109 protein-coding genes and 2 pseudogenes (2 of these 111 cut by a window edge) are annotated in these 115,343 nt (G+C 68.7%); 46 read left to right on the top strand and 65 right to left on the bottom strand.

The genetic code is table 11. From position 1 onward, the window contains the following. A protein-coding gene (locus PIR02_06455) for a hypothetical protein (protein ID WZH38304.1) crosses the window boundary here: on the top strand, positions 1-221 show its final stretch. 868 nt of this gene lie to the left of the window's left edge; 221 of the gene's 1,089 nt are visible here — the last part of the coding sequence; its start codon lies beyond the left edge, outside the window; the stop codon is at positions 219-221. 12 nt (positions 222-233) lie between these two features. Here PIR02_06455 and PIR02_06450 read toward each other — a convergent pair whose 3' ends face one another. Further along, entirely contained in the window at positions 234-2,228 is a 1,995-nt protein-coding gene (locus PIR02_06450) for a cytochrome c oxidase assembly protein (GenBank protein WZH38303.1), read from the bottom strand. A 70-nt stretch (positions 2,229-2,298) separates the two neighbouring features. After that, complete coding sequence (locus PIR02_06445) at positions 2,299-2,586, bottom strand: HU family DNA-binding protein (protein WZH38302.1); 288 nt, start codon at positions 2,584-2,586, stop codon at positions 2,299-2,301. A 474-nt stretch (positions 2,587-3,060) separates the two neighbouring features. Here PIR02_06445 and PIR02_06440 point away from each other — a divergent pair, with 474 nt between their 5' ends. Continuing rightward, positions 3,061-4,449: a helix-turn-helix transcriptional regulator gene (locus PIR02_06440; protein ID WZH38301.1), complete on the top strand. Its 1,389-nt coding sequence runs from the start codon at positions 3,061-3,063 to the stop codon at positions 4,447-4,449. A 66-nt stretch (positions 4,450-4,515) separates the two neighbouring features. Here PIR02_06440 and rpsN read toward each other — a convergent pair whose 3' ends face one another. The 14 genes from rpsN to PIR02_06370 form a co-directional block, all read right to left on the bottom strand. Next, positions 4,516-4,821: a 30S ribosomal protein S14 gene (gene rpsN, locus PIR02_06435; GenBank protein WZH38300.1), complete on the bottom strand. Its 306-nt coding sequence runs from the start codon at positions 4,819-4,821 to the stop codon at positions 4,516-4,518. Positions 4,822-4,825: 4 nt separating this feature from the next. Beyond that, positions 4,826-4,996 (bottom strand): 50S ribosomal protein L33, encoded by a 171-nt coding sequence (gene rpmG, locus PIR02_06430; GenBank protein WZH38299.1) that lies wholly within the window; start codon positions 4,994-4,996, stop codon positions 4,826-4,828. After that, the gene (gene rpmB / locus PIR02_06425) at positions 4,996-5,232 is read right to left on the bottom strand and encodes a 50S ribosomal protein L28 (GenBank protein ID WZH38298.1); all 237 of its coding nucleotides are present in this window, start codon (positions 5,230-5,232) and stop codon (positions 4,996-4,998) included. Before rpmB ends, rpmG begins: the two co-directional genes overlap by 1 nt. A 231-nt stretch (positions 5,233-5,463) precedes the next feature. Continuing rightward, positions 5,464-6,153, bottom strand: a complete 690-nt coding sequence (locus PIR02_06420) for a DNA-3-methyladenine glycosylase (GenBank protein WZH39087.1) — start codon at positions 6,151-6,153, stop codon at positions 5,464-5,466. Then, on the bottom strand, positions 6,150-7,580 hold the full coding sequence (locus tag PIR02_06415; GenBank protein ID WZH38297.1) for a hypothetical protein: 1,431 nt from the start codon (positions 7,578-7,580) through the stop codon (positions 6,150-6,152). Before PIR02_06415 ends, PIR02_06420 begins: the two co-directional genes overlap by 4 nt. Continuing rightward, positions 7,570-8,427 (bottom strand): DUF1980 domain-containing protein, encoded by an 858-nt coding sequence (locus PIR02_06410; protein ID WZH38296.1) that lies wholly within the window; start codon positions 8,425-8,427, stop codon positions 7,570-7,572. The genes PIR02_06415 and PIR02_06410 overlap by 11 nt, the downstream gene beginning before the upstream one ends. Beyond that, a complete protein-coding gene (locus PIR02_06405; GenBank protein ID WZH38295.1) occupies positions 8,420-9,448 on the bottom strand; it encodes a permease in 1,029 nt (342 codons plus the stop codon). Before PIR02_06405 ends, PIR02_06410 begins: the two co-directional genes overlap by 8 nt. Continuing rightward, positions 9,435-9,848: a transcriptional repressor gene (locus tag PIR02_06400; protein ID WZH38294.1), complete on the bottom strand. Its 414-nt coding sequence runs from the start codon at positions 9,846-9,848 to the stop codon at positions 9,435-9,437. Before PIR02_06400 ends, PIR02_06405 begins: the two co-directional genes overlap by 14 nt. Positions 9,849-9,889: 41 nt before the next feature. Continuing rightward, a complete protein-coding gene (locus PIR02_06395) occupies positions 9,890-10,750 on the bottom strand; it encodes a metal ABC transporter permease (GenBank protein ID WZH38293.1) in 861 nt (286 codons plus the stop codon). After that, complete coding sequence (locus PIR02_06390) at positions 10,747-11,562, bottom strand: metal ABC transporter ATP-binding protein (protein WZH38292.1); 816 nt, start codon at positions 11,560-11,562, stop codon at positions 10,747-10,749. Before PIR02_06390 ends, PIR02_06395 begins: the two co-directional genes overlap by 4 nt. Continuing rightward, positions 11,559-12,578 (bottom strand): zinc ABC transporter substrate-binding protein, encoded by a 1,020-nt coding sequence (locus PIR02_06385; protein ID WZH38291.1) that lies wholly within the window; start codon positions 12,576-12,578, stop codon positions 11,559-11,561. The genes PIR02_06390 and PIR02_06385 overlap by 4 nt, the downstream gene beginning before the upstream one ends. Positions 12,579-12,782: 204 nt before the next feature. Continuing rightward, entirely contained in the window at positions 12,783-13,442 is a 660-nt protein-coding gene (locus PIR02_06380) for an ABC transporter permease (GenBank protein WZH38290.1), read from the bottom strand. Next, positions 13,439-14,464, bottom strand: coding sequence for a methionine ABC transporter ATP-binding protein (locus PIR02_06375; protein ID WZH38289.1), 1,026 nt, complete (start codon positions 14,462-14,464; stop codon positions 13,439-13,441). The genes PIR02_06380 and PIR02_06375 overlap by 4 nt, the downstream gene beginning before the upstream one ends. Beyond that, complete coding sequence (locus PIR02_06370; protein ID WZH38288.1) at positions 14,461-15,363, bottom strand: MetQ/NlpA family ABC transporter substrate-binding protein; 903 nt, start codon at positions 15,361-15,363, stop codon at positions 14,461-14,463. The genes PIR02_06375 and PIR02_06370 overlap by 4 nt, the downstream gene beginning before the upstream one ends. Before the next feature lie 212 nt (positions 15,364-15,575). Here PIR02_06370 and PIR02_06365 point away from each other — a divergent pair, with 212 nt between their 5' ends. Both PIR02_06365 and PIR02_06360 read left to right on the top strand, forming a co-directional pair. Beyond that, a complete protein-coding gene (locus tag PIR02_06365; protein ID WZH38287.1) occupies positions 15,576-16,079 on the top strand; it encodes a hypothetical protein in 504 nt (167 codons plus the stop codon). A 100-nt stretch (positions 16,080-16,179) separates the two neighbouring features. Continuing rightward, positions 16,180-17,583 carry an MFS transporter gene (locus tag PIR02_06360; protein ID WZH38286.1) on the top strand — a complete coding sequence of 468 codons (1,404 nt, stop codon included), beginning with the start codon at positions 16,180-16,182 and terminating at the stop codon, positions 17,581-17,583. 3 nt (positions 17,584-17,586) lie between these two features. On the opposite strand, the gene PIR02_06355 is transcribed toward PIR02_06360, so the two are convergent. Together PIR02_06355 and PIR02_06350 are read right to left on the bottom strand one after the other, a co-directional pair. Then, positions 17,587-17,772 carry a hypothetical protein gene (locus tag PIR02_06355; protein ID WZH38285.1) on the bottom strand — a complete coding sequence of 62 codons (186 nt, stop codon included), beginning with the start codon at positions 17,770-17,772 and terminating at the stop codon, positions 17,587-17,589. A gap of 44 nt (positions 17,773-17,816) precedes the next feature. Further along, positions 17,817-18,017, bottom strand: a pseudogene (locus PIR02_06350) (2-oxo acid dehydrogenase subunit E2). Positions 18,018-18,096: 79 nt separating this feature from the next. Between PIR02_06350 and PIR02_06345 the strand changes: the two are divergent. Further along, positions 18,097-18,918, top strand: a complete 822-nt coding sequence (locus tag PIR02_06345) for a toll/interleukin-1 receptor domain-containing protein (GenBank protein ID WZH38284.1) — start codon at positions 18,097-18,099, stop codon at positions 18,916-18,918. A 1,760-nt stretch (positions 18,919-20,678) separates the two neighbouring features. On the opposite strand, the gene PIR02_06340 is transcribed toward PIR02_06345, so the two are convergent. From PIR02_06340 to PIR02_06325, 4 genes are all read right to left on the bottom strand, one after another. Then, on the bottom strand, positions 20,679-21,992 hold the full coding sequence (locus PIR02_06340) for a dihydrolipoamide acetyltransferase family protein (protein WZH38283.1): 1,314 nt from the start codon (positions 21,990-21,992) through the stop codon (positions 20,679-20,681). A 60-nt stretch (positions 21,993-22,052) separates the two neighbouring features. Then, a complete protein-coding gene (locus PIR02_06335; GenBank protein WZH38282.1) occupies positions 22,053-23,030 on the bottom strand; it encodes an alpha-ketoacid dehydrogenase subunit beta in 978 nt (325 codons plus the stop codon). After that, on the bottom strand, positions 23,027-24,157 hold the full coding sequence (locus PIR02_06330; protein ID WZH38281.1) for a thiamine pyrophosphate-dependent dehydrogenase E1 component subunit alpha: 1,131 nt from the start codon (positions 24,155-24,157) through the stop codon (positions 23,027-23,029). The genes PIR02_06335 and PIR02_06330 overlap by 4 nt, the downstream gene beginning before the upstream one ends. 217 nt (positions 24,158-24,374) lie before the next feature. Further along, a complete protein-coding gene (locus PIR02_06325) occupies positions 24,375-25,451 on the bottom strand; it encodes a histidinol-phosphate transaminase (protein ID WZH38280.1) in 1,077 nt (358 codons plus the stop codon). Between the two features lie 110 nt (positions 25,452-25,561). Here PIR02_06325 and PIR02_06320 point away from each other — a divergent pair, with 110 nt between their 5' ends. Genes PIR02_06320 through purB form a run of 3 tightly spaced genes read left to right on the top strand, consistent with a single transcriptional unit; the run spans position 25,562 to position 27,914 of the window. Beyond that, a complete protein-coding gene (locus PIR02_06320; GenBank protein ID WZH38279.1) occupies positions 25,562-25,966 on the top strand; it encodes a phage holin family protein in 405 nt (134 codons plus the stop codon). 34 nt (positions 25,967-26,000) lie between these two features. Continuing rightward, on the top strand, positions 26,001-26,507 hold the full coding sequence (locus PIR02_06315; GenBank protein WZH38278.1) for a low molecular weight phosphotyrosine protein phosphatase: 507 nt from the start codon (positions 26,001-26,003) through the stop codon (positions 26,505-26,507). A gap of 27 nt (positions 26,508-26,534) precedes the next feature. Further along, the gene (gene purB, locus PIR02_06310) at positions 26,535-27,914 is read left to right on the top strand and encodes an adenylosuccinate lyase (GenBank protein WZH38277.1); all 1,380 of its coding nucleotides are present in this window, start codon (positions 26,535-26,537) and stop codon (positions 27,912-27,914) included. 137 nt (positions 27,915-28,051) lie between these two features. Here the strand turns inward: purB and PIR02_06305 are convergent, their stop codons facing one another. The 3 genes from PIR02_06305 to PIR02_06295 form a co-directional block, all read right to left on the bottom strand. Continuing rightward, positions 28,052-29,125: a DUF916 domain-containing protein gene (locus tag PIR02_06305; protein WZH38276.1), complete on the bottom strand. Its 1,074-nt coding sequence runs from the start codon at positions 29,123-29,125 to the stop codon at positions 28,052-28,054. A 59-nt stretch (positions 29,126-29,184) separates the two neighbouring features. Continuing rightward, entirely contained in the window at positions 29,185-31,176 is a 1,992-nt protein-coding gene (locus PIR02_06300) for a metallophosphoesterase family protein (GenBank protein WZH38275.1), read from the bottom strand. 118 nt (positions 31,177-31,294) lie between these two features. Further along, positions 31,295-32,509, bottom strand: coding sequence for a HupE/UreJ family protein (locus PIR02_06295; protein WZH38274.1), 1,215 nt, complete (start codon positions 32,507-32,509; stop codon positions 31,295-31,297). 167 nt (positions 32,510-32,676) lie between these two features. On the opposite strand from PIR02_06295, the gene PIR02_06290 reads away from it, so the two are divergent. Together PIR02_06290 and PIR02_06285 are read left to right on the top strand one after the other, a co-directional pair. Beyond that, on the top strand, positions 32,677-33,327 hold the full coding sequence (locus PIR02_06290; protein WZH38273.1) for a hypothetical protein: 651 nt from the start codon (positions 32,677-32,679) through the stop codon (positions 33,325-33,327). Between the two features lie 40 nt (positions 33,328-33,367). Further along, entirely contained in the window at positions 33,368-34,408 is a 1,041-nt protein-coding gene (locus PIR02_06285; protein ID WZH38272.1) for a zinc-dependent alcohol dehydrogenase family protein, read from the top strand. A 22-nt stretch (positions 34,409-34,430) separates the two neighbouring features. Here PIR02_06285 and PIR02_06280 read toward each other — a convergent pair whose 3' ends face one another. Beyond that, the gene (locus PIR02_06280; protein ID WZH38271.1) at positions 34,431-34,805 is read right to left on the bottom strand and encodes an amino acid transporter; all 375 of its coding nucleotides are present in this window, start codon (positions 34,803-34,805) and stop codon (positions 34,431-34,433) included. Further along, a complete protein-coding gene (locus PIR02_06275; GenBank protein WZH38270.1) occupies positions 34,802-35,437 on the bottom strand; it encodes an acyl-CoA synthetase in 636 nt (211 codons plus the stop codon). Before PIR02_06275 ends, PIR02_06280 begins: the two co-directional genes overlap by 4 nt. A 312-nt stretch (positions 35,438-35,749) precedes the next feature. On the opposite strand from PIR02_06275, the gene PIR02_06270 reads away from it, so the two are divergent. From PIR02_06270 to PIR02_06210, 13 genes are all read left to right on the top strand, one after another. Then, complete coding sequence (locus tag PIR02_06270; GenBank protein WZH38269.1) at positions 35,750-41,167, top strand: DUF6531 domain-containing protein; 5,418 nt, start codon at positions 35,750-35,752, stop codon at positions 41,165-41,167. Further along, complete coding sequence (locus PIR02_06265; protein ID WZH38268.1) at positions 41,152-41,454, top strand: hypothetical protein; 303 nt, start codon at positions 41,152-41,154, stop codon at positions 41,452-41,454. Before PIR02_06270 ends, PIR02_06265 begins: the two co-directional genes overlap by 16 nt. Positions 41,455-41,518: 64 nt before the next feature. Then, the gene (locus PIR02_06260) at positions 41,519-41,926 is read left to right on the top strand and encodes a hypothetical protein (protein WZH38267.1); all 408 of its coding nucleotides are present in this window, start codon (positions 41,519-41,521) and stop codon (positions 41,924-41,926) included. Positions 41,927-42,009: 83 nt separating this feature from the next. Beyond that, positions 42,010-42,597, top strand: coding sequence for a hypothetical protein (locus PIR02_06255; GenBank protein ID WZH38266.1), 588 nt, complete (start codon positions 42,010-42,012; stop codon positions 42,595-42,597). Between the two features lie 10 nt (positions 42,598-42,607). Beyond that, the gene (locus PIR02_06250; protein WZH38265.1) at positions 42,608-42,907 is read left to right on the top strand and encodes a hypothetical protein; all 300 of its coding nucleotides are present in this window, start codon (positions 42,608-42,610) and stop codon (positions 42,905-42,907) included. Then, positions 42,882-43,307, top strand: coding sequence for a hypothetical protein (locus tag PIR02_06245; protein WZH38264.1), 426 nt, complete (start codon positions 42,882-42,884; stop codon positions 43,305-43,307). Before PIR02_06250 ends, PIR02_06245 begins: the two co-directional genes overlap by 26 nt. After that, entirely contained in the window at positions 43,304-43,630 is a 327-nt protein-coding gene (locus PIR02_06240; protein WZH38263.1) for a hypothetical protein, read from the top strand. The genes PIR02_06245 and PIR02_06240 overlap by 4 nt, the downstream gene beginning before the upstream one ends. 62 nt (positions 43,631-43,692) lie before the next feature. Further along, positions 43,693-43,941, top strand: coding sequence for a hypothetical protein (locus PIR02_06235; protein WZH38262.1), 249 nt, complete (start codon positions 43,693-43,695; stop codon positions 43,939-43,941). Positions 43,942-44,215: 274 nt separating this feature from the next. Next, positions 44,216-45,055 carry a pyruvate, phosphate dikinase/phosphoenolpyruvate synthase regulator gene (ppsR, locus tag PIR02_06230; protein ID WZH39086.1) on the top strand — a complete coding sequence of 280 codons (840 nt, stop codon included), beginning with the start codon at positions 44,216-44,218 and terminating at the stop codon, positions 45,053-45,055. Next, positions 45,052-47,478, top strand: coding sequence for a phosphoenolpyruvate synthase (gene ppsA, locus PIR02_06225; protein WZH38261.1), 2,427 nt, complete (start codon positions 45,052-45,054; stop codon positions 47,476-47,478). Before ppsR ends, ppsA begins: the two co-directional genes overlap by 4 nt. A gap of 176 nt (positions 47,479-47,654) precedes the next feature. Further along, positions 47,655-48,380: an ABC transporter ATP-binding protein gene (locus tag PIR02_06220; GenBank protein ID WZH38260.1), complete on the top strand. Its 726-nt coding sequence runs from the start codon at positions 47,655-47,657 to the stop codon at positions 48,378-48,380. Next, complete coding sequence (locus PIR02_06215) at positions 48,377-49,708, top strand: permease (protein WZH38259.1); 1,332 nt, start codon at positions 48,377-48,379, stop codon at positions 49,706-49,708. Before PIR02_06220 ends, PIR02_06215 begins: the two co-directional genes overlap by 4 nt. 164 nt (positions 49,709-49,872) lie before the next feature. Then, positions 49,873-50,280, top strand: coding sequence for an NUDIX domain-containing protein (locus PIR02_06210; protein WZH38258.1), 408 nt, complete (start codon positions 49,873-49,875; stop codon positions 50,278-50,280). Positions 50,281-50,388: 108 nt separating this feature from the next. Here the strand turns inward: PIR02_06210 and PIR02_06205 are convergent, their stop codons facing one another. From PIR02_06205 to PIR02_06185, 5 genes are read right to left on the bottom strand one after another with little or no spacing between them, the layout of a single operon-like run. Further along, entirely contained in the window at positions 50,389-50,994 is a 606-nt protein-coding gene (locus PIR02_06205; protein WZH38257.1) for a TetR/AcrR family transcriptional regulator, read from the bottom strand. Beyond that, positions 50,991-51,776: a CoA ester lyase gene (locus PIR02_06200; GenBank protein WZH38256.1), complete on the bottom strand. Its 786-nt coding sequence runs from the start codon at positions 51,774-51,776 to the stop codon at positions 50,991-50,993. Before PIR02_06200 ends, PIR02_06205 begins: the two co-directional genes overlap by 4 nt. After that, complete coding sequence (locus PIR02_06195; GenBank protein ID WZH38255.1) at positions 51,776-52,348, bottom strand: MaoC family dehydratase; 573 nt, start codon at positions 52,346-52,348, stop codon at positions 51,776-51,778. The genes PIR02_06200 and PIR02_06195 overlap by 1 nt, the downstream gene beginning before the upstream one ends. Then, positions 52,345-54,489: a biotin carboxylase N-terminal domain-containing protein gene (locus PIR02_06190; protein WZH38254.1), complete on the bottom strand. Its 2,145-nt coding sequence runs from the start codon at positions 54,487-54,489 to the stop codon at positions 52,345-52,347. The genes PIR02_06195 and PIR02_06190 overlap by 4 nt, the downstream gene beginning before the upstream one ends. 5 nt (positions 54,490-54,494) lie before the next feature. Then, positions 54,495-56,045: a carboxyl transferase domain-containing protein gene (locus tag PIR02_06185; GenBank protein ID WZH38253.1), complete on the bottom strand. Its 1,551-nt coding sequence runs from the start codon at positions 56,043-56,045 to the stop codon at positions 54,495-54,497. A 256-nt stretch (positions 56,046-56,301) separates the two neighbouring features. Here PIR02_06185 and PIR02_06180 point away from each other — a divergent pair, with 256 nt between their 5' ends. Continuing rightward, positions 56,302-56,649 (top strand): hypothetical protein, encoded by a 348-nt coding sequence (locus tag PIR02_06180; protein WZH38252.1) that lies wholly within the window; start codon positions 56,302-56,304, stop codon positions 56,647-56,649. Positions 56,650-56,769: 120 nt separating this feature from the next. Here the strand turns inward: PIR02_06180 and PIR02_06175 are convergent, their stop codons facing one another. The 3 genes from PIR02_06175 to PIR02_06165 form a co-directional block, all read right to left on the bottom strand. Continuing rightward, positions 56,770-58,263 carry an SDR family NAD(P)-dependent oxidoreductase gene (locus PIR02_06175; protein WZH39085.1) on the bottom strand — a complete coding sequence of 498 codons (1,494 nt, stop codon included), beginning with the start codon at positions 58,261-58,263 and terminating at the stop codon, positions 56,770-56,772. Positions 58,264-58,608: 345 nt separating this feature from the next. Beyond that, positions 58,609-58,764, bottom strand: a complete 156-nt coding sequence (locus tag PIR02_06170) for a hypothetical protein (protein ID WZH38251.1) — start codon at positions 58,762-58,764, stop codon at positions 58,609-58,611. Between the two features lie 9 nt (positions 58,765-58,773). Continuing rightward, a complete protein-coding gene (locus tag PIR02_06165; protein ID WZH38250.1) occupies positions 58,774-59,928 on the bottom strand; it encodes an acyltransferase in 1,155 nt (384 codons plus the stop codon). Between the two features lie 248 nt (positions 59,929-60,176). Between PIR02_06165 and PIR02_06160 the strand changes: the two genes are divergently transcribed. The 6 genes from PIR02_06160 to PIR02_06135 all read left to right on the top strand — a co-directional run bounded on the left by PIR02_06160 (position 60,177) and on the right by PIR02_06135 (position 66,582). Continuing rightward, positions 60,177-60,758, top strand: a complete 582-nt coding sequence (locus PIR02_06160) for a PadR family transcriptional regulator (protein WZH38249.1) — start codon at positions 60,177-60,179, stop codon at positions 60,756-60,758. Beyond that, positions 60,755-61,480 (top strand): ABC transporter ATP-binding protein, encoded by a 726-nt coding sequence (locus PIR02_06155; protein ID WZH38248.1) that lies wholly within the window; start codon positions 60,755-60,757, stop codon positions 61,478-61,480. The genes PIR02_06160 and PIR02_06155 overlap by 4 nt, the downstream gene beginning before the upstream one ends. Next, positions 61,480-64,377 (top strand): hypothetical protein, encoded by a 2,898-nt coding sequence (locus tag PIR02_06150; GenBank protein WZH38247.1) that lies wholly within the window; start codon positions 61,480-61,482, stop codon positions 64,375-64,377. The genes PIR02_06155 and PIR02_06150 overlap by 1 nt, the downstream gene beginning before the upstream one ends. Positions 64,378-64,402: 25 nt before the next feature. Beyond that, positions 64,403-65,182 (top strand): hypothetical protein, encoded by a 780-nt coding sequence (locus PIR02_06145; protein WZH38246.1) that lies wholly within the window; start codon positions 64,403-64,405, stop codon positions 65,180-65,182. Between the two features lie 87 nt (positions 65,183-65,269). Then, positions 65,270-65,863: a molybdopterin-dependent oxidoreductase gene (locus PIR02_06140; GenBank protein ID WZH38245.1), complete on the top strand. Its 594-nt coding sequence runs from the start codon at positions 65,270-65,272 to the stop codon at positions 65,861-65,863. Next, positions 65,860-66,582: an FAD-binding oxidoreductase gene (locus PIR02_06135; protein WZH38244.1), complete on the top strand. Its 723-nt coding sequence runs from the start codon at positions 65,860-65,862 to the stop codon at positions 66,580-66,582. Before PIR02_06140 ends, PIR02_06135 begins: the two co-directional genes overlap by 4 nt. Positions 66,583-66,784: 202 nt before the next feature. Here the strand turns inward: PIR02_06135 and yicI are convergent, their stop codons facing one another. The 5 genes from yicI to PIR02_06110 all read right to left on the bottom strand — a co-directional run bounded on the left by yicI (position 66,785) and on the right by PIR02_06110 (position 73,432). Beyond that, on the bottom strand, positions 66,785-69,010 hold the full coding sequence (yicI, locus tag PIR02_06130) for an alpha-xylosidase (GenBank protein ID WZH38243.1): 2,226 nt from the start codon (positions 69,008-69,010) through the stop codon (positions 66,785-66,787). Next, a complete protein-coding gene (locus PIR02_06125; GenBank protein WZH38242.1) occupies positions 69,010-69,837 on the bottom strand; it encodes a carbohydrate ABC transporter permease in 828 nt (275 codons plus the stop codon). Before PIR02_06125 ends, yicI begins: the two co-directional genes overlap by 1 nt. Positions 69,838-69,932: 95 nt before the next feature. Beyond that, entirely contained in the window at positions 69,933-70,895 is a 963-nt protein-coding gene (locus PIR02_06120) for a sugar ABC transporter permease (GenBank protein WZH38241.1), read from the bottom strand. Between the two features lie 58 nt (positions 70,896-70,953). Next, positions 70,954-72,276, bottom strand: coding sequence for an extracellular solute-binding protein (locus PIR02_06115; GenBank protein WZH38240.1), 1,323 nt, complete (start codon positions 72,274-72,276; stop codon positions 70,954-70,956). Positions 72,277-72,415: 139 nt separating this feature from the next. After that, positions 72,416-73,432 (bottom strand): LacI family DNA-binding transcriptional regulator, encoded by a 1,017-nt coding sequence (locus tag PIR02_06110; protein ID WZH38239.1) that lies wholly within the window; start codon positions 73,430-73,432, stop codon positions 72,416-72,418. Positions 73,433-73,586: 154 nt separating this feature from the next. On the opposite strand from PIR02_06110, the gene PIR02_06105 reads away from it, so the two are divergent. Beyond that, a complete protein-coding gene (locus tag PIR02_06105) occupies positions 73,587-73,853 on the top strand; it encodes a hypothetical protein (GenBank protein WZH38238.1) in 267 nt (88 codons plus the stop codon). Positions 73,854-73,923: 70 nt separating this feature from the next. Continuing rightward, positions 73,924-74,319, top strand: a complete 396-nt coding sequence (locus PIR02_06100) for a hypothetical protein (GenBank protein WZH38237.1) — start codon at positions 73,924-73,926, stop codon at positions 74,317-74,319. A 3-nt stretch (positions 74,320-74,322) separates the two neighbouring features. On the opposite strand, the gene PIR02_06095 is transcribed toward PIR02_06100, so the two are convergent. The 6 genes from PIR02_06095 to pdxH form a co-directional block, all read right to left on the bottom strand. Next, the gene (locus PIR02_06095) at positions 74,323-74,979 is read right to left on the bottom strand and encodes a HEAT repeat domain-containing protein (protein WZH38236.1); all 657 of its coding nucleotides are present in this window, start codon (positions 74,977-74,979) and stop codon (positions 74,323-74,325) included. A 107-nt stretch (positions 74,980-75,086) separates the two neighbouring features. Continuing rightward, the gene (locus tag PIR02_06090; GenBank protein WZH38235.1) at positions 75,087-76,244 is read right to left on the bottom strand and encodes a 50S ribosome-binding GTPase; all 1,158 of its coding nucleotides are present in this window, start codon (positions 76,242-76,244) and stop codon (positions 75,087-75,089) included. A 111-nt stretch (positions 76,245-76,355) separates the two neighbouring features. Next, on the bottom strand, positions 76,356-77,090 hold the full coding sequence (locus PIR02_06085; GenBank protein ID WZH38234.1) for an MBL fold metallo-hydrolase: 735 nt from the start codon (positions 77,088-77,090) through the stop codon (positions 76,356-76,358). A 31-nt stretch (positions 77,091-77,121) separates the two neighbouring features. After that, on the bottom strand, positions 77,122-77,568 hold the full coding sequence (locus PIR02_06080) for a hypothetical protein (GenBank protein WZH38233.1): 447 nt from the start codon (positions 77,566-77,568) through the stop codon (positions 77,122-77,124). Between the two features lie 73 nt (positions 77,569-77,641). Continuing rightward, on the bottom strand, positions 77,642-78,133 hold the full coding sequence (locus tag PIR02_06075; GenBank protein WZH38232.1) for a hypothetical protein: 492 nt from the start codon (positions 78,131-78,133) through the stop codon (positions 77,642-77,644). Positions 78,134-78,385: 252 nt separating this feature from the next. After that, the gene (gene pdxH, locus PIR02_06070) at positions 78,386-79,027 is read right to left on the bottom strand and encodes a pyridoxamine 5'-phosphate oxidase (GenBank protein ID WZH38231.1); all 642 of its coding nucleotides are present in this window, start codon (positions 79,025-79,027) and stop codon (positions 78,386-78,388) included. A 136-nt stretch (positions 79,028-79,163) separates the two neighbouring features. On the opposite strand from pdxH, the gene PIR02_06065 reads away from it, so the two are divergent. Together PIR02_06065 and PIR02_06060 are read left to right on the top strand one after the other, a co-directional pair. Then, positions 79,164-80,909, top strand: coding sequence for a hypothetical protein (locus PIR02_06065; protein ID WZH38230.1), 1,746 nt, complete (start codon positions 79,164-79,166; stop codon positions 80,907-80,909). Between the two features lie 229 nt (positions 80,910-81,138). Continuing rightward, entirely contained in the window at positions 81,139-82,215 is a 1,077-nt protein-coding gene (locus PIR02_06060) for an alkene reductase (GenBank protein ID WZH38229.1), read from the top strand. 57 nt (positions 82,216-82,272) lie between these two features. Here the strand turns inward: PIR02_06060 and PIR02_06055 are convergent, their stop codons facing one another. From PIR02_06055 to PIR02_06030, 6 genes are read right to left on the bottom strand one after another with little or no spacing between them, the layout of a single operon-like run. After that, positions 82,273-82,626: a MerR family transcriptional regulator gene (locus PIR02_06055; GenBank protein ID WZH38228.1), complete on the bottom strand. Its 354-nt coding sequence runs from the start codon at positions 82,624-82,626 to the stop codon at positions 82,273-82,275. Positions 82,627-82,643: 17 nt separating this feature from the next. After that, a complete protein-coding gene (locus tag PIR02_06050) occupies positions 82,644-83,588 on the bottom strand; it encodes an aldo/keto reductase (GenBank protein ID WZH38227.1) in 945 nt (314 codons plus the stop codon). 43 nt (positions 83,589-83,631) lie between these two features. Beyond that, on the bottom strand, positions 83,632-84,456 hold the full coding sequence (locus PIR02_06045; GenBank protein ID WZH38226.1) for a carbohydrate ABC transporter permease: 825 nt from the start codon (positions 84,454-84,456) through the stop codon (positions 83,632-83,634). Continuing rightward, complete coding sequence (locus PIR02_06040; GenBank protein WZH38225.1) at positions 84,453-85,433, bottom strand: sugar ABC transporter permease; 981 nt, start codon at positions 85,431-85,433, stop codon at positions 84,453-84,455. The genes PIR02_06045 and PIR02_06040 overlap by 4 nt, the downstream gene beginning before the upstream one ends. Before the next feature lie 22 nt (positions 85,434-85,455). After that, entirely contained in the window at positions 85,456-86,814 is a 1,359-nt protein-coding gene (locus PIR02_06035; protein WZH38224.1) for an extracellular solute-binding protein, read from the bottom strand. Then, positions 86,811-87,782 carry a PfkB family carbohydrate kinase gene (locus PIR02_06030; GenBank protein WZH38223.1) on the bottom strand — a complete coding sequence of 324 codons (972 nt, stop codon included), beginning with the start codon at positions 87,780-87,782 and terminating at the stop codon, positions 86,811-86,813. Before PIR02_06030 ends, PIR02_06035 begins: the two co-directional genes overlap by 4 nt. A 185-nt stretch (positions 87,783-87,967) precedes the next feature. On the opposite strand from PIR02_06030, the gene PIR02_06025 reads away from it, so the two are divergent. From PIR02_06025 to PIR02_06010, 4 genes are read left to right on the top strand one after another with little or no spacing between them, the layout of a single operon-like run. Then, the gene (locus PIR02_06025; protein WZH38222.1) at positions 87,968-88,741 is read left to right on the top strand and encodes a DeoR/GlpR family DNA-binding transcription regulator; all 774 of its coding nucleotides are present in this window, start codon (positions 87,968-87,970) and stop codon (positions 88,739-88,741) included. Further along, complete coding sequence (locus tag PIR02_06020) at positions 88,738-90,114, top strand: 6-phospho-beta-glucosidase (protein ID WZH38221.1); 1,377 nt, start codon at positions 88,738-88,740, stop codon at positions 90,112-90,114. Before PIR02_06025 ends, PIR02_06020 begins: the two co-directional genes overlap by 4 nt. Continuing rightward, positions 90,111-90,857, top strand: a complete 747-nt coding sequence (locus PIR02_06015) for a glucosamine-6-phosphate deaminase (GenBank protein ID WZH38220.1) — start codon at positions 90,111-90,113, stop codon at positions 90,855-90,857. Before PIR02_06020 ends, PIR02_06015 begins: the two co-directional genes overlap by 4 nt. Positions 90,858-90,898: 41 nt before the next feature. After that, positions 90,899-92,134 carry an MFS transporter gene (locus PIR02_06010; GenBank protein WZH38219.1) on the top strand — a complete coding sequence of 412 codons (1,236 nt, stop codon included), beginning with the start codon at positions 90,899-90,901 and terminating at the stop codon, positions 92,132-92,134. Between the two features lie 57 nt (positions 92,135-92,191). Here PIR02_06010 and PIR02_06005 read toward each other — a convergent pair whose 3' ends face one another. Beyond that, positions 92,192-93,025, bottom strand: a complete 834-nt coding sequence (locus PIR02_06005; protein WZH38218.1) for an AraC family transcriptional regulator — start codon at positions 93,023-93,025, stop codon at positions 92,192-92,194. A gap of 126 nt (positions 93,026-93,151) precedes the next feature. Here PIR02_06005 and PIR02_06000 point away from each other — a divergent pair, with 126 nt between their 5' ends. The 3 genes from PIR02_06000 (at position 93,152) to PIR02_05990 (ending at position 96,272) form a co-directional block, all read left to right on the top strand. Next, complete coding sequence (locus tag PIR02_06000; GenBank protein WZH38217.1) at positions 93,152-94,198, top strand: iron-siderophore ABC transporter substrate-binding protein; 1,047 nt, start codon at positions 93,152-93,154, stop codon at positions 94,196-94,198. A gap of 65 nt (positions 94,199-94,263) precedes the next feature. Continuing rightward, on the top strand, positions 94,264-95,220 hold the full coding sequence (locus PIR02_05995) for an iron ABC transporter permease (protein WZH38216.1): 957 nt from the start codon (positions 94,264-94,266) through the stop codon (positions 95,218-95,220). Between the two features lie 20 nt (positions 95,221-95,240). Then, positions 95,241-96,272 (top strand): iron chelate uptake ABC transporter family permease subunit, encoded by a 1,032-nt coding sequence (locus PIR02_05990; GenBank protein ID WZH38215.1) that lies wholly within the window; start codon positions 95,241-95,243, stop codon positions 96,270-96,272. A 217-nt stretch (positions 96,273-96,489) separates the two neighbouring features. Here the strand turns inward: PIR02_05990 and PIR02_05985 are convergent, their stop codons facing one another. Then, positions 96,490-97,326, bottom strand: coding sequence for an NAD(P)H-binding protein (locus tag PIR02_05985; GenBank protein ID WZH38214.1), 837 nt, complete (start codon positions 97,324-97,326; stop codon positions 96,490-96,492). 102 nt (positions 97,327-97,428) lie between these two features. Here PIR02_05985 and PIR02_05980 point away from each other — a divergent pair, with 102 nt between their 5' ends. After that, positions 97,429-98,109 (top strand): helix-turn-helix domain containing protein, encoded by a 681-nt coding sequence (locus PIR02_05980; protein WZH38213.1) that lies wholly within the window; start codon positions 97,429-97,431, stop codon positions 98,107-98,109. 15 nt (positions 98,110-98,124) lie between these two features. Here the strand turns inward: PIR02_05980 and PIR02_05975 are convergent, their stop codons facing one another. After that, entirely contained in the window at positions 98,125-99,093 is a 969-nt protein-coding gene (locus PIR02_05975; GenBank protein ID WZH38212.1) for a WYL domain-containing protein, read from the bottom strand. A 98-nt stretch (positions 99,094-99,191) separates the two neighbouring features. Here PIR02_05975 and PIR02_05970 point away from each other — a divergent pair, with 98 nt between their 5' ends. Then, entirely contained in the window at positions 99,192-99,647 is a 456-nt protein-coding gene (locus PIR02_05970) for a VOC family protein (GenBank protein WZH38211.1), read from the top strand. Positions 99,648-99,685: 38 nt separating this feature from the next. On the opposite strand, the gene PIR02_05965 is transcribed toward PIR02_05970, so the two are convergent. Beyond that, on the bottom strand, positions 99,686-100,279 hold the full coding sequence (locus PIR02_05965; protein ID WZH38210.1) for a hypothetical protein: 594 nt from the start codon (positions 100,277-100,279) through the stop codon (positions 99,686-99,688). Positions 100,280-100,485: 206 nt separating this feature from the next. Between PIR02_05965 and PIR02_05960 the strand changes: the two genes are divergently transcribed. Beyond that, entirely contained in the window at positions 100,486-101,469 is a 984-nt protein-coding gene (locus tag PIR02_05960; GenBank protein ID WZH38209.1) for a DUF2971 domain-containing protein, read from the top strand. Positions 101,470-102,983: 1,514 nt separating this feature from the next. On the opposite strand, the gene PIR02_05955 is transcribed toward PIR02_05960, so the two are convergent. The 6 genes and pseudogenes from PIR02_05955 to PIR02_05930 all read right to left on the bottom strand — a co-directional run bounded on the left by PIR02_05955 (position 102,984) and on the right by PIR02_05930 (position 109,697). Continuing rightward, positions 102,984-103,934 (bottom strand): PD-(D/E)XK motif protein, encoded by a 951-nt coding sequence (locus PIR02_05955; GenBank protein ID WZH38208.1) that lies wholly within the window; start codon positions 103,932-103,934, stop codon positions 102,984-102,986. After that, the gene (locus PIR02_05950; GenBank protein ID WZH38207.1) at positions 103,934-106,147 is read right to left on the bottom strand and encodes a Z1 domain-containing protein; all 2,214 of its coding nucleotides are present in this window, start codon (positions 106,145-106,147) and stop codon (positions 103,934-103,936) included. Before PIR02_05950 ends, PIR02_05955 begins: the two co-directional genes overlap by 1 nt. Then, complete coding sequence (locus tag PIR02_05945) at positions 106,140-107,690, bottom strand: ATP-binding protein (GenBank protein ID WZH39084.1); 1,551 nt, start codon at positions 107,688-107,690, stop codon at positions 106,140-106,142. The genes PIR02_05950 and PIR02_05945 overlap by 8 nt, the downstream gene beginning before the upstream one ends. Beyond that, entirely contained in the window at positions 107,690-109,003 is a 1,314-nt protein-coding gene (gene dcm / locus PIR02_05940) for a DNA (cytosine-5-)-methyltransferase (GenBank protein WZH38206.1), read from the bottom strand. Before dcm ends, PIR02_05945 begins: the two co-directional genes overlap by 1 nt. Then, the gene (locus PIR02_05935) at positions 109,003-109,290 is read right to left on the bottom strand and encodes a hypothetical protein (protein ID WZH38205.1); all 288 of its coding nucleotides are present in this window, start codon (positions 109,288-109,290) and stop codon (positions 109,003-109,005) included. Before PIR02_05935 ends, dcm begins: the two co-directional genes overlap by 1 nt. A 42-nt stretch (positions 109,291-109,332) precedes the next feature. Continuing rightward, positions 109,333-109,697: pseudogene (locus PIR02_05930) on the bottom strand (DDE-type integrase/transposase/recombinase). Positions 109,698-109,788: 91 nt separating this feature from the next. Between PIR02_05930 and PIR02_05925 the strand changes: the two are divergent. Continuing rightward, complete coding sequence (locus PIR02_05925; protein WZH38204.1) at positions 109,789-111,807, top strand: hypothetical protein; 2,019 nt, start codon at positions 109,789-109,791, stop codon at positions 111,805-111,807. A gap of 302 nt (positions 111,808-112,109) precedes the next feature. On the opposite strand, the gene PIR02_05920 is transcribed toward PIR02_05925, so the two are convergent. Next, the gene (locus tag PIR02_05920) at positions 112,110-112,967 is read right to left on the bottom strand and encodes a helix-turn-helix transcriptional regulator (protein ID WZH38203.1); all 858 of its coding nucleotides are present in this window, start codon (positions 112,965-112,967) and stop codon (positions 112,110-112,112) included. A 103-nt stretch (positions 112,968-113,070) separates the two neighbouring features. Here PIR02_05920 and PIR02_05915 point away from each other — a divergent pair, with 103 nt between their 5' ends. Further along, positions 113,071-114,486 (top strand): MFS transporter, encoded by a 1,416-nt coding sequence (locus PIR02_05915; protein ID WZH38202.1) that lies wholly within the window; start codon positions 113,071-113,073, stop codon positions 114,484-114,486. 17 nt (positions 114,487-114,503) lie between these two features. On the opposite strand, the gene PIR02_05910 is transcribed toward PIR02_05915, so the two are convergent. Beyond that, positions 114,504-114,914: an Imm70 family immunity protein gene (locus tag PIR02_05910; GenBank protein ID WZH38201.1), complete on the bottom strand. Its 411-nt coding sequence runs from the start codon at positions 114,912-114,914 to the stop codon at positions 114,504-114,506. Between the two features lie 92 nt (positions 114,915-115,006). Continuing rightward, positions 115,007-115,343, bottom strand: partial view of a helix-turn-helix domain-containing protein gene (locus tag PIR02_05905; GenBank protein ID WZH38200.1) — the 3' portion only. 269 nt of this gene lie beyond the right edge of the window; the window shows 337 of its 606 coding nt (coding positions 270-606); its start codon lies beyond the right edge, outside the window; it ends in the stop codon at positions 115,007-115,009.

The raw sequence follows: 115,343 nt of genomic DNA, 5'->3' as shown, positions 1-115,343 counted from the left end.
GGTCGATCGCCCAGCAGCCCACGGTCACGGTCGTCCCCGACGGCGACGGGTGGCGCATCCCGTCGACGAAGGCGGTCGCCCATATCGACGTCGACATCCGCTCGATCTTCGACGGGTCCGTGCGCAACGTCGACGAAGACGTGCCGTTCACGGTCGACGGTCAGATCACCGTTCTGCCCGATGGCACGGCATCCATCCTCGTCAGCGGCGGCTCGGACTGACCCGGGAGCGTCCTATGCGCGTCGGGCCGCGTCGCGTTCGGCTGCTCGCGCATCGCGCGCGGCCAGTCTCGCGAGCTCGTCGTTGTACGCGTCGAGCTCGAGATCTCCCACGCGGTCCACGTGACGATCGCGGCGGCGCTGCTGACGCTCGTCGCTGCGACTCCACTGGATCGCCACGGTGATCGCGAGAATGAGGGTCGGGATCTCACCGACCGACCAGGCGACACCGCCACCGACGTACTGGTCCTCGAGCGGGGTCGCCCCCCACGTGCGGCCCATCGCGCCGAACCACTCCGCCACCATGAGGCCGGAGTTCATCATGATCGCGATACCGAAGAACGCGTGCATGGCCATGACGGCGATCAGGACGAGCAGGCGCATGGGGTAGGGGAGGCGGTACGGCACGGGATCGATGCCGATGAGGCTGAGCACGAACAGATAGCCGGTGATGAGGAAGTGAGCCACCATCCAGATGTGCCCGATGTGGTCGTACAGCGACCACCGGAACAGATCGGTGTAGTAGAACGCCCAGAGGGATCCGATGAACAGCCCCGCGGCGACGTAGGGGTTGGTGAGGACCTTCGCGACCGGATTGTGAACGGCCCAGAGGATCCACTCGCGACCGCCGCGCGTGCCGTCGTCGCGCTTGCGGATCGCACGCGCGGCGAGGCTGACGGGTGCGCCCGAGACCAGCAGAAGCGGGATCGCCATCGACAGCAGCATGTGCCCGACCATGTGCATGCTGAAGAGGTAGTCCTGGTAGACGTTGATCGGCCCCGAGGTGACCCAGAACACCGCCAGCAGACCCGCGCACCACAGCACGGTGCGGTAGATCGGCCACGCGTCACCGCGACGGTGCAGCCGCCACACGCCGGCGAGATAGAAGAAGAGTCCGAACGCGACGACGACGGCCCAGAGCAGATCGATGTCCCAGCTCGTGAACCAGCGCTCGACGGTGAGCTCGGGCGGGAGGGGCGTGCCGGTCAGCACCTCGGCGGGCGACTGGCCGATCAGGCGCGGGGCGATGGGCGGAGGGGTGCGGGCGAGGGCTGCGGCCGTGCCGCTGGCGACGCCCATGAAGACCAGTTCGAGGGCGATGACCATCCAGAAGCGCCGCGAGCCCGACTCCTCGGCCATGCGCGAGATCAGGCGGCGGCGGTACCAGGCTCCGAGCACCCCCATCGCGACGAGGGCGACGACCTTGACGAGCACGAGGATGCCGTACGGCGAGAGGAGGTTCTCGAAGCCGAGCAGGCCGATCGACGCGCGGACCGTGCCCGTGACCGCGACCACGAGGAAGGCCGCGAGGGCGATGGACGAGTACCTGAGGAGAGTCGTCTGCAGCTGGGTCCGCGACATGGCGGGGCGCACGACGACCAGCAGGACGAGGCCACCGAGCCACACCGCCGCGGCGATGATGTGCAGCACGAGCGAGGTCACGGCGGCGGTGTGACTCGCTTCGTCGCCGGCGTGGCCCTGCGTGCCCATGGGAACGAGGGCGGCGAGCGCGAGGATCGCGACCAGCAGCGTGGGCACCCACGACCGCACGGCGAAGGTGAGCACCGTGAGCACGGCGCCGGCGATCGTGGTCATCAGCCACGCGGGGCCGATCTCGCTCTCGACGAGAAAGCGCCCGAGCTGCTGTCCGAAGAGCGGATCGAGGGTCGGCTTCGCGTTGATGATGTTGAGGAAGGTCAGGTAGCCGGTCGTCGCCGAGGCCACCGTGAAGATCGCCGCACCGATCGACGCGGTGTCCAGGGCGAGCTCGAAGGGCCTCTCTCCCGCCTTCAGCGCGAACAGCGCGAGCACGAGGGAGCCGACCATCGTGGCGGCGGAGAGGTTGACGACGAGCGTCGAGATGGGAAGGCCCCATCGCACCACGGGTCCCGGGTCGGCCAGCAGTGCCTCTGCCGCACCACCCCCGTAGGCCAAGCCCACGACGACGGCGATCAGCGAGACCGCGATCAGGATGACGGGTCCCGCGACGCGGAGGGCACGGGCGTTCACCCTCCCAGACTACGTCGGGGAACAGAGAGGGGGATGCCTCGGCATCCCCCTCTCTGCGTACGGCGTCGTCTTACTTGACGGCGGCCTTCAGCTTCGAGCCCGCGGTGACCTTGACGCGCTTGCCGGCCGGGATCGAGATCTCCTCGCCCGTCTGCGGGTTGCGGCCCGTGCGAGCCGACGTCGCGACCTGCTCGAAGGCGATCCAGCCGGGGATCGACACCTTGCTGCCCTTGGCGACCGCCTCGGAGACGGTGGAGAAGAGGGAGTCGAGCACGCCCGACACGGCGGACTGGCTCTGCCCGGTCGCGCTGGCGATGCTCGCGACGAGCTCGGTCTTGGTGATGGACTTGTCGGCCATGTGGTTGTCCTCCAGGCGACGGTGATGTCGCCTCTCGTTACATCGGACGAGGAGGAATTCTCCTCGGTGGTCGGGAGACCGCCTCGACAGTATCAACCGAACCGCGGAATTACGGGGATTTTGAGCGATTTCGCCCGCGAACGACCGGCGTGTCGCCGCCGAGAGGGTCCCCGTGGCTCGCTCTGCGCGACGTGGCTGCCTGCGGGGAGCGCCCGATCGCGAATCGGGGCTGGCGATGCGAGCTGTGCGATGGGGTGACAGGAGGCATGAATGACACCGGTGCCCCAGCGGGCACGCACTAGAACAGGTGACACCGTGACGAAGAAACTTCGTACGCTGAACTATTCGACGGGTCATCCGAGCACGCGGAGAACGATCTCCCCGGGTGAGTGGGCCGGGGTCCGCCGATACGGGGGTGAAATGCCGATATCGCAGAACTCGATCGATGCGCGAGCCACATTCCACGCGGCGGTGGTGACCACAGCCGCTCGGATGGCCCCGGGACATGGCATCCCGGAAGAGCGCCACCTCGCCCTTCTCGCCGAGGCCCAGGCGCCCCCTGTCCCCCGCGTGTGGACCGACGCTCCCGCCCTCACCCTGGCGGCGGTGCTGGTGGCCCGCGCGCGCCGCGATGCCCTGTCCGACGGCTTCTCCCTCATCGACCGGTACTTCATCGACGCGCGGCTCACGCGCATGGCGAATCTGTCATCGAGCGCCCGATCTCTCCTACTCGCGGCCGCGGGAGAGTACTGCTGCGCCATCGGCTGGCCCCAGATCGGCGCACGATACGGCGCCGAGGCACTCCTGTTCGCCGATACCGACGCCACCCGGTATCGCGCTGTCTCGGTGCTCGCCCTGGGGCACGCGTTGAACGGCGAGTACGAGAGCAGCGAGACCGACATGGCCGAGGCCAAAGAGCTCGTCGCCGTGAACGGCTGGCCGATCGAAGAGCACGACTGCCTCCTGCCGCTCGCCGAGTCGCTGATCGCGTCGGCCCGCATGGATCCGGTGCGTCTCGCGGGAGCAGCACAAGCCCTGCGCGCCATCCGCCCCGACGACGCCTACTGGGATTACTCCGCGCGGGCGATCGATGTCATGCGCGGACTTCTCGAGCGCGACTATTCGCGTGCCCTCGCCGAGAGCTGGCAGCTCTCCTACGGGTCGCGACGCCACCGCAGTCAGCGGATGATCCGCGACTTCCTCACATGCATCCGCTCCGACATCCTGGTCGCCCGGGGCGAATACACCGAGGCGCTGGCCTCGCTGGCTTCGGCTCAGACTCCACCCGGGCACGGCATCTGCTTCCACATGCAGAGGTCCGGCCCGCTGCTCCTGCTCGGACGCGAACGCGAACTCCTCACCGAGACCGACGGGTGCGTCGCCGACGAGACCGACCACTGCCTCCGCACCCTCACGCCCACGCTGCTGCTGCGCGCGATCGCGTTCGCGCGGGTGGGGAGCTCCCGCCGAGCCGAGCAGAGCATGGAGACCGCTCTTCTGCTGATCTCGCAGACGGGCGGATCGATCACGCCCTTCATCATGCTGCCACTGGACGAGACCATCGCCCTGTTCGACACGGTCGTGGCGTCCTGCCCGGAGCTTGCCCCGCTGGTCAGCGGCATCCGGGAGTTCCTGCCCTCCGTCGCCGCTCCCGCCCGCCCGCCGGCGGAGGTACCCGGGTTCACCCCCGCGGAGCGAGAACTGGCGATGCTTCTGTCGTCGGAGCGGAACCTGGCCGACATCGCCCGCGAGCGGGGCGTGTCGCTCAACACCGTCAAGAGCCAGGTGCGCTCCATCTACGCCAAGCTCGGCGTGCGCGGGCGGTCGGAGGCCGTGGTCGAACTGCTCCGTCGGCTTTTCTGACCAGGGGAACGACGAAAGGCGGGGGTTCCCTTCGGAACCCCCGCCTTTCGTACGGGTGTCTGGTGCTTACCAGCTCGACTTGGTCACACCGGGCAGCTCGCCACGGTGGGCCATGTCACGGAAACGGACGCGCGAGACGCCGAACTTCGTGAGGACGCCACGGGGGCGGCCGTCGATGACGTCGCGGCTGCGCACGCGCGCGGGCGACGCGTTGCGGGGGAGCTTCTGCAGACCCACGCGCGCGGCCTCGCGGGCCTCGTCGGTGGCGGTCGGGTCGACCAGGGTCTTCTTCAGCTCGGCGCGCTTCGCGGCGTAGCGCTCGACGACGACCTTGCGCTGCTCGTTGCGCGCGATCTTGCTCTTCTTAGCCATGTGCTTAGCGCTCCTCTCGGAAGTCGACGTGCTTGCGGACCACGGGGTCGTACTTCTTCAGCACGATGCGGTCGGGGTTGTTGCGGCGGTTCTTGCGCGTCACGTAGGTGTACCCCGTGCCGGCGGTCGACCGCAGCTTGATGATCGGACGGACGTCCTGAGCCTTCTTCGCCATTACAGCTTCACGCCCTTCGCCTGCAGGTCACGAACGACGGACTCGATGCCGCGCGCGTCGATGACCTTGATGCCCTTCGCCGAGACGTTGAGCTTGATGTTGCGACCCAGCGACGGAACGAAGTAGGTCTTCTTCTGCACGTTCGGGTCGAAGCGGCGCTTCGTCCGGCGGTGCGAGTGCGAGATGTTGTGACCGAAGCCGGGAACCGCTCCAGTCACCTGGCACACTGCTGCCATGGTGATGTCTCCTTCTGTACCGTGACACCGGACGGTGCCACCCAAGATCCCTTGTCTGCACCCCGTCTGAGCACGGCGAAGAGCCGGATTCAGGAGAAGGGGTGCGAACTGCGTGCTGGAGTGCGCGCAGACAAGGGGTCAGTCTAGCACGAGGGGCCGTCTCCGCTGCCCCGCACCTCCTGGTCGCCGTCGCCCATGAGCCCGTCGACGCGTCCGGAGGCTTCGACGGGCTCAGCCACCTGGCAGGGCGTTCATCGCCGCTTCCGCGGCCCCGCGGCCCCACCGGAACGCCGAGACCGTGGCATCCCCCTCGATCCAGAAGCGCCAAGGGAACGCGTCGGTCCCCGCGATCCCGGCGACGCCCACGCGCGGCCCCGTCACGATCCCCGACACCCGTTCACCCGGCAGCAGGAGCCGGGCCCGCGCACCGGCGCGCTCCTGCGCCGTCACCGCGTCGATCCCGTCATGCTGCGGATGCCGGAGACCCACCGCATCGCCCAGACGACCCGGCCCGCGCGCGAGGTCGCGGGACGAACGCACTGCGCCGCGCCGCTCGAGGCGGCGTCGCTCGGCGATGTCGGCGCCCTCGACGATCTCGCCCCCGCGCAGCAGCACACCGCCGGCGACGCCGTCGGGGCCGCACACGACGTTCACGCACGAATGGATGCCGTGGCTCAGGTACACGTACAGGTGACCGGGCTCGCCCCACATGGTCGCGTTGCGCGGGGTCGGCCCCATGCGTGCGTGCGAGCCGGGATCGGGACGATCGCCGGTGCCGCGCCCGTGATACGCCTCGACCTCCGTCAGGCGCACGGCGACACGCTCCCCCGCCACCTCGGTCTCGAGCACCGCGCCGAGCAGGAGCGGAGCGACCTGCACCGGCAGCGCCTGCAGGTCGCTCCGCGTCGCGGGTCGCATCATCCCGGGGGTACCTGGCACCAGGACAGGTCGAACCCCCGCAGGGCGACGAGCGCTTCGCCGGTGTCGATGTCGACCAGGTGCGTCTGCAGTTTGCCGGGGAGGGGCAGCTGATACCGATCGAACGGGTTGTCCACCGCGCGCGGCGCCACCAGCACCGCCGCGTACCGCCCGCTCGGAGAGACGCACGTCTGCAGCACGGTGTCGGTGCCGGGGACGTCGAGGAGCGTCCGCACCGCGCCGTCGGTGTCGACGTGCCCCACGATGGTCGAGCGGTACGCGCCGTCGGCCGCGATGTCGGCGAACGATCGGACCGTGCCGGCCCCCGCCCCGGGCACCGGGGTCGCGCGTCCGGGCGTTCCGGGAGGATCGACGGGCGAGACGAGCGCCTGCTCCGATCCGTCGGTGAGGTTGATCTCGCGAACGCCCTCGAGCCGTTCCACGATCGCCACCGACGATCCGCGGGCGATGCCGTCGATCGCCACCGCGCTGCCGAGAGGGGCAGCGTTGCCACCGAGCGCGTCGGTGAGGAGCAAGCGGGAGTCGAAGGTGAGCACGAGCATGCTGTCGGTGTCGGGGACGAACCGCCAGTCGGCGATGCGCACGTCACCGCCGTTGAGTCCCACCTCGACCGGAGCGTCGTCGGTCGCCGCGGACGCCGTGAACAGACGGCTCTCCCGCCCGCCCGCGGCACCGAGGTTGGCATCCGAGAATGTGAAGCCGATGCGCTCTCCACGGTCCGCCGACTGAAGGTTCGACACGAATCCCGGTCCCGGAAGCGTCAGCTCCCGCCGGTTCTGCCCGTCGAGGTCGGTCACGATGACGCGCGCCTGGTCGTCGTCCCGCGTCGAGATGACGAGGTGGTTGGCCGTCGCCCGGAAGTCCTCGATGTGCGGGTCGGTGAACACCGGCAGCCCGGCCTTGCCCTCGAGGTCGGTGCGGAAGATCGTGTCGCCCTCGGGGGTTCCGCGCTGCATGAGGAACGCCTGCAGCGGGGGCGTCCGGAAGGTCTCGGTCAGAGTCGCCCCCGGCCCGGCGCCGAGCCCCTTCACGTCACGCACCGTCACGCGGTAGTCGGAGTCGTCGCGCAACGGCAGCGTGAACCGGATGCCGACGCTCCGTCCCGACGTGTCGACGGTGAACGGCGTCGCCGGCTCGACCTCGACCTGGGAGGCGTCGACCTTCTCGAGCGACTGCGTGGTCGTGAGGATCACGCGGGATCCGGATGCCGCGACCCCGGCGTCGGGGTCGACCTGCACGTCGGTGACACGGGGTCCCTGTGCCACGGCGACGACACCGCCGACCCCTCCCACGAGGACGAGGGCGAGCAGGACGGCGCCGAACGCGAGGAGGAAGCCCCGACCCTGACGCCGGCGGGCGCGCGCACGCCGCGAGTCGGGACCACCTCGACGGCGGGCGTCAGTACTCATACGGGTCCGCCGGCTCGTCGATGGCGGCCACCTGGTCGGCGTGGACCTCGAGCTTGCCGTCGCCGCTGGAGCGCACGGTTCCCGTGACGGTGACCCACTGCCCGCTCGACGGTGCGTCACCGGTCGCGGAGATCGGGAGCTTCGCCGTCTGCGCGTCGATGACGCAGTGGGTGATCACGAGACGCGTGAGGTCGAAGCTCGCACCGTCGCCCCCCGGGGTGATGAACCCGGTGAGGGTGACGGGCTTGCCGTCGAAGGTCTCGGGGTTCGTCGAGTGGGCGAAGACCGCCGACCAGTCGCCGACACCGAACTGCGAGGTGTCGCCCGAGGCGGCGAGGGTGATCACATCGGAACCCGCGAACAGGGGCGCGGCCCCCACGTCGCGCGAGACCGCGAGCTCGGTCGACAGCGAGGCGGCCGGGGTGAGCAGCACGGCCACCACCGCGGTCGAGGCCAGCACTCCTCCCGTGAACGCGGCGATGCCGCCCGGGGTCAGTCGCGGACGCGCCGCGAGGTGGTCGTGCGCGGCGTGGTCATGGTCGTCGGCGGGATCGGAATGCTCATGGTCGGCGTGCGCGAAGGCTTCCCGCCGAGCCGAGGCGGAGGCGGCCGCGTGCCCGTGCTCGTGGTCATGGCCGTGATCGGCCTCCGCCCCCAAGGGCAAGGCGAACGACGCGATCGCACCGACCAGCGCGACGAACGACATCCCGACGGCGAACCAGGCTGAATCGGGGTTGATGTACAGCGACATCCGCCCCGTGATCCACAGGGTGATCGTCGTGATCGACAGGCAGGCCGTGAGACCCACTCCCAGCCAGCGCGTGGCGAGGGCACCGGTTCTAGACAAGGAGGTTCACCACCGTTCCGAGAGAGAAGGCGAACAGCACGACCACCACCGTCATCCCCACCAGCACGCGGGTGGAGAAGGTGGTGCGAAGCAGCGCCATCATCTTGAGGTCGATGATCGGCCCCACCACCAGGAAGGCGACGATCGAGCCCGGCGTGAAGGTCGAGGCGAAAGAGAGCGCGAAGAACGCGTCGACGTTCGAGCACAGCGACACCACGATCGCCAGCGCCATCATCGCCGCGATGGACAGCGCCGGATCGGACCCGATCGCCAGCAGCGCACTCCGGGGGATCAACACCTGCACGGCGCCCGCGAGGAGCGAGCCGATGATGAGGGCCGGCATGACCGAACGCAGCTCGACCACGAACTGCGCGAGCGAGCGGCGACCCCGGTCGCCCCGCTCCTGCACGACGATCTCGCACGTCTCGAGGAACCGCTCGGTGAGCAGCTTGTCGGGATCGGGATGCCGGCTGTACAGCCAGCCGATCAGGTTCGCGACGAGGTAGCCGCCGATGAGGCGAGCGACCAGGATGCCGTCGCTGAAACCGAACGCCGCGTGCGTGCTGATGATGACGATGGGGTTCACGATGGGCGCGGCGACGAGGAACGTCAGGGTGTCGGAGACGCCGAAGCCGCGCATGAGCAGGCCGCGCGCGAACGGCACGTTGCCGCACTCACAGACGGGGATGAACATGCCGAGCAACGACAGCACCGCTCGTCGCGCCCACGGTGCGCGTGGCATCCATCTCTCGATCGCCCCCGGCGGCACCCACACCTGCACGATGATCGACAGCACGACGCCCAGGACGACGAACGGCAGCGACTCGATGAGCACGCTGAGGGCGAGGGTGAGCCCGTCCTGCGCGCGGGTGGGAAGCGGCTGCGAGAAGAAGGTGGGGGCGAAAGCGTCGACGAGGAAGAGCGCCGTGACCACGACGACACCCAGACCGAGCGCGACGAGGGTGCGGGAGGCACCGGTGGGCGGGGGCGACGTCGTCGCGGTGCGACTACTCGTCGCCACGCTCGCGAGCCCGTGCGCGGGCGCAGTCGGTACAGATCCCGAAGATGTCGACGACGTGCTCGGCCTCGGAGAAGCCGTGCTGGGCGGCCGTGCGCTGCGCCCATTCCTCGACGTCGGTCGCGGCGATCTCGACGGCGACACCGCACGAGCGGCAGATCAGGTGATGGTGGTGGCCGCGGGTCTCGCAGGCCCGGAAGAGGTTCTCACCCTCGGGGCTCTGCAGCGAATCGGCGTCGCCCTGGGCCGCCATTCCCGCGAGCGTGCGGTAGACCGTGGCCAGGCCGATCCCCGTGTTCTCGTCGCGCAGCGTCGCGTGCAGCGCCTGCGCGCTGACGAAGCCGCCCGCACCGGACAGGGCTTCGCGCACGCGTTCGCGTTGCCACGTGTTGCGCTGGACCATGCCCGCGATTCTAGCGACGGGATCGGTGAATCGGCTGGGCGTTACACGGCGCGGGTGGTGCGCTCCCTGCGTGCGCCGATCACGCGGCACACGAGGTAGATCGCGAACGAGATGGTGGTGATGTACGGGCTGACCGGCAGCGTCCCCGCCACGGCGAGAAGCACACCGCCGACCGCCGACACGAAGCCGAACAGCGCGGCGAGCAGGGGAACCGAGAGGGGCCCGGATGCCACCCGCATCGCCGCCGCAGCCGGGGTCACCAGCAGGGCCATCACGAGCAGCGCGCCGATGATGTGCACGGCCACCGCAACGATCAGACCGAGCAGCAGCATGAACGCGAGCGACACCGCCGTCGTGGGCACGCCACGGGCCGCGGCGGACTGCGGGTCGAGGGAGTCGAAGCGCAGCGGACGCCAGATGAGCAGCAGCGCGATGAGCACGAACAGCCCGATCACGACGAGCCAGCCCAGTTGCCCGCTCTGCACCGAGACGATCTGCCCGGTCAGCAGGCTGAACCGGGTGGCGCTGCGTCCGTTGTAGAGCGACAGGGCCAGGATGCCGACTCCCAGACCGAAAGGCATGAGCACGCCGATGATCGAGTTGCGGTCACGCGCGCGAGCACCGAGCAGACCGATGAGCGCTGCGGCGATGAGGGAGCCCACGATCGACCCCGACACCACGTCGACCCCGATGAGCAGGGCCACCGCCGCACCGGCGAACGACAGCTCGCTGATGCCGTGCACGGCGAACGCCATGTCGCGCTGCATCACGAAGACGCCGATCAGCCCGCCCACGAGCCCCAGGATGGCGCCGGCGTAGACGGAGTTCTGGACCAGCTCGAGGATGGCGCCGTACTGGCTCACCCCGCCGAAGAGGGCGTCACCGACGTCGGACCAGTTCATGCGTCGTCCTCATGGTCGTGGTGGTGGTGCGCCTCATCGGCATCCGGTGCTCCGACGACGATGAGCTGCCCGCCGGCGCGCACCACAAAGACGGGGGCACCGTACAGGGCGGTCAGCGTCTCGGTGGTCAGCACCTCGTCGGGGGTGCCGAGCGTGAAGCGTCCGTGCGCGATGTAGAGGATGCGGTCGACGCGTGAGAGCACGGGGTTGATGTCGTGCGTGACCAGCAGCACCGCGGCGTCGCGCTCGCCGCGGTGTCGGTCGATGAGTCGCACGACCGCCTGCTGGTTGGCCAGGTCGAGGCTCGTGAGCGGCTCGTCGCAGAGGAGGAGGGCCGGGTCGTCGGCGAGCGCCTGGCCGACGCGCAGACGCTGCTGTTCACCGCCCGAGAGAAGACCGACAGGCCGGTCGCCGAAGGCGGTGGCGCCGACGGCCTCGAGGAGTTCGTCGATGCGGGCGCGGTCCTTCTTGCGCGAGAGCGGCAGGCCGAGGCGGTGGCCGTCGACGCCGAGGCCGACGATGTCACGTCCGCGCAGCGGGGTCTCACGCGGGAGGGGCCGCTGCTGCGGGATGTATCCGATCCGGCGGTTCCCCGCACGACGTACGGGCGTTCCCAGCGCTTCGATCGACCCGCCGCTGAGCCGTTCGAGCCCGAGGATCGCGCGGAGCAGCGTCGTCTTGCCCGAGCCGCTGGGCCCGAGCACCGCGACGAGCTCGCCGGGCTCGACCTCGAGGTCGAGCCCGGCCCACAGCTCTCGGCCGCCCCGCTCGAGGGCGGCGCCGCGGATGCGCAGCGGTGCGGCCGCGCTCACGCCGCCAGCGCGTCGGACAGCGCCGTGATGTTGCTCTGCATCCACGAGATGTAAGTCTGACCCTCGGGGAGCGTTTCCGTGAACTCGATCACCGGGATGTTCTTGGCTTTCGCCTCGTCTTCCACCTGCGTCACCTCGGCGCCGCCGGTCTGCGGGTTGACGATCATGACCTTGATCTGCCCGGAATCCAGCAGCTGCAGTGACTCCAGGAGGGTTGCCGGCGGAACGTCCTGTCCCTCCTCGACCGACTCGCTGAACTCGTTCGGGGTGGCGTTGTCGAGGCCGGCCGCGGTCGTCAGGTAGACCGGCACCGGCTCGGTCACGAAGATCTTCGCTCCGGCATCCTTCGCCTTGATCTGGTCGAGGGAGTCCTCGAGACCGGCGATCTGCTGCGTGAAGGCCTCGGCGTTGGAGGTGAAGTCCGCGGCGTGGTCGGGGGCGAGCGCGCCCAGCTCCTTGGCGATGGCGGCGGTGAGGTCTTCGACCGTGTGCGGGTCGTACCAGACGTGCTCGTTGAAACCCTCGATGTGGTCGTGCCCGTCGTCGTCCGCGTGATCGTGGTCGTCGGCGCTCTCACTGGGGGCGGGGCTGGCGTCGTCGGAGTGGGCCTCGTCGTGCGACTCGGCGCCCGGGTAGTCGTGGTTGTACTCGACCGCGGTGATCACGGGGGCGGTCGTACCGCTGGCCTGGACGAGTCCCTCCATGAAGGAGTCGTATCCGGCGCCGTTCTCGATCACGAGGCCGGCGTTCTTCAGGGTGAGCTGGTCCTGCGCGCTCGCCTCGTACTCGTGGGGGTCTTGCGTCGGCGAAGTGATGATCGACGTGACGTCGACGAAGTCGCCTCCGACCGCCTCGGCGATCGAACCGTAGACGTCCGTGGACGCCACCACGGTGACCTTGCCGGAGGACGAGTCGGCGGACGCTCCACCGGCAGCGGGAGCCCCACCGGCACAACCGGCGAGAGCGAGAACGGTGGCGGCGCCGAGAACGGCGGGGGCGAGGAGGCGTCGGGTCATGAGGACACGGTAGCGCTCCTGATAATCGTTCTCAAACTCACGAGTGCCTTCATGCGTTCCTCTCAGCCTGCCCGCGCCGTGTGGAGCTCGAGGCCTCGGTGCGCCTTCGTGTCCAAAACACCCGGAGGACCTTCGGCGCGTTCCGGGTGTTTTGGACACTCGATGGGCGGACGGCGTGATGCGTCGCCCAGGAGGCTCGCGGGATCAGCGGCGCAGGATGCGGTGCGCGAGCGCGTTACCCAGCAGCTGACCGGCCTGCACGATCACGACGATGATCGCCACCGTCACCCACGTGGCCTGCGCGTTGAACTGCTGGTAGCCGTAGATGATCGCGAAGTTGCCGAGGCCGCCACCGCCGATGTAGCCGGCCATGGCCGACATGTCGACGACCGCGATGAACATGAACGTGTAGCCGAGGATCAGCGGCGCAAGCGCCTCGGGGATGACCACGCCGAACAGCACGCCGATGCGGCGTGCCCCCACGGCCCGCGCGGCCTCGACGGTCCCGGGGTCGACCGCGACGAGGTTCTGCTCGACGACGCGGGCGATCACGACCGTGGCCATGATCGTGATCGGCACGATCGCGGCATCCGTCCCCAGGGTCGTTCCCGTCACCGCGCGCGTGACCGGGGCCACGGCGGTGAGGAAGATGATGAACGGGATGGGACGGATGACGTTGATCACGAGGTTCGCGACGAAGAAGACGACGCGGTTCTCGAACAGATTGCCGGGGCGGGTGGCATACAGCAGGGCGCCGATGACCAGGCCCGCGACGCCCGAGATGAGCAGCGAGACCGCGACCATGTAGACGGTCTCGCCGATGGACTGCAGCAGCACCGGGGTGAGGGTGTCCCACTTGTTCATGCGCGGGCCTCCGCGGTGGGGACGACGACGTCGGTGTGCGCACGCAGCTCGGCCACGATGGCATTCAGGTCGTCGGCGTACACCCGGTACGTGAGCGTGCCGAGCTGCTTTCCGAGCACATCGGTGACACCGCCGTAGACGACCGAGTGGCGGGCGCCGTGGCGGTGGAACACCTCGGAGACGTCTTCGCTCGAGAACTCGTTGACCTCGACGCTGACGAGGTCTCCGCCGCCCGAGGCGAGCGCGGACAGCGCCTCACCCGAGGGCACGCCCTGGGTCACCGCCGCGACGAACCGCTTCGTCAGCTCGGCACGCGGGTGCGCGAACACCCGGTACGTGTCGCCGCTGTCGACGACGCGACCGCCGTCCATGACGATGACCTGGTCGCACAGCTCGTGCACGATCGAGATCTGGTGCGTGATGACGACGATCGTGATGCCGAGGCGTCTGTTGATCTCGCGCAGCAGGTCGAGCACCTCGGCCGTGGTCTGCGGGTCGAGGGCGCTCGTCGCCTCGTCGGCGAGCAGGATGCGCGGGTCGGTCGCGATCGCGCGGGCGATGCCGACGCGTTGCTTCTGCCCGCCCGACAGACGCCGCGGATACTGCTTCGCCTTGTCGCCGATGCCGACGAAATCGAGCAGTTCGGCGACGCGCTTGTCGCGATCGGCTTTCTTCCAGCCCGCCACCTTCAGCGGGTATGCGACGTTGGCCGCGACCGTGCGCGAGGAGAAGAGGTTGAACTGCTGAAAGATCATGCCGACTCGGCGCCGGAGGTCGCGGAGCTTCGCTTCGGATGCCGCGCCCACGTCGACGCCGAGCACCTCGACGGTGCCCGACGTGGGTTGCTCGAGGCCGTTCAGCAGGCGCACGAGCGTGGATTTGCCGGCGCCGGAGTAACCGATCACCCCGACGATCGACCCCTCCTCCACCGCCAACGACACGTCGTCGACGGCGGTGGTGGAGTAGCGGCGATCGGTGCGGAAGCTCTTCGTGACGCCCCGCAGCTCGATGACAGAGGTCATCCGTTCTGGGCCTTGAGGGCGTCTTCGAGGCTCGTCAGCTCGTCCTGCAGCTGGGCGCCGGTCCAATCGGCCTTGAACTGAAGGTTGCCCTGGTTGAGCTCGGTGACCGCGGCCTCGACCTCGGGGCTGTGGTACGCCGCGACGAGCTTCTCCCAGCGGGGGTCGTCCTTCTTGTCGTCACGCGTGACGAAGGCGTTGATGTAGGGCGCGAGCTGCGGGTTGTTCAGGTCTTCCTTGAAGATGATGAGCTCGTCGCCGAGCCCGCCCTTCTGCGCCTGCGTGTTGTTGACGATGGCGGCCTGGGCGCTGCCGTCCTTGAGCGCGGTGACGGTCTGGTTCGTGTCGACCGGGAGCAACTCGACCTTGGTCGTCTCGATGTCGGCCGGCGTCGAGAGAGCGGTGCCGCCGTCCTTCAGCGTGAGGAGCCCCGCGGTCTGCAGGTTGAGCAGGCCGCGGGCGAGGTTGGTCGGGTTGTTCGGGATCGCGATCTTCGCGCCCTCCGGCAGGTCCTTCACGTCGGTGTACTGCTCGGAGTAGAGCGCGAGCGGGTAGACCGCGGTCGCGCCGACGGGCACGAGCGTTCCGTTGTTCTCGACGTTGAACTGCGACAGGTAGATGAGGTGCTGGAAGAGGTTCACATCGAGCTCGCCGTCCTGCACGCCCTGGTTGAGCTGCACGCCGTCGTTGATCGTGCGCACCTCGAGGTCGATGCCCTCGTCGGCGAGCTTCTGCTTCAAGACCGTCCAGTGCGCTTCATTGCCGTCGTCGGCGCCGAGGACGATGCGCGTGGAGTCGTCCCCTGCGCTGGAGCCACCGGCGCAGCCGGTGAGGGTGAGCAGGAGGGCAGCGGCGGATGCACTGAGGATCGTGGCCAGGCGTGCGGTGGTGCGTGAAGTCATAGCTCCACGTAAACAAGCTCGGAGCGGATGCCAAAGTCGAGACGTAATGGGCGGTCATGAGCGGTCACAAACTCGCCTTCGCCGGCCCGCGGAGCTGCCTGCGAGAGCGCAGTGCTCCTCACGGTACGCCCGCTCGGTGAGCCCACCGGTGGATTACCCGGACATCGAGATACCGTCGCGACGCCGACGCCATGACCTGCCATGCTCGCCGCATGAACGCTGTTCCGGTCTACGGCCCCGCCGCTCGGCGATACGCGCCGCCGCCGTGGGGGAACAGTGCCGGCATGCTCGCGCTCATCAACTTCTTCGGCGGAGGGGCAGTCGTCTTCGCGGTCGCCGCAACCTCCCTCGCGGGGATGTGGACGGAGTACGACGGCATCCTCACGCTGATCGGAATGGTCGTGCTGCCGGTCCTCGTTGCCATCCCGTCGGCCACAGCCGCTTTCGTCATCGGCCTGCCGATCCGGCTCGTCCCGCCCATCCGGCGATGGTGGCTCCGGCACGGCGAGTACACACTGATCGGCGCGGGCGCGGGTCTCCTCCTCGTCGTGGTCGGCACCGTTCTGGTGAGAACGAGTTCGGACGCAGGATCCACCGAGCTCGACGGCTGGCAGGTGCTCGTCGCCGGCTGGGTCGTGTTCTGCATATGCGCGATGCATCTCGTGTGGCCGCACCGCTGGAGCGGCCGAGGAGACGCCCCGATCCCGCCGCGCTGAGACGCTGCGCTCCCGCCCGCACGACCCTCCCCCTCACAGGAGACGGATAGCCTGGACAGCGATGTCACGGGATGAGAACGCGCGAAGAAAACTCACCCGGATGCCACCCCAGGGCGCGGTCGTGGCCGTGCTGGCCCTCGCGGGGTTGTGCTCATCGTTCATGTTCACCCTCGTGGTGCCCATTCAGTCGCAGCTCCCGACGCTCCTGAACGCCTCGCGCGACGACACCGCCTGGGTCGTGACGTCGACCCTGCTCGCCGCCGCGGTCTTCACGCCCATCGCAGGTCGCCTGGGCGACATGTACGGCAAGCGGCGCATGGTCCTGGTGCTGCTCGCGATCATGATCCTCGGGTCCGTGATCGCCGCCCTGTCCGCCGGGATCATCGGCATGATCGTCGGTCGCGCTCTCCAGGGCGCCGTGGTCGGCGTCGTTCCCCTCGGCATCTCGATCCTCCGCGACGTCCTGCACGAGAACCGGGTCGACAGCGCGATCGCGCTCATGAGCGCCACGTTGGGCGTGGGCGGCGCCCTGGGTCTTCCCGTGAGCGCGCTCGTCGCCGAGAACGCGGACTGGCACTGGCTCTTCTGGATCGCCGGGGGCCTCGGTGCGGCGGTGTTCGCCCTCGTGGTGTGGATCGTGCCGGTCAGCGTGCTGCGCACCGCCGGACGTTTCGACTACCTCGGGGCCGTGGGTCTCGCCGTCGGCCTGATCGGCGTGCTGCTGGCCGTGTCGCGCGGGAACACCTGGGGCTGGACCTCGCCGCTCACGCTCGGCCTTGCGGTCGGCGGCATCCTGATCCTGCTCGTCTGGGGCTGGTACGAGCTGCGCGTCGACAATCCGCTGCTCGACCTGCGCGTCGCGGCCCGCCGCCCCGTGCTGCTGACGAACCTCGCTTCGGTCGCGATGGGCTTCGCGCTCTTCACGTCGAACGTCGCCTATCCGCAGATGCTGGAGCTGCCGCTGGCCACGGGCGTCGGCCTCGGCCTGTCACTGCTGGCCGCGAGCCTGGTCGTGATGCCGTCGGGCCTGGTGATGATGGTGCTCTCACCGATCTCGGGATCCCTCGCCCGCACGGTCGGGCCGCGCGTGCTGCTCGTCGCCGGGTCGGTCTCGCTGATCCTCGCGTACGGTTTCAGCCTGATCTTCTCGACCGAGGTGTGGCACTTCGTCGTCGCCAACATCCTCATCGGCTTCGGGATCGGCTTCGGCTACGCCGCCATGCCGATGCTCATCATGCGCGCCGTCCCGCCCAGCGAGACCGGCGCGTCGAACGGCCTGAACGCCCTCGCGCGCTCGCTCGGCACGAGCACCGCCGCCGCGATCGTGGGCGTCGTGCTCGCGACGCTGTCGACCGGCTCCGGCGAGACGCGCGTGCCGACGTCGCAGGCGTTCCAGGTGTCGTTCCTGATGGGGATCGGAGCCGCGGTCGTGGCCCTGGTGCTGGCCCTGCTGATCCCGACCCGGCGGACGCCGATCGAGAAGCACCCGTCCCTCCCGGGTTGACGCTCAGGTCCCGCCCGGCGCGTCGGACGAACCCCGTCGGCGCTTCAGCCACGCCGCGATGCGAGCCGTGTGCCGATCGGTGAACGCGTTCGACAGCGCAAGGGCCTCGGCGCCGATGTCGGCACCCGCGTCTATGGCGCGGATCGAGCGCAGGGCCCGCTGCTCTTGGCTCTCCTCGTCGCGCTCCATGCCGTCCATCGTACGGACGGCCCCGGCCGAGAGATCCGTCGACCTCAGTCGAGCAGCAGCGCCGGCTCCTCCAGCACGGATGCCACGTCGGCAATGAAGCGCGAGATGCCGTCGCCGTCGACCACACGGTGATCGAACGAGCCCGACACCGTGGTCACCCAGCGGGGGCGCACCTCGCCGTCGACGACCCACGGCTTCTGGCGGATCGCGCCGAGGGCGATGATGCCGGCCTCGCCCGGGTTGATGTTTGTAATCAAGAACACCGCAAAGATGGTCTCCGCGCTTCAGGCCGTGGGGGGACATCCACTGAGCCATACTCGACAGATGCAAACCGCAGCGAAGGTCTTCATCAGCTGGTCGGGCGACCAGACCAGGGAGCTGGGTCTCGCTCTCAAATTGTTCCTAGACGAGGCCTTCGCGGGCCACCTCTCAACATTCTTGTCCGATGCGGACATCGCTCCGGGCGAGCGATTCTTATCAGCCATTGCAGGAAATCTCGGCGCCGCCGACATGGGCATCCTGCTCGTGACAAGATCCAACCAAAGAGCACCATGGCTTCTTTTTGAGGCGGGAGCTTTAGCGGGCAAAACAGATCGCGGTAGTGTGATACCGATCCTTGTAGACCTCGACCGCTCGGAACTAATCTCCCCCCTCGATCAGTTTCAGAACGTTCTCGGCACGTCCGAAGCCGACTTCGGAAAGCTATGGAAGCAACTTCGTATCACCGCCGGGGGCATGCCCAGCGAACGCGCGCTAGGCCTTCTGATTGAAGACGGGTGGCCCCTGCTCGAGCAGGCCGTCGCATTGTCCGCCAGCACGGCAGATGACGCGCCCACTCCACGCCGCGATAGCCAGGACCTTCTCGAGGAGATTCATCTCGCCGTCAGCTCACTCGTGCGTCGTGATCAAGCTCCGAGCGGATGGACCGCGCCACCGAGCGTCAACTACGCACGATCCTCAAGGGTGCGCGACAACGGCGACATGAATCTCCCACCGGGGCAGCGAATTCTTCATACCGAGTTTGGTCCCGGAGTGGTCGACAGTGTGACCGGCGAGGGGGCGAAAGCAGTGGCACACGTTCGATTCGATAGCGTCGGGCCGAAGAAACTTCTCATAAAGATCGCCCCGATCGAGCTCGACGACTGATCTGCCGGCTTCCGTGGGCGAGCATGGAGTTGATTATGGGAGTCGCCATGGCGACGCTTAAACAGTGGCCCAAAACCGGCCCAGAGCGAGGTATCCGTGTCGGCACCGCACGCCGGCGTGTCACCCGAACCCTGGTGTCGAACACGCCCGAGAACGAGGGGGCGCTTTGGGCCGCGCTCGGGCTCTGGCCTGATGAGTAGTCTGCCGCAATGACTGCACGCTTCGTGACTGAGCGCGAGAGGACCCGCAAGGCGAGGAACGACCCTGCCTCCGCGGCTTGCAGCTAAGAAGCGAACGCGGCCGATCGCCCTCTTTTCCCCATCGGCGCCCACCACCCCCGCTCAGAGCATCGTCTGACGGTCGGAACGAGACCATTCCTCCTGCACCTGTTCGAAAAGGCTATGACACGCGTCGTTGCCACGAGGTCAGATTGGATGCCGCGAGGTCGACACGACACCAGGCGCCGGGAGTGGAGCTTGCGGCGATGGGGCAAGTTCATCGGCCGCTCCTCGCCCGGTCGAGCACCGATCACGGTATCAAGATGCACGACACATTCATTTTGGCCGGAGCATCCGACCGAGGCATCGACCTAGCGATCTTCGGTCAGAGGAGAGTGGGAGCGTCGCGGACAACATTCCCCTCGTCATCCGACGGGCCCGGTGAAGAGTGCTGGGAGCGACCAGCGGCTAGGACGTACGAGAACGCCTTTCCGCGTCCTCTCCGAGCAAGTAACGCCTTTCGACGACCTCGACAGGAATCAACAAGAGGACCCCTGGATCGTCATCGCTGATTCGCCAGTAAAACTGATCTCCACCCTCGATGTTCAGTTGACGCGCTAGCGCGATGGGTAGCCGAATCTGCAGCTTGCTGCTCATGGGATGTGGCCCGTTGAGAGGTGCTGCCATCACCCGATACTCCTCTTGGCTTACATTTTTTACAACACGCCGCACAGTTGCGTGTCATGAGCACCGCTGCCGCTGACACTTATGAAGCCAACTCTGGACGCTGTGTGGTAGCAGCTTCCGCAGCTTCGCGAGAGCCCTCGACCATAGGTCGAGGGCTCTCTTCTTGTATTCCCTTCTCGGCGTGGCGTCCACTGCTCATGACGGGCTAGGCCTACTGTGGGCGCACCAATACGGGCGTCTACCACCGCCCTAACCTCACGACAGCAACGAAAGATCCACGGTTGGCGCCGATGATTTCATCGAGCAAGAAGCACGGAAGCTACGTCAGCGATGCGCACGCACCCCGTTGACGCTCTCCTCCAATGCCCCGGCCTCGTAGCCGGATCGGTGTCGACCGTCAGAGTTCCAGTCGCAGCCTCTACTGGAACTTCGAGCTGATGCACGCGCGCCAGTGGAATCGCGCAATCCGCTCGGGTACTCGATATCGAAGAGAAAGGAGGAAGCAGCGATGTTTAATCCGAAGCACCAACCGCTCGGACCGAACGGCGCGTGGGTCACGAGCCAACGCGTTCCGGTTACCGGTCTTTGGGCCGACCAGTACGGCCTCGTGACGCGGCACCGCGCTGGTGGAACGTTCCCGCCGTGCGTCGGCCGTAAAGGCGAGCGCGCGTACCGACATCTTGTCGATGAGCATGATCTGGTCGACCAGGCTGTTGCAGCAGCCTGACCCAGCCGAACGGAGGGGTGTCGACCACAGGTCGGCACCCCATCCAGGTCTTATCTCGCAAGTACCACGCACGACGGGAACTGCGTAAAGACTCCTCCATCTTGGAAGCGTCCTCAAGTCTGGCGGCGTCAGTCGAGCAGCAGCGCCGGCTCCTCCAGCACGGATGCCACGTCCGCGATGAACCGCGAGATGCCGTCGCCGTCGACCACGCGGTGATCGAACGAGCCCGACACCGTGGTCACCCAGCGGGGGCGCACCTCGCCGTCGACGACCCACGGCTTCTGCCGGATCGCGCCGAGCGCAATGATGCCAGCCTCGCCCGGGTTGATGATCGGAGTGCCGGCATCCACACCGAACACGCCGATGTTCGTGATGGTGAACGTGCCGCCGACCTGGTCGGCCGGGCTCGTCTTGCCCTCGCGCGCGGTGAGCGTGAGACTCTCGAGCGCCTTGGCGAGCTCGCGCGTGTTCATCGACTGCGCGTCTTTGATGTTCGGCACGAGCAGGCCGCGCGGGGTCGCCGCGGCGATGCCGAGGTTGACGTAGTGGCGCACGCTGATCTGCGCGCCGTCCTCGGTGTCGACCCACGCCGCGTTGATCATCGGGGTGCGGCGAAGCGCCCAGATCACGGCGCGGGCCATGATCAGCAGCGGCGAGATCTTCACGTCGGCGAAGTCGGGCGAGGCCTTGAGGCGCTTGACGAGCTCCATCGTGCGCGACGCGTCGACGTCGACCCACACCGACACGTGCGGCGCCGAGTACGCGCTCGAGGTCATCGCGTTCGCCGTGGCCTTGCGCACGCCGCGGACGGGGATCGATTCCTCGCGCGCGTCGGCGGCCGGTGCCGGGGTGACCGGGGCGGCGACCGGAATCGTCTCCTCGCGCACGGCGCCCCACGCGGGCGTCTCGATGTTGCGGAAGACGCTGGCCTGCTCCGCGTGCTTCACGACGTCGTCGCGGGTGACCTCACCGGCGGGGCCGCTCGGCGTCACGGCCGACAGGTCCACGCCGAGGTCGCGCGCGAGCTTGCGGATGGGCGGCTTCGCGACGACGCCGACGGATGCCTTGACCGGCCGCTCAGCGGGCTTCCGGCGACGCGACGACACCGCGCCACCCGTGCCGTACCCGACGAGCACGGCGCCGCCGGGGTCGCTGGGCTCGGGGACGCTCACCGGTTCCGCGGGGGCCGGGGTGCTGGCATCCACAGATCCGATCGTGATGATCGGCGCGCCGACCTCGACGGTGGATCCCTCGGATGCCAACAGCTCCCCGACCGTGCCCGAGTAGGGCGAGGGCAGCTCGACGAGCGACTTCGCCGTCTCGATCTCGACGATCACGTCGTTGACGGCGACGGCGTCACCGGGCGCGACGCGCCACTGCACGATCTCTGCCTCGGTGAGGCCTTCTCCGACGTCGGGGAGAACGAAGGTCTGCTCGGTCACGGTGGTGTCCTTTGCTCGCGAACAGCATCTCACCGACGCTGCCCGCCGTCACGAAAACGGTCAGTAGGCGAGAGACCGGTCGACGGCCTCGAGGATGCGGTCGGCGTCGGGCAGGTAGGTGCCTTCGAGCTTCGCGGGTGGGAAGGGCACGTCGAAGCCCGACACCCGCAGCACGGGGGCCTCGAGCGCGAAGAACGCCTTCTCCATCACGGTCGCGGCGATCTCGGAGCCGAGCGAGGTGAAGCCCGGCGCCTCCTGCGCGTAGACCATGCGACCGGTGCGGCGCACGGAATCCAGCAGCGGGCCGTAGTCGACGGGCGACAGCGACCGCAGGTCGATGACCTCGCAACTGGTGCCCTCGCTCTCGGCGAGCGCCGCGGCCTGCAGCAGCGTCGTCACCATCGCGCCGTGGCCGACGAGCGTCACGTCGGTGCCGCGGCGGACGAGGCGACTCGCGTGCAACGGCAGGGCCGGAACCTCGAGGTCGACCTCGCCCTTCTGCCAGTACTTGGCCTTCGGCTCGAGGAAGATCACGGGGTCGGGCGAGTCGATCGCCTGCTGGATCATCCAGTACGCGTCGTTCGCGTTGGAGGGGCTGACCACCCGCAGACCCGCGGTGTGCGTGAAGTACGCCTCGGGGCTCTCCTGGTGGTGCTCGACCGCGCCGATGTGCCCGCCGTAGGGGATGCGGATGACGACGGGCATGCGCACCGCGCCCTCGTGGCGGTTCGTGATCTTCGCGAGCTGCGTCGTGATCTGGTCGAACCCCGGAAAGACGAAACCGTCGAACTGGATCTCGAGCACGGGGCGGAACCCGCCCATCGCCAGGCCGATCGCGGTGCCGATGATCCCCGACTCCGCCAGCGGCGAATCGATCACGCGGCGCGGACCGAAGTCTTTCTGCAGACCCTCGGTCACGCGGAAGACGCCGCCGAGCGGGCCGATGTCCTCGCCCATGAGCAGGACGCGGTCGTTCGTCTCGAGGGCCCGACGAAGCCCGGCGTTGAGCGCACGGCTGATCGGCAGATTCTCCGTCACTGCGCACCCCCTTCCATCGACGCCTCGTAGTCGTCGAGCCAGCGCTGCTCCTCCTCGATGAGCGCATGCGCCTCGGAGTACACGCTGTCGAACATGTGCGCGCGGGGGATCGTGCCGAGCTCGTTCGTGCGCACGCGCACGTCGTCGGCGAGCGCTGCACCCTCGGCATCCGCGTCGTCGAAGAACTGCTGCGACGCCCCGCGCGCCTCGAGGAACGCACGCATGCGGGCGATCGGGTCGCGCCCGGCCCAGGCCTTCTCCTCATCGGAGGTGCGGTACTTGGTGGGGTCGTCGCTCGTGGTGTGCGCGCCCATGCGGTACGTCATCGCCTCGATCGCGCGGGGGCCGCCGCCGGCGCGGGCCTCGTCGAGCGCGACCTTCGACACGGCGTAGCTGGCGAGCACGTCGTTGCCGTCGACCTGCAGGCTCGGGATGCCATAGCCCTCACCGCGCTTGTACAGCGGCGAGCGCGACTGCGTGGCGACGGGGACGGAGATGGCCCACTGGTTGTTCTGCAGGAAGAACACCTCGGGGGTCTGGAAGCTCGCCGCGAACACCATCGCCTCGTGCACGTCGCCCTGGCTCGACGCCCCGTCGCCGTAATAGACGATCACGGCCTCGTCGCGCTCGGGGTCCCCCGTGCCGCTCTTGCCATCGAAGACGAGGCCCATCGCGAGGCCCGTGGCATGCAGCGTCTGGGCGCCGAGCACGAGCGTGTAGATGTGCGTGTTGCCGTTCTTCGGGTCGGTCGGATCCCACCCGCCGTGGGTGAGCCCGCGCATGAGCCGGATGATGTCGAGCGGATCGACGCCGCGGATACGGGTGACCACGTGCTCGCGGTACGACGGGAAGATGTGGTCCTGCGCGCGGGCGGCGCGGGCGGAGCCGACCTGAGCGGCCTCCTGGCCGAAGGACGGGGGCCACAGCGCCAGCTGGCCCTGACGCTGCAGGTTGGTGGCCTGCACGTCGAACGCGCGGATCGAGACCATGTCCCGGTAGAACGTCTCGAGCTCGGCGTCGGTGAGGGCGTCGATGAGCGGCAGGTAGCGCTCGGCCGCGGGCGTGGGCGCCAACGTGCCATCGGCTGCCAGAACGCGCACGAGAGCGGGGTCGTCGAGCGGGGTCATGCTCCCACGCTAATGCTCCCCTTATGCCGAGCACCGCATGAGGTCCACAACGGATGCCGCGATCCGGCGTCCATCATCGACAAAGCCGGATGTGGCCGGTCGTCAGTCCCGGTTCCTTCGGCACACTCAGGGACCCCCGAGGACGCACCGCGAGGTGGCTGAGCCCATCGAAGCCACCGGATATCTCAGACCGACGTGGCACGTTCCGCGTCGCGCGTCAGCGCGGGGCGACGGTGGCCGCGACCTCGACGATGCGGTCGAGCGACTCCTCTTCACCGATCGAGATGCGCACGCCGTCGCCTGCGAACGGACGCACGACGAGGCCCGCGTCTTCGAAGGCCGACGCGACCTCGAGCGCGCGATCGCCCGCGGGCAGCCAGACGAAGTTGCCCTGGGCATCGGGTACCGGCCAGCCGGCCTCGCGCAAGCGGGCGACGAGGCTGTCGCGGCGCTCGGCGATCACGGTGACGCGCTCGAGCAGTTCGGACTCGGCATCCAGGCTCGCCAGCGCGGCCGCCTCCGCCGCGGCCGTGACCGACAGGGGGATGGCCGTGCTGCGGGCGGCGTCGAGCACGCGCGTGTGTCCGATGGCGTAGCCCACGCGGAGCCCGGCGAGACCATACGCCTTGCTGAATGTGCGGAGCACGACGATGTTGGGGCGGGCGATGATCGCGCGCACACGGTCACCCTCGACCGAGGAACGGTCGGTGACGAACTCGGCGTACGCCTCGTCGAGCACGATCAGCACGTCGGCGGGGACGGCATCCACGAAGGCGGCGAACTCGTCGTGCGTGACCGTCGGGCCGGTGGGGTTGTTCGGGCTGCACACGATGACCAGCCGCGTGCGGTCGGTGATCGCCGCGGCCATGGCGGGAAGGTCGTGGCGGAAGTCCTCCGTCAGCGGCACCTGCACGCTCGTGGCACCCGCGACGGCGACGAGCGAGGGGTACGCCTCGAACGAGCGCCAGGCGTAGACGACCTCGTCGCCGGGGCCGGAAGTGGCCAGCAGAAGCTGCGCGAGCAGCGAGACGCTCCCGGCGCCGACGTGCACGTCGTCGGGAGAGACGCCGTGGCGTGCGGCGAGACGTTCGCGTAGCCGGGCGGCCGTGGCATCCGGATACCGATTGATCCCGGTCGCGCCCTGGATCGCCTCGAGCACACCGGGAAGAGGATCGAAGGGGTTCTCGTTGCTCGACAGCTTGAACGCGTCGGCGCTGGCCTGACGCCCCTGGCGGTACGCCGGCAGTGCGGCGATCTCGGGACGGATACGGGGGAGAACCGGCTCTTCACTCACCCCGCGAGCCTAACCGCGGGGCCCCTCCGCGCGTCAGTCCCGGTCTGGCACCGATCGTCGCCGGGATTCACGCCCTGCCGCCGCGGCAGAAGGCATGCCAGGGTGGAGGCATGCGCTTCGTCGTCCGCGTCGCCGTCAACGCCTTCGCCATCTGGATCGTCACACTGCTGCCTGCTCTCCAGGTGCAGCTCATCCCGTTCGCGCCCGGAGAATGGCTCCAGGTGCTGCTGGCCCTGCTGTTGGTCGGCCTCATCTTCGCGTTGGTCAACACCATCGTCGGCACGGTCGTGAAGATCGTCGCGATCCCGCTCTACATCCTCACGCTCGGGCTGATATCCCTCGTGATCAACGGCTTCCTGCTCTGGCTGACGGCGGTCATCACCTCGAACTGGGACTGGGGCCTGCGCACCGGCGAGTTCTGGCTCACGGTCGTCGCGGCGCTGCTGATCGGCATCATCAACGCCGTCCTGGGCGGCATCCTGCGCCCCCGTCGCGACGAGCGGACACGCCACTGATGCGGGGAACGCGCTTCCCCGCCATGATGGGAGGATGACCGCGAACGCCGACGCGCCCTTTCGCGTCGTGTTCGTGTGCAGCGGCAACATCTGCCGCTCCCCCATGGCCGACGTGGTCTTCCGTCATCTGGCGGATGCCGCGGGCCTCGGCTCGCGTGTCGCCTCGACGTCGGCCGGCACCGGCGACTGGCACGTCGGCGAGCGCGCCGACCACCGCACGCTCGCGGCTCTCGAACGCCTCGGCTACGACGGCTCCGCGCACCGTGCCCGGCAGTTCCAGTACAGCGACTTCGAGCGCAACGACCTCGTGCTCGCCCTCGACCGCAGTCACGAGCGCGTGCTGCGCGGCTGGGCGCGCGACGACGACGCGGCCGACAAGATCGCCCTGCTGCAGTCGTTCGTTCCGGATGCCGAGACCCTCGACGTCCCCGACCCCTACTACGCGGGCCCCCCGATGTTCGACGAGGTGCTCGGTATGATCGAACGCGCCAGCCGCGCCCTGTTCCGGCAGCTCGAGCCCGCCATCCGTTCCGCGGGCTGACCCTTTCGCGCGACCCCCGGGAGACCCGTGTCCTCTCTGCCTCCGCAGCCCCTCAGCCCGCTCGACGGACGGTACTTCGCGACCGTGTCTGAGATCGGCGACTACCTGTCGGAGGCGGGCCTGAACCGCGCCCGCGTCGAGGTCGAGGTCGAATGGCTGCTCGCGTTGACCGACCGATCCCTCTTCGGCACGGCTCCGGTGAGCGACGCCGACCGCGCGAAGCTCCGCGCACTGTACGAGGACTTCGGCGCCGACGAGATCGCGTGGCTCAAAGAGAAGGAAGCCGTGACGCGGCACGACGTCAAGGCCGTCGAGTACCTCGTGCGCGACCGCCTCGACAGCCTCGGCCTGACAGCCCTCGCCGAGCTGACGCACTTCGCCTGTACGAGCGAAGACATCAACTCCACCGCCTATGCCCTCACCGTGCAGCGCGCGGTCGAGCGGGTGTGGCTGCCCAAGCTCCGCGCGGTCACGGCCGCCCTCGCCGAGCTCGCGGTACAGCACCGCGACGCCGCCATGCTCTCGCGCACACACGGTCAGCCGGCCACGCCCACCACGATGGGCAAGGAGATCGGCGTCTTCGCGTGGCGCCTCGAGCGCGTCATCCGCCAGCTGGACGCCGGTGAGTACCTCGCGAAGTTCTCCGGCGCCACCGGCACCTGGTCTGCCCACGTCGCCGCCGAACCCGACGTCGACTGGCCGCAGCTCACGCGCGAGTTCATCGAGTCGCTGGGCCTGGGCTTCAACCCGGTCACGACGCAGATCGAGTCGCACGACTGGCAGGTCGAGCTGTACGACCGCGCGCGTCACGCGGGTGGCATCCTGCACAACCTCGCCACCGACATCTGGACCTACATCTCGCTCGGCTACTTCACGCAAATCCCCGTCGCGGGTGCGACCGGGTCGTCGACGATGCCGCACAAGATCAACCCGATCCGCTTCGAGAACGCCGAGGCCAATCTCGAGATCGCCGGCGGATTGTTCGGCACCCTGGCATCCACGCTCGTCACCAGCCGCCTCCAGCGCGACCTGACCGACTCGACGACGCAGCGCAACATCGGCGTCGCATTCGGGCACTCGCTGCTCGCTCTCGACAACCTGCAGCGCGGGCTCACCGAGATCTCGCTCGCCGAAGACGTGCTGCGGGCCGACCTCGACGTGAACTGGGAAGTGCTCGCCGAGGCCATCCAGACCGTGGTGCGGGCCGAGATCGCCGCGGGTCGCTCTCAGATCACCGACCCCTACGCTCTGCTGAAGGACCTCACGCGTGGTCGCCGCGTCGGTGCCCCCGAGCTCGCGGAGTTCGTGCGCGGGCTCGACATCGGCGATGCCGCGAAGGAGCGCCTTCTCGCGCTGACGCCGGCCGCCTACGCCGGGCTCGCGTCGCGGGTGGTCGACGCGCTGTAAGCCGTCGGGGCCTGCCGTCAGGCGGAGTCGGTCGACGACAGGCCGTGCCTCGGGATCGAGGATCGGCGTGTCCGCCGCGACGTCCGCCTGACGGCCCCTCCGTGCCGGTGCCCGACGCGGCCCGCTCCCTCGGAGGGCTACGGGAGCGGCCCCACCGTCACGGCCGGAGCAGCTTCCTTCTCGGCGAGCGAGCGCGCCACCGCCTCGGCGACGCGGGCATCCTCAGCATCCTGTCGACGACGACGACGCTCGCGCAACCAGCGCGGGCCGAGAACGGCCGTGGCCACCCCGAGCAGCACGGCGACGAGGAGGGGCCACGGCACCGCCCAGCCCATCGCCGAGACGACGACCGGGTCGAGGTCCGTGGTCGACCCCGACGCATCGGTGACCGTGGGTGTGGCCGTCACCGACGCCCACACCAGACCCATCGCGGCGACGGCGGGGACACGGACGTCACGCTGCCACGACTCACCCGGGAGCAGCACGGGCGCGGCATCGACCGGGATCGCATCGACCTCACCCCACCCGAAGGGCCCGGCGACGGCGTCGGCGTCGGACGCGGTGAGCGACACGTTGCCGGCGTTGTGGAGGCGGTAGTGCACGGTCGCGTCGCCGAAGAGGAACGGGACGACTCCACCGTCCCAGTCGACGCTGAGACCGTCGACCGCGAGCGCCGGCGCGAGGTCGCCACCGACGCGGATGCCGGCACGGATGCCCAGGCGGCGATCGACGTTGACGTTCGCCGTCTGATCGGCCACGGTGAGCGAGGTCACGACGCCGCCCGCGTAGTCACCGGGCGTGGCATCGGCGGGGATGTCGATCGTGAACGGAACCTCGACGGTCTGCCCGGCGGGCACCGACACGTGGTGTTGCGGCACGACGATCCACTTGCCCACGCCCACCGGGTCCTCCGCGGCGAGGCGGAGGTCGACCGCGCCCGTCGAGGTCGTGTAGCCGTCGGCGGCGTAGACGTCGAGCTCGACCGCCTCGGTGCCGCGGTTGGCGACGACGAGCCCGTCGTCGAGGTGCGCTCCGGGATTGAGGGCGTACGAGAAGTTGGTGCGGTCGGCACCGAGCGCGTTGGACGCGGTGCGCACCGTCCAGGTGACATCGTCGGTGGCCGCGAATGCGGCGGGGGCTCCCGCGACGACCGCGGCGGCGGCGAGAAGAGGCACGAGAGCCAGCGCGAGACGAGGGGAAATGCGGTTCATGAGGGTCCTCCAGGATGAGCCGGCGGGGAGGGGCACTCCCCGCCGGCTCGGTTCGCTGATCAGCCGGCCAGCGCGGTGAGGGTCAGGGTCGCGCGGTAGCTCCCCTTGTCGATCGAGTTGGGGATCTTGAGGTCGAGGTCGGCGCCGACGACGCCGGTGCCACGGTCGTGACCCATCGCCGCGGAGCTGAGCACCCGGGACGTCGACAGGCCGTCACCGCCGTCGTAACCCGAGCCGACGGGAGCACCCGCGACAGCTCCGGCACCCGGCGTGACGATCTTGGGCGTCCACCCGAGGGCGGCGCCGTCGAAGGTCTTGGTGCCGTCGACGAAGTCACCCACCGACGCCGAGACCGACCAGGCGGCCTTGCTGCGACGCGTGTCGGTCACGGAGATCGGGTTGATCTGGCCCGTGGCCTCGAAGTACTGGAGGTTCTTCTCCTCCGCGGTGCCGAGGTCGACCAGGCCGTTGTGTCCGTTGATCGTCCAGCCGAACTCTCCCGGCGCACCCGAGGGAACGTCGACCTGGATGTCCTGGCCGTCACCGTGGTTGGGGTGGATGGCCACCTCGTCCTGGATCGAGCCGACGGCCTCGGCCGGCTTCGAGCCGTTCTCGGGACCGCACCACACCACCTTGTTCAGCTCGACCGCCGCATTGGGCGCGGCGCAGGTGCCGGAACGGATGTTCTGCACGACGAGCTGGTCTTTCTGGACCTGGACCTTGACGTACGTCCGCACGTGCTCCTGGTTCTGCACCGAGTTGTACCAGTAGCTGCTCGGGTTCAACGGGTCAGCACCGTTGCCCGCTCCGCTCGTGCCGCTGTTGTCGGGTGCCGTGATGTCGTAGTACTTGGATCCGGATGCCGAGTTCGCGGTGACGTAAACGACGCCGCCGGGGCCCTCGAAGACCTCGTCCTCGCCCGGCTTCTCGTCGGGGTTCGCCTTGGCACCGTTCTTGATCTCGTACGAGCGCGAGTAGCTGTGGTCGTGGCCCTGGAGGACGAGATCCACGCCGAGCTTCGAGAACGCCGTCGGAAAGTCCACGCGACGGACCTTGTTGTCGGCATCCTTCGCGTGATCCGCCGGCGAGTAGATCGCGTGGTGGTAGACCAGCACGGTGTACTTCGCCTCGGCGCCGTGCTTGTTCACGACGTCGGTGACGTAGGCGACGTGGGCATCGTCTCCGCCCCCGCCCTGCGAGGTGGCGTAGCTGTTGCTGTTGAGGTCGATGAACAGCGTGTCCTTGTAGATGAACCAGTAGTCGCCGCCCGACTCGGTGGCGGTACCGGCGGCGCCCTTGCGGTAGTAGGCCGCCGAGCGGTCGGTGTTCGGGGTGTACAGGTGCTGCTCGTACGCCTTGCCGCCCACGTCGTGGTTGCCGATCGTCGCGACCCAGGGGTACTGGCGCAGCTGGTCGGGAGCGAGGAAGGCGTTCCACTGCGACTCGGTGTTTGCGGTCTCCACCTGGTCGCCGCCCGAGACGAGGAGCTCGGCCTCGGGGTTGGACCCGACGGCGACGTTCATCGTGTCCTGCCAGCCCGCCTGGTCCTTGGCGGTGTCGCCCGACGACCCGATCTGCGGGTCACCGAAGAAGAGGAAGTCGTAGTCGCCCTCGAACGACTGCGTCCCGAAGGCGTAGGTCGACGACCAGTTGCCCTCGGAGCCGACGCGGTACGAGTAGGCGGTGTTCTCGGCGAGACCGGTGATCGTCGCGTGGCGGTTGAACCCGCCGCTCGTGGCGATGTTGGCGGTCCCGGATGCCGAGAACGTGGTGGCGGAGGCGGGGAACTCCCCGTTCACCAGCGTCGAGGTGGGAGCGACCTGCACCGACTGCGCGGTGTCGGCCGAGGAGTACCAGGTGACGATGCGCTGTGCTTCGTCGGCCCCGACGCCGAGGATGATGCCGGAGAGGGTTGCCGGGGAGTCGGCCTGGGCTGCCGATGCCATCGCCGTGCCGGAGAGCACGAGCGAGACGCCGACGGCGGCCGTTGCGATCCACGCGGCGCGGCGACGCGTGCGCGTCCCGTGCGACGTCGATGCGGAAAAGAGCATGGTTGTCCGTTTCTCTCGATGAGGGCCCGCGATCGGCGGGCTCCCCCACGCTCCGCCCGTCCGGTGACGAGTTGATGAATGGTTGACTCAGTGCACCTATCGAGTCGAGCAACGCTCGTCACTCGATACCGAGGACGCGTTGCACGAACCAGATGAGACCCGCAGCCGTGACGACCACCGCGAGCAGTCCGCTCGCCCACATCCCGAGGCGTGGATAGCGGCGCCGCAGGAGGACGAGCAGCGGGAAGACGATGACGATGATGCCGATCTGCACCGCCTCGATGCCGATGTTGAACACCAGCAGCGACCACAGCAGCGTCCACGACCACGGCTCGTCGATGCCCAGGGCCGAGGCGAAGCCGAGCCCGTGGACGAGGCCGAAGAGGAAGACGACGCCCACTCGCAGCCACCCGGCGCGATCGAGTCGGAGGAACCCGTGAGCGCGTGACAGGTCCTGGTCGACTTTGCCCCCGCGCCACAGACGCCAGAGGTACCACGCGCCTACGACGGCGATCGAGAGAGCGATCGTGGGTTCGACGATCTCGGCCGGGGCGGCGACAACCCCGGTCGCCGCCAGGATGAACGTCACGGAGTGCGCCAGCGTGAAGGTCGTGGCCGCGATGACGACCTCGCGAAGTCGCCTCGACCCGACGATGAGGGCGAGCAGGAAGAGGATGTGGTCGATCCCGGTGAGCAGGTGCTCGGCACCCAGGCGGAAGAACTCCCAGAACCGTTCGAGCGGCGATTGGGCCGTGGTGAACGAGGGGTGCTCGGCATCCAGGACCGTGCTTCCCTCGTGCAGATCGAGCGCGTAGGTGAGGATCGTCTTGGTGTCCGTGACGAAGCCCTCGTCGTCGGGGAAGAGGGTCGAGACGACCCCGTGTCCGTTCTCGGACGGCGGGCAGGCGTAGTCCACCTCGAGCGACGCGTAGGGAACGCCGTCCTGCCGCGTCATGGTGATGTCGTCCGCGAGGGTGGGGGCGCACGCCTGCCCGCCGGCGTCGATGCGGAAGCGCTCGGTCACGTACGACGACACCGCCGCACGGTGCGCTTGCAGCGCGGCGACCTGCTCGCCGGCGTCGTCGGTGGCGAACGCGTCCATCCCGCTCCGGTACAGCGGGTCGTCCTTCGCCGCATCCGCCGCCGAGACGACGAAGAGGTCGTACTCGACCTGGACCTGTGCCCGCACGACGCCCGGACCGCCGCTGGACAGGTCGGCATAGACGACGGACAGGATGCCGTGCGCCGCCGCCGGGGAGGCGGAGGCGAGGAGCGCGACGACGCCCGCAGCGAGGAGGAGAGCGCGGATCGCGCGCCGGATCGTTGAAGACATGAGGACCTTTCCGCGACGAGGGTGCTCCCCGGGCCTGAACGGCTGGACGCGGTCAAGAGAACGGAAACGGAACGTGTGCCCTGCGTTCTCCCGCGCGCCACCGGCGGCGCGCAGAGTGAACCCGTGATGTGGACGACCGCGAGAGGTGAGGCGTGAAGCGCCGGAGTATGAGACCGACGGCGGCGGTGGCGACGATCGCGGCCCTCGCCCTGCTGACCGGATGCGGCTCGGCATCCGGGTGGAGTGAGATGCGAGCCGCGCCGTCACCCCTCGGGACGCCCGCTGAGGGGTTCGCCCCCGCGACGCCTCCCGCGCCGGAGTCCACGCATCGACCGACTCCGGGCTCGTGGGACGGGGTGCGCGCGCCGGAGGGCTACCGCGTCGTCCTCTTGACGGTCGGAGACGACGCGCCGACGGCCGTCCTCGTGAACGCGGTGACGATGTGGGCGGAGCAGACGCGAGCAGACCTGGAGACGGTCCACGCCGACGACGACATGATCGACGGTGCCGTGAGGGCCATGCAGTTGAACCCGGATCTCATCATCAGCGCCGGCGATGCGCTGGTCGACCCGTTGGCCACGGTCACCGCGAACCATCTCGATCGCCAGTTCCTCATCATCGGCGCGGAGCTGGCCGAACCGACCGAGAACGTCACGGCCGTCGACTGGACGGGTGCCGCCTACCGCGGAGAGGGGCTGGGGACGGCATCCGCGTACGATCCCGCGTCGTTCACGGGGGAACGCGCGTCTGCGGCGGTGCGGGCGGGCGTCGCCTCGGTGCTCACCGGTCAGCGCGGCATCGTCCTCTGGATCGACTGAGCTCCCTCGCGAACCGGCCTGCCACGGGAGAATGGATGCCATGCGCGCGATGATCATGGACGCCCTGGCCGAACCGCTCGAGGTGCGCGAGGTCGAGGCGCCCTTCGCACCGGACGGAGGAGTCGTCGTCGAGGTGCACGCGACCGGGCTGTGCAAGAGCGACTGGCACGCCTGGGTCGGGCACGATGACGTCGCCCTCCCCCACGTCCCCGGCCATGAACTGGCAGGGATCATCGTCGAGGTGGGCACGGGCGTGCAGCGCTGGAACGTCGGAGACCGCGTGACCGTGCCGTTCGTGATGGGCTGCGGGGCGTGCGAGTGGTGCCTGAGCGGCAACGCCCAGGTGTGCCCCGACCAGCAGCAGCCCGGTTTCACGCAGTGGGGCTCGTTCGCGGAGCGGGTGGTGCTGCGAGCGGCGGACACGAACGTCGTCCGGATCCCCGACGGGGTCTCGTTCGAAGCCGCGGCCGCGCTCGGGTGCCGCTTCGCCACCGCTTACCGCGCCCTCACCGGCCGCGCGCGCGTGCAGGCCGGAGAATGGATCACGGTCGTGGGTGCGGGAGGCGTGGGGCTGAGCGCCGTGATGATCGGCGTCGCGCTCGGTGCTCGGGTGATCGCCGTCGACCGCACGCCCGCGGCCCTCGACGCGGCCCGCCGCCTGGGCGCGGAGCACGCCCTCGTCGCGGACGGCTCCGACATCGCCGCAGCCGTGCACGATCTCACCGGCGGGGGAAGTCACGTCTCGGTCGACGCGGTCGGCAGCGCGCAGACCGCTCGCGACGCGGTACTGAGCCTGCGCCGTCGCGGCCGCCACGTGCAGATCGGACTGCTTCCGACCGCGGACGGAATGACCGCGATGCCCATGGCGCGGGTGATCGCGTGGGAGCTCGATCTGCTCGGCAGCCACGGCATGGCTGCTGCTGACTACCCCGAGATGCTGTCGCTGATCGAGAGCGGCGCCCTGCGTCCGCACGACCTCATCGAGCGCGTGATCGGGCTGGACGAGGCCGCGACCTTGTTGCCCGCGATGGACACGGCTTCACCGGCCGGGATGACGATGATCGACCCGCGGCGCAGCTGACACGGGGCGGCGGAAGCGCAGGCTACGCGCGGGGCTTCTCGGGACCGTCGTCGGGGCGCGGGGCCTCGGGGGCGGCTGCGGCGTCGGGGGCGGCGGCATCCGGCGTCTCTTTGGGAAGCAGAAGCGGCCGGTCGACGGTGGCGGTGACCTTGGCGGGGTCGACGGCGAGCAGCATGAGCGCGACGCTCACGAGAACGACGATGAAGGTGACCCCGGCAGCGACCAGTCCGACCACGAGGGCCCGCTGGATCTGGTCGGCGGGGCGCGTCTGGAAGAAGCCCATCGACATGAGCGTGACGAACCCGGCGAACACGGCGGCTCCGAAGGCGAGCCCCAGAAGCTGAACGGGCTTCATCAGGTCGCGGCGGGTCGGCTTCTCGGCGGGCTTGTCGGTCACGACGCGGCCTCCTCGGTGGGTGCGGCCGGAATCGGCGCGGTACGACGCGGAGAGAATCCCGCGATCGCCAGGAAGACCGCGACGACCGCCGTGTAGCCGCCGAAGAGGCCGACGGCGATGACGATTCCGGTCAGGGTGAAGGAGCCCGCACCTTCGATGGCGTAGCCGAGCGAGTACTGCGGGCTGGTGAACAGGAGCACGGCGGCGAGCACGAGCGTCAGGATGCCGATGAGCAGGCCGTCGCGCGGAGCCGAGATCGTGCGTCCGGCCCGGCGGTCGCGGATGGCAGCGACCACCTCGATCGCACCGCTCACGACGGCCCACGAGATCACGATGCCGAAGAAGAAGCCGGTCTCCCGCCACGAGGGCACGCTCGCGGCCATTCCGGCCACCGCCGAGACCACCGCGAGAAGGATGACCGTGGCACGCTGTCCGCGGGGGAAGACGAGCCAGGCCGAGAGCGCGAAGACCAGGGCCGTGGCGAGGGCGAAGCCGCTGAACACCGCGAGGCCGACGGCCGCGGAGTGGTCCGACGAGAACGTGACCATCGCCGCGGCGATCGCGGCGAAAAGGGCGCGCGCGAGCTGCAGGTGGCGCACGTCGAAGGCGCGCGCAGAAGAAGAAGTGGCCACGGAAGATCCCGGAAGAACGGTGTCGATGGCATCCAGTCTATTCCTCGCCACGCGCCCGACCTCCGGAGAGCCTCGGTGCCGTACTACTCTGCGGGCGCCGACGCGAAAGCGTGCCCGGGGCGCTGTGCTGCGTGAGCGCGCGCGGCACGAAGAGCGGGTGAGGGGCGCCGCGGCGGGAGGGCTGTGCACGACCGGAAATAGGCCGGAAGCGGACGAAAATCAAGTCTTACGGGGTGTTCGGGGTCGGGGGTTATCCTTTGTGTCGCCGTGAGCGGTCGCAGTGTGACCGGGGGACAACGGGGGGAGTTTGCGATGAGTGATGTCGATCTCGAGGTGTATGGGGCACCGGATCTGACGTACGACTTCGGGGCAGCGGACGCGGTGGCCTCCGCGGCGAATGCGGCGGCGAACCACATCGAGGATCAAAGCGGGTCGCGGATCTCGAACGTTGCGACGGCGAACACCGATTTCCAGGGGCACTTCAGCCAGCTGTTCGCCGCGAACGCCGAGATCGCGGCCAGCGACGCGCGTGAGCTGGTGTTCCGGTTGCGCGACATCGCGTCGTTCATCGGGCGCCTGAACGACGCCGCCCGGGAGGAGAACGCGCGGCGTCGCCGGGCGCGGGAGTGGCGTGATCGTGTCGAGGCGCGCCGGTCGAATTGGCTGGATGCGACGTGGGACGACATCTTCGGCGAGGAGCCGCCGCCCACCGCGGGCCCGATCGACCCGCCGGTGTTCCAGTCGACGGCGCTGACGCCGTCGACGCGGCAGACACCGGCCCCGGGAAGTGGTGGGGGCGGGGGCGGTACTTCGTCGGCGCGGCCCGAGAACCTCCGCACCTTCGCCAACGGGAACGCCGAGCTGGATGCCGGGCTGTCGGCGCACCCCGGGCGGTTGACGGAGTGGACCGGCGACTTCATGCGGACGTGCGATTTCGGCGGGATCGATGTCAGCCCGGTCGTGGCGGGTTTCCGGGCGTGGTTGGACGCGAATGCGAACGATGTGGCGTGGGCGAACACGATTGCGCAGGCGTTCGAGGATGCCGGGACCAATGGTGGGGTGGGGACGGTGTCGGATGCTGCGTTGGCGGCGTCTTTGGCGGCGGCGGGGGTGTCGGCGACGCGTCAGGATCTGGTGATCGATCCGCCGACGGCGTGGGGTGGGGCTCCGACGACGGGGTTCGTGAACGACCCGGTGAACTCCGCGACGGGCAACTTCTTGGAGCCGGAGAACGATCTTCCGTTCCCGGCGGCGACGGGGCTGCTGTCGGTGACGCGGATGTACAACTCCCTCGACGACGGTGGCGGGGTGTTCGGCCGCGGGTGGTCCTCCATCCTCGACACCACCCTGCGCCTGGGCGAGGACGAGGCGCGGTTCGTGATGGCGGACGGGCGTCACGTCGTGTTCGGCGCCGACGGGCGGGAGTGGGCGCGGGCGGCGGGGGAGAACTACTGGCTCAACCGAGCCACCGCTGCTGAGCTCGCGGCGCGCGGCCTGGACGCCCCGGACGGGCTGCTCGTGACCGATAACACCGGCGGGTGGTGGGCGTTCACCACCGGCGGCGACTGGGTCGGCGCAGGTGCCGGGGCAGGCAATGTCGTGACCGTTCTGCGTGACGGGGCCGGAGCCGTGACGGCTCTGGAGCACTCCCGCGATCGCCGTGTGAAGGTGGAGTACGTCGACGGGCTGATCGCGTCGGTGTCGGCGTCGGACGGGCGCCGGGTGGAGTACCTGTACGACGACGAGCGTCGCTTGACCGCGGCGACCGGGGACGCGGGGACGCGCACCTACCGGTGGACCGAGGACGACCTCATCGACCAGGTCACCGCCGCGACCGGGGTGATCGAGTGCACGAACGTGTACGACGCGCAGCGCCGGGTGCGGGAGCAGATCACCGAGTTCGGGCGTCACACCCGCTTCACGTATCTCTCCGGGCGGGTGACGGAGGTCGCTGACGCGGACGGGGCGAACGCGAACACCTGGATCGCCGACCGTAAGGGCCGTCTGGTCGGTGTCATCGATACGGACGGCAACCGCCAATCCATGGCCTACGACGCGTCCGGCAACCTCGTGTCCGTCACCGATCGTGAGGGCCGTGTCACGGTCCACGCGTACGACGCCCGGGGGCGGAAGACCCGCACCGTCACCCCCGACGGCGCGGACATCACCTACGGGTACGACGAGCAGGATCGTGTCACCACCGTCGTCACCGCCGGCGGCGGCATCGTGCAGTACGACTACGCGAACGACCTCGAACGGAACCCGTCCCGGGTCACCGACCCCGGCGGTGGGGTCACCGAACTCGACTGGGCCGACGGCCTCCTCCGCCGGGTGGAGGACCCCGAGGGTGTCGTCGTCCGCTTCGACTACGACGCGCACGGTGAACTCGTCGCCACCCGCAACGCCGACGGCGCCATCGCGCGGATGGTGCGCGACGGGTCCGGTCGGGTGACCCAAGCGATCACGCCGCTGGGGGCGGTCACCCGGTACGTGTACGACGGCACCGGTTCCCTGGCATCCCGGGAGGACCCGGACGGCGCGGTCTGGCGGTACGAACACGGCCCCGGCGGGCAGATCACCGCGGTCGTCGACCCGCTCGGTGCGCGCACGGAACTTGAGTACGGGCCCCACGGTGGGCTGACCCGCACCACCGACCCCCTCGGCCGCACCATCGACCGCGCGTTCGACGAGTTCGGCAACGTCACCGGCGTCACCCTCCCCGACGGCGCCGCCTGGGGCTTCACCCACGACGCCCTCTCCCGCCTCCGCGAGATCACCGACCCCGCCGGCGGCGTCTGGACCCACGAGTACGACGCCGTCGGCGAGCTGGTGCGGACGACGGATCCCACGGGTGTGTCGGCGGAGGTGTCACGGGCGGACGCGACCCGCACGGTGCAGACGGCGTTCGAGCAGACCTCGGTCCGGTACGACTCCTTCGGTCGTCCGGAACGGATCCAGGATGCCGCGGGCGACGCATCGTTGATCACGTACGACCCGTGTGGCCGTCCGGTGGAGGTGCTGAACGCGGATGGCGGGCTCACCCGCCTCGAACGCGACCGCGCGGGTCGTGTCACCGCCATCACCACCCCCGCCGGTCGCACCACCCGCTACGAGTACGACTCCTGTGGTCGCCCCGTCGCCGCGATCGACCCCATGGGCGCGCGAACCGCCCTGGAGTACGACGCCGACTCCCGTGTCATCGCGCGCGTGCTTCCCACGGGGGAGCGTGCCGAGATCGAGTACGACGAGGTCGGTCGGGTGGTGCGCGAGCGAGTTCCGGGTGCGGGTGTTGCGCGGTTCGGGTACGACAAGGTCGGACGCCCCACGTTCGCGCAGGATGCGCGGTTCGGCATCCGTCGCTTCTCCTACGACGCCGCCGGCCAACTCGTCGCCGCGACCAACGGCATCGGTGGGGTGACCCGGTACGCGTACGACGATCGGGGCCGTGTGGTGTCGATCACCGACCCCGCCGGTGGGATCACCACCCGCACCTACACGCCGCTGGACAAGGTCGCCTCCCAAACCGACCCGCTCGGCCGCGTCACCACCGCGGACTACGACGCCGCGGGGCGGCAGGTGCGGCAGACCAGCCCCGACGGGACGGTCACGGAATGGTCGTACGACGACGCCGGCCTCGAATCCGGGCTCACCGTCAACGGACGGAAAGTCACCGAAATCCGCCGCGACGCGCGCACCCGCACGGCGACGATCATCGACCACACCACCGACGAGCCGACCACCCACACCCTCCGGTTCACGCGCCTCGATCGTCTGGCCGAGCGCACGAGTGAGGGTCGCTCCACCCGGTGGGAGTACGACGCGGACGGCGCCCGCACCCGCCTGATCACTCCCGACGGGGCCACCGTCGACTACACCAGGGATGCCGCCGGGCACCTCACCCGCATCGACCACTCCCGCCTGGGCGCGGTGCACTACACCCGTGACGCGTTCGGTCGGATTCTGGAGGCCCGCGCCGGCGACAGCCTGCAGACCTGGGAGTACCAGGGCGGGTACCCGGTCGCGCACACCCGCACCGACACCGACGGGGCGGTCATCACCCGCATCACCCGTGACGACGACGGCCGCATCACCGCCATCGACGGACCCGACGGCACCACCCGCTACACCCACGACGACGCCGGGCAACTCCTCACCGCCGTGTCCGAGGGCCGTGCGAACACGTGGGAGTACGACACCGCGGGCCGCCTCATCCGCGAAACCCTCGACGACACCGAACGCTCCTTCGCATACGACACCGCCGGGCAACTCCTCACCCTCACCGCCCCCGAGGGCGACACGACCTACGCCTACGACGGGCAGGGACGCCGCACGACAGAGACCACCCCGACGGAGTCGACCCAGTACGACTGGGACGACCGCGGGTGGATCCGCGCGATCACCCAGCACACCCCCGACGGCACCCGCCGCACCGACCTGCGGGTGAACGCACTCGGTGAGCTCGCCGAGGTCGACGGGACCCCCCTGACCTGGGATGCCGGCACCTACGCCGCCACCCCCCTCACCGTCGGCGACACGGACGTGTTCCACGCCCCCGGCGCGATCACCGGCATCGGCGACACCTGGAGCACCGGCGGATGGCGCGGCACCCGCACCACCGGAACCGACGACCCCTGGGCCGCGCTCACCACCGCCAACACCCTCGGCGGGGGGACAGTCGCTCTCAGCCCCGCCGGGGGACTCGAGGTCGCCGGGCTGGAATGGATGGGCGCCCGCGCCTACGACCCCACCACCCGCGGATTCCTCAGCACCGACCCCCTCACCGCACCCGCCGGCGCCGCCTGGGCCGCCAACCCCTACTCGTTCGCCGGCAACGACCCCCTCCACGCCACCGACCCCCTCGGGCTGCAACCCGTCACCGACGAACAACTCACCGCCTACGCCACCGCCCACCAAGGCGCCCTCGCCACCGCCGGCAACGCCATCGGCGAATGGTGGAACGAGAACTGGGAATACGTCGCCGGCGGCGCCATGGTCATCGCCGGCGGCGTCATGATCGCCACCGGCGTCGGCGGGCCCATCGGCGCCGCCCTCATCGGCGCCGGCGCCGACACCATCATCCAAAAAGCCACCACCGGCGACGTCAACTGGGGCCAAGTCGCCCTCACCGGCGCATTCGGCCTCATCCCCGGAGCAGGCGCCGCCGGCGGCCTCCTCGCCCGCGGCGGCGTCAACGCCGCCCAAGGCGCCGTCGAGAACACCGCCCAATACCTCATCAGCGGCCAACCCATCACCCCCGGCGGCCTCCTCTCCAACGCCGCCTCCGGCGCCGCCATCTCCACCGTCACCGCCGGCGCCCTCAACCGCATCCCCGCCAGCAACACCATCACCAAACTCGATGTCCTTCCCCCGAATCTCGCCGAGACGTTCTCCGGTGGCGTGTACCGGACATCTGTGCTCGACGCGGACACCGTCCTGTACCGCGCCGGCTCGACTCAGGGGAGTCCACTGGGTCAGTTCTTCTCCGCGGAGCCCCCCGCGGGCGTGATCCAAACCCGCATCGACAAGGCGATCCCGCCGGTGTGGCAAGACGGCACACCCGCCCCCCTCGACACGGGGTTCGCGGTGCACATCCCTGCGGGGACACAGATCCACACGGGGACCGTGGGGAATCAGGGTGGGCTCTACATGGGTGGCACCGAACAAATCGTCGTTCAAAAGCCCTGGGAGATCCCGGGAGTGCAGGTGGTGGATCAATGGCCTCTCAATTAGTTGACGACGCGATTGCGCAGGTCTCAGTTCTGGCGGAGGTCCTCGACTCCGTCGGCGCGGCGCGATATGCGGAGTTCTTCGCGCGCCTTGAGGGCGACCTACGACACGCGAGCGATCCCAGCGACATAAGAGAAGCCGTCCATCGCGGCCTGGCGATGTATGGCGGGATGAACACGTTCAACGACTACGTCGTCATGAGTGGCAACACCCCAGATGTCGAGAGCAATCGGAGGATCGATCAGTTGAGGACAGCCGTCTACGAATGCCTGCTCCGCCTCGCGGCCTAACAGCAGGAGGTCGTGGCGAGTTATCGCGTATCCAGGGCAGAGACCACCCGAAGGGCTGATGTACGTGGATCAGATCACCTCCTTCATTCACAGATACCTGCCGTTTCTCCTGGACAACGAGGTATATGACGTGACGCATGCGGAAGAGTCGACGGTCAACGGGGGCGACTCCCTCGTCGAGTTCGCGTCGGACAGTCTCCATTTCCGCTTCTTCACGGACCGGGGGCAGCTCTTCCTCGACCTTCGTCCGGGAACTTCGCGCCGCGAAAATGACTGGTACTCAATCGATCTCATCCGGCGCCTCTTCACGGGCGATCGCGAGGAGTCGGGGCTCATGGATCCCGGCTATGCAGAATTCATTCGAACGCGACTCGCGGACGTCGAGAAGCGTGTCAGCCCGGCCGAGTGGCCACACACCGAGAAAGCATTGAAGGACATCAAGCACAAACGCAGCGAAGAGATGTTCGGCTGAACGGCGCTGGAGCGAAAGAGAAGCCCAGTCAGCTTCCCGGGCCTCGAGGCAACTCGACAAACCGCAGAATGAGGAGTTGAACAGTGAACTTCGCCACCACCGCCGTGAGCGTCGGAATCGCCGTCGCGGCGATGGTCGTCATCACACTCGCGGTGTCCGGGGGCGTCCGCCGCTCACCGGCGACCGCCACCTACAAGGCCACCAAGGGCAACGTTCTTTTCGTCGTCTCCACACGACGCGGGCAACGAGTGCTCATCCGCACTGTCGGCATCACCGTCATCGTCCTGGGAGCGATCATCGCGTTGGTCGCCGCTACCCGTCCCCCGTCGTCGCCCGCAATGGGAATCGCCGGTACCGCGATGATCGTCGGTGGCATCCTGTTCGTCCTCCTCGCCAAGGGAATGCACCGACTGCGGCTCGAGGTCACCCCTGACACCATCTGGTCCTTCCCGATGATCGCCGCGCCCCGGGAGATCCCGCTCGCGGAGATCACCGGTCTCGCCCCTCACATCACGAGCAACTACGGCGGCATCCTGGGCAAGACCGGCTCGAAGACCCGGTTCTCCGCCACCGGCATCATGCTCGGCTACCCGCAGCTCATCGAGTACTTCCGGGAGTACCGCCCCGACCTCCCGATCCCCGACGCCGCCCGCCCCCTGCAAGAGCGATGAGGAGCACGCGATGACGACGGGACTCGTCGACCGTGCCGTCGGACATTTGTCGGCACTCGCCGAGGTGCTGAGAACCGTTGATGAAGATCGATACGCGACGTTCTTCGACGGCGTGATCGGCGACCTTCTTCAGGCCGGCACCCCGGACGAGGTTGGCGAAGCAGCCGCCCGCGTTCGGGCAATCTTCGGAGGCATGAACTCGTTCACCGACCTCGTCGTGATGGATGGCAACGTCCCCGACATTGAGAACAACCGAAAGATCGACGAGCTCCGAGAGGACGTCTATGACTCGCTCACTCGCCTCATCTGACGGACCCGCCGAGGAGCCCGCACCCGGCGTCCCGCCCCACCCGTTCTTCCTGTCGTCCCTGGAGAGCGCCCGCTTCTCGGGCCTCTTCAGGTGCGACCTGGCGAGCAGAGTCGCGCTCTCCACCGGACGACACGGCCTCCGCGTCACGGTCTCACCTGCGGCCCGTGGGCAGGACCTCGGATTCCCCCAGGGCCTGAGCGAGCTCGTTCTCTTCAACCGCTTCGAAGGTGACGACCTCTGGCAGCTCGACGACTACCCCGTCTTCGTTTCCATCTGTATCGCGTCCGACCCGGGGGCCACACTGCGTGAGGTCCCCGAGGTGATCGCTTGGGGCGAGGTCTACCCGTCCGCCGAGGACGCCCGGAGCCACACGATGCGGGGAGGAGGAGTGAGTTCATGACACCCGGCGTCGCAGCAGTCATCCGCTCGCACTTCGAGGGTTCGGCTTATGTGGGTCTCGTCCTGCCCGATGGGTGGTTCGGGCGACCCTACGACAACATGTCGACGCTCGAAGGGGTGATCCTTGACGGCGAGGAATTGTGCATCTCGTTTGATGGCGACATGAGGATTCTCCTCACCGGCGACGTGGACACGTCTCTCGACGGTGCCGCTCTGAAGATCTCCGGGTTCTCGAAGCTGCTCTGGTCGTGGCGGCCCTGCGGTTCATCCGACAGGCGGGAGCAGACCTACACATCGGGGACGCTTCGGATGATCCATTTATGAATGACCGAGTCGGTAGGCTTTCGAACCCTCCTCGCTCCGTCACACCAGCAGGAGGTCCTCTCATGGCATACGACGTCCTCACGGCAGCGCGAGCCCTGCGCGATGAGCTCGACGCCGCCGCGCACCACAACTGGTCCCGTGAGATCGACGACGCGATCGCGGGCGGGTCGACCGGTACGGAGATCCTGATGCGCCTGCGGGGCGTCCTCACGCGGCTCGCGCCCGCCGTGCACCAGGACAGGCCCGCGATCGCCGCGCGCGCACACGCGATCGAGGCCGAGATCACCGGCATCCTGGGCGGGAGTCGCTGATGCCGGCGGACATCACCTTCGACAACTCGCCGGCGTCGCCACCGATCTCCGACCCGGCGCCTACGAGGTTCAGGTCGGCGACGTCTCCGCGCACCTCGTGACGCTCATCCCGAACGGTCTGCCCGCGGTCCAGACGGACGAACCCGCGTCCTAGCTCCAGTCACTTATCCAAGCGGCAAGAAAGCCGCTTCTTATCCGCGCAGCTCGCGGAAACTCCGCGCGAACCTCCCTAGCGTCGTCGCATGGCCCACCCCATGACGCCGCGGACACCGTGCTGAGCGCCGCGACGCGCGCGGTGTTCTTCGTGTCGGACAGCACGGGGATCACCGCCGAGACCCTCGGCAGCGCCCTGCTCGCGAACTTCCCGGGCGCGCACTTCGACCGGCACACGATCCCCTTCGTCGGGACCGTCACGCCGGTGTCGCGAGTGACCGCGGCGCTGCAGAGCGCGACGACGCCGGACGCAGCACCGATCGTCTTCGCGACGGTGAAGGATGCCGGCATCCGGGCTCAGATCGCCGGTTCCGCGGCGGTGGTCATCGACCTGCTCGCCGGTCACCTCACCGAGCTCGAGGAAGCGCTCGACACCCCCGCGGAGCAGCGCTCCGGCCAGTACCACGGGCTCGGCGATCTCGAGAGGTACTTCGCCCGCATGCGCGCGGTCGAGTTCGCGATCGAGCACGACGACGGCCAGAGCGGCCGTGCGCTCGACACCGCCGACGTCATCATCGTCGCGCCGTCCCGGTGCGGGAAGACCCCGACGACGATGTACCTCGCCCTTCACTACGGCCTGCTCGTGGCGAACTACCCCCTCACCGACGACGACTTCCCCGCCGACGGGCTGCCGCGCATCGTCGCGCCCCATGCCGAGCGCTGCTTCGGTCTGACGACCACGGCCCTCCGGCTCAGCCAGGTGCGCCACGAACGGCGCCCGCAGTCGACGTACGCCAGCCTCGCCCAGTGCACCCTCGAGATCCGTCGGGCCGAAGACCTCTACCGCCGCAACCGCATTCCGTTCCTCAGCTCCGCGACCCGGAGCGTCGAGGAGATGTCCGCCGTGATCCTGCAGTCGATGAAGCTGCGCGATCGCCCCCACGAAAGGCCCACCCTGTGACCAACATCCTGCATTTCCACGAGATCGGCATGACGGACCTCGCCCAGGTCGGCGGAAAGAACGCCTCCCTCGGCGAGATGGTGTCGCACCTGGCATCCGCTGATGTCCGCGTCCCGCCCGGTTTCGCCACCACCTCCGAGGCGTTCGGGCGCTTCCTCGCCGAGGCGGGACTCGACGAGCGCATCCGCGCGGCGGTCGAGGGCATCGACGTCGACGACGTCGCGGCCCTCAGCCAGCTCGGCGCCCTGGTGCGCGTGTGGATCGAGGAGCAGCCCTTCCCCGCCGACCTCGAGGCCGACATCCGCACCGCCTACGCGGAGCTCGTGGCGAACGAGCAGGATCCGGATGCCGTGACCTGGGCCGTCCGCTCCAGCGCCACCGCCGAAGACCTCCCGGATGCCTCGTTCGCGGGCCAGCAGGAGACGTTCCTGAACATCGGTGGGATCGAGAACATCCTCCAGGCGATCCGGCGCGTGTTCGCGTCGCTCTACAACGACCGCGCGATCGCGTACCGCGCGCACCACGGCTTCGACCACCACGAGGTCGCCCTCTCGGCCGGGGTTCAGCGCATGGTGCGCTCCGACGTCGGCGCCTCGGGCGTCATGTTCACCCTCGATACCGAGTCGGGCTTCGAGGACGCCGTGTTCGTGACCAGCTCCTACGGTCTCGGCGAGGCGGTGGTACAGGGAGCCGTGAACCCCGACGAGTTCTACGTCTACAAGCCCTCCCTGCGCGCGGGTCGCCCCGCGATCCTCAAGCGCTCCGTGGGCGAGAAGGCCATCGCGATGCGCTACACCGACGGCATCCACGTCGACGGCAGCACCGCGTTCGTGGAAGTGGATGCCGCCGACCGGGCCCGCTTCTCGCTCACCGACGCGGAGGTCGAGGAGCTCGGCCGCATCGCCCTCGTCATCGAGGAGCACTACGGCCGGCCGATGGACATCGAGTGGGGCAAGGACGGCGTCGACGGGAAGCTCTACGTGCTGCAGGCGCGGCCCGAGACGGTCGTGTCGCGGCAGTCGGCGAATGTGCTGCGCCGATTCGTGCTCGCCGAACGCGGCCCCGTGCTGCTCGAGGGACGCGCGATCGGTCAGCGGATCGGCGCGGGCCGCGTGCGCGTGCTCACCTCGATCGACCAGATGGCCGACTTCGCGCACGGCGACGTGCTCGTGGCCGACATGACCGACCCCGACTGGGAGCCGATCATGAAGCGCGCCTCGGCGATCGTCACCGACCGCGGCGGCCGCACGTGCCACGCCGCGATCATCGCCCGCGAGCTCGGCATCCCCGCCGTCGTCGGGACCGGGGTCGCCACACACGCCCTCACCGACGGGCAAGAAGTCACCGTCTCGTGCGCCGAAGGCGACGACGGCCTCGTGTACGGCGGCATCCTGCCCTTCGTCGAAGAGCAGACCGAGCTGGACCGGATGCCGGAGCCCCCGGCCAAGATCATGATGAACGTGGGCACCCCCGACCAGGCCTTCGCCTTCTCGCGGCTGCCGAACGCGGGCGTCGGGCTTGCGCGGCTGGAGTTCATCATCAACCGGCAGATCGGCATCCATCCGCGCGCCCTGCTCGACCTCGACACGCTCGACGGGGAGCTCGCCGACGACATCCGCTGCCGCATCGCCGCCTACCCGTCGCCCGAGGAGTACTTCATCCAGCGCGTGGCGGAGGGCGTGTCGATGATCGCCGCGGCCTTCGCCCCGGAGCCGGTGATCGTGCGCCTGTCGGACTTCAAGTCGAACGAGTACGCCAACCTCATCGGCGGGCCGCTCTACGAACCGCACGAGGAGAACCCGATGCTCGGCTACCGCGGGGCGGCCCGGTACGTCTCGCCCGAGTTCCGCGCCTGCTTCGACATGGAGTGCGAGGCGCTGCGGCGCGTGCGCGACGACATGGGCCTGACGAACGTGCAGATCATGGTGCCGTTCGTGCGGACCGTGGGCGAAGCCGCGGCGGTCCTCGACCTCCTGGCGACCAATGGCTTGCGGCGAGGCGAGAACGGGCTGCGCGTCGTGATGATGTGCGAGCTCCCCGCGAACGCGATCCTCGCCGAACAGTTCCTCGAGCACTTCGACGGCTTCTCGATCGGCTCGAACGACATGACCCAGCTGACCCTCGGACTCGATCGCGACTCGGCGCTCATGGCATCCGCGTTCGACGAGCGCGACCCGGCCGTGCGGCACCTGCTCGGCATGGCCATCGACGCGTGTCGACGTCAGGGCAAGTACGTCGGAATCTGCGGGCAGGGGCCGTCGGACCACCCCGACTTCGCCGAGTGGCTCGTGGCGCGCGGCATCCACTCGCTGTCGTTGAACCCCGACACGGTGGTCGAGACGTGGCTCGCCCTGGCCGCGAACGAGCGGCCCGCGGGACGAGTGCTGACCGAGGCGCAGTTGGGGATCCGACCCCGCGAGTAGCGCGGCTGCTACCCGTTCCGTGTCCCAGACACGCCGTCTCTCCGGTACCGGTCACGGCGTGTCTGGGACGCTCGACGCTGCACGACCGAGGGCGAGGGACGGGATCAGACCCGCGGCGGATGCGGATACCTCCCCGGATGGATGACCCCGTGGTACCGCGGGGCTGGGATGGAACCATGACTTCCTCCCCTGTCCTCACCGCCACCGGGCTCGTCAAGCGCTACGGCGAGTTGTCGGCCCTCGACCACGTGTCCCTGACCATCCGCGGCGGCGAGTCCGTCGCCGTCATGGGGGCGTCGGGGTCGGGCAAGACCACCCTGCTGCACACGCTCGCCGCCGTGATCTCGCCCGACTCGGGCTCCGTCGTGTTGTCGCCCCCGGGCGCCGAGCCCATCGAACTCGTCGGCCTCAGCGAGAGCGAGAGGGCGCGGGTACGCCGCACACTCCTCGGCTTCGTCTTCCAGGAGCACCTGCTGCTGCCCGAGCTGACCGCCGTCGAGAACGCCGCGCTCCCGCTGCTGCTCACCGGGAAGAGGCGCCCGGATGCCGAGCGCCACGCCGCGCAGTGGCTCGCTGCCCTCGGGCTCGCGGGCATGGAGAACCGCCGCATCGGTCAGCTGTCCGGCGGACAGGCCCAGCGCGTCGCGATCGCCCGCGCACAGGTGACCGGGGCACCCGTCGTATTCGCCGACGAGCCCACCGGCGCTCTGGACTCGGCCACCTCCGCCGATGTCCTCAACGCGCTCCTCCAGGCGACCACCGGGCAGGGCCGGACCCTCGTCATGGTCACGCACGACGCGGAGGTCGCCCGGAGGTGCTCCCGCATCGTGCGTCTGCGCGACGGCCACATCATCGGCGACACCGCGGCCGCGTCCACCATCACCCCGGGGGTCACGCGATGAGCACCGTTCTCCCCCTGGCCCGGCTGCTCTCGCGGCCGAGTCGGCAAGGTCGCGCCGCGATCGTGCTCCCCGCCGTCGCCTTCGCCGTGACCACGGCTCTGCTGCTCGTGGTCGCCGGCGGAGCACACATGTTCCTCGTGGACCCACGTGCCCAGAGCGAAGACGGGTTCTACGGCATCCTGGCTTCCCTCGCCCTGCTGCTGCTCGCCGTGCCCCTCGTGACGCTGGGAGCCGCCGCCGCCCGGCTGTCGAGCCGCCGCCGCAACGACCGACTCGCGACCCTCCGCCTTCTCGGCGCGAGCGGCCGCGAGATCTGGTCGCTCACCGTGCTCGAGGCGACGCTGGTCGCCGCCGTCGGAGCCGTCGCCGGCGTGGCCCTGTACGTCGCCCTGCTGCCGCTGGTCGGTCTGCTGCCGTTCTTCGGCGGTCCGGTGGGAATGGCCTCGGTCGCGATCGAGCCCCTGCTCGGAGCGGGCGTCGCGGCCGGCGTGGTCGCGATCGCCGCGGCGAGCGCGGCCGCGAGCCTGCGGAAGGTGACCGTGACACCGCTCGGGGTGCGCACGCGCCGTGACGCCCCGCCGTCGCGTCGGCTCGCTTTGATCGTCGGGGTCATCGTGCTGGCCGGGGTGGCTCTGGTGGTGGCGAACTTCAGCCTCGTCGGCGAGCTCTTGGGCCCGGCGATCGCTCTGGCCGTGCTGCTCGGCGTTTTCGCGGGCGGCATGGCGCTGCTGAACCTCGTGGGAGCGCCGATCGTCGCCGCACGTGGGCGGGCCATGGCCCGGCGGGCGAACAGCGCGGCGCACCTCGTCGCCGGCAGAGAACTCGCCGCCCACGCCGGAGCCTCGTGGCGACGCGTGTCGGGCATGGCGATCGTGTCGTTCATCGCGGTGGTCGCCGGATGCGGTCTCGCCCTCGCCGACATGGCCGAAGGCACCGAGGGAACGCTCATGGCCGACATCCGCACGGGCGTGCTCCTCACTCTCGGCATCGCCTTCGTGTTGCTCGCCTGTGCGGTGGGGGTGACGCAGGCGGCGTCTGTGCTCGAGGAGCGCGATCTGATCGTGGGCCTCGACCGTCTCGGCATCCCGGATGCCGAACTCCGCCGTGCACGCCGTCTCACCGTCATGGTGCCCCTGCGGTGGGCCGCGATCGGCGGCGCCGCGCTGGGTGGGGTGCTGTCGTTCCCGATCGTCGGGATGAGCCTGCTCGTCGCCCCGCTGTCGGTCGCCACGATCGCGCTGACGTTCGTCGCCGGCTTCGCGCTGGTGGCGGCGGCCCTGGCCTCGACGCGCCCGATCGTGACCGGGATCCGCCGCGGCACGGTGTGACGCGGGCGGGCGGTGCCGGGATTCGGGGGCGGCACCGCCCGCGGAGCGTTGGGTGTCCAGGACACCCGGATGGATGGGGGCACTCGTCCGGGTGTCTTGGACACTCAACGCTCTCCGCGGTGAGGATCGCGGGGCGGAACCGGCGCGGGTGTTAGCGTGCGGGGGTGAAGACGGATGCCACGACCCCGCGCCGAATCCGCGTCTCGGCGGCGGTCATCACCGACGCCGACGGGCGCCTCCTGCTCGTGCGGAAGGCCGGGACGACCGCGTTCATGCAGCCCGGCGGCAAGCCGGAAGCCGGGGAGACGCCCGCCGAGACCCTCGCCCGCGAGCTCGCCGAGGAGATCCACCTCGACGTCGACCCTGCCGCCCTCGAACCGCTGGGCGAATTCGCCGCCGTCGCCGCCAACGAGCCCGGCTTCGAGGTTGTCGCCGACGTGTTCCGCGTCGACATCGGCTCCCAGCAGCCGACCCCGGATGCCGAGATCGCGGAGCTGCGCTGGGTCACCGCCTCGACGGCATCCGGAATCGAGATCGCCCCGCTGGCGCGGGAGTACTTCCTGCCGGAGTGACGGGGCCGCGGAGGGGCGTACCGTCACGCGGAGTCGGAGGCTGACACGCCGCTGACCGCGCCCGCTCCGCGGCGTGTCGCCGACAACACCCGCAGGACGGTACGCGCGTCAGGCCCCGTCCGGCCCCACCAACGCGCGCAGCGCCATCGCGGCGAGGATCTCGGCGGTTCGACCGGCCGGGACGACCGCACTGTGCGGGGTCGAGTTCAGCAAACCGAACGTGCCGAGCAGACGTGCCTGGCGCTCGTCGGCGTCGAGCTCGGGGCGGACCGCCGCGAGCACGGCATCCCATTCCTGCACGTACTGCCGCTGGAGGCTGCGCACGCGGTGATTCGCCTCGGCAGGGAGCTGTGCCAGTTCGCGGTCTTGGATGCGGATCGTGTCGGGGTCGGCCGTGGCGAAGTCGAGGTGGAATCGCACCAGCCGCGCCAGCACGTCCGTCGGCTCCCCGGCCTCGGCGACGAGGGCGCGGCCCCCCTCGAGCAGGCGCTGACTCGCGTCGACCAGCACTTCGGCGAGCAGCGCCTCTTTACTGGGGAAGTAGTTGTACAGCGCGGGGCCGCTCATCCCGACCGCCTCACCGAGCTCCACCGTCGACACGGCCGCGAAACCGCGCTCGGCGAACAGCGCCGCGGCCGAGCGCATCAGCGACGCACGGCGGTTGGCCTTCTGCGTCGCCCGCCAGGTCGGCGGGGTGTCGGCGCTCGCGCTCACCGCAGCATCTCCCGCGCCTGACGCAGCACGGGCTCGTCGATCATGCGCCCGCGGAAGCGGAAGACGCCGGGCTGCCCCTCCGCCTCGGCGAGCACGGCGCGCGCCCACTCGCGCTCCTCGTCGGAGCTCGCGAAGGCCGCGCGGATCGTGGCCACCTGCGTCGGGTGGATGCACGCCGTGGCGGTGAACCCGGAGGCGGCGGCATCCTCGCACTCGGCGCGGAGGCCGTCGAGGTCGGCGATGTCGAGGTGCACCGCGTCGATCGCGGCTTTGCCGTGAGCGCGCGCGGCGAGCAGAACGGTGGCGCGGGCGGTGCGGGCGACATCGCGGTAACGGCCGTCGGCGAGGCGGCTCGAGCGTCCGTTCATGCTCGCGATGAGGTCTTCCGCGCCCCACATCAGCCCGGCGGTGTCGGGGTGAGCGGCGATCTCGGCGGCGCGCACGACGCCGAGAGCCGTCTCACACAGTGCCAGCACGCGGAGCCCCGGAGTGGCGTCGACGTCGGCGGCCGACTCGGCCTTGGCGAGCATCACGGTGGTGTACCCGCTCGCGCGAACGGCGGCGAGATCGAGGGCGTGCTCGGCCGTCCCGGCGGGGTTCAGGCGCACGATCACGCGCGCGGGGTCGAGCGTGCTCGCGACGAGCGCCTCGCGCGCCCGAGCCTTGTCGGCGGGAGCGACGGCGTCCTCGAGGTCGAGGATCACCGTGTCGGCCGCCGCGGCCGCCTTCGCATAGCGGTCAGGACGATCGGCGGGGCAGAACAGCAGGGCGGGGCCGTGCATCAGGACTCCTGTTCGGGGGCGGGGGCCGGGCCCGGCGCGGGGGCCGGGCCGGGCGCCGCGGCGGGCGCGGGGGCCGGGCCACCGGCCGGGCCGGGCTCCGCGGCGGGGGTCATGAGCATGAGCGTCGAGCGACGCGCCTCGGCGACCACCACCCCATTCTGGTTGCGCATCGTGTGGGCGAAGTCCACGATCCCCTGGCCTGGACGGGATGCCGAGGCGCGCTTTCCCACGACGAGCGTTTCGGCGTACAGCGTGTCGCCGACGCGCACCGGCGCGGGGAAACGCACGTCGCTGAAACCGAGGTTCGCGACGATCGTCCCCTGGGTCAACTGAGAAACCGAGAGACCGACCATCGTCGACAGCGTGAACATGCTGTTGACCAGCCGCTCACCGAACTCGGTCGACGCCGACCACGCGGCATCCAGGTGCAGGGACTGCGTGTTCATCGTCAGGGTCGTGAACAGCACGTTGTCGGCCTCGGTCACCGTCCGGCCGGGACTGTGCACGTAGACCGCGCCCTCCTGCAGCTCATCGACGTACAGCCCTCTCTGGATGATCCGGATGCCGCTCACTCGGCGCTCCCTTCCTCGGCGCTGCCCTGCGTGCCTCCCGCCCGCCGCGCGCTCGGCGCCGCGTCGGCGACCGGGGCGCCGGGCGACACCACCGCGAGCGCCTGTCCGCGCGAGACCACGTCTCCGACCCGCGCCTGCAGAGAGACCGTTCCCGCGACACTCGAACGCACCACGTGCTCCATCTTCATCGCCTCCACCGCCATCACGGCATCCCCGACCTCGACCGTCGCCCCCTCGGCGACGTGGACGGCCACCACGGTGCCCGGCATGGGCGAGACGAGCTGCGGGTCGGCGTCCGCGGCGGCGTCGGCGCGGTGCTCGGCGGCGATGGTGTCGACGCGGAGCATCGCGCCCTCTCGCGCGATCCACACCCCGCCGGGGTCGACCTCCGCGGAGAACGTGCGCGTGCGACCGGCGAGGGTCACCGAGACGACACCGTCGCCGTGGCGCTCGAGGCGCGCCGCACGCGCGGCCTCGGGGGCAATTCCCTCCCGATCGCGCTCGACCTGCGCACGCTCGGCGAGCGCGAGCGTCTCCCCCGCGCCCGTCACCTCGAGGGCGCGCTGTTCGCCTCCGACCGCGAGCCGGTAGCGCCGCGGTGCCGACACCCCCAGCCGCCACCCGTCGCGGCGGTGCCACGCGTTGCGCGCGGCCGCGGCCCTGGCAGCGCCCGCCGGCGCGGTCGCGGCCGCGCCCGAGGCGCCGGCCTCGCCCACCGGCGCGACCGGGCCCGTGGCATCCAGGAGGAGAGCCGCCTCGGCGAACACGCGCTCGTCGACCGCAGCCGCCGTGAGCCCCTCGAGCTCGCGCGCGATCAGCCCCGTGTCGAGGTCTCCCGCGACGACGTCGGGAAGCTCGACGAGCGCTCGCAGAAACTCGACGTTCGTCGCGAAGCCGAACACCGCGGTGTCGCCGAGGGCGGCGACCAACCGCCGCCGAGCCTGCTCGCGGTCACTCCCCCACGCGATGATCTTCGCGAGCATCGGGTCATAGTCGACCGAGACGTCGAGACCGTCTTCGAGCTCGGTGTCGACGCGGATCCCGTCCCCGCCCGGGTGTCGCACGCGCGTGACGTGACCGCCGGTCGGCAGGAACCCGGATGCCGGATCCTCGGCGTACACGCGCGCCTCGAACGCGTGCCCGGTGAGGGTGACGGCATCCTGATCGAAGCCGAGCGGCTCGCCCGCGGCGATGCGCAGCTGCTGCTCCACGAGGTCGAGGCCGGTGACCTCTTCGGTGACCGGGTGCTCGACCTGAAGACGCGTGTTCATCTCCATGAAGAAGAACTCATCCGGGGCGTCGGCCGAAACGATGAACTCCACCGTCCCGGCGCCCCGGTAGTCGACGCTGCGGGCGGTCTCGCACGCAGCCTGACCGATGCGCGCGCGGGTCTCGGCGTCGAGCAGCGGCGAGGGCGCCTCTTCGATGACCTTCTGGTGGCGTCGTTGGAGCGAGCACTCGCGCTCGCCCAGGTGGACGACTCCGCCGTGCGCATCGGCGAGCACCTGCACCTCGATGTGGCGGGGGCTGCGCACGTACCGCTCGAGGAACAGGGTGTCGTCACCGAAGCTCGAGGCCGCTTCGCGCCGGGCTGCGGCGATCGCTTCGGGGAGCACGTCCGAGGCCTCGACGACGTGCATGCCCTTGCCGCCACCGCCCGCCGACGGCTTGATGAGGAGCGGGTAGCCCACCTCATCACCCGCGGCGATCAGCTCGTCGTCTGTCATCCCCGCGCGCGCGACGCCGGGAACGGTGGGAACCCCGCGCTCCTCGACGGCGTGCTTGGCGGTGATCTTGTCGCCCATGACGCGGATCGCCTCGGCACCGGGGCCGATGAACACGATCCCGGCCTCCTCGCAGGCGCGAGCGAAGGCGGCGTTCTCGGCGAGGAATCCGTACCCGGGGTGGATCGCCTCGGCCCCCGTCTCGCGCGCCGCTCGGATCACGGCGTCGACGTCGAGGTAGCTGCGCGCCGCCGGCGCCGGGCCCAGGCGCACCGCGACGTCGGCGAGGTGGACGTGCCGGGAGCCGGCATCCGCATCGCTGTAGACGGCGACCGAGCGGATACCGAGGGAGCGCAGGGTGCGGATGATGCGACAGGCGATCTCGCCGCGGTTGGCGATCAGAACGGTGGTGAACATGCGGCTCACATCCGAAAGACGCCGTAACCCGGCGCGTCGAGGGGCGAACGGGAGACGACGTCGAGGGCGAGGGCGAGGACGTCGCGGGTCTGCGCGGGTTCGATGATGCCGTCGTCCCAGAGGCGGGCGGTGGAGTAGTACGGGCTCCCCTGCTGCTCGTACTGCGCGCGAATCGGCGCCTCGAAGGCGGCCTGGTCGTCGGTCGACCACTCGCCGCCACCCGCCTCGATCTGGTCGCGGCGGACGGTGGACAGGACGGATGCCGCCTGCGGCCCGCCCATGACCGAGACGCGCGCGCCGGGCCAGAGCCAGAGGAACCGGGGCGAGTAGGCGCGTCCGCACATCGAGTACGTGCCGGCGCCGAACGAGCCGCCGACGACGACGGTGAGCTTGGGCACCGAGGCGCACGCGACGGCGTTGACCATCTTGGCGCCGTGTTTGGCGATGCCGCCCGACTCGTACTCGCGGCCGACCATGAAGCCGGTGATGTTCTGCAGGAACACCAGCGGGATGCCGCGCTGATCGCACAGCTCGATGAAGTGGGCCCCCTTGAGGGCCGACTCGCCGAAGAGGACGCCGTTGTTCGCGACGATGCCGACGCGATGCCCCTCGATGCGGGCGAAGGCGGTGACGAGGGTCTCGCCGTACTCGCGCTTGAACTCGTGGATGCTGCCGGCGTCGACGATCCGCGTGACGATCTCGCGCGCGTCGTACGGGGTGGTGAGCTCGACCGGGACGATGTCTTCGAGCTCCCGCGGGTCCCTCTCGGGATCGGCAGCGGGCTCTGGCATCCGCTGCTCGTCCGGAGCAAGCGTCTCGACGATGTCGCGGACGATGCGCAACGCGTGCTCGTCGTTCTCGGCGAGATGATCGGCGACCCCCGACACCCGCGTGTGAACGGCTCCACCGCCGAGATCTTCGGCGGTGACCACCTCGCCGGTGGCGGCTTTCACCAGCGGCGGTCCGCCGAGGAAGATCGTGCCCTGGTTCCGCACGATCACCGTCTCGTCGCTCATCGCGGGGACGTAGGCGCCGCCCGCCGTCGACGAGCCGAGCACCGCGGCGATCTGCGGGATCCCATCGCGAGACATGCGCGCCTGGTTGTAGAAGATGCGGCCGAAGTGGTCGCGATCGGGGAACACCTCGTCCTGCATCGGCAGGAAGGCACCGCCCGAGTCGACGAGATAGACGCACGGCAAGCGGTTCTCGGCGGCGATCTCCTGCGCGCGGAGGTGCTTCTTCACCGTGATCGGGAAGTAGGTGCCGCCCTTCACGGTCGCGTCGTTGGCGACCACCATCACGTGCCGCCCGTGCACGAGCCCGATCCCCGCAACCACACCGCCGGCGGGGCAGTCCCCGCCGTACAGGTCGTAGGCGGCGAGCGGCGCGACCTCGAGGAACGGGCTGCCGACGTCGAGCAGCGCATCGATACGGTCGCGGGCGAGCATCTTGCCGCGGGCGACGTGGCGTTCGCGCGCGGCATCCGATCCGCCCTTCGCGATCGCCTCGCGTCTCTCGCGCAGCTCGGCGACGAGATCGCGGTAGGCCTGCGTCATGACAACTCCTCGTTGAGTTACCGGTCGGTAAGGGAATCAGGTTACTGCTCAGTAATCGAGTTGTCCACGGTGCGAGTGGCGCGTGGTGGGCGCGCGGGTGGTACGCACGCGAGCGGCGGGGTCAGCGGTCGACACCGCGAGACGTCTCACTGCGCTTGAGTGTCCACAACACCCGGACGCCTCAGAAAAACGTCCGGGTGTTGTGGACACTCAGCGCGCGGAAGGCCCGCCCGACTCGCCTCCTAGACTCGACGCCATGCGCAGCGACTGGATCGCGCACCGACGCCCTGACGGCGAGGTGCTCGGGTGGATGGAGCCCCAAGGCGACGGCTTCGTCGTCATCGACCTCCTCGGTCGGCGCGTGACGGAGGCGGTCGACTGGCTGACCGCGGAGGAGACGCTCGACGCGCGCGGGATCGGCTACCTCGCCGACATGTACGAGCTGCGCCTCGACGACGGTTCGTGGCTGCGCGTGCGCATCGCCGAGGTCTCGACCTCCGGCATCCGGGTCAAGAAAGACGATTGGGGCGCCATCGGCGCACCGCAGCTGTTCTATGACGTGGCTTTCCCGGTGGACGAAGAGGTGCTGCGGCCACTTCGCTGAGCGCTCACCCGCACGTGGGTGCTCTTCCGGCCGTGAGTGTCCAAGAAACCCGGACGCCTCAGAAAAACGTCCGGGTGTTCTGGACACTCAACGGGTTGCCGGGGCGGGTGGGGAGCGAGCTCACCAGGAGCTCTTGCGGTAGTCCTTCAAAAAGATGCCGAAAAGGTCTTCGCCGGCCTCTCCGCGCACGATCGGGTCGTAGACGCGGGCCGCGCCGTCGACGAGGTCGAGCGGGGCGTGGAAGCCCTCCTCGGCCAGGCGCACCTTGGTGAAGTGCGGGCGCTCGTCGGTGATCCAGCCGGTGTCGACCGCGGTCATCAGGATGCCGTCGGTCTCGAACATCTCGCGGGCACTCGTGCGCGTGAGCATGTTCAGCGCGGCCTTGGCCATGTTCGTGTGCGGGTGGCCGGGTCCCTTGTAGCCGCGACCGAACACGCCCTCCATCGCCGAGACGTTCACGACGTACTTCCGGCGCGCAGGAGACGCGGCCATCGCCGGCCGCAACCGGCTGACGAGCAGGAACGGCGCGGTCATGTTCGCGAGCTGCACCTCGAGCATCTCGAGCGGCTCGACCTGCTCGACCGACTGCGTCCAGCTGTTGATGCGGTCCTCGTCGGGGATGAGCCCGCCCGCATCGATCGCGGTGCCCGTCATCAGCCGCTCGAGCGACGAGGAACCCGCGGCCATCGCCTCGGCCGTGAGTTCCTCGGCGGTGCGGGCCGCCGACGCGAGGATCGGGTGCGACGACACCGACTGCGCGAGCGCGAGCGGGTGTGCATCGTTCGTGTGCCCGAACGTGACCAGCTCGGGCAGCGGGCCGTCGGGAAGCGGCGCGAGTTCGGCATCCACCAGGGGTTTGTACGCACCCGGCGAGCGCCGCACGGTCTGCGCGGCGTTGTTGATGAGAATGTCGAGCGGGCCATCGGATGCCACCGACTCGGCGAGTCCGATCACCTGGGCGGGGTCGCGCAGGTCGATGCCCACGACCTTGAGGCGGTGCAGCCAGTCCGCGCTGTCGGGCAGCGACGAGAACCGACGGACAGCGTCGCGCGGGAAGCGCGTGGTGATGGTGGTGTGCGCACCGTCGCGCAGGAGGCGCAGGGCGATGTACATTCCGATCTTCGCGCGACCGCCGGTGAGCAGCGCGCGCTTGCCGGTGAGGTCGGTGCGCGCGTCGCGCTTCGCATGGCTCATCGCCGCGCAGTCCGGGCACAGCTGGTGATAGAACGCGTCGACGAGCGTGTAGTCCTGCTTGCAGATGTAGCAGGCGCGGGCCTTGATCAGCTCGCCTGCGAACGGCGTGGTCGTGCGGGTCGCGAGCGGGATGCCGCGCGTCTCGTCGTCGATGCGGTCGGCCGCCCCCGTCGCGGTGGCGGCGACGACGGCACGGTCGGCATCGGCGATGCGCTGGCGCTTCTCGCGACGCGACTGCCGCTTGACGTCTTTGTAAAGCTTGCCGGTCTGGCGGCGCAGCGCGATGTACGCGGGGTCTTCACGGTCGAGCGAGGAGGCCGCGTCGATCACACGCAGCGCGATCTCGAGCTCGGTCGGATCGATGGATGCCACGGGCTCGACGCCCGGCGCGGCACCGGCGTCCGTGGCATCCGCGTCCACATCGGTCACCGGCGCAGCCGCGGCATCGGGCGCGGTGGCATCCGGCGCGACGTCGCGATCGGGGGTGGAGGGTGTTTCGGGCACAGGGAAGTGTACCGAGGGCTCGCTGGACGCGGGATGGGTCACGTGCGGAGGATGCCGTCGGCCGCCTCGATGACCCGCCCGTGCAGAACCAGGCGCTCGCGTTCTTTTTGCATCGATCTCTCGACGAATGTCACGAGCACTGGACAAGAATCGGGCCGACGTGGTCCCCCCGCGGCTGAGAAGGCTCGGACGCCTGCTCGTCGGCGGGGCGCGCAAACGGTTCTGCGGACGGCGCTCCGTTGCTCCCTTGACCGGTTGTCGCTACGGCTTGCCGCCGTCGACCCACCGCGTGTGCGCCTTGAGAGCACTCAGCACGGCCAGGCGCACGACGACGTAGGCGACCGCCCCGATGACGGCGATCGCGAGGACCCACGTGAGCAGGATGAACAGGTGGACACCGCCGACAGCCGAGAACATCCGGCGAGCCTAGCTGCGAGCCGTGGCGCCCATCAAGGGCGCGGGTCGCACCGCGGCGCGTGACCGGTCGTACCGCAGGAGCCACCGCTGTGCCGGAATCTCGACGGCCTTGTGGATCACCCACGCCAGGGTGAGGGCGATGCCGAACGCCGCGAACGCGAGCAGCACAGCCTGGCGCCACGGCAACTGCGGGTGCCCATCGGGCCATGCCGATGACACCGCCGCGATCACGAGGAGGTGCACGAGGTAGAACGCGAACGACACGCGTCCCAGCTCCTGCCAGAGCGGCCGCGCGAGGAAGGTGGAGTTCGCGCGGGCGTCGGCGTTCGCGAGAGACGCGACGAGCAGGGCGTAGAAGCCGACGGTCGCCGCCAGTCCCGGGTGAATGTCGGTGCCGGGCAGGGTCGGCGCCTCCGACAGCGCGTATCCCGCCGCGGCCAGGGGGACCGTCCAGCGCAGCTTCATCGGCATCCACGAGCCGCTCTTCATGAGCAACGCGAGGGTGACGCCCAGCACGAACTCGGGCATCCGCAGCAACGGCGTCGATGCCGCCGATAGCGGCACGGGAGACATCGACGCGATCTGCGGCGCGAAGGCGGCGAGGGTGAGGGATGCCACGACCACCACGGCGAGCGCCCGATTCGACGCGCGGGCGAGCGGACGGATGAGGAACGGGAAGGTGAGGTAGAAGAACGCCTCGCACACGAGCGACCAGCTCGCGGGGTTGCCCGCCTGCCACCAGTCGGGAACCCACCCGTTGACGAGGAAGACGTTGGCCACGAGCGGCGCGGTGCCGTCGGTCCTGATCTCGGGCACGAGGGTCGCGGCAGCGACGAGGGCGAGTCCGACACCCACGAGGTGCAGGGGGTAGATCCGCGCGACGCGGTGCCACCAGAACGACCGGGCGCTCTGCTGCGGCTTGTACCCCCACGCGAGCACGAAGCCGGAGAGGATGAAGAACAGCGTCACCCCGGTCTTGCCGGCCTCGAAGAGGGTGCCCCAGATGACACCCGCGGTTCCGCCGAAGTACTCGACCGCCATGAGGTGGTGACCGAAGATGAGCAGCGCCGTCGCCCAGCGCAGTCCGGTCAGGGAGGGGAGGTTGCGAACCTTGTCGAGCGGCCCGGGAGCCGCGGCGACGGGAGGGGAGACGGGGACCGTCATGGTGCTGATGGTGATCGCCTCCCGTGTCGTTTCCGAGCGCGAACGCACCACCCGGTGACGACACCGCCGTTGGAGTCGACCTGAGCACGTGAAGTCGCGCAGACCGGGTGAGACGGTACACCTCCCGGGTGAAGAGATCCCTGAGAGGCGTGGGGCTTGACGGGCACCGCTCTATGAGGGCCACGTCGTTTGACGGTTACCGAGTAACCCCGTAGGGTCGCAGTTACTCAGTAACCCCGGAGGTTTCGATGTCGGTGAAGTTCGCCCTGCTGGCCCTGCTCTCGCGCCAGCCCTCGACGACGTATCAGCTGCGAAAGGACTTCGACGACACCACGAGCAACTCATGGCCCCTGAACATCGGCCAGGTCTCGTCCACCCTCCAGCGTCTTCAGCGAGACGGCCTCGTCGTCCGCGATGAACAGGACGACGACGACGTCCAGCGCCCCTGGCACCTGACAGATGAGGGCATGCGAGAACTTCAGGCGTGGTGGGCCGACCCCGTCTCGCCGGCCCAGCGCGGTCGTGACGAGCTCGTCATCAAGTTCGCCCTCGCGGTGGCCCTCGGCGACCTCGACGTGCAAGACCTCGTACAGAAGCAGCGCGCCGCCACCCATCGCACGCTCCACGACCTCACCCGCTTGCGCCGCGGGCTCGACGCCGACGACATCGCCGGCCGCCTCGTCCTCGACAACCACATCTTCCTCACCGAGGCCGAGCTGCGCTGGCTCGACGACGTCGAAGAGACCGCCGCGCGTCGCCGGATCCCGGATGCCACTCCCCGCGCGTCCCGCACCGCCCCGGTCGCACCTCGCGAGCGGAGCGCGCGATGACCGCCGTCCTCGAGCTGCGCGGCGCCACACGCGTGCACGGCGAGGGAGTCCGCGAAGTCACCGCCCTGCACCACGCCGATCTGGTCGTCCGCCCGCGGGAGTTCGTCGCCGTCATGGGGCCGTCCGGCTCGGGCAAGTCGACGCTGCTCCACCTCGCCGGAGGCCTCGACCGACCGACGTCGGGTCAGGTGCTCCTCGAAGGCACCGACATCGGCGGCCTCGACGCGACCAAGCTCGCGCTTCTTCGCCGTCGGAGCGTCGGCTACGTGTTCCAGGATTTCAACCTCCTCCCCTCCCTCACCGCCGCCGAGAACGTCGCGTTCCCCCTCGAGCTCGACGGCCACTCCGCACGCCGCGCGCGCCGGGCCGCGCTCGAGGTCCTCGCCGATACGGGGCTGACCGATGTGGCGGACCGCCGCCCCGATGAGCTCTCGGGCGGACAGGCCCAACGCGTGGCGATCGCCCGTGCCCTCGTCGGAGCGCGCCGACTCGTGCTCGCCGACGAACCGACCGGTGCACTCGACTCGGCCACGGGCACCGCCGTTCTGGAGGTGCTGCGCGACCGCGCCGATCGAGGGGCGGCCGTGCTCATGGTCACGCACGAACCGCGATTCGCCGCGTGGGCCGACCGGACGATCTTCCTGCGCGACGGACGCATCGTCGACCAGACGGGACCCAGCGATCCCGACGCGCTGCTCGCCGAGGCATCCGGAGTCGTGTGATGCGCGGCATCCCCTCGTGGCGACCCACCCTGCGGCTCGCCCTCCGCGACACCCGCGCGCACGCGCTTCGCACCGTGCTGTCATGCCTGCTGATCGCTCTGCCGATCGCCGCGCTCGTGGCGTGGGCAGCCGTCCAGCAGGCTCCGACGCCGTCGCGCGACCAGGCTCTCGCGAGCATCCCGTCGGACGCACAAGCCGTTCTCACCGCGACCACGCTCACGCGCGAGGCGCCGCCGTTCCCCCAGCTCCCCGAAGGAGCACCCGGCCCCTGGAACGGCGACCTCGAGACAGAACCCCCGACGGCCGACGAGCTCGCGCGGGCACTCCCGACGAGCGACCACCTCATTCCGTTCTGGCGTTCGCTCGAACTCATCGCGACGACGGGGCTGAACCTCGCCCCCGGCGTCGAGAGCGCCGCCGGGGCCGACGTGGCGGCGGCCGACATCGACGTCTCGACGCTGTCGACCGGGCGCCTGATCGAAGCGGATGCCGAGGGGCTCGGCATCCTGATCCCGGCGCTCGACGAGGGGCGGATGCCGATCGATGACACCGAAGCGGTCGTCTCACGGGCGTTCGCCGAGCGTCTGGGCCTCAGCGTCGGCGACGACGTGTCTCTCGTGGCCCCGCCGTGGTCGGGGTGGTACGGGAGCACCGGGGAGGGCCGCCTCGGCGAGGTCGTCCAGAACGTGCAGCGCGGGTATCGCGTGAGCGGCATCGCGCCCGGCGCCGAGCAGACGGCATGGGCTCCCGAGGGATGGATGTCGCGCCTGGTCGCAGCCGACCCCGTCGGAATCGATGGGCGCTGGCTCGTCGTGGGCGATGCGCCGGTCACCTGGGCCAACGCGCAAGCGCTCAACGCCCTGCAGACGTTCGCCGTCTCGCGCGACGTGCTCGAGAACTACCCGCCGGCGAGTGCGCTCTACCCCGTCGAGACGGATGCCAAGGCGCTCATCGAGCGCGCGGCGGTGACGATCCTCGTGGCGTTCGTCGGAGCGCTGCTCGTCCTGGGCCTGGTGACCCCCGCGTTCGCGGTGGCAGCGGACGAGTCCCGCCGGATGCTCGGCCTCGCGGCCGTCGCCGGGGCCACCCCGCGGGATCTGCGGCGCACGATCCTCCTGCAGGGCGGTCTCGTCGGTGCCGGTGGCGGCATCGTGGGCGTCGGGCTCGGAATCGCGGGCGGCGCGCTGCTCGTCGCAGCGGCCTACCCCGGCGCGGACATGTGGACGCGGTTCCCGGTGTGGGCGCCGCTCGCGGGCGTCGCCATCGCCGTCGTGATCGGACTCGTCGCCACCCTGGGTCCCGCCCGCCGGGCGTCCCGCCTCCAACCGGTCGACGCGGTCAGGGACCGACTCGCCGCGCCCACAGCGCCCGGCCGTGCACGCATCATCACGCGAGCGGTTCTTCCCGTGGTCCTCGCGGTACTCGCCGTCATCGCCGGGTGGGGCGCCTTCGCGCGGGCCGGAGCATTCCGAGATGCCCTCGCTCAGCTTCCCGCCGAGTACCGTGCCCCCGGCCAGACCGACCCCTCGGCGGCCCTGCTGGTCGCCGCGACCGTCGTCGTGGGGGCGAGCGCGCTCGTCCTCGGCATCCGGGCCCTTCTCTCCGTCGCCGGCCGCGCCGCGGGGCGCGCACCCCTCGCGCTGCGGATGGCCGTGCGCGACGGTCTCGATCACCCGACGCGTGTGGTCCCCGCGGCCGCGGGCGTGCTGGTCGCGGTTCTCGCGGCATCCGCGCTGCTCGTCGTGACGGGGTCGGGAACGCAGAACAACCGCGACTCCACGGGGCAGATGGTCGGCGCCGGCCATCTCGTCCTGGGCACCTTCGTGTCGGTCTCGCCCGCGTTCGATCGCCTCGTGTTCGCCGACGCCGCCCGCGCCCTCGCGGAGGATATCCCCGTCACCGGCACCCTTCCCATCGAGACCACCGCGCTCGACGGCTCGCGGCACCTCGAAGCGCTCCCCGCGCCCGAGAAGACCTGCCCGGCCGGCCTCGCCCCGGACGCGCCCGCGATGCTCGACCCCGACGAGACCGTGACCTGCCGCGACGCGGTCGACGGCTACTCGCCGAGCATGAGCGTCGCGTGGATGGGCGGCACGAACACCTACGTCCTGTCGGCGGACGCCGTACGCGCCTCGGGGATCGCCGGGGCAGACGCCGCCGCCGATGTGCTGGAGGCAGGCGGGGCGATCGTCAACGACGCGACGAGACTCAGCGGCGACGGGGAGGTGCGGCTCGCGGTCGGGGCCGACATGTTCCCCGGGGAAGAGGGCGCGTCATCGATCACGCCCGTTCCCGGCGCCTTCCTGCGCGGGTTCGCTCCGCCGCTCACGGTCTCGCCTGAGACGGCCCGCGCTCTCGGGCTCACCGAGTTCGACTTCGTGGGCGAGTACGTGCTGACCTCGCGACCGCTCACCGCGGGCGAGCTGGACCGCGCTCGCGAGATCGTCACCACCCACACGTCGCTCGTCACCATGGCGACCCCGCAGAATGTGGACCCGTGGGGCGATGCCGCCGGCCTCGCACCGATCCTGGCCTTGGCCGCCCTCGCGGTCGTGGCGACCACGGTGTCTCTGCTGCTCGCGCGCACCCAGGCCCGACGCGACGCGACGACGATGTACGCCGTCGGCGCGACCCCGCGGTTCCTGCGTCGGGTCGCCCTCGCACAGGGGTCGCTGATCCTCCTCTTGGGGGTACCGCTCGGGCTCGGCGCGGGACTCGCGATGGGCTCGTACGTGGTGGCGTGGTCGCGGTTCGCCGGGAGTCCCGGCTCGTGGCTGCAGACGATCCCGCTGTGGGACCTGCAGGGCCTGCTCGCGGTCGTTGTGGTCGCCGCGTCGCTCGTCGGAGTGCTGCTCGTGGCGCGTCCGCCGCGACGCGCGGTCCGCCGGGTGGAGTGAGCGGGACTTTCCTAGAGTGGATGCCATGCGGCGAACGACGAAGACCCTCGCACTCACCGTGAGCGCCCTGGCGCTCCTCACCGCGTGCACCTCGGCGGCCGATCCGGCACCGCAGGGCACGGAGACCGTGGCGGCCCCGGCGTCGCCGACCCCGACCGGGGGCACCGTGGTCGCCTCGCCCCGCGAGTGCGACGACGTCGACCTCATCGCCGACGCCACGGTCACCGGCGACGACCTGGCGGCCTGCGTGATCGCCTTCTCGCGCGCCGAGGGCAGCGGCCACCTTCACCTGCAGTCCGCCGATCTGACCGGCGAGGCGGACTTCGTCTACGGCGACGCCCCGGCGACCTCGGGCTCGGTCACGGGTCCCGAGGGGACGAACGACTTCGTCCTCACACCCACGGAGGCATGGGTCACGTTCGACGGTGCGTGGGTGAAGGCCGACGCGTCGAGCGACGACTATCGCGCGGTCATCGCCTCGACCATCGGACAGTCGTACCGCGCCTTCGCCGACCCCTCGGCCGCGGCATCCCTTCTCTCCTCCTCCCCGTCGTGGACGGTCCAGACCGGCCAAGACACGGTGGCCCTCCCCGACGGCACCGACGTGCGGGCGTGGCGCCTGCAGGCCGATGCCCCGTTCTCGGCCGGCGGCGTCGAGATCACCGAGATGATCGTGTGGCTCGGCGAAGGGCACCGCGTCGTGGGCACGCAGGCCACCGGTACCTTCGGCGGCGTGCAGGCCACGTCGCTGCAGCAGTTCACCGCCTGGGGCGAACCGGTCGACATCGAGGTTCCGAAGGGCTGATCCGCCACGATCGCGCGGGCCTGCCGCCACGTCATCGTCGATTCACTCGCCGCGCACCGGCGAGTAAGGTCGGGCCAGGGAGGCGTCATGGCCGAGTTCAGCAGGGGTTTTGGAGCGCGTCGACGCGAAGCGAATCCGCACCTTCCCCCGGGGCAGTACCTGACCGAGGACTTCCCGGTTCTCTCCGCGGGTCCGACCCCGCGCATCCGGACCGAGGACTGGCAGTTCGCCATCCGCACCGAGACGGGCGCGACGACGACGTGGACGTGGGACGAGATCCACGCCCTGCCGATCGAGGACGTGCACACCGACATCCACTGCGTGACCCGGTGGTCGAAGTTCGGCACATCGTGGCGCGGCGTCTCGGTCGACACGCTGCTGGCCGACGTCGACAGCGCGGCCCCCTCGGTGATGGCGCACTCGTACGGCGGCTACACGACGAACGTGCCCGTGAAAGACCTCATGGGCGGCAAGGCGTGGGTCGTCTTCGAGTTCGACGGGAAGCCGCTCGCGCCCGAACACGGGGGACCTGCGCGACTTCTCGTCCCGCACCTCTACTTCTGGAAGAGCGCCAAATGGGTGCGCGGACTCGTCCTGCAGGCGCGCGACGAACCCGGCTTCTGGGAGCAGAACGGGTACAACATGCACGGCGATCCGTGGCGCGAAGAGCGGTACTGGTGACGGCGACGCCCTGGCTGCCGGCGCACGTCGAGTCGGTCGCGCCGCTCACCTCGCACGCCCGCTCGCTCGTGCTCGATGTGCCGGGCTGGACCGGGAGCCTGCCCGGGCAGCACCTCGACATCCGCCTCACGGCCGAGGACGGTTACCAGGCGGAACGGTCCTACTCGATCGCGAACTTCGGTCCCGGCGAGCGCGTCGAGCTCGCCGTCGACGAGGTCGAAGACGGCGAGGTCTCGCCCTACCTCGTCGAGGAGGTACGCCCCGGCGACTTCCTCGAAGTGAAGGGTCCGCTGGGCCAGTACTTCGTCTGGCGCGAGAGCGATCCCTCCCCCGTGCAGCTCATCGCCGGCGGCTCGGGCATCGTGCCGCTGCTCTCGATCGCCCGGGCGCGCGCGGCCGCAGGCACCGCCCAGCCCTTCCGGTTGCTGTACTCGGTACGTTCGGCACCGGATGCCATGTACGCCGATGAGATCCTGCGGCTCGGGGCCGCCGGCATCCGCACCGACTGGATCCATACGCGCCTCGCTCCCGCCGGATCGGTGCGCACCGCGGGCCGCGTCACGCAGACCGACCTCGAAGCCCTGACGATCCCGCCCGAGGATCGTCCGCTCATCTTCATCTGCGGGCCGACGGCTTTCGTCGAGGCCACCGCCGACGCGGTCGTCGCCGCCGGCCACCCGCCCCTGCGGGTGCGGACGGAGCGTTTCGGCGGGGCGTGACACTGGGCGGGGTCGCCGGCGCGAGCGGAGGACGTTCCGGGAGGACCGGGGCCGCGGCATCCCTCCTCCCCTCTTCCCCGGCCCTCCCTCGGTCACGACGAAACCGCGCGCCCGCACTCAGGTCCCTGAGCCTGTCGAAGGGGCCGGGAGCTTCGACGAGCTCAGCCCCCTCCAACGCCCCGACCCCTCCGCGGGCCCCGACCTACTCCGTCACGTCCCCTCGGTCCACGCGGAACGTCTCGCTCCGCCCCTCCGGCGTCGTGACCGTCACCTCGGCGATCCCCTCGCCGCCGGGGAAGACCCGCAGCCGCAGCCCGTCGAGGTAGTCGTAGTCGGGGCGGTCGTCGCGAGCGCCCCACGGGAGCACCGCCCCCGGCCGCACGTACAGCGGCAGCGAGTCGAAGCCGTGCTTCTCGCGACGCCAGCCGCCGCCGGTCACGCGCTCGCCGGACAGCAGATGGGTCCACTCCCCAGACGGCAGGTAGACCGACACATCACCGGATGCCGAGAAAACGGGCGCGACGAGAAGGTCGGGGCCGAGCATGTACTGGCGGTCGAGGTAGGCGGTCGCGGGGTCGTCGGGGAACTCCAGAGCCATCGGCCGCATCACGGGAACGCCCGTCACGCTCGCCTCGCGCGCCGCCGCGTAGAGGTAGGGCATGAGCCGCAGCTTGAGCCGCGAGAACGACCGCGCCACGTCGACCGCCTCGTCGTCGAACGCCCACGGCACCCGGTACGAGTCGGAGCCGTGGAAGCGGCTGTGCGACGACAGCATCCCGTAGGCGATCCAGCGCTTGAACACCGCCGGGTCGGGCGTGCCCTCGAAGCCGCCGATGTCGTGACTCCAGAACGCGAAGCCGCTCCACGCGAGCGACAGGCCGCCCCGAAGCGTCTCGGCCATCGACGTGAAGGTCGAGGAGTTGTCGCCGCCCCAGTGCACGGGCATGGTCTGCCCTCCCGCGGTCGCCGACCGCGCGAAGAGCACGGCCTCTCCGACACCCCGCTCGGAGACGAGCACCTCGTGCACGGCCGCGTTGTAGAGCTGCGCGTAGAGGTTGTGCATGCGCTCGGGATCGGTGCCGTCGTGCCAGACGACGTCGGTGGGGATCCGCTCGCCGAAGTCGGTCTTGAAGCAGTCCACGCCCTGCGCGATGAGCTTTCGCACGTGCGACTGGTACCACGCCGTGGCCTCGGGGTTGGTGAAGTCGACGAGCGCCATGCCCGGCGCCCACAGGTCCCACTGCCAGGGCGACCCGTCGGGCCGGCGCACGAAGTAGCCCTTCTCGACCCCCTCGGCGAACAGCACCGAGCGCTGGGCGATGTAGGGGTTGATCCACACCGACACCCGCAGGCCCCGGTCATGCAGGCGCTGGAGCATGGCATCCGGATCCGGGAAGACCCGGGTGTCCCACTCGAAGTCGGTCCAGTTGAACTCGCGCATCCAGAAGCAGTCGAAGTGGAACACCGACAGGGGGAGGTCGCGCTCGGCCATGCCGTCGATGAACGCGTTCACGGTCTGCTCGTCGTAATCAGTGGTGAACGACGTGGTGAGCCAGGTGCCGAAAGACCACGCGGGCACGACAGGCGGCCGACCGGTGAGCGCGGTGTAGCGCTCGAGGACGTCTTTCGGGGTGGGGCCGGCGATGACGAAGTACTCCAGCGCCTCCCCTGAGACGGAGAACTGCACGCGCTCGACGTTCTCGGAGCCGACCTCGAACGAGACGTGCCCGGGGTCGTTGACGAGCACGCCGTACCCGCTCGACGAGACGTAGAACGGCACGCTCTTGTACGCCTGTTCGCTCGAGGTGCCGCCATCGGCGTTCCAGATGTCGACCGTCTGGCCGTTCTTCACCACGGGTCCGAAGCGTTCGCCGAGACCGTAGATCGTCTCGCCGACACCGAGGTCGAGCTGCTCGTGCACGAAGTGTCGCGAGGCGGGCACACCCGTGTCGGCCCCGACGTTCGAGATCACGCCCGCGTCGACATCGGCATCCGCCGCGAGGCTCACCCGCCCGACCGAGCGGTGGCCGCTGCCCGTGACGCGCTGCCCGTCGACCTCGAACGAGAGCTCCCACGGCGCACCCGGAGAAACCCGCGCGACGAGCCGCCCCGCCGTCAGGGTGCCCGCCTCGACGTCCACGTCGCCGCCGCCGACGGCCCCCGGCAGCGCGAAACCCGCGCCCCGGCCGCCGCCGTCGTGGTGCACGATGCGCACCCGCACGACTCCCTCGAGGGGCGACGAGAGAGTGACGGTGAGAAGCGTCCGATTCAGCACGTCGCCGCGTTTGGCGATCACCTTGGTGGGGGCGTGCACCACGAGTCCCGGTCCGTCGGGGGTGTTCTCGGTCTCGCCGATGTCGTAGGCCTCGGCCGCGTAGTCGACGGTCACGCCGTGACGCATGAGCCAGAAACCATCGGTGAACTTCATTACTTGACTGCTCCTGCCGTGATGCCGCGTGTCAGCGTGCGTTGGAAGATGAGGAAGAAGATGAGCGTCGGGATGATGCCGAGCAGCGCCGACGCACTGATGGTGGTGACATCCATGAGGCGATCGCCCTGCAGGACGCTGATCGCGACCGGCACGGTCTGGTTGTCGTTGGATGCCAGGAACGTCAGCGGGATGAGGAACTCGTTCCACGTCCAGATGAAGAAGAAGATCAGCAGCACCGAGAGGGTCGGGCGGCTGATCGGGAAGATCACGCGCCAGAGGATCTGCCAGCGGGTCGCGCCGTCGATCGCCGCGGCTTCGAGGATCTCGCGCGGGAACGTGCCGTACACCGACGACAGCAGGTAGGTGCCGAAGGCCGCCTGCACCACGGTGAACACGATGATGACCGACCAGACGTTGTCGTACAGGCCGACCTCTTTGAACATGTAGTACAGCGGGTACAGCAGCGCCTCCTGCGGGAGCAGGTTCGCCATGAGGAACAGCAACACGATGCCGGTGCGCCCGCGCACGCGCCCGATCCCGATCGCGAAGGCGTTGAGCACCGAGATCAGCACCGCGAGCACCGCGACGACGCCCGAGATGAGGATCGAGTTGCCGACCTTGCGGGGGAAGTCGACGCGGTTCCAGAAGTCGACGATCCCGCCGAAGTCGAGCTGCTGCGGCAGAGCGAGCGGGCCCGAGGTCGCGTAGTCGACGGGCGACTTGAACGAGTTCACGAGCACGAGGTAGAACGGCGCGAGCACGAGGAGCGCTCCGACGACGACGAGCGCGAGCAGCAGCCAGTCGACCGGGCGGCGGCGAGTCATGCCGCCACGGCCTCCGCGTGTGCCGCGGCCCGGACCGCCGGAGCGCCGCGGTGAGCGTTCGGCGGCGGTCGTGGTGAGAACGGATGCCGAGGCCATCAGAGTCCCGCCCTTTCCTTGCGTTCGAGCGAGCCCTGCACCCGGATGAACACGATCGAGACGATGACGACGACGATCGTGAGGACGGTCGCGATGGTCGCGCCGTAGCCGACGTTCCGCTTCGTGAAGAACTCGAGGTAGGCGTAGTAGGCGGGGACGATCGTGGACCCCGCGGGTCCGCCCTGGGTGATGACGTAGACGGGGCCGAAGACCTTCAGTGCCGCGATCGTGCAGGTGAGGGTCACGACGAAGATCTCGGGGCGGATGATGCTCATCGTGATCGCCGTGAAGCGCTGGAACCAGTTCGCCCCGTCGAGCTCGGCGGCCTCGTACAGCTCGGGGTCCACGCGCTGGAGTGCGGCCATGAACACCACGACGGGATAGCCGATCTGCACCCAGACGAGCACGACCATCAGCACGATGAGCGCCGAGGGCATCTGCCCGAGCCAGTCGTACGACGGGAGGCCGAGGGCGCGGAGGACCTGGTTGAGGGCGCCGGTGTCGCCCGGGCGGACGATCCAGCCGATGACGATGCCGGCCACCGCGATGGGGAGGATCTGCGGCAGGTAGTAGGTGGCACGCAGGAAGCTGCCGACCTTGCCGCCGAACTTGCGCCCGACGACGTCGAAGAGCAGGGCGGCGACGGTGAGGCCGACGATCGTCGGGACGACGACCATCGCGAGGATCATCCAGATCGAGTTGACGAACGAGGTCCAGAAGTCCTCGTCGGCGAGCAGCTTGGTCCAGTTGTCAAGGCCGATGAACTCGGGGTCGCCGATGCCGCGCCACTTCGTGAAGGTGAGGAAGACGTTCCACACCAGCGGGATGATGACGATCACCAGCAGCAGGACGAAGCCGGGGAGCAGGTAGAGCCAGTAGCCGGCGGTGCCGCCTCGGCGTTGGGGGATGGCCGGCTGTTCGGGTGGCAGGGCCACGCGCGCCGGGCGGGTCAGAAGGGCCATTCGCGGTCTCCAGATCGGGGAGAGGTGGGGGCGCCGCGAGGCGGCGCCCCCACCGGGGTCAGCGGAAGTCCGCGGTTCCCTCGTCGTACTTCTTCCCGAGGTTCGCGTTGGTGGTCGCGGCATCCTGGGTTCCGGTGACCAGTCCCTGCAGTTCCTGCACGAGCACGTCGTAGAAGCCGGGGGCGGGCCAGTCGGGGTAGAACGACAGTCCGTCGTCGGCGAGGACGCCGTTGAACGTGTCGATGAGCTCCTTGCTCTTGGCATCCGTGATGTCGGCGGTGTCGGCGGCCACCGGAACGCCACCGTTGTTGCCGATGATCGCCTGGATCTCGGGGCTCATCGTGATGTCGATGAACTGGTAGGCGAGGTCCTTGTTCTTCGAGCGCTCCGGAACGACCCAGAGGTTGCCCGACGACCCCAGCGAGAGCTTCGACTCGGGGAACGCCGCGAGGCTCCAGTCGAATCCGGCTTCCTCCGCGAACCGGCCGTACCACCACGATCCCGAGACGAAGATCGGGGAGGTGCCGTTGATGAACGAGACGCCCGCGTCTTCTGCCTTGACGGAGGAGACGTCCTTGGCGATGTAGCCCTTGTCGACGTACTCCTTGAGGGTCTCCGAGGCATAGTCGACCTCGGGGCCGTTCCAGTCGACGGGGTTCGTGTAGAGCTGGTAGTCGTCGACCCACGAGCGATCGGCCTTCGAGAGCGCCAGCTGGTACCAGAGCTGGCCGAGCGGGTACTCGGCGCCGGATTCGGCGAGCGGGGTGATGCCCTTCGCGACGAAGGCGTCGAGGGCCTTCACGAACTCGGCGTACGTGGTCGGCACCTCCACACCGGCCGCGGCGAAGGCGTCGAGGTTGTAGTAGACGCCGACGAACTCGCCGTAGTTGGGCACGCCGTACCAGGTGTCTCCCCCCATGACCCCGTCGGAAGAGTACTTCGCCGTGGTCTGCAGCGACGGAGCGAGCTTGGCATCCCACCCGTACTCGGTGACCGCGTCGCTGATGTCGGCGATCAGACCGGTGCTGGCGAGGAAGCCGGCGGTGGCGTTGCCCTTGTTGAACTCCATGAGGTCGGGAGCGGCGTCGGTGTCGAGCACCTGACTCGCCGTCTTCTGGATCTGCTCGAAGGACTTCTCCTCGATCTTCACCGTCGCCCCGGTCTTCTCCTCGAAGATCGGCACGGCGGCGTTCCACGCCTTGGCCATGGCACTGTCGGCTCCCTCGTAGTGCCAGAGGGTGAGGGTCTTGCCCTCGCCGTCGGTGGATCCGGCGTCGCCGCCACCTCCGCTGCAGGCGGAGAGGGTGAGGGCGGCGACGGCGATCGAGCCGACGGCCGCGAGGGCCCGGGTCGCGCGTCGTTGTGCGTTCGTGCGTGCCATCGTTGGCACTCCTTTCACTGTGGTCCGCTGGGTTCAGGGGGTGTCCGCTAGCGGGGGCGGATGCGCTCAGGCCTGCCATCGAAACCATGTCGAAGCGCTTCGATGATGGGCGAACAGAACGAGATATGGAGGTGTGGGGTCAGGCCGGAGGAGCCGCGGCGACGGAGCCGCGCTCGAGATAGGTCGGGGCGATGAGATGGAGACCGGATGCCACGGGCCGCCCGGCGATCAGCTCGATGGCGAGGTCGACGGCGAGCTCGCACGAGCTCTGCGGCACGAGCGGGATCGAGTCGACGGGGGTGGACTGGGCATCGGTGTCGAAGCTGCTGCCGACCGACACGATCGACACGTCGCCGGGCACGCTCGTGCCGAGGGCGTCGAGCTCGACGAGCACGACCTGGAGGACTTCCTCCGGAGCGTGCAGCACGATTCCGGTGACCCCGTCCTCGACGAAGCGGCGCACCGAGCGACGCACGTGGCTGCGGTCGGTGACGACGGGACCGGATGCCACCGCCACCGCGCTCATTCCCCGCTCCGTCGCGCGTTCCGACAGCGCCGCCCGCACACGAGAGGGGAAGTTCGACTTCTCGTACGCCCGCTCCGACCCGCCGATGAGGCCGATGGCGCGATGTCCGGCGTCGGCGAGTCGATCGACGGCCTCGACGGTGGCGCGCTCGAAGTCGAGGTCGACGCACACGAGGTTCTCGTGGTCGTTCGGGATGCCGACGAAGATCGTCGGGGTCGCGCTCGCGCGGGCGATCTCGACCCGCGCGTCGTCGGGGGCGACATCGAGCACGAGGATGGCATCCACGAGTCCGCTCTGCGCGACTCTCTTCATGCCGGCCGAGGCGTCTTCGTCGGTGAGGAGGAGCATGTCGTACTCCTTCCGGCGAGCGGCGACCGTCATCGCGTGCATGAACGACATGTGGCTCGGGGCGTGGGAGTCGGCGCGGAGCGGCTCCGACAGCGCGAAGATGTTCGTCTGGCTGCCGGCGAGCATGCGCGCACCGGCGTTGGGGCTGTACCCGAGTTCGTGCACGGCGGCCTGGATGCGCCGCCGCGTCTCGACCGACACCGGGCGCTTGCCGCTCAGCGCGTAGGAGACGGTACTGATCGACACGCCGGCGGCGCGGGCGACCTCGTCGATCTTGACCATGACACTCCTTCGTGGCTGTCGAAGCGCTTCCGAGAAGCGCTTCGACAGCAAAGCTAGATGAGGTTCGCGGGGAACGCAAGAGGTAAGTTGGCGCGAGCAACAAAACGGTTTCACGCGGCGGCGTGTTGAGCGGAGGATCAGGGACGCAGGGAGGATGATCTCGCGCCAGCAATACCCCCCTCGCCCCTCGCCCTCCCCCGGTCACGCCGAGGCCGAGAACCCGGGAGACGAGGTCGTCGTGGTCGACGCCATTCTCGACTTCTCGTCGCGGCGCATGCCCGACGGACTGGCGCGCCGAGCGAGCCGCGGAGACGTCGATGGCGTGGGCGGGATCAAGACGGTGGATGCCGTCGGCCTCCAGTCGAGCGACGTCGACCTGCTGCGCGCCTGGACGGCCGGTGGGCCCGTGCCGCGGGTGTGACGGGCTGTGCCATCGACCTTCGCGAGGTACCCTGACCACTCGACATCCGAAGACCCCCGGAGGACGTCTCATGAGCTGGACCGCCACACCGACCGTGCCACCCGAGAAGCTCGCGCGACGAGCTCGCATCCTGGCCTTCGTCTTCGCACCCGTTTTCGCGGTCGTGGGCGTCGCGTTCACAGGATTCGGCCTCGGGGCGCCACAGATGCTCGTCGCCGGTCTCACCGAGATCGTTCTCAGCGCACTCCTGATCGTGGCGGTGTTCGTCGCGTCTCCCGCGGTGCGATGGATCGCTCTCGCGGTCGCGGTGGGCGGTACCGCCACCGCAGCCGTCATCGCCGTGACCACGTTGCCCCACCGTCTCGACCTGGCGGCGACGTCGCTTCTGGGCATCTTCGCGATGCTGGGCCTGACCTGGTTCATCGTGCACAGCTCCGCGCGGGCCGCGCACCCCGGGCGCGCCTGACGCTCAGTCGTTCGGCAGAGCCCGCTGCGCCACCAGGCGACGCGCCTCGACCGCCGCTTCGGCGAACTCCGCATCGGGGTCGTCCATGATGATCGCGGTCGCGCGCGCATGTGCACTGACGACGTCGTACGGCGACGCCACCGCGCGTTCGACGGCGCCCTCGGCGCGGAATCCGATCGCGGCGAAGGCACGGCTCAGGCTGCGCTGCGTGTCGTGGTCGCCGCGTCCGAACTGCGTGGCGAGTTCGTCGGCGAGGTCTTCCTGGGCCCCTTCGGGAACGAGACCGGATGCCGTGCGCCAGGCGGCCCGGGCCACCTCGGGGTGGCGATCGCGCAGGACGGCCGGCGTGATCACCGAGAAGGCGACGGGGTCGCCGATCTTCGACAGCGTGTGCAACGCCTGGCTGCGTGCCTGCGCAGTTTCGGACGACACCTCGGGCAGCAGCGCCAGAACCACGTTAGAGGGATCGTGCCGTGTGAGAGCCCAGGTCAGCATGTCGCGGACGAAGAAGTCGGGCTCCACCGCGCACCGCGCCACGAGCTCGACGATGTAGCTGTCATCGGGTCGCGTGCCGGCGGCGAGCGCGGCCTGCAGCCGTGCGGACGCGTCGGTCTGCTCGAGCGCGGCGCGCAGGCGCGAGGCGGGGGTGGCGTCAGTCATGGTGGTTCCAGGGTTCACGCCGCGGGGTCGCCGAGGCCCGATCGGCGCGAAGACGTCGACCGGCGGGAAGCCGGGGGTCACGTACGGCCGCGCCAGCGGCATCCGCTCTACGTGCGCCCCACGCGCCGCTCGACCAGCTTCCGCGCGACGTCCATGAAGCTCGGCGCGTACTTCGCCCACTCCTGGTCGAGCTTGCGCACGTCGATCTTGCCGGTGTGCAGCAGCTCGCAGATCTTGAGCCAGCTCTCGCCCGTCGCCGCCGTCAGCGCACCCGCCACGGCCGCGTTCACAACGATGCCGGCGCCCGGGATCAGCTTCAGGAAGCTCGTGGCGAGCGCGCGCCCCGCGACCTGCACACCGAACTGCGCGAGAGCCCCGGCCGACAGCATCGTCTTGACCTCGAGGTCGTAGATCGCGGCGATGCGCCCCATCATCGTCAGCTGGATCGGCGCAAGAGTGAGAGCATCCGAGACAGGAAGCGGAACGGTCGCCGCCCCCGCGGCCGCGGCGGACGCCGCGGCGATGATCGGCCGCGCCATCTCCCGTTTCCACGGGAGGTTGAGGCGCTGTGCGATGCGAAAGGCGTCCTTGTCACGCTCGGGGGAGAGTTCGAGGGTCTGCGCGACAAGGTCACCGAGGCCATGCCCCTTCCCCTTCCCGTGCCGGTCGCGGGTGGAGGTGAGGATGACCTGTCGGTAGGGGATGCGCAGCCGCTCGCCCGTCGTCGCGTCAACCGGGTCGTTCAACCAGTCGACGAAGGCCTGCAGGTCCTTTGCAACGCCCTGATGACCGGTGAGGGGGTTCTTGATCCAGTCGACCTTCGTCAGCACCAGGATCACCGGCAGCCCCCGCGCGTCGAGTTCGCGGATCATGGCGATGTCAGCGGGCGTGAGGCGATCATCGTTGGCCTTCACGCAGTACCAGACGACGGAGATCTGGTGGTCGCCCGGGTGTGCGGCGATCGCGTCGAGGTGGTTTCGCAGCTGCTGATCCGGTGGGACGGGCGAGCCGATCTCAAACCCTTCGACGTCCCAGATCCCCAGGGAATCGTCGCTGTAGAAATGAACGCCCCGCGTGACCGGGAGTCCCCGGCCGACCTTCGCCCAGTCGCGGCCGAAGACGGCATTGACGAGCGAGGACTTCCCCACCCCAGAACTTCCGACGATCGCGAGATTGAAGCGGCCATACCGCGACCGCGCCTCCGACGACGCGTCGACGAACGCCTTCTCATCGATCCCGGGCCGCGCCGCGTCTTTCTTCGCCATCGCTCTTTCCTCGCTTTCGCTCGCCCCGTCAGTGTCGCATCCGCGGCGATCGCGGAGCCGCCTCTGGACAACGGCGACAGGACGGGGCCCTGCGCGGCCCCGGGTCGCATTTCACGCTCCGAGGGTCTCCCGCAGCCGCTCGTATTCGGCATCCATCCCCGGATTCGTGCGCCGCGGATCGTCCGAACGACCGGTTCGCCGCATGTCGGCGAGATAGCGGCGGTCGGCGTCGAGGCGGGCGCGCGCGTCGGTGCCGACGTTCCCGTGCCCCGGGACGACAAAGCGCGCCGCGTCGGCGTACGGCTCGAGCACGTCGAGCGCGCGCTCGTAGGCGTCGACATCGTGCGGCCAGAACGGCAGCGGCAGCTCGACGTCGCTCAGCATGTCGCCGGCGACCAGCACTCTCGGCTCCGGGAACCACAGCGCCGTGTGTCCGGGCGCGTGCCCGTCGTGCACGATGAGCTCGACGTCGAACGCGGGGGTGCCGGCACCCACGCGCCCCATCAGGTCGACGAGGTCGGGCGAGAACTGCGGTCCGAGAGCGGCGACGAGGTCGGCCCTCTCGGTTCGGGTGAGCTCCGCCGTCCGCGCCGACGCCCAGCGCGGCACGTCTCCGAACTCCGGATGCCACAACACGTGGTCGTGATGGGCGTGCGTCGCGAAACCCTCGGCGACCGTGATCCGGCGCTCGCGCAGCTCGGCGGCGAGGGCGGCGAGTTCGTCGGGCATCCACGCGGGATCGATCAGCAGAGCGCGCCCGGATGCCACGACCACCGTCGTGTTCGTCTGCATGATGCTGCTCGTACCAAGGAGCACGCCGGGTGCGATCTCTCGGAGCGTGGGCATGGGCCGAGCCTACGGAGGGAGGGGCGTCGATCTATCTGGGCTGGGCCTGATTCGCCGCGATGATGAGAAAAGATCCGCGCACCGCGAAGGCGTACTTGACGTCGACGCTCACGGAATGGGGGTCGTCGGCGATCCTCCGGATGTCGTCGGCGTCGATTCCGGTCAGCAACGCGATGTTCTCGCTCGTCAGGCCGCATTCAGCGATCAACGATTCGGCGATCGCCCGGATGCGGTCGTCATCGGGAATGTCGAATCCGTACGCAAGAAGACCCGCCAGTTTTGAAACACGCATACTCTCATCCGCTGACAGCGTCGGCGCACTAGTTATGAATCCATTCTGCTGAGAGACCGTCCCGAACAGTGCCGCCAGACTCTCCTGCGCCACTCCGGTCATATGGTGAAGAGCCGCCAGCGAGATCTTGCCCTGCGCAATGAGCTGGGCCAGGTCAGATATCGGCCCCTCGATTTGTGGAGTCATCGCGCTTCCGTTCGTGTAACGAACCGGGAGAAGCGGGTGCTCCGTGGCGGCCCGCTTCTCTCCGGAACTCAGCTCAACCCTGGTACTTGTAAAGGGTGTTGTTAGGCCCTGTGACTGCGCAAGGACCGATGATCGGATTGATCGCCGCGCCCGACAACGTTCCCGAATATCGGTGGTTCCACAGCCGGCTCGTCGGCGCCTCACCCGAAAGCCCCGTTGCGGGGGTCGAGCCGCCGCCGAAGCCGTTAGAGAGATCAGTTACGTCGAACTTCCCAAGGAAATCAGTCGCGCAGGGCGCGTCGACCTTCCAGTAGTAGGTTCCCTTGCTGGCAGTAACAGTTATGGTGCCACCATTGCCCTCGTACACCGTCTTTGGCAGGACGCCTACCGTCGCAGAACTGTCGGCAGTTGCGTAGAGCGGGAAGACTAACGACTCTCCCTCAGACAATTCCGTGGTCTGCCCGTTCATCGTGAACTCGTAGCTGTCCGGTGAGCCCGTGTCGCTGGCCCAAGCGGATGGCGCCATCACTCCGGTCGTTGACACCAGCGCGATCGCGGCCAGCACGGCACCAGCGCGCCGACGTCTTCGGACACTCGTCCGCTCAACCGTCGTGAAATGGGTCACCGGGGCCTTCGCGGTGGTATCCCTGCTCATTGCGATTTCCTTTCGAGTCCCGGCCGTCATCTGGGTAGTGGTTTGGACGACTATCGCGGCCGCATGTATGCATTTCACTGGTGAACCCGCGCGCGGTCGTCCGCCGCAGGGAGGAGTCGATGTCGCCCTGCGGTACCACCCTGGGGTGGTGGATTCAGCGTCCTACGGCTGCCGCCGCGACCCCGCCCACCCGTCTCCGTCGCGCGTGAAAACGATCCGATCGTGCAGCCGCGACGGGCGCCCCTGCCAGAACTCGATCTCGCGCGGCTCCACCCGGTACCCGCCCCAGTGTGGCGGCCGCGGCACGGGCTGATCGTCGCCGAAGCGCGCGCCGACCTCGGCCATCTGCTCCTCGAGAGCGTCGCGCGAAGCGATCGGCGCTGACTGGTGACTCGCCCAGGCCGACAACTGCGACCCGCGCGGACGCGACGCGAAGTACGCGTCGTCACGCTCAGCGGGTAGCGGAGTCGCCGTGCCGAGCACGATCACCTGCCGCTGCAGCGCGTACCAGGGGAAGAGGATCGACACGGCGGGGTTCTCCGCGAGCGCGCGTCCCTTACGCGAGAGACGGTTGGTAAAGAACCAGAGGGCGCCGTCGTCGTCGATTCCACGCAGCAGCACGGTGCGCGAGGTCGGCGAGCCGGTGGCATCCACGGTCGACACGACCATCGCATTCGGCTCGGGCAGCTCGGCGGCGTCGGACAGCCAGCGCTGGAACAGGGCGATCGGGGATGCCGTCATCGCCCGGTCGTCGAGCTCGTCGAGGGTGTAATCGAGCCGGTGGGCGAGGGGGTTCTCGGTCATCGCGCGGTCCTCCGGTCGGTCGCGACGCCCCGCAGACGACCCCGGTCAGCACGTCAGCCTCACGCGGGCATCGATGCATGCAGGCTACCGTGGTGCTCGCGCGGCACAGGGCGGGCGTTGGATCAACTCGCCCCCCGTGTCAGACACCGGGGCAAGATCAACAACGATCGACAGGAAACATGACGTGACTGACGAGGGCGGGCGTCGCGTCTGGTACGTGGCCTACGGATCGAACATCGACGAGGAGCGCTTCGCGCAGTATCTGGCCACGACGGCGCAGGATCCGCGTGTGTCCCATCGACGAGCGCGATGGGTCACGATCGACCACGCACTGTACTTCGCCGGGACGTCGAAAACATGGGGAGGGCCCGTCGCCTTCGTCTCCGTGCTGCGCGACCAGAGTGTCCGCACGTGTGGACTCGCTCGGCTTCTCGAGTGGAAAGACGTCGAGACCATCGCCCGGAAGGAGAACGGGGCGGAAGAAGATGAAACCGTCCTACCAACAGACCTCCCTGACCAAGGGAAGTGGACTCAGCTTGATGTGACGATGGACGACACGAAGGGCAAGTACAACGCCCTCTTGAGGCTTGCAGACATCGACGGAGTGCCAGCCGTCACCCTGACGACTCTTCGCTCTTTGCCGCTCGGAGCCCCGACTCCCCGCTATCGAGAACTCATCGAAGCGGCCTCCGGCAAACCTACAGACGTGACGCCTCCCTGGGGCGCTTCATCTGATCGTGCAGTCCTTCCACACGGAGACGTGACCATAGAGCTGACGCTCCGGGCGGAGGACTCACCAGGGATGACTGCCCTGACGCTGCCTGCGTCAGAGCGCCCCGACGGTGAGGCGATGCTTTTCGGGACGGTGAGTTCCATGAGCGCGAGTCGAACGACATGGATCCGATTCGACGACGAGGTCGACGCGGGGACAGCACGCGTCGACGCGACAATCGCCCGCAGCCTCGGCGTCGAGCTGAAGGTTCCCGACAAGAACAAGGGCGAAAAGCCCGAAGCTGACACGATCGTGACCTTTCGTCGACCCCTCCATTACCGAATCCTCGGCGGGGAATCCGGTGATATCCCCGACAGCGATGTCGTCTACCTCTCACCAACGGACGCGGCTCTGTTCGATGGCTGGGCGCTCCTCATCACCGCGCGAGGTGGCGGACCGGTCCGTATCAAGTCGCGGGATCACGTCCCGCTCGGAGCAGCACGAGTCGCCTACGCGCTGCGCGTCATCACATCGATCACGAAAGACTCCGCCGGAAAGCTCACCGGCCATGTCGCGCTGCAGCCTCTCTCTGACCCGAACCCCCTGCTCAGCAAGATTCAGAAGATGACTCGGTGGCTCGGCGAAATCGCGATCGGAGCACCGCCCATCGCTCTGCGCTCGACCGAAGGCTTGGTCGGAGACGACGGGAAAGACGTCGTGCGGGTCGACCCCACGGCCCTCGATTACCTCGGGTGCGCGTCCGGCGACTCCGTGATCGTCAGTTGGGCGCGCAAGAGTCATCGCGCGCGTGTCCTGCTGCACACGGACGTCACCAGAGAGCGAATGCACGCGCAATTTGCGGAGACCACGGGATCCCAATCGCGAGAGTCCTGGGGGGACATCGAAGCGCGACGAGAGATTCCCCACCACCTCCAGGCCTGGCTTTCCTCGTCCGTTCGCCACCAGCTCGATATTCCGCCCGACAGCATTGTTCGTCTGCGACGCAGCACCACCCGGACCCTGGCGAAGCACTCGGCTTTGCTTTCGCTGCCTCTCGCGGGTTTGGTTCTCGCGGCGCTGGCGGTTCCTGACATCGGCGTCTTTGCGCTGGCCGCGGTTCCACCTGTCGTTCTCCTCGCACTGGCGCAGATCCGGATGCCGCATCGCTGATTCGTGCGCGACGAGCCGGGTTCCTCGGTCGAGAGCGACGCTGTCGCTGAGAGCCGGTCCGTCGCGCGCCGCGAGGTACCCCGCGCGCGCTGATCCGTCCGTACGGTTCGTGTTGCGCACGCCGCGGGGTCCTGATGAGCCGGGTGAAAAGACGTGCAGATCCGGAATGCGCCCCGCACATCGCGGGTTGGCAACGCGTGGCACTGCCCCTCCACGAAAGGACTCCCCCATGAGCCTCTTCAGCCCGACCACCGTCGGTACCGTCGACGTCCGCAACCGCGTGGCCCTCGCGCCGATGACCCGCCTCCGCGCCGGAGAAGACGGCGTTCCCGGTCCGATCGTCGCGACCTACTACGCGCAGCGCGCGGGCATCGGCCTGCTGGTGACGGAGGGCGTGTTCCCGAGCACCGAGTCGCGCGCGTACCCGGGCCAGCCCGGCATCGTGACCGACGTGCAGGCCGCCGGGTGGGCGAAGGTCGCGGATGCCGTGCACACCGAGGGCGGCACCGTCTTCATGCAGCTCATGCACAGCGGGCGCGTCACGCACCCGCTCATCACCGGCACCGCCCGCATCGTCGCGCCCTCGGCGATCGCGATCCAGGGCGAAACGCGTCTGGCCGACGGCACGAAGGTCGACTACGCCGTGCCGCACACCCTCGACACCGCCGAGCTGGCCACCGTCCGCGACGAGTTCGTCGCCGCCGCTCGTCGGGCCGTGGATGCCGGAATCGACGGCGTCGAACTGCACGGCGCCAACGGCTACCTGCTGCACGAGTTCCTCTCCCCCGCCTCCAACCAGCGCACCGACGGCTACGGCGGATCGGCCGAGGCTCGCGCGCGCTTCGTCGTCGAGGTCGCGCAGGCCGTCGCCGAGGAGATCGGCGCGGAGCGCGTCGGCATCCGGATCTCGCCCGCCCACAACATCCAGGACGTCTGGGAGACCGACGACGCCGAGACCCGCGCCACCTACGAGGCCCTCGTCACCGGTCTCGCGCCCCTCGGCCTGGCGTACCTGAGCGTGCTGCACGCCGACCCCGCTGGCGAGCTGATCCAGGATCTCCGCCGCGCCTTCGGCGGCACGTTCATCGTCAACTCGGGCTTCTCGAAGGTCACCACGCGCGACGAGGCGGTGTCGGTCGTGGAGGACGACATCGCCGACCTGATCGCCGTGGGCCGCCCCGCGATCGCGAACCCCGACCTCGTCGCGCGCTGGGAGCAGGGCGCCTCCGAGAACCCGGTCGACCAGGCCACCGTCTACGGCGGCGGCGAGCGCGGCTACACCGACTACCCGGCCCTGCAGGGCTGACTCTGGATGCCAAGGGCCCCGCGCGGATGTTCGCTCGGGGCCCCTTGGCATCCAGAGTCAGCTCCCGCTGTAGTGGGCGATCTTCTCGTCCAGCACCTCGATCGCCCGCTCGAGCTTGTGTCGGCGGTTCTCCAGCTCTTCGCGGTGCGCTGTCAGGAAGGCGACCCGGTCGCCGGCGTCGTCTTCGCGCAGCAGCACCGTGAACTCGCGGAGGTCGGCGATCCCCAGCCCGGCGTCACGCAGGCACGTGATCAGGCCGATCCAGAAGAGGTCGTGCTCGGTGTACGCCCGATGTCCGCCGGCCGTCCGGGCGACGTGCCCGATCAGGCCCTCCCGCTCGTAATACCGCAGGGTATCGAGCGAGAGGTGGGTCCGGGCGGCGGCCTCAGCGGGCGTCCACGTGGTGGTCATGACGTCTCCTGATCGCGTCATCGGGCATCGGCGAAGCGCCGGAGGTGCTCGGCATCCAGTGTCAGGTCCGTCGCGGCGATCGCCTCATCGAGTTGCGCCATCGTACTGACGCCGACGAGAGGCGAGATGCCCTGCCGCAGGAGCCACGCCAGCACCACCTGGTTTCGCGTGGCGCCCGTCTCGTTCGCGACCTCGTCGAGCGCGCGCAGGCGCCGGGCCGTGCCCGGGTGGTCGTAGGCCTCGGGCAGAGGCCGATCGGTGCGGGTGTAGCCCCCGTTCAGCAGCGGCGTATACGCCCAGACGTCGAGGGCCTCGGCGACGGCGTGATCGAGGTCGTCGGGGGTGAGCAGGCGGTGGCCCGCATCGGGGAGGGGCGCACCCGGACGCGGCTCCACGAGCGAGTACCGCAGCTGCACCGCCGACCAGGGCTCGACCCCGAGCGAAGCGGCGATCGTCCGCGCCCTCTCGACCCGCCAGGCCGGGTGGTTCGCGGCCCCGACGCGCGCAGCCGCCCCGCGCGAGACGACCTCGCCGAACGAGGCCACCGTCTCCTCCAGGGGAACGCGACGATCCTCGGCGTGCGCCCAGAGCAGGTCGACCGACTCCACTCCCAGCCTCTCGAGACTTCCCTCGAGACCGGAGAGGATCGCGGATGCCGACAGCCCTTCCGCCGTCTCCGGCCACCGGTGCGCCACGGTGGGGTTCTGCCCCACCTTCGTCGCGATACGCACGGCGTCCCGCACACCGGGGCGTCGCCGCAGCCACTCCCCGATGACGCTTTCGCTCGCGCCCCCGCGCCCCGCCGTGTCGGCCCAGAACGTGTAGCAATCCGCGGTGTCGAGCCAGCGCCCGCCGGCCGCGACGAACCGGTCCATCAGGTCGAACGCGTCGCGCGGGTGGATCCTCGTGCCGTAGTACATCGTGCCCAGTACCAGCCGGGCCGCGCCTGCTTCCTCTGTCATACGGACGATGCTGCGACCTGGAGCGCACTCCAGGTCAAGCGAGTCACCGCTGCGAGATCCCGCCCACCATGCCGCTGATGAAGCGCTTCTGCAGGGCGAAGTACAGCACCGCGATCGGCAGGGCGACCATCACTCCGGCCGCCGCCAACAGCGAGTAGTCGGTGACGTGCTGGCCCTGGAAGAACGCCAGCCCCAGCGGGGCGGTGCGCAGGTTGTTGGACACGATCATGACCAGCGGGATGAGGAACTCGTTCCACGTCCACATCGTGATGAGCACGGCCATCGTCATGATCGGCGCGATCGTGGGCGGAACGACGATCTGCCAGAGCACCCGGATGTCGCGCGCGCCGTCGAGCCGGGCGGCCTCGAGGATGTCGCCGGGGAACGAGCGGAACTGGTTGCGCATCCAGAAGGTCGCGAAAGCGAGGGACTGCGCGGTCTGCGGCAGGATCAGCGCCCAGTACGAGTCGGTCAGGCCCATCGAGCGCATGTTGAAGTACAGCGGGATGATGAACGCCTCGGCCGGCAGGGTCAGGCCGAGCAGCAGCACGTAGAACAGCACCGACGAGCCGATGAACCGCATGCGCGCGAACGCGAACCCGGCGAGGATGCTGAGCACGACGGTGAGGAGGACGACCGCGGTGGTCACGATGAGGCTCGAGATCACGTAGACGCCGAAGTTGCCGCGGGTCCAGGCCTCACCGTAGTTCTCGAGCGCGAGACGGCTCGGGATCGCGAACCCGCCGGTGTTCTCGTCCGAGGGGGTCACCGACGACAGCAGCACCCCGAGCAGGGGCACGATCGCGAAGACCGCGAACATCGCGAGGATGACCTGGTTGACGATCTTCTCGCGCAGCGAGAGCTTCATTCGACGTCCTTCGGCTCGATGCGGCTGATCGCGATGGTGAGCAGCACGATCACGACGGTGAGCACGACGGCCACCGCGGAGGCCAGACCCACCTGGCCGGTGTTGAAGGCCCGGTTATAGGCCTCGAACGCGGGAACGGTCGTGCTGTTGCCCGGACCGCCTCGCGTGGTGATGTAGACGAGGTCGAACGTTTTCAGCGCCGACACGACCGTGAGGGTCAGGGCCACGGCGATCTGCCCGCGCAGCGCCGGCAGGGTGATGGCCGTGAACTCGCGCACGCGCCCCGCGCCGTCCAGGCGGACCGCCTCGAACAGCTCCGGTGGGATGTTGCCGACGCCGGAGAGGAAGAGCACCAGGCACAGCCCGATGTTCAGCCACGTGCCGACCAGGCCGATCGCGAAGAGGGCGGTGTCGTAGTCGCCCAGCCACACGCGGGTGAGGTCGGCGAGGCCGATCGCGCGGAGCACCTCGTTCGCGAGTCCGTTCTGCGAGTAGATCGCGACCCAGATCGTCGCGACGACGACCGAGGCGATGACCTGCGGGAGGAACAGCACCGTCCGGTAGAACGACATCGACCGCATCTGGTGCGAACGCGAGATGAGGGCGGTGAGGAACAGGCCGATCATGACCGGCAGCAGGGCGTAGAACGCCATCAGCACGATCGCGTGCGCGAACGAGTCCCGCAGCTGCGGGTCTTCGAAGACGCGCAGGTAGTTCTCGATGCCCACCCAGGTCGCCGTCCCGAGGCCGTTCCAGTCGTAGAACGAGTACTGGACCGTCTGCGCGATGGGAACGCCGAGGAAGATCGCGAACACGAGGAACGCGGGGGCGACATAGAGGTAGGCGACGCGCGAGCGGCGCGCCCGACGGGACCCGGAGGCCCGTCGGGCGCGCACGGCCTGCGCGTGGTCGCCGGCGCGGGTGAGAGTCGCCGTGGCGGTCTCTTCGCTCGGAGCGACCGAGTGCAGTGCGGTCATGATGACGTTTCCGTATCTCCGGTCACTTGCTCGACTGGAAGGCCGAGTAGTCCGCCTGCAGCGTCTCGGTGAACTTCTCGGGCGTGGCCTGTCCCGCGACGAGGTCCTGCACCGCGGCGGTGAGGGTGTCGTAGAAGGTGGGCGTGGAGTAGTCGAGATACGGGACGACGCCGTTCGCCGCCTGAACGGCGCGGTACTGCGTGGCGATGTCGGCGGCGAGGGAACCGGCGGCCGGGGCGTAGTCGGCGGGAAGCACTGTCGGCAGGTTGCCGGTGTCGAGCAGCACCTGCGCGGCCTTGGCGTTGGTGACGAAGTCGATGTAGGCGGCGGCGACGTCGGGGTGAGCCGACTTGAAGGTGATCGCCCAGGCGAGGCCCTGTCCGCCGGTGGTCGCCGGAGTTCCCTCGGTGGAGTTCAGCGCGACGAAGCCCACGTCGTCGCCCATCGCGGTCGCCAGTGTCTGCTGCTGCCACGTGCCGTTGATGTCGAAGAGCGCACCGCCCGAGCTGAACGACGTCAGCGCGTCGTCACGCGAGATGCCGTTGGCTCCCGCCGTGAGGTAGCCCTTCGACGACCAGTCGGCGAGGTCTTGGGCGGCCTCGACCGTCGGTGCGTCCGTCCAGGCACCCGAGGTGCCGGCGACGAGGTCGTTCACGGCCGTCGAACCGGCGACAGCCGCCTGCGTCACACCGAAGAGGTGGATGCCCGGGCTCTTCTCGAGGTTGCCGAAGGCGAGGGGCAGGATGCCGGCAGCCTTGGCCTTCTCCATGTCGCTCTCGAGGTCGGCCAGGGTGGCGGGCACGTCGAGGCCGAGCTGAGCGAGGAGCTTCTTGCTGTAGTAGACGCCGACGAGTTCGCCCGTCTGCGAGACGCCGTAGAGCGTGTCGCCCTGCCACGTCTTGCCGTCGCTGCTGAAGCTGTTCTGCTTCAGCAGGCCCTCGGGATAGTAGGAGTCCCAGCCGTAGAGGCTCGCGTAGTCGTCGACGGGACGCAGCATGCCGGCTTCGACGAACGCGCCCATGTCGGGGTAGCCCTGGTTGGCCTGCACCACGTCGGGCGGCGTGTTCGACGACAGCGCGAGCTTGAGGGTCGTCTTCAGGTCGGCGAACGACTGCGCGGTGCGCTCGATCTTCACGTTCGGGTACTGCTTCATGAACGCCTCGTTGAGCTGGGTCTGCGCGTCGGCGATGCCGCCGTCGGTGTTCTGGTCCCAGACCGTGAGGGTGATGTCTCCGGCCGCGGCGACGTCCTTCGAGACGGGACCGAGCGAGGCCGAGGTGGCCGGCCCCGAGCCGCCGGGGGCGCAGGCGGTGAGGGCGAAGACGGCGCCCAGCGCCGCGACGGCGGCGCCCCGGGCGAGGACGGTGCGAGTGAAGGTCATGCGAGGGTTCCTTGTCTGCTGTCGGGTAGGGCGGAACGGTTCTGGTGACGCGCCCAATCGCGCACGGCATCCCAGTCGGGATCGGTCTGCGCGGCGAGGAGCTCCCCCACCTGGGCGGGTGTGGGGGTACTGCGAGCGCCGCCCGCGCCGCGAACGGTGCAGGCGGCGACGGCAACGGCGAGACGGGTTCGGTCGGCGAGCGACCATCCCCAGGCGGTGGATGCCATGAACGCCCCGGTGAAGGCATCCCCGGCGCCGGTCGGGTCGACGGCGGCGACGCGCGGGGCGGGCACGCGGACGCGGTCCGAGCCGTCCGCGGCGAGCGCCCCGTCGGCCCCGAGGGTGACGACGACGACACCGACGTGCGCGGCGAGCACCTCGAGCGCGTCCTCCGCGGTGGCGGCGCGCGTGTAGGAGAGGGCTTCGATCTCGTTGAAGACGATCGCGTCGACCCCGGCGAGACGGGCGAGGAGGTCGTCGGACCACAGGCCGCTGGCATCCCATCCCACTCCGCCGAAGAGGAGGCAGCCGCGCTCGCGCAGCTCGCGGGCCCAGGCGGGGACCTCTTCGCCCACGCCGACGTGCGCGGTGCGGGGCAGCGCGCCGTGCCATGCGAGCTCGGTCGCGGGAAGCTCGAACGTGACGAAGGAGCGCTCCGGGCCGTCGGTGATGGCGACGGAGATCGGGCTCTGGTGGTCGGCGAGACGCCGGCACCCCGAGAGGTCGAGGTCGGGCTCGGCGCGGAGCATGTCTTCGACGATGCGCCCGATGGGGTCGTCGCCGAACTCGCTCAACAGGCTGGTCGTGGCTCCGAGTCGGGATGCCGCCACCGCGCGGTTGGCCGCGCCACCGGGAGAGATGGTGAACGCGTCGGCGTAGACCTCGGCGCCCGGGCTCGGGATCGGGGCACCCGAGAAGACCAGGTCACTGTAGACCCGTCCCGAGACGAGGACGTCGATGGCGGTCACGGCTTCTCCTTTCCGACGGTATGAAAGCTTTCGGCGAGGTCTGACGCTCTCGCCTGACTAACTTTGCGCATCTTGCGTTTCTTTCTTGTTTCGAGGCGGCGGCGATGACGTAAATCTCTCAGATTCCCGTCATCACTTTGTCAACTTCGGTCAAACCTCGTCAAAGTCCGTACTAGAGTGGCGGCATGCTCCTCGCTCAACGTCACGAACTGATCCTTCAGTCGCTGCTCGACGGCGGCCGTACCGTCAGCCAGCTCGCCGACACCCTCGGCGTCAGCGAATCGACGATCCGTCGCGACCTCGAGATCCTCGCCAAGGCAGGTCGCCTCGAGCGCAAGTACGGCGGAGCCATGCTCACCACGGGCAGCCGCGCCAACATCACCGACTCCGGAGATCTCGAAGAGCCCATCGACGACCGCGCCGGCGATATCGCCCTGCGCCAGCGCATCGCGGCGGCCGCGGTCGAGCTGATCTCCGACGGCGACGTCGTGGTGCTCGACATCGGCTCGACCACTCCCCTGATCGCCCGTGCTCTCCGGGGCCGCAACGTCACGGTCATCACCTCCAACCTCGCCGTCCTCGACGAGCTGCGCGACGACGACAGCGCCGAGGTCGTGCTCCTCGGCGGCGTCCTCCGGCGCAACTATCAGTCGCTCGTCGGCCCCCTGGCAGAACAGGCGATCGGCCAGCTCAGCGCCGACGTCATGTTCCTCAGCTGCACGGGCGTCCGCGGACGGCGGGTGGTCGACAACATGGCGATCGAAGCACCCATCAAGCAGGCCCTGATCGCGGCATCCGAACGACTGGTCCTGTTGGCCAGCGAGATCAAATTCCCCGGCACCGGAGCGATGAAGCTCTGCACGCTCGACGAGGTCGACGTCGTCATCACCACTTCCGGAACACCAGAAGAAGAACTCGCTTACAGCCGGGAGACCGGCAGAAGGGTCATCGTCGCATGAAGCTCACGATTCTCGGAGGCGGCGGGTTCCGCACGCCCTACGTCTGGCAGGCGCTGGTGCGCGACAACGGCACCCCGCGCGTCACCGAGGTCGCCCTGTACGACGTCGACGCCGAGCGCCTCTCGACGATGGAGGCGATCCTCGACCAGCTGTCGGAGGGCTTCTCCGACGTCCCCGTCCTCACCACGCACACCGACCTCGAGCCCGCTCTCATGGGCGCCGACTTCGTGTTCGCCGCGATCCGCGTCGGCGGCGTCGAGGCCCGCTGCTGCGACGAGCACGTCGCCCTCGACCTCGACGTCATCGGCCAGGAGACCACCGGCCCTGGCGGTCTCGCCTACGCCCTCCGGACCATCCCGGTGATGGTGCACATCGCCGAGATCGTCAAGCGCGTCGCCCCGACCGCGTACTTCCTCAACTTCACCAATCCGGCGGGCATCATCACCGAGGCACTGCAGTCGGTGCTCGGCGACCGCGCCCTCGGCATCTGCGACACGCCTTCGGGCCTCGGCCGCCGCGTCGCGTCGTCGCTCGGTTTCGACCACACGCGCGTGCAGATGGACTACGTCGGCCTGAACCACCTGGGCTGGATGCGCCGCGTTCTCGTCGACGGCGTCGACGTGCTCCCCGCGCTCCTGGCCGACGACGAGCGGCTCGGCCGTATGGAGGAGGCGCTCGTCTTCGGCTCGGACTGGATCCGTGAGCTCGGCGCCATCCCCAATGAGTACCTGTACTACTACTACTTCAACCGTGACGCGGTGAGCCGCATCCAGGAGTCCCCGCAGACCCGCGGCGACTTCCTCCTCGAGACGCAGACGCGCTTCTTCCGCGATGCCGCCGCGGCGGGCTCGCGTGCCGCAGCCGTGTGGGAGGCCGCCGTCGACGAGCGCGGCGCGAGCTACATGGCCGAAGCCAAGGGCGGCGTGCAGGGTGCTCCCACCACCGACCGTGAGCACGAGACCGACCCCGCGCACCTCGGTTACGCCGGTGTGGCGCTGGGCGTGATGGCATCCATCAGCCGCAACGAGAAGCGCACGATGATCCTCAACGTCCGCAACCGCGGCACGATCGCGGGCCTGCCGGAAGACGCCGTCGTGGAGGTGCCGACGATGGTCGACGCCAACGGTGTGCACCCCCTCGCTCTCGAGAGCCAGCCCGACCTGCACCAGCTGGGGCTCATGCAGCAGGTCAAGGCCGTCGAGCGGCACACGATCGCGGCGGCCCTCACCGGCTCGCGCAGCGAGGCGCTCAAGGCGTTCGCCCTGCACCCGCTCGTGGACTCCGTCACGGTCGCCCAGCAGCTGCTCGACGGGTACATCTCGCAGAACCCGCTGGTCGCCGAGGTGTTCGCGGGCGAGCTCGCGACGGCATGAGCATCGATGTCCTGACCACGATCGACGCGGAGGCGGCCGGCAAGGTCGTCGCCGCGTCGATCGCGGAGCTCGTGCGCGACAAGCCCGACGCGGTCATCGGCGTGGCCACCGGCAGCTCGCCCGAGCCCGTCTACACGGCGCTGGCCCGCCTCGCGCGGGTGGGTGCGGACTTCTCGCGCGTGCGCTGGTTCGCCCTCGACGAGTACCTGGGCCTGCCCGCCGGGCACCCGCAGTCGTACCGCGTCTTCCTCGAGCGTCACCTCATCGACCCCCTCGGCCTGGATCCGGCGACCCTGTTCGTCCCCGACGGAACGGCTTCGGATCCGGATGCCGCTGCCGCGGCGTACGAACGCCGGATCGCGGCCGCGGGCGTCGACCTCCAGCTGCTCGGGATCGGCGAGAACGGCCACATCGGCTTCAACGAGCCCGGGACACCGTTCACGGCGGTGACGCACCGCGCCGCCCTCGACGCGTCGACCCGCGAGGCCAATGCGCGCTTCTTCGACGACCTCGACGCGGTGCCTCGCGAGTGCCTCACGCAGGGGCTCGCGACGATCCTGCGCGCCGACCGCATCGAGCTCATCGCGTGCGGTCCGCGCAAGGCGTCGGCCGTTGCGACCGCCGTCCGGGGACCCGTGACGACCGATTGCCCCGCGAGCGTGCTCTCGACGCACCCGCGCGTCCGCTTCACGCTCGATCCCGAGGCGGCTGCGATGCTCCTCGGCGCCCCCGCCCTCCGGTGAGCGGCGGGACGAGCACGAGGGGAGCACGCATCGCCCTCCTCGTGATCTGGGGCGTGGGCGTGCTCGCCTACATCGTGTCGATCACGAACCGCACGTCGCTCTCGGCCCTCGGGATCGACGCGGCGCACCACTTCGAGATCGATCCCGTGACGCTGTCGCTGTTCGCGGTGATGCAGCTCGCCGTGTACGGCGCATTGCAGATCCCCGTCGGCCTGCTGCTCGACCGCTTCGGCCCGCGCGCGGTGCTGACCTGCGGAATGCTCGTGCTCGCCGTGTCGCAGGTCGTCCTGGCCCTGGCCCCGACGGTGTCCCTGGCGATCGTCGCGCGGCTGCTCCTCGGGGCCGGTGATGCGGCGATCTTCCCGAGCCTGCTCCGGGTGATCGGCATCCGTTTTCCCCGTCGTCTGGCGCCGGTCGCGGTGCAGGTGACGGGGCTGCTCGGGCAGTTCGGGCAGATCGTCAGCGTCATCCCGTTCGCCGCCCTCGTCCACGCGGAGGGCTGGGCGCAGGGGTTCCTGCTGCTCGCGGCGACGACGGCGCTGTGCGGTGTGCTCACCGGGGTGATCGTCCGCGAGCGCGGCAAGCGCCCGAGCACGCGGACCGACGTCCTCGCGAGCATCCGCACCGCGTGGCGCGAGCCTGGTACGCGGCTCGGGTTCTGGACGCACTTCACCACCCCGTTCGCCGGCAACGCGTTCGCGGTGCTCTGGGGCTACCCGTTCCTCGTGAACGCGCAGGGCGTGCCGCGCGGCACCGCCGACATGTTGTTCACTGTCTACGTGCTCTTCGGGCTCGTCGCGGGCCCCGCGATCGGAGCCCTGTCCGCGCGCTTCGCCGCGCACCGCACCCGGCTGGTCGTGGTGCTCGTCGGCGTGCAGATCGCGGCCTGGGGCGTCGTCCTCGCGTTTCCCGGTCCCGCCCCCGTGGCGTTCCTCGTCGTCCTCGCGGTTGCGATGTGCATCGGTGGCCCGTCGTCGATGCTCGCCTTCGACTTCGCCCGCGAGCACAACCCGCCCGCGCGCCTCAGCACCGCCACCGGCATCGTGAACACCGCGGGCTTCCTCTCGAGCGTTCTGGCCCTGCTGGCGATCGGTGCCGTCCTGACGGTGGCCGACCCGGCGGCGACGTACGGTCTGGCAGCGTTCCGCGTCGCGGAGCTGGCCCAGGTTCCGGTGTGGGCGGTGGGCCTGTTCATGGTGCTCCGCAGCGCCCGGGCATTGCGGCGACAGGAGAGCTCGGTGCGGTCCGACGCGGATGCCGTGGGGATCTCGGCCTGACACGCGGGCGGATGCCGGCACGCCACGAGTGTCGCCGTTCGGGGGTGCGGAGTCGGTTCAGCCGCCCGCGCTCGGAGAGGAGCCCTGTGCCCGCGCGTGGACGGCGGGCGTCGTGCCGTACGCCCGACGAAACGCATCGATGAAACCGCTCGTGGTGCGGTAGCCGACGCTCTCGGCGACCACGCTCACGGGGAGGCCGCTCGCGAGCAGGGACAGCGACGAGACGAGCCGCGCCTGTGCTCTCCACGGGGCGAATCCGTGCCCCGTCTGAGCGACGAAGGCGCGCATGAGCGTGCGTTCGCTGACCCCCGCCTCCCGGGCGAAGGCGGCGAGCGAGGTCTCGTCGCGCGGGTCCCGCAGAATCCTCTCGGCGAGCACCCGGGCGGCCGGGTGCGTCGGGATCGCGAGGCTCGCGTGCTGCTCGGTGCTGCTCTGCATCCGTTCGGACAGGAGGGTGTGGCACGCGGACCTCGTCGCGGAGGTGAGGGTTCCCGCCGCGGTGTGACGGATGAGCTCCGCCATGAGCGGCGTGCACGAGATCGCAGCCGGCCGGCTCCATCGTTCTCCCGGTGGGCGCAGCCGCGCGCTGCTGTAGACGCTCTGCGTCACTCCCCCGCTCAGCGGCTCGGTGAAGTGGACGACACCGGCCGGGAACCAGAACGCCGCGGTGCTGCGGACGAGCCACCGCTGCCCTCCCACCAAGACGTTCATCGCCCCGTCCGGGAACCAGTACAGCTGGTCCTCGTCATGGCTGTGGGGCGGGTGCGCCGTGGCCCCGTGCGTCACGCCGAAAAAAGTTTGGGATGTCACCTGCGGAACATCGGCCCCACCGTGCTGGGCGCTGAGGGCGGGCGAATCCTCCTCAGCCGCCACGCGTGCGGAATCTGTCATGGATTCGTGTCACCCTCGGTCGATTGGCGAGCCAGTTTGATAAGGATAGCCTTACCTCCGTTCGCTGCGGGAACCCGAGAAACCGCGCGACCCCGTCCCCGATCACAGCAAGAGGTGTGCAGACGCATGATTCGATCCGCCCGGACCCACCGGCTCTCCCGAACGGTGGGCGCCGCGCTCACCGCCCTCGCCCTCGCGGCGCTCACGGCGTGCTCGTCGGCTCCCCCTTCCTCCCCGTCGACCGCCGCTCCCGCGGACTCGTCCGGTGAGGGCCAGTTCCCGGTGACGATCGAGCACGTGTACGGCGAGACGGTCATCCCCGAGGAGCCGACCCGCGTGATCACGCTCGGCCTGTCCGACCAGGATCCCCTGCTCGCCCTCGGAGTGAAGCCGATCGCGGTCTCGGCATGGTGGGGCGACTACCCGTCGGCGACGTGGCCTTGGGCGCAGGACGAGCTGGGGGATGCCACGCCTGTGGTGCTCAACGGAGGCCTCCGCGACGAGGCGAACCCGCCGATCGAGGAGATCGCGTCACTGAAGCCCGACCTCATCATCTCGCTCTACAACGGCACGACCCAGGAGCAGTACGAGCAGCTCTCGCGGATCGCGCCGGTGGTCGTGCCCGACGCCGAGTACGCGAACTTCGCGATCACCTGGCAGGAGGCGACCCGCGCCACCGGTGAGGCCCTGGGCCGTGAGGCCGAGGCCGTCGCGCTGGTCGACGACCTCGAGCAGGCGTTCGCGACCGCGGCATCCGCCCACCCCGAGTTCGCCGGAAAGACCGCTGTCGTCGCGGAGCGCTTCGAGGCCGGCGAGACCATCGTGCGCACGGGCAATGACGTGCGCGCGAAGTTCTTCGAGCAGCTCGGGTTCACGATCCCCACCGAGATCGCCGGCATCGCGCCGAACGAGTACGGCGAGCTGTACGTCCCCGACGAGCTCGTGACCGACATCTCGAAAGACCTGCTGGTGTGGAACGTCGGGTTCGCCCCCGACGCCCGCGCGACCGTGGAGGCGCTGCCGCTCTACAGCCAGCTTCCGGTCGTGAAGGACGACCACGTGCTGTGGGTGGAAGACAGCGTGGTGTCGGGCGCATTCAGCTGGGGGACCGTGCTGAGCCTGCAGTACGCCCTCGACCAGCTTCTGCCGCAGATCACGGAGACCCTGAACTGAGCACGGTCACCGACGCGCGGCGAGCGCGGCGCTTCCGGACGATTCCCGGGAGCGCCGCGCTCGCGGTGGTGCTCGTCGTCGCCGTCGCCGCGAGCCTCGCGGTCGGGGCGCGCACGATCCCGCCCGGTGACCTGGTCGCGGCGCTCCTCGCACCGTCGCGGGGCGAGGTCAGCATCATCGTCTGGGAGGTGCGGCTTCCGCGCACGCTCGTGGGGGTGCTCGCGGGGGCGGCGCTCGGCATCGCGGGGGCGCTGATGCAGGGGCACACGCGCAATCCCCTCGCCGATCCGGGGATCCTCGGCGTGAACGCGGGGGCCGCCCTGGCCGTGTGCGTCGGCATCTCCGCCTTCGGGTTCACCGCGATCGGCAACCAGGTCTGGCTCGCCCTCCTCGGTGCCGTGCTCGCCACCGCGGTCGTGTTCGCCGCGGGAGTCGCGCGCGGTCGCACCTCGACTCCGGCGACCCTGGCGATCGTCGGCACCGTGGTCACGGCGATCCTCACCGCGGTGACCAGCGCCATCCTGCTCTGGGACTCCGCGACGATCACGTCGTTCCGCTTCTGGACGGTCGGCGCCCTCCCCGGGCGCGGCCTCGCCGAGATTTCGACCGTCCTCCCCTTCCTCGTCGCCGGGCTCGTGCTGACCGTCGGCAGCACGCGGTCGCTGAACGCGATCGCCCTCGGCGACCAGTTGGCGGCGTCGCTCGGGAGCAGGCTCGTACTCGCCCGCCTTCTGGGCGTCACCGCTGTCGCGCTTCTGACCGCCGCGGCCGTGGCGCTCGCGGGCCCCCTCCTGTTCATCGGCCTCATCGCCCCCCACGTGGCGCGCGGGATCACCGGCCCCGACTACCGGAAGCTCGTGCCGGTCGCCGCCGTCGTGGGCGCGGCGACCGTGCTGGTCGCGGATGTGATCGGACGCCTCGTCATCCACCCCGAAGAGGTGCAGGTCGGCATCGTCGCCGCCCTCCTCGGCGGCCCGCTCTTCATCGCCTTCGTCCGTCGTCGCCGGCTGGCTTCCCTGTGACCGCGACGCAGAGTCTCCCGGTGCGCCGCGTCATCCGGATCGGTCGGATCAGGATGCCGCTCCGCCCCCGCATCCTGTTCTGGTACCCGGCGATGGCCATCGGCATCCTGCTGCTCTTCGGGGTGAGTGTGAGCATCGGCGAGATGCCGATCCCGCTCGGCGATGTCGCGGCGGTGCTGCTCGGCGGGGGCGCGGAGGCTGATCGGTTCATCGTCACCGACCTCCGGCTGCCCCGGGCTCTGGTGGCGCTCGGCGCGGGTCTCGCGTTGGGCGTCTCGGGCGCGCTGCTGCAGAACATCACGCGCAATCCGCTCGCCAGCCCCGATGTCATCGGCATCCTGTCGGGCGCGAGCGCGGGAGCCGTCGCGGCCATCGTCCTGGGCGCGACGACGGCGATCGCGGGCGGGGCGACGGCGTTCGCCGTTCTCGGTGGGCTGGCCGCTGCCGCCGCCGTTTTCCTCCTGTCGGGGCGCGACGACGCGGGAGGAATGCGGCTGATCCTCGTCGGCATCGGCGTCACCGCGATCAGCGCGGCTGTCACCTCCCTCCTCCTCGTCAGTGCGCGCGTGCACGAGGCCGCGCAGGCCGTGGTCTGGCTGACCGGAACGCTCGACGGACGCACCTGGACGCACGCCGGTCCCCTCCTCATCGCCGTGGTGGTCGTCGTTCCCCTGCTCGCCCCGCTCCTTCACCCCCTCAGCGCCCTCGCGCTCGGCGACGACCTCGCGCGGAGTCTCGGCGTCCGGACCTCCGTAGTGCGGACGCTCGGGCTCGCCGCCGCCACCGTGCTCGCTGCGGCGGCCGTCGCCGCGGCGGGGCCCATCGCCTTCATCGCCTTCGTCGCCCCGCAGATCGTGATGCGCGTGATCGCCTCTCCGACCCCTCCCGTGATCGGCGGAGGGCTCGGCGGCGCCCTGCTTCTCCTGGCGACGGATGCCGCGACCCGCACGCTCCTGCCGATTCCGTTGCCCGTCGGGATCGTCACCGTGGCACTCGGCGCGCCGCTCTTCCTGGTGATCCTGCGGGGGCGTCGGCGGCGGCTCACCGTGTGAGGCGATTCTCTCTGCCCTCCGTGGTGACCGCCGGGCCGTCCGCGGTGGCCGCGGGCCGGTACCGGTGCGCCGTCGCGCCCGGGCCGAATCCGCGCCGCTCGACGAGCCCAGCCTCGTGGTGGACGCAGCCGTCGACCGTGACGTTGATGGCGTAGCAGGCGGCTGGGTCATCGCCATAGCCTCCTCGCCGCCCCCGGCCGGCGAATGACCCCCCTCGTCACCGGAACAGCTCGACGTGGTCGCCCACCCAGGCGCGGAAGGTGCGCGGCGGTCGCCCCACGATTCGGGCGTACTCGTCCGAGACGGCCGGCACCGTATCGACCGCCTCCCTCCAGTCCTTGATGATCTGCCGCACCCAGACCTCGGGCACGTACCTCGACAGCAGCGCCGACGACTCCTCCTCCGTCTGCTCGACCACTCGAAGGGGCCGATCGATCACGTCACCGATCGTCGCGACCTGCTCGCGCAGGGTGAGGCGTTCCGGGCCGGTGAGCACGGGTGCGGCGCCGATGAGTGTGTCGGTGGTGAGGGCGATCACCGCGACGTCGGCGATGTCGCGCTCGTGGATCGGCACCTGCACCGCCTCGGGATACGGCAGAGGCACCGCACTCTCGTCCTTGATGCCCCAGCTCCATCGGGCGGCATTGCTCGCGAAGCCGCCCGGCCTCAGGAACGTGTGTGCGAGACCGGACTGTCGCACCGCCTGCTCCACGCGCAGGAAGCGCGCGCCGTTGAAGTCGTCAGCCGCTCCCGGCGAGGTGACCGACGACGACGACAGCAGGACGACGTGCTGAACACCCGCCGCCGCGAACGCCTCGAGCAACGCCTCCGGCTCGGTGAGATCGGCGTACAGGAAGACGCGATCGACGCCGCTCAGGGCGTCGCCAAACGACGCCGGTTCGTTCAGATCCGCGCGAAGAACCTCGACCTCCGCGGGCAGTTCGAGCTTGTCGGGCGTGCGACTCGTCGCCCGCACCCGCTCCCCTCGCTCGAGCAACCCGGCGACGACTCCGCCACCAACGGCACCACTGGCACCCACAACCAGAACCGACATGATCTCCTCCTCCGCGAACGTCTTCACGAACGCCTTCACGAACAACGTTCGCGAACAGTATTCGTGACGAACGTCAATCGTGTCAACTGTTACCCTCGGTGCATGGCCCCACCCCCAGAGCCGGTCTCGCGGCGAGCGCGTCCCTCGAAGGCGCCGCTTTCGCGGCAGGCGATTCTCGACGCCGCGATGGGCCTCATCCGCGAGAGCGGCGTCGAGGCCGTCGCTCTCCGGCACGTGGCGGCACAGGTGGAAACCGGTCCGGCGTCGCTGTACGCCTACTTCGGCAACCGCGACATCCTGCTGGAGCACGTGCTGGATGCCGCGTACGGAGAAGTGACTCTCGTCGACGCCGGCGTCGACGGCCGCGATTGGCGAGGCGCTCTCGCGCAGACGGTCACTCACACGATCGAGACGCTCGAGAGGTACCCGGGTCTGGGAACGGTCGCGCTCGGCTCGATCCCTGTTCTTCCCGGCGCACTCCGCCTCGCGGAGCACGAGCTGTCGCTCATGGAGGCGGGAGGCATTCCCCCCGAAAGAGCCGCGCTCGGGGTCGATCTCATCGCCCAGTTCGCGGCCTCGACGGCCGTCGAACGGACCGTCCGGCTGAGTCGAGACAGCGGCGCCGAGGAGCGCGGACGCGTCCGAATCGCCTACGAGCACGCCGATCCCGAGAAGTTCCCGCGGGTGGCGCGCTCAGCGTCGCTGCTGACAGGGCCCGACGAGGCCGCACGGCGCGACTTCTCGATCGAGGTCCTCCTGAGCGGGATCGAGCGCTCGCGCTGAGCTCAAACCGCGCCGTCAGGGCGCCGCGGCCCCCGCCCGCGTGAACCGCTCGGCCTGCACCGTGAACGCCTCCGCCAATTCCGTAGGCCCGACGACCTCCATCGCAACCTCGAACCGCCCGAAGGATGCCGCGAGCGCACCCCACGACCACGACCCGGCTTCCAGCGTGCACCGGTCATCGTCGACCACCGTCACGGTGCCGTCGCCGGCGAAGGGGCGGACGCGGTCCGCGGGCGCGTGCAACAGCACCGTCCCCTGGCACGGCCACTCGTTGGCATCCGATCCCTTGAAGCGCGCCGAGACGAAGGCATCGACATCGCCGCCCGGCACGACGCGCGGCACGAAGGGTGCACCGCGCGGAACGCGCGGAAGGATCCGCTCGGCGGCGAACAGGCGCCAGTCGTCGCGGTCGAGGTCCCACCCGAGGAGGTACCACCGACCGTGCGAGGTGACGAGATGGTGCGGCTCGATCCGCCGGGGTTTGGCATCGCCCTCACCCCGCGGGAGGTGGTCGAAGCGGAGCGTCACGCGATCGCGCACGGCCTGCGCGAGAGTCAGGAGCACGTCGAGAGACACCGGGGCGGCCGGCGCCTCGCCCGGACGTCCGACCGTCGTCACCTCGATCGCGTCCAGACGATGACGAAGCCGCGACGGCAGCACCTGACGCATTGTCGCGAGGGCGCGCACCGCCGCTTCGCCGATATCGGCGCCGAGCGCGGGCGCCGCCCGCAGCGCAACCGCGACCGCGACCGCCTGGTCGTCGTCGAACAGCAGCGGAGGCATGTCGTTGCCCGCCTCGAGGCGGTACCCGCCGTCGGGACCCATCGTGGACTCGATGCGGTAGCCCATCTCGCGGAGCCGATCGATGTCGCGCCGCACCGTCCGATCGCTGACGTCCAACCGCGACGCCAGAACCGACCCCGGCCAATCGCGACGCGCCTGTAGCAGCGACAGCAGGGTGAGCAATCGCGACGTCGTGGCCATGGCATCCACGCTAGATCGAATAGAGGACAGAAACAGACCTATACGGGCGGAACTGTCGGTGTACGAGCCGATTCCGGCCGAGCAATCGAGGAGCAGACATGTCCGTGCAGACCACCACCCACCTGAACTTCCGCGGCGACGCGCGCGAGGCGCTCACGTTCTACCAGTCCGTCTTCGGCGGACACCTCGTCATCAACACCTACGCCGATTTCGGGATGCCGGCCGAGATCCACGGATCCGACGGAGTCGTCTTCGGCCTGGTCGCCGCCCAGAACGGCTTCCGCATCATGGGCTACGACATCCCCGGCCGCACCGAGGGCGGCATCGCCGACGGCGGAGCGACCCACCGCGAAAACGGCACGACGATCACCGATCAAGCGCTGTTCGTGTCGATCAGCGCGCCGACCCTCGAGGAGCTGCAGGGCTCCTGGGATGCCTTGGCGGTGGATGCCACGATCGTCGAGCCCCTCGCGGCGTCGGCGTGGAGTGCGGGGTTCGGGATGTTGACGGATCGGTTTGGGGTGACGTGGAGCGTGTCGGTCACCGCGGAGTAGTGGCTACTCGCCCGGTGTGCTGTCTCGATCGCAGCACGCTAGGTTTCGAGCTCGGAGAGGATCTCCTTGGCGACTTCTGGGGAGCGCCTTATGGCTGCGCGCAGCTGACGTCGTTGAAAGTCGTGTCGCCCACCATCGACGACCTCTCGCCAATCTTCCCTGTGGTTCGTAAGTCCCTCGCGGGCCAAGAACTCGATAACGTTTTCGAGCGAAGGACGGAAGCGACGCGGGCCCACTGGCAAGTGCAAGCGCTGGAGCGACCGGTCAGGCGATACTTCTTCCCACTCAGCGCTCGTTGCCGCCACCTGCAGGTGCGCCTCCGGATAGTCGTCGGCTTTGTCGCGCTCGTAATCGACGTGCAGCAGTTCGCGGGTCATCTCTTGATCGACAGCCAGAGCCACGACCGAGTTCTGAACCATCAGGTAGTTGCGCTCTTCGTCCGCGCGAAGGCGGTAGGAGACGACCATATAGACGAGCGGACGGTCGGGTGCACGCAGGAAAGGAAATCCAATCCGAGGTGCGAGGTCGTGTTTTGAAGCCCCCACCCCGACATAGGCGGTTCCTTCTGTTGGAACATGCACTGCCGAAAGACGAACGCCGTGGGCAACCGTCCTGTTGAGGGTGCTACTCATTTGGGCAGCGAAGTCGCGCGCCGCCGTCGGCAAGTCAAACGGTCGACGCTGGATCAAGAGCCGAAACGATCACCCATCCAAGGCGTGCGCTAAGGCTGTGAAAATCGCCAGCGCGCGCTTGGTCACGTAGTTCATCGAGTATAGGTTGCGGATGGAGCGCGTGAGGGTTCGACTCAGCCGCTGCCTGCGGAGCATAGGCTGTCCCCGTGACTGAGGCTGCCCCAGCGGACGACGATCAAGCCGGCGATGGCGCGATCGAAGGCTCCTTCTGGCCGATACCCGAGAACTATGCGTTCCACGGGGACGTTTGGCATTACACCAACGCGACGGGCCTCGAGGGGATCGTAAAGAGCGGTGAGCTCCGCGCGTCGAGCACAGTCTTGCTCAACGATCCGCAGGAACTCCTGTACGGAGCAAAACGCATCAGACACTGGTGGAAGGAGAACCGCGAGAGCCTGAAGGGCGAAGCACCTCGACTGGTTCCGGTCATGGACGATCAGCTCGACGGGTTCGAGGAGGCAGTGCTAAACAATCCGGCCTACGTCGTCTGCGCGTCGGAAAAAAGCCTGTTGAGCCAATGGCGCAACTACGCCAGTACGAACGGTTTCGCGATCAAGCTCGACGCGACGCCTTCCTATGGGATCGTCGACGAGCAGGAGGATCCAAAGGCTCCCGGCACGACGAGCATGCCCGAAGGCCAGTTGACGCGGCTGCCGTCATGGGTGCGAGTCGCGTACAAGCCCAGCAAACAAGACGAGCTCATACGTCGGTTCTTCGAGAAACTCTCGCTGGACGTCGGGCACGTCGGCAGACTGCTTCAACAGGACGATGTCAAGAACGCGAGGACGTTGATCGAAGCGACCATCGCCGGGCTTGCGGCGATGATGAAACATCCTGCATACCGGGAAGAGCGCGAGGTGCGACTCATCGCCTACCTGCCCAGCAATCGGCATCCTGGTCACTATCCCGCGCAGCGAGGCGTCGTGCCGTTCGTTCGAATGATTGCGACTGACGACCCTTTCCCTTTGAACAACACGCGGCCATATCGTCAGCTGCCAATCAAGGAGGTCCGGGTGGGGCCACCGCAGGGTCAGACCGAGCGTCAACGCAGACTGGGCGCGCAATCGCTGCTTCGCGCGCACGGATTCAACGCTCCAGTGAAGGGCTCGGGCATCCCTTTCATCCCGTGAGCAACAAACTGTACAGATAGCTCATACTTGGAGTCTGACCTGGCCGTTTCCTCGAATAATCGACGCCATGTCAACTTGAAACTACTTACCCAGTTGCGAAAGCTGCAATGGCCTCTCCCCGCCGCACGCGGGTCTTTCAAAGCAGCAGGCGAGTAGATTCTGCGAGCGAAGCTGGGCCCCGCTCAGAGTGACCGCATGGCCCACCCGAACGCTCTCTCGCTAAGCGGCCGCCAATTGGGCGCCTCTACATCCCGATCCCGTGCCCCGCACTGGGCGCCCCAACCACCGGCCCCGTCGCCATCGCAGCATCCCGAACCCGCGCCCCCGCCCCACCTCCGCCTCGCCCGCGCGCACAGCATCCTGCATCGTCAACTCCGGAGTGCCGCGCTGCATCGACACGGCGAAGCACCCAATGGCCGCCGCATCCGTCCCTGCCACGACGATCGCGGCGTTGTGTATCCGCTCGCGCGTGAGGCCGACGTAGAGTTCCGCGGCATCGACATCCGGCCCAACCTCCGATGGGTTGGCAGTGTCACCCTGCACGCCGTGCACGGTGGACGCGTGGGCGAGGTGTAGGTGCTCGCGCGCATATTCGGCAGGCACCCGCCGTAGACCGCCACTGTCGCCAACCGCCAGAGTTGAGCCTCAAGCGCGACGGTTGGTACCGCATGCGGCGAGGCCTTTTCACAACCGACCCCGATATCGACCTCTCAGATATCGAAGGCCTCGACAACGAAGACGGCACGGAAGATCTCGATGACCCCGATTGGCCGGACTGGGCGATGTCCATCCTCAAACAGCGCAATGGCGTTCTGGGGCAGGCGTATCCGTCCACCGTTAGCGAGGACGGTGTGGAGGCCCAGGACGGATGGGGACAGACTGAATACGGCCGACTGCTGGTTCTAACCTTGGCCCATGCGTACGGTGCCAAATTGTCGGTCGATCCGAGGACCATCTTAGAACGGCTAGTTGTCACGGCTTTCGCGTGTATGGGCCTAAATTCGGTCAGAATGGGTACAGCCACGACGCGTCGACGCAATCGGGGTTCTTAGCTGGCAGGACCGGCGCCCGGGACAGATCGTTCGAATCGCCCAGGCGACGCTAGGTTCGAGCGCGCGGTGGCAGTACACGATCGCAGAACTGAAGCCGGATCACTGGGTGAACTACCTACAGGAGACTCTCCACGCGATCGGGATGCTGGCGGTGCCGCATCACATCGATGACAAGCACCTGCGATACCCCTTCGCCTTACGCCACAATTGTTGACCGGCTGCGTCTAGTGGGCCGCATCGGTAGCGTGGTCGCCGGCGAAGACGAAGCTCTCGAGTGGTTCACAGCCAGCAAACCGGACTACTGAGCGACGCCGAGTCTGAGGGGTGAGCGCCCTGCTCGGACGCCGCCTCGGGCGCCGGTAACGCTTGCTCCATACTGGGCCAAGGCACGAGTTGCTCGCGACTGTTCGGACGAGTTCCCCCGCAGCGGCGAAGTGTTGCGTTCTGCGAGGGATGGGCGGGTTACAAACCGCCTAACAGAGTATCGATCGGTTCCCCGTGGTACTTCGCGACGTCAGAGAGATCAACCCGAAAACTCACCATGCTGATGGAAGGACTATCGACAAGCGGACGGGGCACGAATGTGCTCGAGATAGCAGTTGGGGGAACGTCCGGCCAGATGCTGAAGCGATAATCTGACAACAACTCGACCTCTGTCCCCACCGTGTCAAGCACCCGGGACGTCAGACGTTGCGACTCCGCCGGGCGTAGATCCGGGAGAATCTCCCGCAGGAAGTCGGCAATCGATTCCCCGCCCGGCGAGGAAGCAATACATACTGAGACAACAAATGTCTCATCGGGCCGCAGGAGCAACTGGTCTAAACGCAGTGAGTGCATTCGCTCGCGTCCTTCGTGGCACTTCACCTCTAGAAGTCGGCTGTCCAGTTCGAAGTCGATCTTGTCGGTCGCGCGCCCATGCCACCCACGAACTAAACGTCCTCGATCCGGCGATGCACGTATCAGCCACAGTTCCGCCCAGAGCCCCTTGATCGTCTCGGGAGTAGGTTGCGGGTCGTTTTGAAGGAGGCGTAAAACCTCGGCGAGACGACCGAGGAGCGCTGACGCATTTGAAACGGGGAACTCTTCGGGCAGCATCGCAGCGATGACGAAGAGGAATGCGCCTAGCAAGTCCGCCCGGTCAGACGCCAGTGAGAGCCTGAGAAAAGCGCCGATTCGAACACTGGGGCCGACAACCACGCGGTAAGTACCCCCTGAGGTGAGGCGGACCGATCCGACTCGACTTTCGGTCAACTGTCCCACATCGGGCATTTCTGGGATTAGGACGTCGAACTCTCCCGCCGTGCCGCGTGCGCAGATGAATCCCTCGGGGGTCACGATCCCGTTAAGCGATTTCGCGCGCTCAGGAATGCGCACCTGAGACATCATCGCCAGAAGTTCTTCAGCGCTTTGCATCAGAAGACCTCGACGACGACATCCTTTTCGGCGGACTGGGGCACGAAGAATTGCACCCAAGAAACTTCCTCGTCCATATTAGTGAATCGAACCCTGCGCAACTGAACAGTAAACCGGTCCTTGCGGCGCAGCTCCCTCTCGCCCACATATAAGAGGGGGCGATCAGCGGTCACAGCCTGGGGGTTGCGACCCACGAATGGATTCCTCTGGAAAGAGGTGATGTCACGTCCCGTCTGGCCAGTTGTGCTCAATCCGGCAAGCATCACGACATCAGAGTCGGGCTCGAAGTATGCGGCGTAGTTTGCAAGTGCGGTAATCAGCACTCGATCACCTTGGTCATCCAGAGTTAGCGCGAGCATTGCCTCGAGGATCGATGCGATCTCTACGCCTGGGAAGTATTCGTGACTCACCGCACCCTGGCGGCGATCAATCACATTCGGGATTTCCTCGACGCCGCGCGGCTCCATCTGCGTCAGTAAGCGGCGCCGAAACTCCTCGACTACCGAATTATTGTGCAGGACCGACGCAAGGTCCATATGCATGCCCTTGGGCCAGGTCCAGCCACCTTCCAGCTTGACTCGGCTCGTTCGCCGGCCGATGACACTCGCTCGAGCGAAGTGCCGGACGTTCTGCGAGATAAAGAACTGCCGTTTCCACTCGAGAAGTGGCCTTCCATGCCACGAGGCGAGAGTGGCCCTCAGAGCATGCTCGTCCTGAACGTAGGCAACGAACTCGTCTTCCAGTGTTCGTGGGAGATAGATGCGGCAGTAGTCACCGAACTCTCTTCGATAACCAAAGAATCTGGCGCGCTGTTGAAGTACGTCAGTAGACCCGGGCGCGGGCCGCGGGATGTACGTGACCGTCAGACCTTCGACGGTGTACCCCCGGTCGAGTTTGAGCCCCCCGATCAGAATCCAGAATCGGTCGCGGTTCCAGTCGACCTCCTCACCGCTGGGCGTGGAGTTGACCTCCACGACCTGCAATTCTCTACACACCTCGGCGACAGCGTCTATGAGGTCGAACAGGGGCGGCAGGTCGTCAGCTGTGCGTGAAAGTTCGTTGTACGCGGAAACCCACGAGTCTCGGACATCTGGCTCATCGCGCATCCTTACAAGCAGATCTGGCCATGACTCAATCAAGCGGTCTACCCAGCCCTTGTACAGCTGGTGCGGCTCGGTGGCTTGGGCCACCTGAAGCATCATCGATCGGTTCTCGGCAAGGCCTCGAAGATCGACGACAGCGCATCCGAGAAGAAAGACTCGGAGCGCTTCCTGCAACGACGCCGGCGCAACCTCCGGAGGATCCGAGTAATCCTGGACTAGATCCTCAGGAGGCAGCCGTCTGACTAGATCGCCGCGACGCTCGCGGAAGAAGTAGTCTCCGCCGGTGTAGCTCGGTCCACTTTCGATCACCCTTACAAACTCGGGATTGAGCGCATCAGTGATTCCAAGGAGCAGGTTCGCTTGAGGAGTCGCCGTGTACTGAACAAAGGAGTGCCGCGGAACAGCAGCGCGCAACGAGTCGATCGTGCTGTAGGTACGACTTCGCTCATCGGCGTCGTTCAACAAGTTGAATCGCGCCCGTGTGTTGAGGCTCGCTTGGTCTGCCTCATCGTCCACGATGAGGGTCGGCACGTCCCCCAGGTCCAGACTCGTAAGGAGTGCCGTCAGCGTTTCGATCCTCGTTGTCTGCTTGAGCGCCGTGATGACAACTGTCGGCCGTTGCCGCCCACCTTCGTGCTGGAAGCGGATCCAGTTCCGAAGTGATTGCTGAATCTCCTCACGCTTCAGAGCGCCCGGGTTGCTGAAGTGACGCCAAGCATCCCGCGTTTCCAGCCTTCCCATATCGAGGTCTCGAGTAAGTCGATCCTCGGACTGAGAGCGCAGGTTGTTCTTCGTTCCCGCTAGGAGCACGACCAGCCCGTAGCCGTTATCCCTGGCCGCGGCGATCAGAGTTGTGAAGGACATGGTCTTACCCGATTGAACCTGCCCGATGACCAGGACGGCGTTCTGACGAGGGTCCCCGGCCGGGTCGACGCAGTGGCTGAGGATGTCTAGAGAATCATTAGCGATGCGCTGCGCTTCCGCATCTCCGAGGCGCTTACGCATCTTCGATATCGACGCCTGCACCCGGCTCCCGGCGGTCGCGGGCCAAGACGTGGGCACTGGCGCATCGGTGTCCGAATCGATCGGGTGAATCGTGGCGTCAGACATTGTCATCCTCAATTGCCGCGTGGACTCGGCGAAGAACATCATTTGTGTAGCGAAGCATCGGCCGACTCGGGTATCCAGCGTCCTGACTGAGTGAGGACGCGATGGCAAGGGCACTCGCCATGCCGATCAACGCGCGATTCGCTTCACCATTGGCGCCTACATAAGCCTGGACGAAGGGGTGAGCCCACGAGAGTTTCACCTCGATCCGTCGGACTGTCAGCATTGAACTCGGATCGAGCACCTTGGTCGTCGAGCCCACCTCGATCCAGTCGGAGACGGACTCGTCATTGGTAATGTCAACTCGGAGCACCCACTCGATGTCGCCCGCTCTCACCTGCACGGTATGGCTAGCACTGACCTCTTCAGGCTGTTCATCGATTGATTCGGGCAGCGGCTCGTCGCTCGACTCAGCACGTTCCAAGTCGGCGGCCGCCCCGGGAAGGCGATCCTCGTAGGCGCGGCGCACCTCGTCCGCGGCCTCCCGGAGTGGTGAGAACTGGGCACGGGTGAGAGCGTTCGCCCGGTAGTCCTGTGCCTGGCGGATGAGGTCGATTGGCTCTTCGCCAAGCTGCCGACGGAGTAGATCCAGGAACTCCTCTTCGTCCTCGCCCCACACGAACCCATCCTTGGTGTGTGAAACGTCGAAACCCTCAAGGTCGAGTTCGCCCCAGATGCGCTGATACTCATACGAGTTCGACTTCTTAAAGATGGCTTCGGGGCGATAAGGCTCGTCGAAACTCCCGACTATCAATCGGCCGCGTCGAAACAGTGCGAACCCGGCCTCGCTCGTACTGCCTCGACGGCGAACGCCCGCAAACCCCGTCACTAGGCGCCCATCCCCCATCGAGAACGAGATGGGTTTCCGCCACTCAACCGAAGGTCCCTCCCTGTTCCACGCGGGCGGAGCTTCGAGCGCCTCTACTTCTTCCAGGAGCAACGGTTCGTCGTTATAGATAAGTTCCATGGTGCCGTCGCGGAGGAACTGCCGATAGATGCTCGTGAGGTGCCGCTTAATCTTCTCGATTGTGCGACCGCGCGGCATGTGATTGAGGTCTTCGAGTTGTATTACCGTGAAGTGACCTTCCGGCAGAGCTGGCTCAATGGTGACGGGCAGCGACTCAAGTTGGGTCTCGGTGATCCTTCGCATGTCAAAATGCACTGATCTCTGTACTGACTCACCAATAGCCGATGTGCGTACAGACCACCTGCCAGCGAACCAAGTTGCCGCACTTTTCATCCCCATGCCGAACTCAGAAAGACCTCCGGGCACCGGCGGTGGCTCCGCAGCGCGGAAGGCTCGCGGAAAGTCCTCTCCTCGGATACCAAGCGCGTTGTCCGCGATTGTGATGCGACCGACGCCAACATGGCTGATGGAGATTTTCACACGCAGCGGAGTCCGCCCCAGAAGTCCATGCGCCCGAGCAGTCAGATAGCTGCCCAGCGCGTTGTCCACGAACTCTCCGAGCGCATACCAGGCCTTGTAATTCAGACTTTGCAAAACACCAAGGATGTTGACCCCTGGTCGGATGTCGACCGACTCCATCACGCGACCAACGCTTCCATCTGTTGAGTGATGGGAGACGCAGCGAATAGCGTGGACCCTACTTCTTTCACCACTTTGGCGTTCACAGCGTTACCGAGCGCGCGGTAGGCACTTTTCGGACTCGAGGGCAGTTTGATACCGTCAAGACTCTGCAGACGAGCGCACTCCCGGGGAGTCATGTATCGACGCTCCCAGCCGATCACCGGGACCTGGGAGTCGGTCATCGCGACCAAGGAGGGTGCCGTCGTTGGCCGCTTGACGCGAACTCCCGACGCGCGGAACTGAACGACGTACTTCCACACGCTTCGTTCCTCTCCCTGTGCGTTCCATTCAAACTTCTGATAGCTGGAGGGAAGTTTCTCGATGCCCAGGATCGCGGGATCAATCCAGTCCGCATTCGAAGCGTAGAAATCACGATTCTGCTGAATGAACCGCTGCTTCCATCGGGGGAAGACTCGCTGCCCCCGCCGCGAATGGCTGGGGAGGCTCGCCCACATTTCCTCGGTCGAGAGATGCCTCAGCCGCCTGCCGAACGAGCCTCTCGATCCCCGCAGGAACTCTAGACCGCCGGTCTCGAGAAGAGCGAAAGGCGTGGCGTCTTCATATGGGTATGTGGCGCCAAACTCCATCGCCCAGATCGGGAAGGATGGCAGCGCGACCGCCTCAGGGGATGCGGTCAGGAATCGGTCCCAGGCTTCCAACGCCAGCGTAGCAACTTCACCGATCGGACGCGCGTCCGAAGGAGCGATGTCGAGCACGGAGCGAATGTCTGTGGGTGCGTCGTTGGGGATGGGCCACCGAAAGGATGCCAGGCTGTCGCGCGAACCGATGATGTACGCGCGATCGCGGATCTGTGGAACGCCGAACGAGTGTGGGCTCAGACGTCCCACGCGCACGGAGTATCCGAGGGCGCGCAGTTCCCGCTCAATTCTGGCGATTGTCCGCCCCTGATCATGAGTCAGGATGTTCGGGACATTCTCGAGGATGAAGTGGCTCGGGCGCTTTGCGTCAAGGACGCGCAGTACGGCGAAGAACAGGTTGCCTTGCAAAGTGTCTTCGAATCCAAGCTGGTCACCGGCCTTTGAAAAAGGCTGGCACGGGAACCCCGCGGCCAGTACGTCATGGTCCGGGATGGCGACAGGATCGACGTCGTTGATGTCCCCCGCCGGACGGAGACCGAAGTTCGCCTCATAGAGACCAGCCAACTCCGGAACCCACTCCGCCGCAAAAACTGCTTCACCGCCGAGTGCCTCCAGCGCAACGTGAAACCCACCGAGGCCGGCGAAAAGGTCGATGAATGTGAAATCGGCCATCACTCGCCCCCGCCCGCAAACCGAGCGAGGCTCGTGGAAGACAAACGGCATTCGATGCCAGGGAAGGAGGCCAGAATGATATCGACAAGCTTGGCTGCACGTTCTTCATCCATGCGAATATTCTGCGAGGAAGTACCGACATCCCGACGTTCACTCGAGCCGAATGACACGAGTTGCAGATACTCGACGCCGTCATCGCCCGTCAGCACACGGAAGGCGCACTCGGCCTTGCTTGCCGACCTGCGGAACGATCGATCGTCTGGGTAGAAGCGCGTGAGGATTGCCACCCTCTCTTCCTACCTCACCCCGCACTCCGATCTGGGTCCGACGCACGCGTCACGCCACGCGTAGGAACGATAGGCCGAGCCGTTGTCGGACAGAACCCGCTCCACGGTGACGCCGCGTTCGGTGTACCAGGCGACCGCGTGCCGGAGGACGACAATCGCGGCGTCGGCCTCCTCGTTCTCTCAGATCTCGACGTAGGCAACTCGGGAGTGGTCGTCGAGGACTGTATGCAGGAACGTGGTGCCGGTGCGTGCGTGCCGGTCCACGCTCCACTTGCCCGTGCGATGCGATGTCGCGGACTTGCTCCTGTTGCCCTGCTTCACGCCGACGAACCGCCACCATCCGGGATCTTGCCGAACTCGCTCGCCTCGACGTGGATCATCGACCCTCGATGGTCGTGCTCGTAGCGTCAGAACATCGCCAGCGACGTGCCCTGCGTATGCTTCAAATGGCCTCGGTTCGGAAGGCCATACGGCAGCCGTGTACGAAAGTCGCCCCTCATGTCGCCTAGTCAGCCTGAAGCCGATGAACCTTGGCGGGCGGTCCTGTCGTTGCCCGTCGATGCCCGCAAGCGGCTCGCATCGGACGCCCGCGCATCGCTCGACCAGGATCAGATGCACATTGGTCGTTCGCACACTTTGCCGCTCCGTTCGCCAACGCGAGCCGAGTGTCAGAATGCGCTCCTGGACGAGGTGTCCGAGTTCAACGATCTAGTTCACGAGGGCCCCGCGCATCCAATCACTTTCAAGTCGACTGCGCGGTGGCTCAGCCTATTGGTGAAGGCGAGGAGAGACCTGCTTGAGGAGTTGCGGAGGCGTTCGCCGTTCGAGATCTTTGACGCAGATTCTGCAATCGCCCTCGTCAGCAACGTCGATTCATCTCTCCTGTACGCCGTTGACTTCATAGAGGAAGGCATCCCAAACGGCTGGCTACCACCCCGCGTCGAGGCTCGCGGGGACCGCAAGAGCAGACCTGGTGATGAGCAACTCCACCCGCTCGCCCGCCTATTTGGTTTGCAGGTCGCGCCCATCGACGATGAAGGACGGTTCGACCGTTCAAGCGTCCTCCGGACCTACGCCTACAAGAACGGTGCCCTCGTCGCACTGCTCGCCCCGCACCTGGAGTCCCTGGGAGTGCCCGCAACACAGAGCCTCGGAAGCCTCGTTGACGCGCTGGCAACCGTGGTCGGCGCAGGGCAACCTCTTATTGCCAGTGATGCGTTCAGGCTCACTCTCGTCCTCTTGGGCGCGCACGACACACAACTGGTCGAGAGCGTGCTTCAAGACGTCGAGTCGAATCTGCCTAATGAACGAGAAGGCGAACGAAGGCGCACGTCACTTCGGCAGCTGATCGCAGGCTCTGACGATCCCGAGAGCGTAGCCATTGCCAGCGCAGAACTCTATGCCAGTGTGCTCGAAGGCCCGTTCCGCACATTCGGCTGGGCCGTTCACTGCTTGCAAACGGGATCGCTAGCACCGCGCCCGACACTGTCCAACGTCTGTGATGCGCTCGGTACGGATGACGGTTGGCTAGCATCCGTGGTCGCTCGTGCGGCACTAGTTGAAGTACGCAACGGCGTATCTCACCAAGAGATCCACTGGGACGGCTTCATTGAACAGCTTCTCGTGCGGGGAGAACCTGTCGCCCTTAATGACATCGACATCGCCCGCTCCGTTGCGGAATCTCTCGTCGGCGGGATACGCATGGCAATTAGGATCTTCCAAACCTCGCGTGTGGTGATCCAGAGCGCAACCGATCTTGGTACGGCGACCTCGCACATCGCTCGCCTTGATAACGCTGGCGGGTACTTCGCTACTAATCGACTGGAACTACTCGCGAGCCAGTTCAACTCACGTACCGCGAGCATCAAGCTGAAGTCACTCCAGCACGGACAGATCAATCCGTGCTTTCAAGCAATCATGAACGTCGCCAGGGACCTGCCTGGCATCGAGGCGTTCGATGTGCGCGCCGAGCAGCCGTCGGTCAGTTTCAGCGTGAGTCGAAGGGCGTGCGAGTTGACCACCCCAGTGTGGCAGGCGGCATTGTCGCACCTGTCGGCGATGCCGCTTTCCACATTCCTTCCCCTCAACTACTGCGCTCGGCTAGAAGCTGAAGGGCGGCTCCTCGCATCACGCGCGGTCGCGTGGATCAGCATCGACGACGCCTTGGATGGGTGGCTCGATCAGGCGGCGCGCGACTTGCGAGTCGCGTTCATGAGGATTCAATTGGCGCGCCATGCACTGGAGCAGACTGCACTTCTTGCGGAACGGCCGGCCCCGGTCCAGCTTGCAGGACGACTGCTTGATGATCTTCTGAGCATGTTGAGGATTCACTCGCCCGGCAGCGGATCGTCGGAGGCGCGTCTTGAGCAGGCGTTCAAGAGGGTTGCGGACCTGCATGCGCAGTGGGGCCCTGTGCCGCGCCTCCCTGGTGTCCCCCACGTCGACCCCACGGAAGATGATCTGAAGCGCGACTACCGCGCAGGACGGCGCATAGGCCGCGAGACGTGGACCCTCTGACGTAGCTTTGAGTGTCCGAACGGTCTTCGCTTGGATTCGCTGTTGCGAGCCATCTCGCACACGCGAATGTTTGCGGGGACGGATAACACTGGCCCACTTCCTCGGCACCTACCGCAAGTCTCGCACCACGGGCTTGTGGTTTTCCGGGCGCCACAGATATCACTCCGCCGACGAGTGGCGGCAGTGGGGCGTCTTCCCGCCCGCCATCGACCCACCCGCGGGTGCCGACGACGAGACGCGGCTGCTCTGCACACTGGGGTTCTGGGTTCCGTAACCGACTGCAAGGATCCCGGCGCGGAGGGTCATCGCCCCAGGAGCGCCAACGCATCCGCCGCCGCACTCCCCGCCTCCGCCGTATGCGTGAGCAGACGCTGACCGTTGCTGTCGGGCAGGTGCAGCACCTCGTAGTGCAGGTCGAGATCGCCCACCTGCGGGTGATGCAACCGCTTCGTTCCGCTCGAGCAGAGCCGCACGTCGTGCTTCGCCCACAGGCGCGCGAAGTCCCGGCTGTTCATCGACAACTCCCCCACCAGCTCGGCGAGCGCGCGATCGTCGGGATACTGCCCGGCCACATACCGCAGCGACGCAACGGCCGACGCGGCCTCTTCCGTCCAGTTCCGGTGCAGCTCGCGCGTGTGCCGGTCGAGGAACAACAGGCGCATCTGATTCGGACGAGTCGCCGGGTCATCCGGATCCGTGAACGCAAGATGCCCCGCCACGAGCGCGTGACCGAGACGATTCCAGGCCAGCACGTCATTGCGCCGCCCGAGAAGCAGCGCCGGAACCGTCGGCATCGACGCCAGCAGAGCGAGCGCCCCGGGAACGGCCACCTCCGCCCGAGCCGCGCGGGTGCGGCGCGCGGGCACCGGGCGCGCGAGCTCGTACAGGTGCACCCGCTCGTCGTCGTCGAGGTCGAGAGCCCGCGCGAGCGCCTCGATGATCGCGTCGCTGGCGTTGCTCGACTGCCCCTGCTCGAGCCGCGTGTAGTAGTTCACCGAGATCCCGGCGATCTGCGCCAACTCCTCACGCCGCAGACCCGGCACCCGCCGCTGGCCCCACGAGGTCACGCCCGCCGCCTCCGGCGTCACGGCATCGCGGCGGCTGCGGAGGAAATCCCCCAGCTCGCTCGACACCCGTCCCTGCCCGCGTAGTGATGGCACCGTTCCAGTCTGACCCACCACACCCGCCGTGTGCCTGCCCCTGCGAGGGGTACCACCGAGGGAGTCCTGGCTGGGCCGCGCCCTCGTTCGCAGGGTGGATGCCATGAACACCGACTCCCCGACCACGGCGACCGCCGCCACGAAGCCCGACGCCCTCGGCATCCGTCAGCGCCTCGCGCTCTTCGTCCTGCTCACCGCGAGCTTCACTCTGGCGGTGGACTTCTCGATCCTCAACGTGGCGCTCCCGCGCATTGGCGCCGAGGTCGGCTTCGGTCTCGCCGACCTGCAGTGGATCGCGACCTCGTTCGCCGTGTGCGCGGCCGGCTTCACGCTCTTCTTCGGGCGATGCGCCGACCTGTTCGGCCGTCGCCGCCAGTTCCTCGCCGGCATCACCCTGCTCGGTGTCGCCTCGCTCGTGGGCGGGCTCGCGAACGAACCGTGGGTGCTCATCGCGGCGCGCATCGCGCAGGGCATCGCGACGGCCGCCGTCACCCCGGCCGCGCTGTCCCTGCTGACGACGTCGTTCCCCGAGGGGCGACTCCGTGACCGCGCCCTCGGGCTCAACGGCGCGCTCATGGCCGCGGGGTTCACGACCGGCGCCGTGCTCGGCGGCCTCCTCACCGACCTCGTCAGCTGGCGGTGGGCGTTCTTCGTCAACGTCGTCGTGGCCGTCGTCGTCCTGGCGATCGCTCCCGCGGTGCTCCGCGAGACCAGGTCGCCCGAGCGGCCGAGACTCGACACCCTCGGCGCCCTCACCGTCACCCTCGCGCTCGCGGCCGCGGTGTTCGGACTGACGCAAGCGAGCGAGCACTCGTGGGGCGATGCGCGGAGCTGGGGGTCGCTGCTGTTCGCCGCGGTCATGGTGTTCGCGTTCGTGATGACGGAGAGGATGGTGCGCGACCCCCTCGTCCCGCTCGGCGTCCTGCGGCGTCGCGTGATCGCGTGGGGCAACATCGCCGGGGTCGTCGCCTTCGCGACCGAGACGTCGATCGTGTTCCTGCTCACCCTGTACCTGCAGAACGTCCGGGGCTTCAGCCCCCTCCAGGCGGGCCTCGTCTTCGCGGTGCTCGGCATTGGGACGGTGATCGGCGGACTCATCGCGCCCCGCATCATCGCCCGCATAGGCGCGACGCGCGCGATCGTGGCGGGCCTTGCGGTGCAGGCCGCGGCCACGATCCCGCTCGCCTTCCTCGACCTGCTGTCCGGCTGGCTCCTCGTCGTCCTCGTCGGAACCTTCGTCGGTGGCGTCGCGAACCTCGTGGCCATCGTCGGCTTCATGGTCACCGCGACCACCGGCGTGCGCGACGAGGAGCAGGGCCTGGCGACCGGGCTCGCGACGATGAGTCAGCAGATCGGCATCACCGTCGGCACCCCCGTGATGTCGGCGATCGTCGCGGCGAGCGCCACCGGCCTGAGTCTCGGCGTCAGCACGGCGGTGATCGTGAACGCGGCGATCTGCGTCGTGGCATCCGGGATCGTCGGACTCGCGCTGCGCGCTCGCTCGACCTCGGACGCGTGACGGGGCGACGCAGAGGGTCAGGCGATCCGCACGGGCTTTCCGGTGCGGACGCTCGCATCGAGCGCGCTGTCCATCACGGCGATCAGGGGTCGTCCGTCGGAGGTCACGAAGTAGTCGCCGAGCGAGACGATCGTGTCGGCGATGTTCGTCCCCCACGGCGGGAGAGTCGCCGGGTGGTCGATGTCCCAGACCACGGCCGTGGGTGGGTGCTGGCGGAGCTCGTGCTCCGCACGCTCAAGTTCGTCACGCGCCGCGCTCGCGGCATCCGGTGACAATTCCCCGTCGAGGTAGAGAGCCGCGAGCGTCGGGAACCGCGACCCGCGAACGCCGTCCTCGAGCCGCGCGGTGAGGGTATCGAAGAACGAACCGAGGAAGTCGGCACGGCCGACGGGATAGGCGATCGGTCCCACCCGCAGGTTCACTGTCACGCCACGAGTATAAGAATGCGCGAGCGGGAGACTCGCTCGATCGACGGCGGCTCGATACGTCCGAGGGCGAGCTCCATTCCGGATCGGCAACGTCACTGTTCGAAGTCGGTGAGATGGATGCGACCGCCCTGCTTACCGTAGATGGCGATGATCTCCGCGGGCACCGTCAGATGCGCGTTGCCGATCCAGTGCGGCGTCGCCGTGTCGAACTCCGCCGCCTCCCCCACCGTCAGGTCGGTGACCTGATCCGACAGCACCAGCCGAATCTCGCCGGCCAGCACGTACAGCCACTCCCTCCCGGGATGCGAGTGAAATCGCGCCGGTGGGAGCGCCGTCACGGCGGGGTAGATCACCTTGAAAGCCTGAAGCTCGCCCCGGTTCACGCCCAGCGGAACATACGTGAGCCCCTCGCGCCGCACCGGCCGGAGG

This window comes from Microbacterium enclense, from assembly GCA_038182865.1.
In the GTDB taxonomy this organism is placed as follows: domain Bacteria; phylum Actinomycetota; class Actinomycetes; order Actinomycetales; family Microbacteriaceae; genus Microbacterium; species Microbacterium enclense_B.
Note: the sequence above shows the minus strand (reverse complement) of the source record. Positions and strands in the feature narration are given on the sequence as shown.

Coding starts and splice junctions, on each gene's coding strand:
- PIR02_06445 (WZH38302.1), bottom strand. CDS start 2,586: ATGGCCGACAAGTCCATCACCAAGACCGAGCTCGTCGCGAGCATCGCC.
- rpsN (WZH38300.1), bottom strand. CDS start 4,821: ATGGCTAAGAAGAGCAAGATCGCGCGCAACGAGCAGCGCAAGGTCGTC.
- rpmG (WZH38299.1), bottom strand. CDS start 4,996: ATGGCGAAGAAGGCTCAGGACGTCCGTCCGATCATCAAGCTGCGGTCG.
- rpmB (WZH38298.1), bottom strand. CDS start 5,232: ATGGCAGCAGTGTGCCAGGTGACTGGAGCGGTTCCCGGCTTCGGTCAC.
- PIR02_06420 (WZH39087.1), bottom strand. CDS start 6,153: ATGATGCGACCCGCGACGCGGAGCGACCTGCAGGCGCTGCCGGTGCAG.
- PIR02_06415 (WZH38297.1), bottom strand. CDS start 7,580: ATGAGTACTGACGCCCGCCGTCGAGGTGGTCCCGACTCGCGGCGTGCG.
- PIR02_06400 (WZH38294.1), bottom strand. CDS start 9,848: ATGGTCCAGCGCAACACGTGGCAACGCGAACGCGTGCGCGAAGCCCTG.
- PIR02_06395 (WZH38293.1), bottom strand. CDS start 10,750: ATGAACTGGTCCGACGTCGGTGACGCCCTCTTCGGCGGGGTGAGCCAG.
- PIR02_06385 (WZH38291.1), bottom strand. CDS start 12,578: ATGACCCGACGCCTCCTCGCCCCCGCCGTTCTCGGCGCCGCCACCGTT.
- PIR02_06380 (WZH38290.1), bottom strand. CDS start 13,442: ATGAACAAGTGGGACACCCTCACCCCGGTGCTGCTGCAGTCCATCGGC.
- PIR02_06375 (WZH38289.1), bottom strand. CDS start 14,464: ATGACCTCTGTCATCGAGCTGCGGGGCGTCACGAAGAGCTTCCGCACC.
- PIR02_06370 (WZH38288.1), bottom strand. CDS start 15,363: ATGACTTCACGCACCACCGCACGCCTGGCCACGATCCTCAGTGCATCC.
- PIR02_06365 (WZH38287.1), top strand. CDS start 15,576: ATGAACGCTGTTCCGGTCTACGGCCCCGCCGCTCGGCGATACGCGCCG.
- PIR02_06360 (WZH38286.1), top strand. CDS start 16,180: ATGCCACCCCAGGGCGCGGTCGTGGCCGTGCTGGCCCTCGCGGGGTTG.
- PIR02_06355 (WZH38285.1), bottom strand. CDS start 17,772: ATGGAGCGCGACGAGGAGAGCCAAGAGCAGCGGGCCCTGCGCTCGATC.
- PIR02_06345 (WZH38284.1), top strand. CDS start 18,097: ATGCAAACCGCAGCGAAGGTCTTCATCAGCTGGTCGGGCGACCAGACC.
- PIR02_06330 (WZH38281.1), bottom strand. CDS start 24,157: ATGACCCCGCTCGACGACCCCGCTCTCGTGCGCGTTCTGGCAGCCGAT.
- PIR02_06320 (WZH38279.1), top strand. CDS start 25,562: ATGCGCTTCGTCGTCCGCGTCGCCGTCAACGCCTTCGCCATCTGGATC.
- PIR02_06315 (WZH38278.1), top strand. CDS start 26,001: ATGACCGCGAACGCCGACGCGCCCTTTCGCGTCGTGTTCGTGTGCAGC.
- PIR02_06305 (WZH38276.1), bottom strand. CDS start 29,125: ATGAACCGCATTTCCCCTCGTCTCGCGCTGGCTCTCGTGCCTCTTCTC.
- PIR02_06300 (WZH38275.1), bottom strand. CDS start 31,176: ATGCTCTTTTCCGCATCGACGTCGCACGGGACGCGCACGCGTCGCCGC.
- PIR02_06295 (WZH38274.1), bottom strand. CDS start 32,509: ATGTCTTCAACGATCCGGCGCGCGATCCGCGCTCTCCTCCTCGCTGCG.
- PIR02_06290 (WZH38273.1), top strand. CDS start 32,677: ATGAGACCGACGGCGGCGGTGGCGACGATCGCGGCCCTCGCCCTGCTG.
- PIR02_06285 (WZH38272.1), top strand. CDS start 33,368: ATGCGCGCGATGATCATGGACGCCCTGGCCGAACCGCTCGAGGTGCGC.
- PIR02_06270 (WZH38269.1), top strand. CDS start 35,750: ATGAGTGATGTCGATCTCGAGGTGTATGGGGCACCGGATCTGACGTAC.
- PIR02_06265 (WZH38268.1), top strand. CDS start 41,152: ATGGCCTCTCAATTAGTTGACGACGCGATTGCGCAGGTCTCAGTTCTG.
- PIR02_06250 (WZH38265.1), top strand. CDS start 42,608: ATGACGACGGGACTCGTCGACCGTGCCGTCGGACATTTGTCGGCACTC.
- PIR02_06245 (WZH38264.1), top strand. CDS start 42,882: ATGACTCGCTCACTCGCCTCATCTGACGGACCCGCCGAGGAGCCCGCA.
- PIR02_06240 (WZH38263.1), top strand. CDS start 43,304: ATGACACCCGGCGTCGCAGCAGTCATCCGCTCGCACTTCGAGGGTTCG.
- PIR02_06235 (WZH38262.1), top strand. CDS start 43,693: ATGGCATACGACGTCCTCACGGCAGCGCGAGCCCTGCGCGATGAGCTC.
- PIR02_06220 (WZH38260.1), top strand. CDS start 47,655: ATGACTTCCTCCCCTGTCCTCACCGCCACCGGGCTCGTCAAGCGCTAC.
- PIR02_06215 (WZH38259.1), top strand. CDS start 48,377: ATGAGCACCGTTCTCCCCCTGGCCCGGCTGCTCTCGCGGCCGAGTCGG.
- PIR02_06200 (WZH38256.1), bottom strand. CDS start 51,776: ATGCACGGCCCCGCCCTGCTGTTCTGCCCCGCCGATCGTCCTGACCGC.
- PIR02_06190 (WZH38254.1), bottom strand. CDS start 54,489: ATGTTCACCACCGTTCTGATCGCCAACCGCGGCGAGATCGCCTGTCGC.
- PIR02_06185 (WZH38253.1), bottom strand. CDS start 56,045: ATGACGCAGGCCTACCGCGATCTCGTCGCCGAGCTGCGCGAGAGACGC.
- PIR02_06180 (WZH38252.1), top strand. CDS start 56,302: ATGCGCAGCGACTGGATCGCGCACCGACGCCCTGACGGCGAGGTGCTC.
- PIR02_06170 (WZH38251.1), bottom strand. CDS start 58,764: ATGTTCTCGGCTGTCGGCGGTGTCCACCTGTTCATCCTGCTCACGTGG.
- PIR02_06165 (WZH38250.1), bottom strand. CDS start 59,928: ATGACGGTCCCCGTCTCCCCTCCCGTCGCCGCGGCTCCCGGGCCGCTC.
- PIR02_06160 (WZH38249.1), top strand. CDS start 60,177: ATGTCGGTGAAGTTCGCCCTGCTGGCCCTGCTCTCGCGCCAGCCCTCG.
- PIR02_06155 (WZH38248.1), top strand. CDS start 60,755: ATGACCGCCGTCCTCGAGCTGCGCGGCGCCACACGCGTGCACGGCGAG.
- PIR02_06150 (WZH38247.1), top strand. CDS start 61,480: ATGCGCGGCATCCCCTCGTGGCGACCCACCCTGCGGCTCGCCCTCCGC.
- PIR02_06145 (WZH38246.1), top strand. CDS start 64,403: ATGCGGCGAACGACGAAGACCCTCGCACTCACCGTGAGCGCCCTGGCG.
- PIR02_06140 (WZH38245.1), top strand. CDS start 65,270: ATGGCCGAGTTCAGCAGGGGTTTTGGAGCGCGTCGACGCGAAGCGAAT.
- yicI (WZH38243.1), bottom strand. CDS start 69,010: ATGAAGTTCACCGATGGTTTCTGGCTCATGCGTCACGGCGTGACCGTC.
- PIR02_06125 (WZH38242.1), bottom strand. CDS start 69,837: ATGACTCGCCGCCGCCCGGTCGACTGGCTGCTGCTCGCGCTCGTCGTC.
- PIR02_06120 (WZH38241.1), bottom strand. CDS start 70,895: ATGGCCCTTCTGACCCGCCCGGCGCGCGTGGCCCTGCCACCCGAACAG.
- PIR02_06115 (WZH38240.1), bottom strand. CDS start 72,276: ATGGCACGCACGAACGCACAACGACGCGCGACCCGGGCCCTCGCGGCC.
- PIR02_06110 (WZH38239.1), bottom strand. CDS start 73,432: ATGGTCAAGATCGACGAGGTCGCCCGCGCCGCCGGCGTGTCGATCAGT.
- PIR02_06105 (WZH38238.1), top strand. CDS start 73,587: ATGATCTCGCGCCAGCAATACCCCCCTCGCCCCTCGCCCTCCCCCGGT.
- PIR02_06100 (WZH38237.1), top strand. CDS start 73,924: ATGAGCTGGACCGCCACACCGACCGTGCCACCCGAGAAGCTCGCGCGA.
- PIR02_06095 (WZH38236.1), bottom strand. CDS start 74,979: ATGACTGACGCCACCCCCGCCTCGCGCCTGCGCGCCGCGCTCGAGCAG.
- PIR02_06090 (WZH38235.1), bottom strand. CDS start 76,244: ATGGCGAAGAAAGACGCGGCGCGGCCCGGGATCGATGAGAAGGCGTTC.
- PIR02_06085 (WZH38234.1), bottom strand. CDS start 77,090: ATGCCCACGCTCCGAGAGATCGCACCCGGCGTGCTCCTTGGTACGAGC.
- PIR02_06080 (WZH38233.1), bottom strand. CDS start 77,568: ATGACTCCACAAATCGAGGGGCCGATATCTGACCTGGCCCAGCTCATT.
- pdxH (WZH38231.1), bottom strand. CDS start 79,027: ATGACCGAGAACCCCCTCGCCCACCGGCTCGATTACACCCTCGACGAG.
- PIR02_06060 (WZH38229.1), top strand. CDS start 81,139: ATGAGCCTCTTCAGCCCGACCACCGTCGGTACCGTCGACGTCCGCAAC.
- PIR02_06055 (WZH38228.1), bottom strand. CDS start 82,626: ATGACCACCACGTGGACGCCCGCTGAGGCCGCCGCCCGGACCCACCTC.
- PIR02_06050 (WZH38227.1), bottom strand. CDS start 83,588: ATGACAGAGGAAGCAGGCGCGGCCCGGCTGGTACTGGGCACGATGTAC.
- PIR02_06045 (WZH38226.1), bottom strand. CDS start 84,456: ATGAAGCTCTCGCTGCGCGAGAAGATCGTCAACCAGGTCATCCTCGCG.
- PIR02_06040 (WZH38225.1), bottom strand. CDS start 85,433: ATGACCGCACTGCACTCGGTCGCTCCGAGCGAAGAGACCGCCACGGCG.
- PIR02_06035 (WZH38224.1), bottom strand. CDS start 86,814: ATGACCTTCACTCGCACCGTCCTCGCCCGGGGCGCCGCCGTCGCGGCG.
- PIR02_06025 (WZH38222.1), top strand. CDS start 87,968: ATGCTCCTCGCTCAACGTCACGAACTGATCCTTCAGTCGCTGCTCGAC.
- PIR02_06020 (WZH38221.1), top strand. CDS start 88,738: ATGAAGCTCACGATTCTCGGAGGCGGCGGGTTCCGCACGCCCTACGTC.
- PIR02_06015 (WZH38220.1), top strand. CDS start 90,111: ATGAGCATCGATGTCCTGACCACGATCGACGCGGAGGCGGCCGGCAAG.
- PIR02_06005 (WZH38218.1), bottom strand. CDS start 93,025: ATGACAGATTCCGCACGCGTGGCGGCTGAGGAGGATTCGCCCGCCCTC.
- PIR02_06000 (WZH38217.1), top strand. CDS start 93,152: ATGATTCGATCCGCCCGGACCCACCGGCTCTCCCGAACGGTGGGCGCC.
- PIR02_05985 (WZH38214.1), bottom strand. CDS start 97,326: ATGTCGGTTCTGGTTGTGGGTGCCAGTGGTGCCGTTGGTGGCGGAGTC.
- PIR02_05980 (WZH38213.1), top strand. CDS start 97,429: ATGGCCCCACCCCCAGAGCCGGTCTCGCGGCGAGCGCGTCCCTCGAAG.
- PIR02_05975 (WZH38212.1), bottom strand. CDS start 99,093: ATGGCCACGACGTCGCGATTGCTCACCCTGCTGTCGCTGCTACAGGCG.
- PIR02_05970 (WZH38211.1), top strand. CDS start 99,192: ATGTCCGTGCAGACCACCACCCACCTGAACTTCCGCGGCGACGCGCGC.
- PIR02_05965 (WZH38210.1), bottom strand. CDS start 100,279: ATGAGTAGCACCCTCAACAGGACGGTTGCCCACGGCGTTCGTCTTTCG.
- PIR02_05955 (WZH38208.1), bottom strand. CDS start 103,934: ATGCAAAGCGCTGAAGAACTTCTGGCGATGATGTCTCAGGTGCGCATT.
- PIR02_05950 (WZH38207.1), bottom strand. CDS start 106,147: ATGTCTGACGCCACGATTCACCCGATCGATTCGGACACCGATGCGCCA.
- PIR02_05945 (WZH39084.1), bottom strand. CDS start 107,690: ATGGAGTCGGTCGACATCCGACCAGGGGTCAACATCCTTGGTGTTTTG.
- dcm (WZH38206.1), bottom strand. CDS start 109,003: ATGGCCGATTTCACATTCATCGACCTTTTCGCCGGCCTCGGTGGGTTT.
- PIR02_05925 (WZH38204.1), top strand. CDS start 109,789: ATGTCGCCTAGTCAGCCTGAAGCCGATGAACCTTGGCGGGCGGTCCTG.
- PIR02_05915 (WZH38202.1), top strand. CDS start 113,071: ATGAACACCGACTCCCCGACCACGGCGACCGCCGCCACGAAGCCCGAC.